The following is a 115343-nucleotide window of genomic DNA, read 5'->3' on the forward strand; positions in this document are numbered from 1 at the left end:
GTGACGGCGGTCGTCGGCCCGAACGGAAGCGGAAAAAGCAACATTACGGATGCGATTCGTTGGGTGCTCGGGGAACAGTCAGTGAAATCACTGCGCGGTGCGAAAATGGAAGATGTCATTTTCGCCGGCAGTGACTCGCGCAAACCGCTCAATGTGGCCGAGGTGACGATCACGCTCGACAACGGAGATGGCTTTTTGCCGTTAGAGTATCAGGAAGTCAGTGTAACCCGACGCGTCTATCGTTCGGGGGAAAGCGAATTTTTCATCAACCGCCAACCGTGCCGCCTAAAAGATATTGTCGACTTGTTTCTCGATTCCGGGCTTGGCAAGGAGGCGTTTTCGATCATTGGCCAAGGCCGGGTCGAAGAAATTTTAAGCAGTAAGCCGGAAGAGCGGCGTACGATTTTTGAAGAGGCAGCCGGGGTTTTGAAATACAAATTGCGCAAAAAAAAGGCAGAGACGAAACTAGCGGAAACGCAAGACAACTTGCAGCGGGTCAACGACATTTTGCATGAGCTCGGGCAACAGCTTGAGCCGCTCCGGATGCAGGCGTCGATCGCTAAAGAGTATTTGGAAAAACGGGAAGAGCTCGAGCGGTTTGAAGTAGCGCTTATGGTGCATGATATCGAGCAGCTGCATCGGCAATGGAGCGAGCTAAATGAGGCGCTTAATGAGCATCAACAAGAAGAAGGAAGATTGGCGGCGGAGCTGCAAAAAACGGAAGCCCATATCGAGCAGCTGCGCGACCAAATCACCGCCATTGATGAATCGGTCGACGGTTTGCAGCAAGTGCTTCTTTTAGCGAGCGAAGAGCTGGAGAAGCTCGAGGGGCGGAAAGAAGTGCTGAAAGAGCGGAAAAAACACGCCTCCCAGCGCATCGAACAGCTTGACGAAACAGTCATTGCGTTGACGGAAAAGCGGCGCCGCCTGACAGAGCAGCTCCGTTCGGAAAAAGCCGCCCTCACCCAACTTGAAGCAGGTGCGGCCGCACTGGAGAAGGAATTGAAAGAACAACAAGCGCTGCTTTCAGCCCACGAAGTCGACATCGAAGAAGAAATCGAACGACGAAAGGGCGATTACATTGATCTTGTCCATGAACAGGCGGCATTGAAAAATGAGCGCTTGCATGTGGAACAAGCCATCCATAAGCTTCGTGCGAAGCAAGCGGCGTTAAATGAAGCGAACAGCGACCATTTAAAACAGCGCAACCAGCTCGAGCAGCAGCGTGCGGCTTTATTGGCTGAGCTATCCCGTCTGGAACAGGCGATCACCGAAGCGAGCAGCAAACTGGCAGCTCTCGAATCGGCGCTCAAAGAACAACAAGTGGAGCTCGAACAGAAAGAGACGTCGCTTCATCAGGCACGCCAATATCGGCAACAAGCAAAAGCGCGCCAGCAGTGGCTTGAGGAGATGCAACACGAGTATGCCGGCTTTTTCCAAGGAGTAAAAGAAGTGCTCAAGGCTCGCAATCGGCTGCCCGGCATCCGTGGGGCGATCGTTGAGCTCATCCGCGTTCCGGATCGCTACGAAATCGCGATTGAAACGGCGCTTGGCGGCGCGATGCAGCATATCGTTGTTGACAGCGAACAAGCAGCGCGGCAAGCCATTCATTTTTTGAAAACGAACGGCTACGGGCGAGCGACGTTTTTGCCGCTTGATGTCATTCAGGCGCGCTCCCTTTCCGAGCGGGAACGTGCGGCGATCAGCGGTCATCCGGCGTTTGTTGGCATCGCTAGTGAGCTTATTGAGTATGATGACATTTATGCAGCGGCGATTGCCCATTTGCTCGGTCATGTGATTGTGACGGCCGATTTAAAAGGGGCGAATGAGTTAGCGAAGCTCCTTCACTATCGATATCGGCTCGTGACGCTCGATGGCGATGTCGTCAGCCCTGGCGGGGCGATGACAGGCGGCGGGGCGGCGAAAAAAACCGCTTCATTGCTAGGTCGAAATCGTGAGCTTGAGACGATCGCCACCAAACTGCGGGAAATGGATGATGTCATCGCCCGTTTGGAGCGCGACATGGCTGCAAAACGACGCGAACGGGCAGAATGGGAAGCGGAGGCGGCGATGCTCAAAGAGGAGATTGCTAGGCTGCAACAGTCGCTGCAAGAAGAGAAAGAGGAGCAGCGCGAACTTGAGTGGCAGAAAAAGCGAATCGATGAGCGACTCGCCTTATATGATGAAGAAAAAGCGAACGATGAACGCGAAATAGCGGAGCTGAACAACCGCTTGGGCGCCATTGATGGGCAACTTCAACAGCTTGCAGAGAAGCTTCAGGCGATCGATGAGGACATCAACCGGCTGCAGGTGCAAAAACAGACGGAGAAAACAACGAAAGAAGCGCTGCAAGTGGCGATCACTGAGAAAAAAATCGCGTTGGCGGAAACGAAAGAGCGAGTGAAGCACGCACGTCGGAAAGCCGAGGAGATCGAAGCGGAGCTTGCCGAAACTGCCCGCGGACTCCAGCAAGCAGAGCGTGAACGGGCTGCCTTGCAAGCGGAAATGGAAGCGCCGGAATGGAATGAAGAAGAACTTGAGCAGCTGCGGCAGCAAAAGCTCGAGGACAAGCAAAAAACGCTTGAACTGATCACGAGCCGCCGCGAACAGCGGCTCGACTGCCAACGACGGCTTGAGCATTTGGAGCAGGAATGGAAAGAAGCGAAGCGGCAACATAAACAGCTTGTTGAGGTCGTCAAAGATGAGGAAGTGAAGCTGAACCGGCTCGACGTGGAACTTGCCAATTTGCTCTCCCGTCTCAGCGAAGAGTACGGGCTATCGTTTGAAGCAGCTCGTTCCGGGTATCCGCTCGAAATTGGCGCCGATGAGGCGCGCAAGCGGGTGAAGCTCATCAAGCGAGCCATTGAGGAGCTTGGCACCGTTAACTTGGGAGCGATCGACGAGTATGAGCGCGTTTCCGAGCGACATCGCTTTTTGAGCGAGCAAAAGGCCGATTTGGAAGAAGCGAAAGCGACACTTCACCAAGTCATTGAGGAAATGGACGAGGAAATGAAGAAACGGTTTTTCACGACCTTCGAACAAATCCGCGCCCATTTCAGCGAGGTGTTCCGCGAGCTGTTCGGCGGCGGGCGCGCCGATTTACGGCTGACCGATCCGAACAATTTGTTAGAGACAGGTGTGGACATCGTCGCCCAACCGCCCGGGAAAAAGCTGCAGCATTTAAGCTTGCTCTCTGGCGGCGAGCGGGCGCTGACTGCGATCGCTCTGTTGTTCTCGATTTTAAAAGTGCGCCCAGTGCCGTTTTGCGTCCTTGATGAAGTCGAAGCGGCGCTTGATGAGGCAAATGTGCAGCGCTATGCCCAATATTTGAAGCGGTTCAGCCGCGACACTCAGTTTATTGTGATCACCCATCGAAAAGGGACGATGGAAGAGGCGGACGTGCTTTATGGCGTCACAATGCAGGAATCCGGCGTCTCGAAGCTCGTTTCCGTTCGTCTCGAAGATTCGAAGCAGCTCGTGCAGTCATAGTGGAAAGGAGGAGCCTCAATGGGCTTTTTTCAAAAGTTGAAAGAAAAATGGACGAAACAAGCCGATGCCGTTACTGAGAAGTTTAAAGAAGGGTTGTCAAAAACGCGCGATTCACTTGCTGGGAAGGTGAACGATCTCATCGCCCGCTACCGGAAAGTGGATGAAGAGTTTTTTGAAGAGCTCGAAGAAATTTTAATCGCGGCCGATGTCGGCGTGACGACCGTCATGGAGTTGGTTGACGAGCTGAAAATGGAAGTGAAGCGCCGCAATATTCAAGACTCAGCGCAAATGCGCGACGTCATCGCCGAGAAGCTCATTGACATTTACCGCGCTGGTGCCGATGACAGCGAGCTTTCTGCTTTGAATATCCAAACGAGCGGACTGACGGTCATTTTGTTTGTCGGTGTCAACGGCGTCGGCAAAACGACAACGATCGGCAAACTCGCCCATAAGCTGAAATCGGAAGGGAAATCGGTGCTCTTAGCCGCAGGCGATACGTTCCGCGCTGGGGCGATCGAGCAGCTCGAGGTATGGGGCGAGCGCGTCGGGGTCGACGTCATTAAACAAACGGCCGGTTCTGACCCGGCAGCCGTCATGTATGATGCGATTCAAGCGGCGAAAGCGCGCGGCGTCGATGTGCTGCTGTGCGACACAGCCGGGCGGCTGCAAAACAAAGTGAATTTAATGAAAGAGCTCGAGAAAGTAAAACGTGTCATCAGCCGCGAAATTCCGGGTGCGCCGCATGAAGTGCTGCTTGTGCTGGATGCGACGACTGGGCAAAATGCCATGAGCCAGGCGAAGCTATTTAAAGAAGCAACCGATGTCACTGGCATCGTGTTGACGAAACTTGATGGCACGGCGAAAGGCGGCATCGTGCTCGCCATTCGCAACGAGCTTGCCATTCCGGTTAAATTTGTCGGCCTCGGTGAAAAAATGGACGACTTGCAGCCATTTGACGCGGAAAAATATGTTTACGGTTTGTTTGCTGGGTTGTTTGATGAACAATAACGTTGTTTTGTTCGTAAGTTATGGCGCAAGCGCCTAATTCGAGGCGGGGCGTTGCTTGTCGGGGAGGCCCGTGTGCTCATGCTTACAGGGCTGACGGTATCGCCGTCAGCCCTGTTTTTGTTATGCCACGGAAGCGAAACAAAACGAATGGCCTTTATCTTGACAACGGCCGGTAAACAAAGTACACTCACTTTTGTAAAGGATTTTCACTTAACAATGAGGGAGGGAGAGTCCGGTGCTGGAAAAAACGATGCGCATGAACTATTTGTACGATTTTTACCAAGCGCTGTTGACACCGAAACAGCGCAATTACATGACGCTCTACTACTTGGACGACTACTCCCTCGGGGAAATTGCCGAACAATATAAGGTGAGCCGCCAGGCGGTGTACGATAATATCCGGCGCACAGAAGCGATGCTGGAACAATATGAAGAAAAGCTCGGACTGCTGCAAAAATATGAGCGACGACAGCAGCTCATCGGGCGATTGAAAGACTACGTTCGCCAACATTATAGCGCCGATGCTGAATTGGCAGCGCTAGTCAACGAGCTTGATGAGCTCGATTAAGGGGGTGAACGCGATGGCGTTTGAAGGGTTATCCGAACGCTTGCAACATGTCATGAATCGAATCCGCGGCAAAGGAAAAGTGACCGAGGCCGATGTAAAAGAGATGATGCGAGAAGTGCGCCTGGCTTTGTTAGAAGCGGACGTCAACTTTAAAGTCGTGAAAGATTTTATTAAACGGGTGAGCGAGCGGGCCGTCGGTCAGGAAGTGCTGAAAAGCTTAACACCAGGCCAGCAAGTTATTAAGGTCGTAAAAGAAGAACTGACAGCGCTCATGGGCGGCGAGCAGAGCAAAATCGCCGTCGCCAAGAAGCCGCCAACGGTCGTCATGATGGTCGGGCTGCAAGGGGCCGGGAAAACGACGACGACCGGAAAGCTCGCCAACTTGTTGCGTAAACGGCATAACCGCAAGCCGCTGCTTGTGGCTGCTGACGTCTATCGTCCGGCAGCGATCAAGCAACTTGAGACGCTCGGCAAACAGTTAAATATGCCCGTTTTTTCGTTAGGCGAGCACGCCAATCCCGTTGAGATCGCCAAACAGGCGCTCGAGCGGGCGAAAGAGGAGCATCATGACTACGTGCTCATCGATACGGCCGGCCGCCTTCATGTCGACGAGGCGCTCATGGATGAGCTGAAGCAAATGAGAGAGGCCGTCAAACCGGATGAAATTTTCCTCGTCGTTGACGCCATGACTGGACAAGATGCCGTCAATGTCGCTCAAAGCTTCCACGAACAGCTCGGCATTACCGGTGTGATTTTAACGAAACTTGACGGCGATACGCGTGGAGGAGCAGCGTTGTCGATTCGCGCCGTCACTGGGGCGCCGATCAAGTTTGTCGGGATGGGCGAAAAGCTTGACGCCTTGGAGCCGTTCCATCCGGAGCGAATGGCGTCACGCATTTTAGGAATGGGCGACGTCCTGACGCTCATTGAAAAAGCTCAAGCCGCCGTTGATGAGGAGAAGGCGAAAGAGCTTGAGCAAAAAATGCGCACGGCAACGTTTACGTTCGATGACTTTTTGGATCAGCTCGGTCAAGTGCGCAAGCTTGGCCCGCTCGATGAAATTTTGAAAATGTTGCCAGGTGCTAATAAAATCAAAGGGCTGGATAACATCCAAGTCGATGAAAAGCAAATTGCCCGCGTTGAAGCGATCATTCGCTCGATGACCAAAGAAGAAAAAATGCATCCGGAAATCATTAACGGCAGCCGGAAAAAGCGGATCGCCAAAGGAAGCGGTACGACTGTGCAAGAAGTAAACCGGCTTTTGAAGCAGTTTGACGACATGAAAAAAATGATGAAAATGATGACGAATATGCCAAAAGGGAAGAAAAAAGGATTTCGCTTCCCATTTATGTAAATGATGTTCTGTTAAGCGAAAAACCTTTACAAACGGAAAAAGAATTGTTAATATACTATCTTGTGTGAACTATATACGGAGGTGCGTACAAACTATGGCAGTAAAAATTCGTTTAAAACGCATGGGTGCAAAGAAAAACCCATTCTACCGCATTGTTGTTGCAGACTCGCGTTCGCCGCGCGACGGTCGTTTCATTGAAACGATCGGCACGTACAACCCGGTTGCTGAGCCGGCGGAAATTAAAATCAATGAAGAGCTAGCGCTCAAATGGTTGCAAAACGGCGCCAAACCGTCGGATACAGTGCGCAGCTTGCTGTCGAAACAAGGTATTTTAGAGAAGTTCCATAACTTAAAATACGGCAAATAAGAGAGACAAGCATGAAACCGCTCATTGAAACGATCGTTAAGGCACTTGTCGATTATCCGGAAGCGGTGGCGGTTGAAAGCCGTGAGGAAGAACAGGCAGTCATCTACGAGCTGTCGGTGCATGCCGAGGATGTCGGCAAAGTGATCGGCAAGCAAGGACGGACGATCCATGCGATTCGTACAGTCGTCTACGCTGCCGCGGCCGGGTCGCCAAAGCGGGTTATCGTGCAAGTGAAAGAAAAAGGGTGAGGACATTCCTCTCCCTTTTTTGATATTGTTGTAAAAGGGGGAAAGGAATGAAGCTGATTCAAACGGTCGAGGTGCGTCAAATTGTCACCGAGCGAAGCAAACAGATGCTCGCTGCCACGTTTGTGGCACGTAAGCAACAACTTGAGCGCGAGTGCGACCAACTTCGTTTCGAACAAAAGAAGATGGAGAAAAGCGGAAAATACTCACCTGCTTTAGTGAAACAATATTTTGCGAAACAAATTGATGACCGCATGGAGAAAATAAAACTGCTGGAGTTTCAGCTTGAACAATTACATATGCTACCGTTAGGCAGTGAGTTGAAGGAGCGGGAAGTCGAGGCGCTTATCGAGGTGAACGTCGGCGACCGCTGGGAAGAGGTGACAAAGGCGCGTGCCATCATCGTTGAAGATGGCGTCGTCAAAGAGATTCGTTAAGAGGGGATGAAGGTGATGGAACGATGGTTTAATGTTGGCAAGATCGTCAACACACACGGTATTCGCGGTGAAGTGCGCGTCATTTCGCGAACCGATTTTCCGGAAGAGCGGTACAAAAAAGGAAACAAACTGTACATTTTCCGTGAACGCGACAGCGAGCCGGTTGAAGTGACCGTAAAGAGCCACCGCGTTCATAAGTCGTTCGATTTGCTATCGTTTGAAGGGTATGACAGCATTAATGACGTCGAGCCGTTTAAAGGGGCAATGCTGAAGGTGCCGGAGAGCCAGCTTGGCGAGCTGAACGAAGGAGAATATTATTTCCATGAAATTATCGATTGTACGGTTGTGACGGAAGCGGGCGAAACGATCGGTAAAGTAAAAGAAATTTTAACGCCGGGTGCGAATGACGTTTGGGTCGTCCGGCGCCAAGACGGCACCGACGCACTCATTCCGTATATTGACGATGTCGTCATGCACGTCGACCCTGAACGGAAGATAATCATCATCCGGCCGATGGAAGGACTGCTTGAATGATGCGGATCGATATTTTAACGCTGTTTCCCGACATGTTTCCCGGCGTGCTGAATGAGTCGATTTTAAAGAAGGCGCAAGAAAAGGGAGCAGTGAACATCCGTCTCGTTAACTTCCGCGAATTTGCCGACAACAAGCATAAAACGGTCGATGATTATCCATACGGCGGCGGTGCCGGCATGGTATTGAAGCCGCAGCCGATTTTTGATGCGGTGGAACATGTGACGGCGGAGTCGCCAGGCGCGCGCATCATTTTGCTTTGCCCGCAAGGTGAGCGCTACACGCAAAAAAAGGCGGAGGAGCTCGCCAAAGAAGAACACTTGGTGCTTATTTGCGGCCATTATGAGGGTTATGACGAACGAATTCGCCAATATTTAGTGACCGACGAAATTTCAATTGGTGATTACATTTTAACCGGTGGAGAGCTCGGCGCCATGGTGATTGTCGACAGCGTTGTTCGCCTCCTTCCTGGCGTTCTCGGCAACGAGGCATCACCGGTTGATGACTCATTTAGTTCTGGACTGCTTGAGTACCCACAATATACAAGGCCGGCTGATTTTCGCGGCATGAAAGTGCCGGATGTGTTGCTGTCAGGAAACCATCAGCTCATCGCCGAATGGCGCGAGAAGGAATCGCTTCGCCGGACGGTGCAAAAACGTCCGGATTTGCTTGTCGATTATCCGCTCACCGAGAAGCAAAAGCAATGGCTGAAAGAGTGGGAGCAAGAGCGAGAATAACTATTGCTTGCAGTCGATGTTTATGCTATCATATTCTTTGTGTTGCTTAAGCGGTATGCTTAAGGATGGAAAACGATGTTCCGCTGCAATGAATGAGACGCATTGGCATGAACATCTGTGGAAGGAGTGGAAAATGATGCATCATTTAATCCAAGAAATTACAAAAGAACAACTGCGGACAGATTTACCGGATTTCCGTCCGGGTGACACGGTGCGCGTCCACGTAAAAGTTGTGGAAGGTAGCCGTGAGCGCATCCAAGTGTTTGAAGGTGTCGTCATTAAACGGCGCGGGGCGGGCATCAGCGAAACGTTCACTGTTCGCAAAGTGTCCTATGGCGTCGGTGTTGAGCGCACGTTCCCAGTGCATACGCCGAAAATCGCCAAGCTGGAAGTTGTCCGTCGCGGGAAAGTACGCCGCGCGAAATTGTACTACTTGCGTGCACTTCGCGGCAAAGCGGCGCGCATTAAAGAAAAAACGGCTCAATAATGGACATCAGTGGGTCGTAGCGAAAAAGGAGCTTGCTTTCAAGCTCCTTTTTTCACTATCCGTCGGCGAAGCGGGTAAATTATGATTTGGGTGGGAGAAAAGATGGAACAGAAGAAAAGCGAATGGCGTGAGTGGTTGAAAGCCATTGTCGTCGCGGTCTTGTTGGCTGGGGGCATCCGCTATTTTATTTTCGCCCCGATTATTGTCGACGGCTATTCAATGATGCCAACATTACATAACCATGAGCGGATGATCGTCAATAAATTGGCCTATAAAATCGGCATGCCAAACCGCTTCGATATTATTGTTTTTCACGCTGAAGAAGGGAGAGACTATATTAAGCGGGTCATCGGCCTGCCCGGCGACCGGATCGAATATAAAAACGACACACTCTATGTCAACGGCAAGCCGTATGACGAGCCGTATTTGGACGAATATAAAAAGCAGGTAGCCGACGGGCCGCTGACCGAGCCGTTTACGTTAGAGGAGTTGACCGGACAGAGCACCGTGCCGGAAGGACATTTGTTCGTCATGGGTGACAATCGCCGTTTCAGCAAAGATAGCCGTCATATCGGTTTCATTCCGATGGAGAAAGTTGTCGGCAAGGCGAATATTGTCTACTGGCCGCTTGGTGGCGTCCGGATTGCGAAATAAACGAGGCAGGTGATGCCAATGACGATGATTCAATGGTTTCCCGGCCATATGGCGAAAGCGAAGCGGGAAGTACAAGAAAAACTAAAACTGATTGATGTGGCGTTCGAACTGCTTGACGCCCGCGTGCCGATGTCGTCACGCAACCCGATGATTGACGATATTCTCGGCCAAAAAACGCGCCTCATTTTACTCAATAAAGCCGATATGGCCGATGAGGCAGTAACGGAACAATGGATCCGCTATTTCCGTGACCAAGGAAGAACAGCCATAGCCATCGATGCGCAAAGCGGAACCGGAGTAAAACAAATCGTCGCTGCGGCGAAAGAGATGGTGAAAGACAAGTTCGACAAAATGAGGGCGAAAGGAATTAAAAATCCGCGTCCGGTGCGGGCGCTTATTGTCGGCATTCCGAACGTCGGCAAATCAACGCTTATCAATCGGCTTGCCGGCCGCCATATCGCCAAAACCGGCGATAAGCCGGGGGTGACAAAAGCGCAGCAATGGATTAAAGTCGGAAAAGAGATGGAGCTGCTCGATACGCCCGGCATTTTATGGCCGAAGTTTGAAGATGAGGATGTCGGTTACAGGCTGGCAGTCACGGGCGCGATTAAGGACGAAATTTTAAATTTGCAGGACGTTGCGGTGTACGCGCTTCGCTTTTTATCCAGCCATTATCCCGAGCGGATTACGGAGCGCTATGGCCTTGACCGCATTCCTGATGACATTGTTGCTTTGTTTGATGCCATCGGCCGACGGCGCGGCTGCCTGACAGGGGGCGGCGGCATCGATTACGATAAAGTGGCTGACATCGTCTTGTATGACATTCGCACAGAAAAATTAGGACGGCTCAGCTTTGAAACGCCCGCTTTATGGACGTAATGCGTCTGGCGGGCGTTTTTCCTTTGAATGAATGTTTCGCTTCACAACGCGCGGAATGCGTCCGATAGTATAAGTAGAAAAGGGAGAGGGTTATGAAACAGTATACGGTCAAAGAAATTGAAGCGCTGCTACCAGAGCTCGAAGGAGAAAGCGACCCACGCTGGGAGATGCTGCGGCACGATGAGCGGAAAAGCGTGCAGGCGCTTCTTGCCCGCTTTGTTAAGCAAAAGGAGCGGGAGAAAGCGGCACGGCAGCGGTGGGAAGAGCTGATGCGCTATGAGCGTGAACTATATGCCGCTGGCATCGAGCGAATTGCCGGCATTGACGAAGCCGGGCGCGGACCGCTGGCCGGCCCGGTCGTCGCTGCGGCGGTCATTTTGCCGAAAGACGCCTATTTGCCCGGGCTTGACGACTCGAAACGGCTGACGCCAGCCAAGCGCGAGGCGCTATTTGCGCAAATTGAGGAGTGCGCCGTCGCGATCGGTGTCGGCATTGTAAGCGCGGCCGAAATCGATGAATGGAACATTTATGAAGCGACGAAGCAGGCAATGGCCAAAGCGGTTGCCGCGCTCTCGCCGTCGCCAGAGCATTTGCTTGTCGATGCGATGACCGTGCCGTGTGCACTGCCGCAGCAACGTCTCATAAAAGGCGATGCTAACAGCGCCTCGATCGCTGCTGCGTCAATCATTGCCAAAGTGACACGTGACCGATGGATGCATGAGCTTGATCGCCGCTATCCGCAATATGGATTTGCCCGTCATATGGGCTACGGGACGCCGGAGCATCTTGCAGCGATTCGCCGCTATGGCGTGACGGATGAACATCGTCGTTCGTTCGCGCCGGTAAGGGAAGCGCTCGGCGTTCAATCATAGCCAACAAGGTGCGTTGTAGCAATGCAGATCGAAGGGGGATGCGCTCTCTAAGCTAGGCCGGAATGAAAGGATGGGAAGCGAATGGTAGAGCGGATGGAACGAACTTTTCCGGTGACAGCTGTCCGTGATGCAACGTCAAATCAGCGGTTTCGGCCCGGACAGGCGGTCGTTGGCCGGGTTGAGCGGGTGGAGGAAACGAAAGGTGGAGAACGGGTGGCGCTTGTTCGTGTCGGCAGCCAGCTTGTGAGCGCTCGGCTTGAGGCATCGCTTATCCTCGGACGCACGTACTTGTTTGAAATCAAACAACAAGGGGGAACGCTCTATTGGAAAGCCACCCCCTTTCCCGAGCGGACGTTTATTTTATCTGATGAGGAGGCCGCGCGTCAATGGCAACAGACGTGGAAGCTGCCAGCTGCCGCTTTGCCGGTGCTCCGCCAAGCGTTAAAAGCAGGGGCGGTCGTAACGAAGAGGGAAATCGTAGAGCTGGCTGAGGCAGTGAGAGAAACAGGGCGTTCGGCCGATGCTGAAGATGTGATCGCTTACTTGTTCCGCCGCCGGCTGCCGCCGTCTTCGGCTGTGTTTCGGGCGTTATGGGCGGCAAAAACCGGTGCTCCGCTTGCTTTCGGGTTAGGTAGACTGAAAGCGGCGCTAGCTGCACTTTCCACCCATCCAGCTGCGCTCGATCTTGGTCGAGCGGTCGATCGGCTTCTTTCGCCGCCGCTGTTCGTTTACGAGACGGTTGTGCATGTGCTCCTTTCGGCCGAAGGACAAGAAGCGGAACCGGCGCGCTCACTCCTCGCTCGTCTTGGATTAACCCCGTTGCCGGAGAAACGGCGTTTAGCGCTTCAAGAGGCGGTGCGGCAGCGACAGTTTGCGGAGGCGGGCAGGCAGCTTGGTTTAGCCGATGAGGAAGCGCTTTTCGCACGGTTTGCCGCTGTAGATGCTGCTTACAAAAACGAGGAACTTTCTGAAGCGGAAGCAAAGCTGTGGGCGGCTGCTAGAGCCACCGGTGATCCTGCGCTGTCGTTATTTCATTGGCTGCGGCGGATGGCCAAGCGTCTCGGACTTGGAGATGAGGCAGCGCTCGCTCGTGCGGTGAAAACCGGAGCTTTGCCAGCAGGTCCCTCATCGTTGAAAAGGTTGCTTCTTTACTTTCTTCGCGAGCCGGGGGACAGGGAAGCGAAACAGGCGGCTGAAGCGCTCCTTGACCAGATCGATGGGATGACCATCGCTGCTGGCGGCGATGGAACGCCCGAACACGTATGGATCGCGTTTCCGCTGTCGCTTGGCTCCCGTTTGAGCGATTTTGCCGTGTGCTGGCAAGGGAAACGGAAACCTAGCGGTCGACTTGATGAAGATTATAGTCGCATTGTTTGTTGCTTAACGCTCGAGACGTTAAACGAGATCGTTGTCGATATGCGCATTCAGCGGCGGATTGTTCACATCTCTATATTTCATGATGATCCGCAGCTGCCAGCGCTCACAGCCCGTTTTGCCCCGCTCGTGAAAGAACGATTGCAGGCGCACGGCTATACACTCTCAGGCATTGATGTGAAAACAACGGACACTGCGCCGCCGCCACCATCTAGTTTTCCGTTTTCCGGCCAGTATAGAGAGGTGGATTGGCGTATATGAACGAAGAGCGGAAAAAAGCAGTCGCCTTGTCGTACGAGGCGGCGGTCGATGAGGCGCCGGTTGTTAAAGCGAAAGGAAGCGGAGAGGTCGCCGAGGCAATCATCGCTGTAGCTGAGCAGTACGGCGTGCCGGTGCGAAAGGACCCATCGCTTGTTGAGCTGTTAAGTGAAGTAGAGATCAATGAGGCGATTCCGGAGGGACTGTACGCACTTGTAGCTGAGTTGTTTGCCTTTCTTTATCAGCTTGATCGGGCGATGAAAGAGGAGAGATTGGGGAAGGGATAATTTTCCTATTCCTCAATTTCTTAATTTTGCGGCGAAACGGTGGACAACCAGGAAACGTTAGGTATAAAATGAAAGCGCTAAGACTTTTTTTAGTTTATACATAGGAGGTTGGCGCATGAACATTCATGAATACCAAGCAAAAGAAATTTTGCGAAGCTATGGCGTAAGTGTGCCGAACGGTCGTGTTGCGTTCACGGTCGATGAAGCAGTTGAAGCGGCGAAAGCACTCGGCACGTCGGTGTGCGTCGTTAAGGCTCAAATTCATGCCGGCGGACGCGGCAAAGCAGGCGGGGTGAAAGTGGCCAAAAGCTTAGAGGAAGTCCGTACATACGCCAGCGAATTGCTTGGCAAAGTGCTCGTCACCCATCAAACCGGTCCGGAAGGAAAAGAAGTCAAACGGCTTCTTATTGAAGAAGGATGCGACATCCAAAAAGAATATTACATCGGCCTTGTCGTCGACCGCGCCACCTCGCGCGTCGTCTTAATGGGCTCGGAAGAAGGCGGCACGGAAATCGAAGAAGTAGCGGCGAAGACACCGGAGAAAATTTTTAAAGAATACGTTGATCCGGCGGTCGGATTGCAAGCGTTCCAAGCACGCCGCCTGGCGTTCAACATCAACATCCCGAAAAAACTTGTCAACCAAGCCGTAAAATTTATGATGGGCTTGTATCAAGTGTTTGTCGATAAAGACTGCTCGATCGCTGAAATCAATCCGCTTGTCGTTACCGGCGACGGCAAAGTGATGGCGCTCGATGCGAAATTGAACTTCGATTCAAACGCCTTGTATCGCCATCCGGATATTATGGAATACCGTGATTTGGATGAGGAAGATCCAAAAGAAGTCGAAGCGTCGAAATATGATTTGAACTACATCGCCCTTGATGGTAACATCGGCTGCATGGTCAACGGTGCTGGCTTGGCCATGGCGACGATGGACATCATCAAATATTACGGCGGCGAGCCGGCTAACTTCCTCGATGTTGGCGGCGGCGCTAGCGAGGAAAAAGTGACGGAAGCATTCAAAATCATTTTGTCTGACCCGAATGTTAAAGGCATTTTCGTCAATATTTTCGGCGGCATTATGAAATGTGATGTCATCGCCAGCGGCATTGTCGCAGCGACGAAGCAAGTCGGCTTGACACTTCCGCTCGTCGTCCGGCTTGAAGGAACGAACGTCGAACTCGGGAAAAAGATTTTGCAAGAGTCGGGCTTGAACATTACGGCAGCTGAATCGATGGCAGATGGTGCGCAAAAAATCGTCGAGCTAGTACGTTAAGAAAGCGAGGGAGACATGTGAGCGTTTTTGTCAATAAAGACACGAAAGTGATTGTACAAGGAATTACCGGTTCGCAAGGGCTGTTCCATACAAAACAGATGATTGAATACGGAACGAACATTGTCGGTGGTGTCACGCCGGGCAAAGGTGGCACAGAAGTCGAAGGCGTGCCGGTGTTTGACACTGTTTCGGAAGCGGTGGAAAAAACAGGAGCGAATGCTTCGGTTATTTACGTTCCGCCGGCGTTCGCTGCGGATGCCATCATGGAGGCAGTCGACGCCGAACTCGATCTTGTCGTCTGCATTACTGAAGGCATTCCGGTGCTCGATATGGTAAAAGTGAAACGGTACATGGAAGGCAAAAAGACACGCCTTATCGGGCCAAACTGCCCGGGTGTCATTACGCCGGAAGAGTGCAAAATCGGCATTATGCCGGGCTATATCCATAAAAAAGGGCATGTCGGCATCGTCTCGCGCTCTGGAACGCTGACGTATGAGGCGGTTCACCAATTGACACAAGCCGGCATCGGCCAATCGACAGCGGTCGGCATCGGCGGCGACCCGGTCAACGGCACCAACTTTATCGACGTGTTGAAGGCGTTCAATGAAGACGATGAGACGTATGCGGTCATTATGATCGGTGAAATCGGCGGTACGGCTGAAGAAGAAGCGGCGGAATGGGTGAAAGCAAACATGACGAAGCCGGTCGTCGGCTTTATCGGCGGACAAACAGCTCCTCCGGGCAAACGGATGGGACATGCCGGCGCCATCATTTCCGGCGGCAAAGGTACGGCTGCGGAAAAAATTAAAAAAATGAACGAATGCGGCATCAAAGTGGCGGAAACACCGGCCGTCATTGGGGAAACGCTCATTTCCGTCCTGAAAGAGCGCGGATTGTACGAAAAATGCAAAACGCATTAATGGTTCTACCCCGCACGATCATCACGTGCGGGGTGCTGTTTATCATGTTGCGAGAAAGGAGAATACGATGTACGATACGGTCCGTGACCGGCTCATCCATCTTCACCACTGCCGCGGAGCAGGATGGAAGACGATCCACGATTTGCTTGAGGTTGACCCGACATTGTCCGCTCCATTTTCTTTACCTCCCGCTGTTCTCCGTTCGCTCGTTCCACTCTCCGACGCTCAATGGGCTGCTTTTTTTCATGATTTGCATTCTATCGACGTGAAAAATGTGGTAAAAACATATAAGGAGCGGGGCATTCGCATCATCACCATGTTCGATCTAGACTATCCCCCGCTGCTTAAGCATATATACGATCCGCCGTGGGTGCTGTATGTGAAAGGAAATATTGCCTTACTTCAAGAAACAAAGTTGATTAGCATCGTCGGCACGAGACGTCCGACAAAAGAAGGAATCGAAGCGCTCAAAAAACTTGTGCCGCCGCTTGTGGCTGCCGGTTGGACGATTGTGAGCGGGCTTGCCTTTGGTATTGACGTTTGCGCCCACCAACTCGCCGTTAGTTATGGCGGAACGACGATCGCAGTCATTGCTGGCGGGCTTGACCACATTTATCCGAAAGAACACCGCTCCTTCGCCCAGCAGCTTATGAACGAGCAGCTCGTCGTCGCCGAACATCCGCCGGCAACGAAACCACAAGCGTGGCAGTTTCCGGCGCGCAACCGCATCATTAGCGGGCTGTCGCTTGGCACGCTCGTTGTGCAGGCAAAAGTGAAAAGCGGTTCGCTCATTACAGCGTCGTATGCGCTTGAACAAGGACGGGAAGTGTTTGCCGTCCCTGGCTCGATCAACTTGGCGGAGGCTGCCGGACCGAATACGCTCATTCAACACGGAGCAAAACTAGTGCAGGAGGCAGCGGACATTATCGCTGAATTCCCGTACGTATAATGATCATGTTTGACAAATACGGCAATAATCATTAATAATAATGAAGATTTCAATTTACTTCCTAGGGGTGGAAGATGGATGTCAGACTACTTGGTTATCGTCGAATCGCCAACGAAAGCGAAGACGATCGAACGATACTTAGGGAAAAAATATACGGTCAAAGCTTCGATGGGCCACGTTCGCGATTTGCCAAAAAGCCAAATGGGCGTTGACATAAATGACGGCTATACGCCGAAATATATTACGATCCGCGGCAAAGGCCAAGTGATTAAAGAGTTGAAAACGGCAGCCAAAAAGGCGAAAAAAGTGTTTCTCGCTGCCGACCCGGACCGTGAAGGGGAAGCAATCGCCTGGCATTTGGCCAACATGCTCGATCTCGATATTCACTCTGATTGCCGCGTCGTCTTTCATGAGATTACAAAAGACGCCATTAAACAATCATTCCAGCAACCGCGCTCAATCAATATGAATCTCGTCGATGCCCAGCAAGCGCGGCGCGTGCTTGACCGTCTCGTCGGCTATAACATCAGCCCCCTCTTGTGGAAAAAAGTGAAAAAAGGGCTGAGTGCCGGCCGCGTCCAATCAGTCGCGCTGCGTCTCATTATCGATCGGGAAAAAGAAATCCGCCAATTTCAACCGGAAGAATATTGGACGATTCAAGCGAAATTTCAAAAAGGGAAAGAGGCGTTTGCCGCCTCGTTTTACGGCGTTGACGGGGAAAAGCTGGAATTAAAAACGGAAGCGGACGTAAAAGAAGTGCTCGCCCGTTTAAACGGGCGAGCGTTTACGGTGAAAACGGTGACAAAGCGCGAGCGCCGGCGCAGCCCGGTGCCACCGTTTACAACGTCATCGCTTCAGCAGGAAGCAGCGCGCAAGTTGAATTTCCGCACAAAAAAGACGATGATGGTCGCCCAGCAGCTGTACGAAGGGATTGATCTCGGCGGAGAAGGGACAGTCGGGTTGATAACGTATATGCGTACCGACTCGACGCGCATTGCCGAAACAGCGCAACAGGAAGCAGCGGCGTATATCGAAGCGACGTTCGGCGCCCAGTACGTCCATCAAGAAAAGCGGAAGGAAAAGAAAAGCACGAACGCCCAAGATGCTCACGAAGCCATTCGCCCGACCTCGGCATTTCGCGATCCGGATAAAGTGAAGCCATATTTGACGCGCGACCAGTTCCGGTTGTATAAACTCATTTGGGAACGGTTTATCGCCAGCCAAATGGCGGCGGCTGTACTGGACACGATGAGTGTTGAACTTGAAAATAATGGGGTGCTGTTCCGCGCCAGCGGTTCGAAGGTAAAGTTCCCAGGGTTTATGAAAGTATACATCGAGGGGACGGACGACCAAACGGAAGAACAAGATCGTCTGCTTCCTGATCTTGAGGAAGGAGAGGCGGTCGAAAGTGAAATGATCGAGCCGAAGCAGCATTTCACCCAGCCGCCGCCGCGCTATACAGAAGCGCGCCTTGTTAAAACGTTAGAAGAGCTCGGCATCGGCCGTCCGTCCACCTACGCGCCGACGCTTGATACGATTCAGAAACGCAACTACGTTGTTCTTGAAAACAAGCGGTTCGTCCCGACAGAGCTTGGTGAAATCGTCGTCGAGCTTATTTTAGAATTTTTTCCAGAAATTATTGATGTCGAGTTTACGGCTAAAATGGAAAAAGAGCTTGATGAAATTGAAGAAGGAAAAGTAGAGTGGATCAAGGTTGTGGATGAATTTTACCGCGAGTTTGAGAAGCGGCTAAAAGTGGCCGAAAAAGAAATGCGCGAAGTGGAAATTAAAGATGAGCCAGCCGGCATTGACTGCGACGTGTGCGGCAGTCCGATGGTGTACAAAATGGGTCGCTTTGGTAAATTTATCGCTTGCTCGAACTTTCCGGAATGCCGCCATACGAAACCGATTGTGAAAGAAATCGGCGTCAAATGCCCGAAATGCCATGAAGGGAATATTGTCGAGCGCAACAGCAAGCGAAAACGGGTGTTTTACGGCTGCGATCGCTTCCCGGAATGCGACTTTGTTTCGTGGGATAAACCGCTTGCGCGCCCGTGTCCAAAGTGCGGAGGGCTGCTTGTCGAGAAAAAGCTGAAAAAGGGTGTGCAAGTCCAATGCACGGCGTGCGACTATGAGGAACAACCAGAAGCTTGACCACGCATCGGATACAATTCAGAATTTTATAAAAAATAGTTGCGCGATGCAGAGTCATATGGTACGATGAAGGAGCCGTTGCGAGGTGAGGCGATGAAAAATGCGAAACTTGCGTTACAATTGTTCCTGGAATATTTACAAATCGAGAAAAATTATTCACAATATACTATTGTGTGCTACCGGCGCGACATTGAGCAGTTTCTCCAGTTCATGAACGAAGAAGGGATCGATGAGCTCAATGAAGTAGCCTACAGCGACGTTCGCTTATATTTGACGAAACTATACGGACAGCAGCTGGCCAGCCGTTCGGTCGCCCGTAAAATTTCCAGTTTGCGAAGCTTTTATAAGTTTTTGCTGCGTGAAGGATGGGCGGCCGAAAATCCGTTTGCACTTGCCGCGTTGCCGAAAAAAGAGCAAAAAATTCCCAACTTTTTATATCGTGAGGAATTAGAAGCGCTGTTTCGTGTCAATGATGGAAATACAGCCGTCGGCCAGCGCAACGCAGCACTTCTTGAGCTGCTGTACGCGACTGGTGCACGGGTTAGTGAATGCTGTCACATTCGGCTGTCCGATCTTGATTTCGCTGCATCTACCGTGCTCATTCATGGAAAAGGAAATAAGCAGCGTTATGTTCCGTTTGGCCGTCCGGCTAGGGAGGCGCTTGAACGGTACATCGGTGGCGGACGCCGCGAGCTCGTAGGAAAGCTGCCGGCAGACCACCGCTATTTGTTTGTCAATGCCCGTGGCAATCCGCTTACGCCTCGGGGAGTGCGCTACATTTTGGATCGCATCGTCGAAACGGCGGCGCTGACGCAAAACATCAGCCCGCATGTGCTGCGCCATACGTTTGCGACCCATTTGCTCAACGAAGGAGCCGATCTCCGCTCCGTGCAAGAGCTGCTAGGCCATGCGCACTTATCATCAACGCAAGTGTATACCCATGTGACGAAAGATCGGCTGCGGCGTATTTATTTGCAGGCGCATCCGCGTGCATAGCCTGCGGGCAAGGAGGGAAGAACCATGGACGGTTTTCATGCGACGACGATTTTCGCCATCCGTCATAATGGGGCGGCAGCGATGGCAGGCGATGGCCAAGTGACATTCGGTAACGCAGTCGTCATGAAACATACCGCGAAGAAAGTGCGACGCCTGTTTCATGGCAAAGTGCTCGCCGGTTTTGCCGGCTCGGTCGCCGATGCGTTTACGCTGTTTGAGATGTTTGAAGGCAAGCTCGAACAATTCAACGGCAATTTGCCGCGTGCGGCCGTCGAGCTAGCGAAAGAGTGGCGGAGCAACAAAGTGTTGCGCCGCCTCGAGGCGATGTTGATTGTCATGGACGGGCAGCATTTATTGCTGGTTTCCGGTACTGGTGAAGTCATTGAGCCGGATGACGGCATGCTCGCCATCGGTTCAGGCGGCCATTATGCGCTCGCCGCTGGACGCGCCTTAAAGCAGTATGCCGGCGCCTCGATGACCGCCAAAGAGATTGCGAAAGCCGCGTTGGAGATTGCCGCTGACATTTGTGTCTATACGAACGGCCATATTATTGTCGAAGAGTTGTAAAAAAGGAGGAGGCCGAAGATGGCGGAAACACTGACTCCACGGCAAATTGTCGAGAGGCTCGATCAGTTTATTATCGGGCAAAAAGAGGCGAAAAAGGCGGTGGCGATTGCGCTCCGCAACCGGTATCGCCGCAGTTTGCTCGATGAAAAATTGCGTGATGAAGTGATGCCGAAAAACATCTTAATGATTGGTCCGACCGGGGTCGGGAAGACGGAGATCGCCCGTCGGCTAGCTAAACTTGTCGGCGCGCCGTTTATCAAAGTTGAGGCGACGAAATTTACCGAAGTCGGCTACGTTGGGCGAGACGTCGAATCGATGGTGCGCGATTTAGTGGAGACATCGGTTAGGCTCGTGAAAGAACGAAAAATGAGCGAGGTGAAAGACCGGGCTGAGCAGCAAGCGAATAAGCGGCTTGTCGAATTGCTCGTTCCCGGTAAGCAAAAGCAAACGATCAAAAATCCGCTCGAGCTCCTATTTGGCGGTCAAGCTAGCCAACCGGACAACGGCCATAGCCACGACGATGAACAGGTGGAGAAAAAGCGGCGCCAAGTCGCTTGGCAGCTAGCCAACGGCCAACTCGAAGATGAGATGGTGACGATTGAAATCGAGGAGCAGCCGCCCATGCTATTTGACTTTTTGCAAGGGGCGGGCATTGAGCAGATGGGTGTCAACATGCAAGATGCGTTAGGCAGCCTCATGCCGAAACGGCGTAAAAAGCGGCGCCTGAAGGTGAGCGAAGCGCGCAAGGTGCTCATCAATGAAGAAGCGCAAAAACTGATTGATATGGATGAAGTGACGCAAGAGGCAATCCGCCTTGCTGAGCAGTCCGGCATCATTTTTATTGACGAAATTGATAAAATCGCCCGCGGCAAAGAGGTGTCCGGTTCGGCCGACGTCTCTCGCGAAGGGGTGCAGCGCGATATTTTGCCGATCGTCGAAGGTTCAACCGTCATGACGAAATACGGGCCGGTCAAAACAGACCATATTTTATTTATCGCTGCCGGCGCGTTCCATATGGCGAAGCCATCGGATTTGATCCCTGAGCTGCAAGGTCGTTTTCCGATCCGTGTCGAACTGGCGAAACTTTCGGTTGACGATTTCGTAAGTATATTAGTCGAGCCGAATAACGCGCTCATTAAACAATATCAGGCACTTTTGGCGACGGAAGGTATAAATCTCGAATTTTCTGACGATGCTATTCGTAAGATCGCTGAAGTGGCGTTTGAAGTGAACCAGACGACCGACAATATCGGCGCGCGCCGGCTCCATACGATTTTAGAGAAGCTGCTCGAAGATTTGCTGTTTGAGGCGCCGGATATCGGGCTTAACCGAGTCGTCATCACACCGCAATACGTCGAACAAAAACTCGGCAACATTGTCAAAAACAAAGATTTAAGTGAGTTCATTTTATGAGGAGGAGATGGAAAAGATGAATTTGCTAGAGAAAACGCGAAAAATTAACGCCATGCTGCAAAAAGCAGCCGGGCGGCCGGTCAATTTCAAAGAAATGGCGGAAACGCTTTGCGACGTCATCGAAGCGAACGTGTTCGTTGTTAGCCGTCGCGGCAAACTGCTCGGATTTGCCATTAAACAATCGATTGAAAACGAGCGAATGAAACGGATGCTTGAGGAGCGGCAGTTTCCGGAAGAATATACGCGAAACTTGTTCAACATTACAGAAACGTCTCCTAACATCGATATTAATAGCGAATATACGGCATTTCCAGTGGAAAATCGTGACTTATTTAAAACAGGCTTGACGACGATCGTCCCGATCAACGGTGGGGGCGAACGGCTCGGCACGCTCATTTTGTCGCGCCTTGACCGCGAGTTTGATAACGACGACCTGATTTTGGCCGAATACGGAGCGACGGTTGTCGGCATGGAGATTTTGCGTGAAAAAGCAGAGGAAATCGAAGAGGAAGCACGCAGCAAGGCGGTCGTGCAAATGGCGATCAGCTCGCTTTCCTACAGCGAACTCGAGGCGATCGAACATATTTTTGAAGAGCTTGATGGAACGGAAGGGTTGCTTGTCGCCAGCAAAATCGCTGACCGTGTTGGCATCACCCGATCGGTGATCGTCAATGCCCTGCGCAAACTTGAAAGCGCTGGAGTCATTGAATCGCGTTCGCTTGGCATGAAAGGGACGTACATTAAAGTGTTGAACGACAAGTTTTTAACTGAACTTGAAAAACTGAAATCAAACTAATCTAATAAGCCTTTGGCGCCCGCTAGGCATCTTTGCTTAGCGGGTGTTTTCTGTTTCTGGCGGTGTTTGCACACAACACTGATTCTATGGTCTTATCGTTGGTATAAAAATAGTACTAAGTTCCGTCTATACATTAGGTTTTTCTTCCCGTAAAATGAAATCTAGCAGAAATTGTCGAAAAATAGGATAAAAGAGGGGATTCCATTGTCGCTGTTTTCATCGACAATCCACTGGATTGAACAAGGGCTCCGTTATGCGTCGCTCCGCCAGCAGGCGATTGCCGACAACATCGCCAATGTTGATACGCCGGGCTATAAGGCAAAAGACGTACGCTTTCAAGCCGAACTCAATCGGGCGCTTCAGCTTGAGGCCAAACGGACGAATCCGAACCATTTTCCATTTCGAAGCGAACAAAATGGAAAAATCATCGTGACGGCGAATGCGAATATAAGTTACAATCATAATAGCAACAGTGTCGATATTGATCAAGAAATGTCAAAATTAGCAGAAAACCAAATTTATTACAATGCGCTCATTGAGCAGTTAAACGGGAAATTCAATACGTTAAAAACAGTGATTAAAGGAGGAAAATAGTCCGTGTCTATGTTTCAAAGCTTAAACATCTCAGCCTCGGCCCTGACTGCTCAACGGTTGCGTATGGACGTGATTTCGTCCAACATCGCCAACGTCGATACGACGCGAGCGCGTTTGGTTAATGGGGAGTGGGAGCCGTATCGCCGCAAAGTTGTTGTTGTTGAACCGCGCGGCGAACAGTTTTCAAGTTATTTGCAGGCTGCTCTCGGCCGTACCGATGCGGTCGGCAGCGGGGTGCGGGTGCGTGAAATCGTCGACGATCCAGCACCGTTTAAGCTCTTGTACGATCCGGATCATCCGGATGCGGGGGACGATGGCTATGTTCGTTTGCCCAACGTTGATCCGCTCAAAGAAATGGTTGACTTGATCGGTGCCACGCGTTCCTATGAGGCGAACGTCACTGCGTTGAACGCCTCAAAAGGGATGTTGATGAAGGCGCTCGAAATAGGAAAATAGTACGTAAGGAGGATGCATCATGCTTGACGGAGTAAGTCGTGTTGGGCTGACACCGGTGTCCACCGTCCCGAACCCGGTAAAGCCAGCCGAGGTGCAAAAACAGTTTGCCGCCTTTTTAAAAGAGGCGCTCAACAACGTAAACGACAAACAAATTCAAGCGGACGCGCTAACGGAAAAACTCGTCCGCGGGGAGAACGTCCAATTGCATGATGTGATGATCGCCGCGCAAAAGGCGAGCGTTGCGCTGCAGCTGACGATTGAGATCCGCAACAAGGCGATTGAGGCGTATCAAGAAATGATGCGCATGCCGTTGTAGCATTCATAAGCTGCAATACATTACATATAGAGGCTGTCGTCATTGCCGGGCGATGGCAGCAAATGGTTGTATGGCTGGATGATCGGGGGAATTGTATGAACAGCAAATGGAAAGAGTGGTGGGGCCGCGCTCGTTCGTTTTGGCAAGAGCGGACGAAAAAACAGAAATGGCTCGCTATAGGCGGGATAGCGGTGGTTCTTTTTTCCATCGGCATCGGAGTGTTTTTCGCCACGAGGACGGAAATGGTGCCGCTATACAGTAATTTAACACCGCAAGAAGCTGGGCAAATTAAAGCGACGCTTGATGGACGCGGTGTTTCGGCAGAAGTGGCCGATGGCGGCACAACGATCAAAGTGCCGAAAGAGCAAGTCGATGCGCTGAAAGTGGAGCTAGCCGCCGAAGGCATTCCGAACAGCGGAGTCATCGATTATTCGTTTTTTGGCCAAAACGCGAGCTTCGGCATGACTGATAATGAGTTTAATATGGTAAAGCTGAAGGCGATGCAAACTGAACTCGCCAATTTAATGAAAACGATCGACGGCGTCGAGGATGCGAAAGTGATGATCAACCTTCCGCAGCCGAGCGTATTTGTTTCTGATGAAAAAGGGGAAGCCTCGGCTTCGATTGTGCTGAGAACGAAGCCAGGCTACCAGTTTAGCGACGAGCAAATTCGGGCGTTGTATCACCTCGTCGCCAAAAGTGTTCCCAACCTCTCTACAGATAATATCGTCATTATGAATCAGTTTTTTGAGTATTTTGACTTAAAAAATGATAGTGGAAATTCGACAGGGGCGACATTTGCTTCGCAGCAACAAATCAAAAAACAAATCGAACGCGATATCCAGCGTCAAGTGCAGCAAATGCTCGGCACGATGATGGGGCAGGACAAAGTCGTCGTTTCCGTCACGGCTGATGTCGACTTTACGCAAGAAAAACGGGAAGAAAATTTAGTCGCTCCTGTTGGTGAAGAGAACGACGAAGGAATCGCCGTCAGCGTCCAACGCATTAAAGAAACGTATGCGGGAAGCGGAGCGCCGCCGGGCGGCACTGCCGGGACAGGCACGAACGAAACGCCGGGCTACCAAGGAGCAAGCGGCGCAACGAACGGCAATTACGAGCGGACCGAAGAAACCATCAACAATGAAGTCAATAAAATAAAAAAACAAATTGTGGAAAGTCCGTATAAAATTCGTGACTTAGGCATTCAGGTGATGGTTGAGCCGCCCGACCCAGACGACCCGAACTCACTGACACCGGAGGCGGTCAATGATATTCAAAAAATATTAGGAACGATTGTCCGAACATCGATTGACAAAGGTGAAGCACAAACATTGACTGATGAAGACATTAACAGCCGCATTGTCGTCTCGGTACAAAAGTTTAACGGTAAGCCGACATTCACGGAACCGGATCCGGTTCGGCCGGCATGGTGGTGGTATGCGGCTGGCGCGGGAGCGTTATTGTTGATCGCTCTGCTGTTATTCTTCTGGCTGCGTCGCCGCGAAGACGAAGAAGAGGACGAAGAATTCGTATTCGCTCCGCCGCTTCCGGCAGAGCCGGAATTGCCAGAGCCGCCGGAGACGGAGGAGAGAATGCGCCGCCGTCAGCTTGAACGGCTGGCGAAAGAAAAGCCGGATGAGTTTGCCAAACTATTGAAAACGTGGCTATCAGAAGAGTAGGAGGAACGACGTATGGCAAAGCGCGAACGGAAAGGCGGGCTGTCGGGCAGACAAAAAGCGGCCATCCTGCTCATTTCCCTCGGCCCAGACGTGTCGGCCTCCGTCTATAAACATTTGTCGGAAGAAGAGATCGAAAAGCTGACGCTCGAAATTTCCAACGTCCGCCAAGTGACGGTCGAACAAAAAGAAGAGGTGCTCGAAGAGTTTCACCAGCTTGCTTTGGCGCAAGACTACATCGCGCAAGGAGGCATCGCCTACGCGAAAGAAGTGCTTGAAAAGGCGCTTGGTCCGGACAAAGCGATGCATATTATTAACCGACTGACATCAGCGCTCATGGTGCGGCCGTTTGATTTCGCCCGCAAGGCGGATCCGATGCAGCTGTTAAACTTTATTCAAAACGAACATCCACAAACGATCGCTCTTATTCTTTCGTATTTAGATCCGGAGCAGGCAGGACAAATTTTATCGGCCTTGCCGCAGGAGATGCAGGCGGACGTCGCTCGGCGCATTGCGCTGATGGATAGCACGTCGCCGGAAATTATTAGCGAAGTCGAGCAAATTCTTGAACGGCGGCTGTCGGCGACTGTTGTGCAAGACTACACACAAGCTGGCGGCATTGAGGCGGTCGTTGAAGTGTTAAACCAAGTTGACCGGAGCACGGAGCGGACGATATTGGACGCTTTGGAAATTCAAGACCCGGAACTGGCTGAAGAAATTAAAAAGCGGATGTTTGTCTTTGAAGATATCGTAACGCTTGATAACCGCGCCATTCAGCGGGTCATTCGCGAAGTGGACAACGACGATCTCATGCTGGCGCTGAAAGTAGCAAGCGATGAAGTGAAAGATATCGTCTTCCGCAACATGTCAACAAGAATGGCAGAGACGTTCAAAGAAGAGATGGAATATATGGGGCCGGTTCGACTGCGCGATGTTGAAGAAGCGCAGTCGCGCATCGTCGCGGTGATCCGCCGTCTCGAGGAGATAGGGGAAATCATCATCGCCCGCGGAGGAGGAGATGATATTATTGTCTAACGTCATTAAAGCACCCGCAGTGACAGCCCGTACTGGCAAAAAAACGATCGCCGTGCAGCGCTATGTTCTAGATGCTCCATCATCTGCAGCTGATCGGCAACAGGAATGGGAGGCGATCGCTGCTGCCAAAGAGGAGGTAGCTGAGCTTCGCCGTCAAGCGGAGCAATATTATGCGGCAGTGCGTGAGCAGTTGGCCCAAGAACAAGAGCAATGGCGACACGAGAAAGAGCGGCTCATGCAGGAAGCGCGCACCCAAGGATATGAAGATGGCTATGCCGCCGGGCGCGACGAGGCGCTAAGCGAGCACCGCGAGTGGATTGAACAAGCCCGCCGCGTAGCAGAACGGGCAAATGATGAGTTTTATGCTCGGCTCGAATCGGCCACTGATATGATGCTTGAGGTGGCGTTAAAAGCAGCCGAACGCATCATCGGAGTTACGCTCGAGAATGACCGAAACGCGTTTTTGCCGCTCGTGCGCCAAGTGCTGCAAGAAGTGCGCCGGCAAACGGAGGTCATCGTTTATGTGCACCCGCACTGTTATGAAGCGGTGATAGGTCAGCAGGAATTACTGAAGTCCGTTTTTCCGCATCACGTCGAATTATTTGTTTACCCCGACGATGCACTGCCGGAATACGGTTGCCTCGTCGAAACGCCGTTTGGGCGCATCGATGCCAGTGTAGATACGCAGCTTGAACAGCTGCGCGAGGCGCTCTACAGGCGGCTGAAGGAGGGAATGTCCGCTGAACTGGCAGGCGCTTCTTGATGAAATTGTCGTTGCTGATTTGTATAAACGGTTCGGCAAAGTATCGCGTGTCATCGGATTAATGACCGAATCGAAAGGACCGGAAAGCTCGATCGGCGACCTTTGCTACATTCACGAAACGAGCGGCGGTCGAAAAATCCCTGCGGAAGTCGTCGGCTTTCATGAGCAGCACGTCCTGCTTATGCCCTTTTCCTCTATGGCGCATATTGCCCCTGGTTGTCTTGTTGAAGCGACCGGCAAGCCGCTTGAAGTATACGTCGGCGATGCGCTCATCGGCACGGTTCTTGACCCGATCGGTCGACCGCTTGACGGAAGCGCGCTGCCGCTTGGGCTGAAGCCGGTATCGGTCGAACGTGATCCGCCCAACCCGCTCGCCCGGCCGACGATTGCCGAACCGCTCGAAGTCGGTGTGCGCGTTATCGACAGCTTGCTGGCAGTCGGCAAGGGTCAGCGCGTTGGCATTTTTGCCGGCTCCGGTGTCGGCAAGAGCACGCTTATGGGAATGATCGCCCGCCGTACGTCGGCTGATGTAAACGTCATTGCCTTAATTGGCGAACGCGGCCGCGAAGTGCGTGAATTTTTGGAGCGTGATCTCGGTCCGGAAGGTTTGGCTCGTTCGGTTGTCGTCGTCGCCACTTCAGATCAGCCGGCGCTCATGCGCGTCAAAGGAGCGTACACTGCGACAGCAATTGCTGAATATTTCCGCGACCAAGGGGCGGATGTCATGTTGATGATGGACTCGGTCACCCGCGTTGCTATGGCGCAGCGGGAGATCGGCCTTGCTGTCGGCGAGCCTCCGACAACGAAAGGTTATACGCCGTCGGTATTCGCCTTGTTGCCGAAGTTGCTTGAGCGGGCGGGGACAAACGCTTCAGGCACGATCACCGCTTTTTATACGGTGCTTGTCGATGGCGATGATATGAATGAACCGATTGCCGATGCGGTACGCGGCATTTTGGACGGCCATTTTGTGCTCGAACGTCAGTTAGCCAATAAAGGGCAATACCCAGCGATTAATGTGCTCAAAAGCGTCAGCCGCGTCATGCCCCATATCATTAGTGCAGAGCACCGCGAAGCGGCAAATCGGGTCCGGCGTCTCCTTTCTACTTATATCGATTCGGAGGACTTGATTCAAATAGGGGCGTACAAACACGGATCTTCTCGAGAAATTGATGAGGCGATTCAATTTTATCCGCAAATTATGGCGTTTTGTCGTCAAGAGATTGACGAAAAAACGACGCGCGCCGAAAGCATTGATGCCCTTTTCCGCCTAGTGTCATCGCGGTTGTAGCTTTCGGGCGCTGAAAGGGTGAGCAGGCGTGACGCCAACATTTCGACTGCACAAAGTATTGACAATGAAAGAAAAAGAAAAAGAGAAGGCGCTCAGCGAGTACGAAGAGGCGGTTCGCCGGTTTGAACAAGCGGCCGAGGCGTTGTATAACTTGCTCAAGGAAAAAGAAAAATGTGAAGCGGAACGCGATGAACAGCTGCAGACTGGCTTATCGATCGGGGCGATCCGCCATATGTTGCAATATATCGGAAATTTACAGCGGGCCATCGACCATTATCAGCTCATCGTCATGCAAGCGCGCGAGCAGATGCAGCGCCGGCAGCAGCGCCTGACCGAATTGAATATTGAAGTAAAAAAATATGAAAAAATGCGTGAGCGTGTGCAGCAGTGGATCGAGCAACGCGAGAAAGAGGTAGAAAGCCGCTTTCTCGACGAATTGGCTGTTCAACGCTTTGCACGGCAAGGGGAGTTATAGATGACAAGCAGCAAAGTCCAACAAGAAGAAAAGCCAAACCGATGGCAATGGATTTTGTTCGTCATTGTCATCCCGAGTTTATTTGCCGCTTTCTTCCTCTTGTTAATCATAAAGGTGGCTGGCATCGATGTGGCGGCAGAAACAAAACAATGGACGGCGAACGTGCCCTTGATCTCTGAATGGATTGACTGGAAGAAGAAGGAGAGAGCACTAGAGAAAACGATCGCGACACAGCAACAGACGATTGAACAGCAACAAGAGACGATTGCTAGGCAGAAAAAACAAATTAGACAGCTGCAAAACGAGCTGACTGTCAAAGAGCATGAAATCGCCCGGCTATCGGCGCCAGATGAGGAGCCAAACGAACAAGCCAATCACGCTGCCACGCCGACTGTGACGGCGGACGATATTGCGGCTATGTATGGAGCGATGTCGGAGAAACAGGCGGCCGCCATTTTAGCCGAGCTGCCGAACCGTGAAGCGCTCGATGTGCTAAGTCGGCTTGAGGGCGACAAAGCAGCCGCCATTTTGGAGCAAATGCCGATTGAACAGGCGGCGAATTTGCTTTCGTCGTTGAGTAAATGGGAAACGGGAGAGGAGGTGGTCGAATGAAGACGGTGATCGCAGCAAGCTTGTCGCGATCTATGAGCATTGAAATGACGCCGACGACGACAAAAAAGGAAACGGGAATGGCTGACGCATTCGCGGCGCTGCTCGCGAGCAAGCAGGCTGAAGCACAACCGGTTGAAACAGAGGAGGATCGACTGCCCTCTTTGTCGGAAAACAAAACGGAAAGGACAGATGAGCAGGACGAATCAGCTGAGTTGCCCGTTTTGTCCATGCAAGTGGGGGGAACTTTTTCTGCTCAAAGCGTTGCACAAGGAAGCGACGATCGTTTGCTGGCGGGGATGAGTGAAAAAGGCCGAGGCAAGCAAAGTGATGGCATGTTCGAAGAGTACGGCAAAGGCAAGCAGAGCGGCGGGGAGAGGGCAATGAACGCCGATTCCCAGCAGGCAGTCTGGTTCGCTCTGCAAGAGGAAGGGGCATCTCCTGCCCAAAGCATTGCACAAGGAAGCGACGGTCGTTTACTGACAGTGGTCAAGGGGGAAAAGGGACATAATGACTCTTTCATCGTTGCGGACGTAAAGGGCAGGGACATAAGAAACATGATGTTGCTGCTTGATCATGGAGAAACCCGACCGACCGCCGAGAGAATCGAAAACATACAATCTTCTGCGATCCAACGTTTGTTCCAAGCGGTTGATGATAGCAACGCACTGGACAGTGTGGGGCGACGAAACGGGTGGGCATATAGGAATCTCGGCGAAGAGGCTATAAGGCTAAACGGCGCAAACACATCAATCGAACCTTTCTTTCCGCTGGTAGCTCAGAAAGCGGAGTACGAAGCAGCTCGTCTTGCGCCGCTCTCCGCTTCGTTTGCTCGTGAACAACGGTTTGGACCGCATAGAGAGAATCATTTTGTGCCGGACGGTCATATGACTTTTTCAGCAAACATGACCTCACTGTTGTCTGTTGACGCTAGTTCGGACAGTCAGGCAAGCAGAACAGAAGCTGGTAACGGCAGCTCTCTGATTGATCAAGTCGCCCGTGCCTTGCGGTTGGGGCGATGGATGAAGTTGCCAAACGGTGCAACGCAGCTCGTTATTCGCCTCCATCCGGAACATCTCGGGACGGTTACAGTGAAAATGGTGCACGAAGGCGGCAAGCTCGCTGCCAAACTGCTTGTGGCGAACGAAGCGGTGAAAGAGCTGCTTCAAGCTCATCTGCCGCAGCTCGCCCAGCTGCTTGATGCGAGTTACATCACCGTCGAAAAATGGACGGTTTGGACCGATTTTGAAGGTTCTTCCATGCCGCCGTATTCCGAGAAGCGCCAAGGCGGCCGTCAACATGGCGAATCACAGCAAGAACAAAGGCGGGAGCCATCGCCTTCTTCTCCGTTTGCATTAGACGGGATCGAGGCGGATGTATAGGAGGGGTGGAAATGGCAACGAACGCAATTGACTCAAATTTATGGTTGGCCAACGCTGTTCAGCCGGAACGAAAAACGGGAGATCAAATTTTAGGGAAAGACGATTTTTTAAAAATTTTGCTCGCCCAGTTGCAAAATCAAGACCCGCTCAACCCGATGGAAGATAGAGAGTTTATTGCGCAAATGGCGAGTTTTTCGTCGCTCGAGCAAATGATGAATATCGCCAATCTCATGCAGCAATGGATGCAAGCAAGTGGGCGTGACGCACTTTTGCGCTACAGCGAGTGGATCGGGAAAACGGTGCATTGGCAAGAGGATGATTCAACAATGAGCGCGGTCGTTCAATCGGTCATGCAAAAAGACGGAAAAATTGTCCTTGAGCTGAATAACGGAACGACGATTGCCGCTGATGTGGTGACAAAAGTCGAACAAAAAGGATAAAGGGGAGAGAAAATCGATGCTTCGTTCCATGTATTCCGGTATTGGTGCTATGCGCAATTTCCAAACGAAGTTGGATGTGATTGGCAACAATATTGCCAATGTCAATACATATGGATTTAAGAAAGGAAGAACGATTTTTCAAGATTTAATGAGTCAAACGATCTCTGGTGCGAGTGGGCCGAGCGCTGCGAGTGGTGGAACCAACCCGCGCCAAGTTGGTCTTGGCTCACAGCTTGCTGCTATTGATACGATTCATACGCAAGGCAGCTTGCAGACGACAGGGCGTGTTCTTGATTTGGCGATTTCCGGGGATGGGTTTTTCATTGTTGGTGATGCTAACGGCAACAATCAAATGTATACGCGAGCTGGAAACTTTTATCTTGATTCGGAAGGTTATATTGTGAATGCCAATGGTCTATATTTGCTTGGTGATGGAGGGCCACTGAAAATTGATTCCAATGCGAAAAGTTTGAGCATAGGGGCTGATGGCAATGTTACCATTGTGGATGATACAGGCAATTTACAACTTGTAGGGACAATTCAATTGGCGAAGTTCGCCAATCCGGATGGCTTGGAAAAGGAAGGGAATAACTTATTTCGTGAGACAGTGAACTCCGGCGATCCGCAGATAGGAGTGCCGGGAGCCAACGGAACCGGAAAACTCGTCTCCGATGCTCTTGAAATGTCCAACGTCGACCTTGCTGAAGAATTTACTGAAATGATTGTTGCCCAACGCGGTTTCCAAGCGAATACGCGCATCATTACGACGTCGGATGAAATTTTGCAAGAGTTGGTCAACTTGAAAAAATAGAATAGGAGGGAGGGCGTTAGCGGTCTCCTAACGCCCGCTCACCGATGATTTCGTTAACGAAGCTCAACGGTAAACGGTTTATGATCAACGCGCTTTACATCGAGCAAATCGAAGCGTTTCCCGACACGACCGTGACGCTGACGAATGGGAAAAAGTTCGTCGTTCGCGAAACGGTTGAGCAAGTGGCGGCGCTCGCAAGCGAATTTTACCGGCAGATCGGCGTGTTTCGCTTACCAGAAGCAGGAGGATTGGACAGTGAAAGGGAATAAAGTAATCCAAACGATGGTCATTATGCTGGCGATCATCGCTTTAGCTGGCACCGTGGCGCTTGTGATGGTCATGAAAATGGCGGGTGGTGAAAAACAAGGGGAGCCAAGCGCTGATGAGCTCGCTGAAAGCTCCATCGACATCCCGGAAATGACGACGAATTTGGCTGATGGGCGTTATATTAAAATATCATTTAAAATCCAGACTGATAGCGACAAAGGAAAAGAAGAGGCGGAGAAACGCGATTTTCAAATTAAAGATGTGATCATTGAGCGGCTTTCGGAAATGAAGGCAGCCGACTTTAAAGGTAAGGAAGGAATGGCGGCACTGAAAGAGCGGCTCAAGCAAGACATTAACGCATTGATGCAGGAAGGGAAAGTGGAGAACGTCTACATTACCTCCTTTATCCTCCAGTAGCCTGCCATCTAGAGAGGGGAAGGTGACATGACAGCCGGGGAAGTATTGTCGCAAAGTGAAATTGACGCACTGCTTGCCGCGCTTTCTGCTGGGGAAATGAGTGCGGAAGAACTAAAAAAGGAAGAGGAAGGGCGGCGCGTCAAAACATATGATTTCCGGCGGGCGCTTCGATTTTCCAAAGACCAAATTCGCAGCTTGACGCGCATTCACGAAAACTTTGCCCGTCTGTTGACAACATTTTTTTCCGCCCAGCTGCGTACATATGTGCAAATCTCGGTCGCGTCGGCTGATCAAATTCCTTACGAAGAGTTCGTCCGTTCCATTCCAAAGATGACGATCATTAACGTTTTTGAAGTGCCGCCGCTAGACGGGCATGTGCTGCTTGAGGTGAACCCGAACATCGCGTACGCCATGCTCGATCGGGTGATGGGCGGACGCGGTGCAAGCATGGACAAAGTGGAGCATCTAACCGAAATTGAAACACGCATCATGTCGAGCCTGTTTGACAAAGCGTTTGCCCATTGGCGCGATGCGTGGGAGTCGGTAGCCGAGGTCGATCCGCTGTTCGTTGATTTTGAAGTCAATCCGCAATTTTTGCGCATGATCGCGCCGAACGATACGGTCGTCGTCATTTCACTCAACACGCAAATTGGCGAAGCGCGCGGCATGATGAACGTTTGTATTCCACACGTCGTTTTAGAGCCGATTATGCCGCGGCTATCGGTGCACTACTGGATGCAGGCGCAAAAAAAGGAACGTTCCCCTGAGGAAGCGGGACGAATTGAACGTCGCATCCGCGCAGCCCAATTGCCGATTGTCGCTGAGCTTGGCACAGCGGTCGTCACCGTCGGCGAATTTCTTCAGCTCGAGGTGGGAGACGTTATTCAGCTCAAGCAGTCGATTCATGAACCGCTTGTTGTCAAAATCGGCCATATCCCGAAATTTATCGGCCAGCCGGGGAAGCGGAACAAGAAGCTGGCGGTGCAAATTTTAGCGATGATCGAGGGGGGCGAAGAAAGTTATGATGAATGATGGAATGTTGTCGCAAGACGAAATCGATGCCTTATTGCGCGGAATGGACGATAGCGATCACGTTCCGGCGCTCCATGATATTTTCACCCCGCTCGAGCAGGATGCTATTGGGGAAATCGGCAATATTTCCTTCGGTAGTTCGGCGACGGCGCTGTCAACGTTATTGAACCAAAAAGTGGAAATTACGACACCGAGCGTGTCTGTCGTTGAGCGGAAACGGGTTGCTGACGAGTTTCCACGGCCGTATGTCGCCATCCAAGTCAACTATACCGAAGGGTTTCTCGGGACGAATTTGCTTGTCATAGAGCAACAAGATGCGGCCGTTATTGCTGATTTAATGCTTGGCGGTGACGGAACGACAGCTGACAGTTCGCTCGGCGAGATTCAGCTAAGCGCCGTTCAAGAGGCCATGAATCAAATGATGGGCTCAGCAGCAACATCGATGTCGACCATTTTTAACAAACGAGTTGATATTTCTCCGCCGACGCTCCATCTCCTTGATTTGACCGAAGGAAAAGGATTGGAATATTTGCCGGACGAGGATTTTTTCATTAAAGTGTCGTTCCGGCTGAAAATCGGGGCTTTAGTTGACTCGAACATTATGCAGCTGTTGCCCATCGATTTTGCCAAAGAGCTCGTCACCCATCTGCTCGGTTCGTCGGCGGAGGCGGCCGGAACATTAGAAAAAGAGGAAAACATTGACCCATCGTCCGCGGGCGCGGTGCCACGTGAAGAGCTACAACCGGCGCCTGCTTATGCCCATGCGAGCGATGGCGAGTTCTCCTCGGCTGCGAGCCGCTTCACAAATGAGCCGGTCGGGGGGCGTTCTAAGGAAGAAGAAAGCGTGGCTGAGCGACATATTCAAGCGGCTGATTTTGCCGAGTTTGACGATCCACCGCTTGCTGCAACGGAGGCGCGCAATTTAGAGCTGTTGTTTGATGTGCCTTTGCAAGTGACGGTCGAACTTGGGCGAACGAAGCGTTCAGTGCAAGAAATTTTGCAGCTGTCGGCCGGATCGATCATTGAACTCGATAAGCTGGCCGGCGAGCCGGTTGATATTTTTGTCAACAACAAGTTGATCGCCAAAGGCGAGGTTGTCGTGATCGACGAAAACTTCGGTGTGCGCATCACTGATATTGTCAGTCAAAACGATCGGTTAAAACGGCTAAAATAATAGTCATTATAGGAGGTAGGCGTACATGGCACGAATACTTGTCGTCGATGATGCTGCGTTTATGCGGATGATGATTAAAGACATTTTGACCAAAAACGGGCATGAGGTCGTTGCCGAAGCAGCTGACGGGCGGCAGGCGATCGAGAAATATAAAGAGACGCGCCCCGACATTGTGACGATGGACATTACGATGCCGGAGATGGATGGGATTACGGCGCTGAAAGAAATCAAAAAAATCGACAGCAACGCCAAAGTCATTATGTGCTCAGCGATGGGGCAACAGGCGATGGTGATTGACGCCATCCAAGCGGGGGCGAAAGATTTCGTTGTCAAGCCATTTCAGGCAGATCGCGTCATTGAAGCGATTAACAAAACGCTCGGATAAGCGATAAGAGGTGGATGGTATTGATGGCAATATGGCGATGGGCGGCAGCTTTGTTTATGACAGCTATTGTGTTGAGTGCATCGCCGGCATTGGCCGCCCAAAGCCCGACGGTTGCCGACTGCTTGCAGCAACCGGATGCGTGCGGGCCGTCAACGCCGGCCGGGCAACAGACACAATCGGCCAGTAAAACAGCTGATGCCGTTTCTGCTTCCGATGTGCTCCGGCTCATTGGAGCGACCGCCTTTGTTCTCATTCTTCTTTATGTGCTGCTGAAATGGCTTTCCCGCCGCCAGCCATTCGTTTCTGGTCAAAAAGGTGTCATCGAGCACCTTGGCGGGACGAGTGTTGGAACGAACCGTTCCGTCCAGCTCATTAAAGTCGGCAACCGGCTGCTTGTCATCGGCGTCGGCGATTCGATTCAACTATTGAGGGAAATTAGCGATGAAAACGAGATTAATGAGCTGCTGGCGCAACATAACGAACGGCTTGAACGGATGGCTGATTTCAGCCGCTTCCGCTTCCGGCTTCGTGAGTATTGGGCGGCAAAATCAAAATCGGAAGGGAGCACGGCTCCCTCGTTTTCGGCGCTGCTTGCCGAGGAAATGAAACAAATGGCCGAAAAGCGCAATGAGTGGCTAAAGCGGCTGAAAGAGGAAGGTACAGCGGGCGATGAATGAATTTGTCCATATGTTTAATTCAATGGCTCCCGAGCATGTGTCGACATCGGTGAAATTGCTGCTGTTGCTCACTGTCTTGTCGATTGCTCCTGGCATTTTAATTATGATGACGTGTTTTACACGCATTGTCATCGTTCTGTCGTTCGTGCGTACGTCGCTCGGCACGCAGCAAATGCCGCCGAACCAAGTGTTGATTGGGTTGGCGTTGTTTTTGACATTTTTCATTATGGCGCCAACATGGAAAGACATCAATGATCAGGCGTTGCAGCCGTTATTTGCCGAAAAAATTGATTTGGATGAGGCGTACGAACGTGCTGCCATTCCGCTTAAGCAGTTTATGAGCAAGCACACACGGCAGCAAGATTTGGCGCTGTTTTTATCATACAGCGGCGCTGAACAGCCGAAAACGGTCAACGACATCCCGTTGACTGCGCTCGTGCCAGCGTTTGCGATTAGCGAGCTGAAGACGGCGTTTCAAATGGGCTTTATGATTTTTATTCCGTTTTTAGTCATCGACATGATTGTCGCCAGCGTCTTAATGTCAATGGGGATGATGATGCTGCCGCCGGTGATGATTTCGCTGCCGTTTAAAATTTTGTTGTTTGTTCTTGTTGACGGCTGGTACTTAGTCGTCAAATCATTGTTGCAAAGTTTTCAATAAAGATAGGTGGCGTCCATGAGTGCCGATTTGATTATCCGCCTTGCTGAGCAAGGTGTCTATATTGTGTTGATTGTCTGTGGTCCGCTCTTGTTGCTGTCGCTTATTGTCGGTCTTGTCGTCAGCATTTTTCAAGCGGCGACGCAAATTCAAGAGCAGACGCTCACTTTTGTGCCGAAAATTATCGCTGTCTTGCTCGGGCTTGTGTTGTTCGGGCCGTGGATGCTCTCGAAAATGGTGTCATACGCCCATGATATTTTCAATAATTTGGCTTCATTTATAGGCTGATCGATCATGGAACAATTATGGACTCACTTTCCGGCATTTTTGCTTATCTTTGCCCGCATCGCTTCTTTTTTTGCTGCGATGCCGCTTTTTTCGTACCGGACGGTGCCGGCTTCATATAAAATCGGGTTGGCGTTTTTTTTCAGTTGGATTTTGTTTTTGGCGGTGCCCAAACCGACACTGTCATTGAACGATGTGTATATGTTGCTTGTCTTCAAAGAGGTGCTCGTCGGGCTGGCGCTTGGGCTGCTTGCGGCAACCATTATGGCAGCGGTGCAAATTGCCGGTGGGTTGATTGACTTTCAAATCGGCTTTGCCATCGCCAATGTCATCGATCCGCAAACCGGGGCGCAAAGCCCGTTGTTAGGCCAGTATCTTCACTCGTTAGCACTCTTGCTTTTGCTGGCGCTTGACGGACACCATTTGCTGCTTGATGGCATGTTTTACAGCTATCAGTGGCTGCCGCTTGACGGGTGGCCGCATATTGCCGATGGGCGGGCTGTCGACTATGCTGTTCGCGCCTTCGCCGCGATGTTTGTCGTCGCCGTACAAATGGCTGCCCCGTTTGTCGGATCGCTCTTTTTAGTCGATGTGGCGCTTGGCATCATCGCTCGTGCAGTGCCGCAAATGAACATTTTTGCCGTTGGTTTTTCGCTCAAAACGGTGACGGCATTTTTGTTGTTGTTTGCAGCGATCGGAGGAATTTTGTTTTCCGCCCGTGAACTGTTTCAACTCATGTTTGCGTCGCTGCGCGAGTTTATGCGGTTGTTAGGAGGCGCGTAAGATGGGCTGCTGGCGGCTTGATTTGCAATTTTTTGCGGGAGAAAAAACGGAAAAGGCGACGCCGCGCAAACGGCAAGAAGTGCGGGAAAAAGGGCAGGTGGCAAAAAGCGGTGACGCGGTTGCCGCCGCCGTTTTGCTTGCTACGTTTCTTGCCTTGTTTTTGGCGGGGGCATACGAGCGCGATGGATTGCTGCGTTTGTTCACCCGCGCGCTGTCCGATTACGCGTCTGTCCCGCTGACGATCGATTCGCTTCATTTGCTGTTTCTCGACTGGCTCCGCCATGCGGCGTTCCTTTTGGCTCCGTTTTTTGCTGCCGCTGTGCTGGCGGCCGGACTGGCCAACTTTTTGCAAATCGGCGCCCTTTTTACCGTTGAACCGCTGAAAATGGATTGGAATCGGCTCAACCCGGTGAAAGGAATGAAGCGGTTCTTTTCGCTGCGCGCCATTGTCGAACTGTTGAAGTCGATGTTAAAAACTGGAATCATCGGCACAGTTGTCTTTACGCTGCTGTTTTTCGAACGAAACGAGCTACTGGCGCTTGTTTCCAAACCGCCGGGCGCCATGCTCGCTGTCATTGGCGGCTTGACGGTGAAAATGGGGCTGTATGCCGCGGCATCGCTCTTATTTTTAGCGTTGTTTGACTATTTGTACCAACGGTTTGAATTTGAAAAAAATATTCGCATGTCGAAGCAAGACATTAAAGACGAGTATAAAAAGACGGAAGGCGATCCACTTATTAAGTCACGCATCAAACAGAAACAGCGCGAAATGGCGATGAAACGGATGATGCAAGAAGTGCCGAACGCGGACGTTGTGATTACAAATCCGACCCATTATGCTGTCGCGCTCAAATATGAAGACGGAAAAATGGAAGCGCCGGTTGTCGTGGCGAAAGGGGCGGACTATGTCGCCCTAAGAATTAAGGAAATTGCCAAAGCGAACGGTGTCGTCACCGTCGAGAACCGTCCGCTCGCCCAAGCGCTTTACCGGCAGACGGAGGTCGGCGATATGATTCCAGAGGCGTTTTTTAAGGCAGTGGCGGAAATTTTGGCGTACGTTTACCGGCTCAAACGAAATGTGTAGCAGCAAGGAGAGAAAAACATGCAAGCGCAATGGAAAGATTTATCAGTTTTGCTTATGGTCGTGCTCATCGTTGCCATGCTCGTCATCCCGTTGCCGACATGGCTGCTCAGCATCTTGATCATCATCAATATTTCTCTCGCCTTACTTGTTTTGCTGACGGCGATGAACACGAAAGAACCGCTTGAATTTTCCATTTTTCCGTCATTGCTTTTAGTGCTGACTTTGTTTCGATTAGGATTGAACGTCTCAACAACCCGCGCGATTTTGAGTAAAGGAGAAGCGGGGGGAGTCGTCGAAACGTTCGGGACGTTCGTCGTCGGTGGCGATGTCGTCGTTGGATTTGTCGTATTCTTAATTTTGATCATCATTCAGTTTATCGTCATTACGAAGGGGGCCGAACGTGTCTCCGAAGTGGCGGCCCGCTTTACGCTCGATGCGATGCCGGGAAAACAAATGAGCATTGACGCCGATTTAAACGCCGGCATGATTTCGGAGCAGGAAGCGCGGCAGCGGCGGGAAAAGATTGCTCGAGAGGCCGACTTTTACGGTGCTATGGATGGGGCGAGCAAGTTCGTCAAAGGCGACGCCATCGCCGGGATGATTATCGTCATTATCAACATGTTATTTGGCATGATCATCGGCGTCGTTGGACAAGGGATGGAGATGGCCGAGGCGGCGAAACGTTACACATTATTGACGGTCGGTGACGGGATTGTAAGCCAAATTCCAGCGTTGTTGATTTCGACCGCGACCGGTATTATTGTCACCCGGGCGGCGTCCGACAGCAATTTAAGCGGCGATATTATGCGTCAGCTGTTTGCTTTTCCGAAAATGTTGTACGTCACTGCTGGAACGATTTTCTTGCTCGGCTTGCTTACACCGATTAGTGACGTATTGACGATGCCGATCGCTGGGCTGTTGGCGCTCGGCGGCTACCGGTTTGCTCGGGGACAACAGCACGAGGAAGCAGTCGGGGCCGAACCGGAAGAGGAAACGGCGGCGGACGAATTGAAAAGCCCGGAAAGCGTCATTCAACTGTTGCATGTCGACCCGATTGAGTTTGAGTTTGGTTATGCGCTCATTCCGCTTGCTGATGCGGCTCAAGGTGGAGATTTGCTCGACCGGATCGTCATGATCCGCCGCCAGCTTGCACTCGAGCTCGGCATCGTCGTCCCAGTTGTGCGCATTCGTGATAACATTCAGCTTCAGCCAAACGAATATCGGGTAAAAATTAAAGGTGAAGAAGTGGCGCGTGGCGAGCTGCTGCTAGACCATTATTTAGCGATGAGCCCTGGCGTCGACGATGGTTCGATCGACGGCATTGAAACGGTCGAGCCGGCGTTTGGCCTGCCGGCGAAGTGGATTTCTGAGGCGATGAAAGACCGCGCTGAAATGCTCGGTTATACGGTTGTTGACCCTCCATCGGTCGTCTCGACACATTTGACGGAAGTGCTTAAGTCCCACGCCCATGAATTGCTTGGCCGCCAAGAAACGAAGCAGCTGATCGATCATTTGAAAGAATCGTACCCAGTGCTTGTCGATGATGTGACCCCGAATCCGTTGTCGATCGGCGATGTTCAAAAAGTGCTTGCCAAGCTGTTGAAAGAGAAAGTGTCGATCCGCAACTTGCCGCTGATTTTTGAGGCGCTTGCTGATTTTGCCCGCCTGACCGGAGACACCGATTTGTTGACCGAATATGTCCGCCAAGCGCTGGCGCGGCAAATTACCGGGCAATACGCCGTGCCGGGCGAGCCGTTGCGGGTCATTACGTTATCCGGCAAAGTGGAAAAAATCATTGCTGATGCTGTGCAGCAAACAGAGCACGGCCGCTATTTGGCGCTTGATCCGACGCGGGCGCAGGCGTTCGTTGAGTCGGTGTCCCAAGCGCTTGACCGCTATCCGTTTGCCGGTCAAACGCCGATTTTGCTCTGTTCTCCGGCGGTGCGCATGTACGTCCGCCAGCTGACCGAGCGCCATTTTCCAACGATCCCGGTGCTGTCGTATAACGAGCTTGAAGCGGATGTCGAAGTCCAAAGTGTGGGGATGGTGGAAATGGAATGAAAGTGAAAAAATTTATCGCCCCGTCCATGAATGAAGCGATGAAAATGGTTCGCGCCGAGCTCGGTCGCGATGCGGTCATTTTACACTCGAAAGAGACCCGTACCGGCGGATTTTTCGGTTTGTTTGCGAAAAAGAAGATCGAAGTGTTAGCGGGCGTTGACCCTGATCCATTGCCGCCGCGTTCGCCGGATGTGGCAGCACCCACTAATGGGTCATTAGCAGCTGGGTGGGAAAAGGCAAATGACTTGCTTGCGGGAGAACTGCAGGAAATGAAAGCGCTCGTCCGTCAGTTGGCTAGCGGCTCGCCTTCGTTGGTGTTCCCCCCGCCGCTAGCTGAGGTGGAGCGACGGCTTGTGCGGCAAGGAATGGCGGAAAGTTACGTTCGCGAAGTGATGGACCGCTTACTTGAACGGTGGTACACCGACAAGGGGGAGCGCTCGGCGGCTGTCGTCTCTGAATGGGCGAAAGAGGCGGTGCGTGACATGTTGTCGTCGCTTCCGTTTGCCGAAGCTGCAAGGCAAAAAAAATATGTGATTTTGCTCGGCCCGACCGGGGTTGGAAAGACGACGACGCTTGCCAAAATGGCGGGGCGCGCTGTGCTTGAACAAGGAAAAAAAGTCGGTTTCATTACGACGGATACGTACCGAATTGCAGCCATCGATCAGTTGAAGACGTATGCGCACATTTTACATGCTCCGTTTGCAGTATGTTACAATGCCGATGATTTCCGGGCAGCGAAGCGAAACCTAGCCGATTGCGACCTCGTGTTTGTAGATACAGCCGGACGCAATTTCCGCAACCCAAAATATGTTGCTGAATTGCAGCAAACGATCGAGTTTGACAGCGAGACGGAAACGTTGCTTATGCTTGCCGCCACCGGAAAATATGACGACATGAAAGCTGTCTATGACCGCTTTTCCGGTCTTCCGCTCGATCGGCTAATCATCACCAAACTCGATGAGACCGACTCGTACGGAGCTGTATTCAACTTGCTGCTCGACAGCCGGCTTGGCGCCGCCTATTTTACGAACGGGCAAAACGTGCCGGACGACATGATGGAAGCATCGGCCGACCGGCTTGTTCAGCTGTTGTTTGGAGCGGAGCGATGATGAAAGATCAAGCAGAACAGCTTCGTCTCAAGCTGAGCCGTCTCCGGCAGCAGCCGTCGCCGCGGACAATCGCGGTGACGAGCGGAAAAGGCGGGGTGGGCAAGTCGAACGTTTCGCTCAATTTCTCGCTGTCGCTTTCTAAGCTCGGGTTTCGCGTCTTGCTGCTCGATATGGACATCGGCATGGGCAACATCGATATTTTGCTCGGCGAGTCATCGTCGTTGGCATTGGCCGATTGGTTTTCGGCCCGACTGCCGCTCTCAGAGCTAGTAAAAAGCGGTCCGGAACATCTATCGTACATTGCCGGGGGAACGGGAGCGGCACAATGGCAGGGGCTTGATACGGCTAGCATCGACCGCTTTTTGACCGAACTGCAGGCCGTGGCGTCACAGTATGATTACCTCATCTTTGACATGGGGGCGGGGGCGTCAGGGGAACGGTTGTATTTTCTAAAGTCGGTTGACGACGTATTTGTGGTGACAACACCGGAGCCGACCGCCATGACCGACGCGTATGCCATGATGAAATATATGCACGCTGCCGGCAGCGAGGCGCCGTTTTCCGTCATTGTCAACCGCGCCGGCAAGGAGCGGGAAGGGTATGAAGTTTTTGAGCGGCTGAAGTACGTCACCGGTCGGTTTTTAAACAAAGATATTGCGTTGCTTGGCATCATTCCGGAAGATCGGACGGTCGCTCGCGCGGTTGTCAGCCAAACGCCGTTTGTATTGCTTGATCCAGCAGCGAAAGCGAGCAAGGCGGTGCGCCAAATGGCATTCCGTTATGCGCCGCAGCGGGAGGAAGGGACGGAGCGGGCGAGTCGCTTTTTTGCCAAACTGCGCCAATTTTTCCTAGAAAGGTAGAGACGGACAATGAAGACGATCAAGGTGCTTGTTGTCGATGACTCGGCGTTTATGCGCAAATGGATCAGCGATTTTTTGTCCGAACACCCGCGCCTTGAAGTCATCGGAACGGCCCGCAATGGTCAAGAGGCGCTTGAGAAAATCGCTGTTCTTCACCCTGATGTTGTGACGCTCGACGTCGAAATGCCAGTGATGGACGGACTGGAAACATTGCGGCATATCATGGAGAAGAAGCCGTTGCCGGTCGTCATGGTATCAAGCACGACGAAGGAAGGGGCGGAAAATACGGTAACCGCCATGCAATATGGGGCCGTTGATTTTGTGGCGAAACCGTCTAGTTCGCTTTCGCTTGATTTATACAAAGTGAGGGATGAACTAGTCCGAAAAGTGTTGCATGCAAGCGAAGCGAACATAAGGGCGCTCACCGTCCGGCGCTCGAAAGTCGGACCTTGGCGTTCACTCGACAAAACGGCGCACGTCGAAAAAGCGATCGTCGCCATCGGCACCTCAACCGGCGGCCCACGAGCCTTAGAAACCGTGCTGACGCAGTTGCCGCCCGATTTGGCCGCTCCAGTTGTCATCGTCCAGCATATGCCGAAAGGATTTACGAAATCGCTTGCCAACCGGCTGGACGCACTATCCGCCATAACTGTCAAAGAGGCAGAAGATGGGGAGGTGCTGCGAAATGGCACTGCTTATATCGCCCCAGGCGGTGTTCATCTTGCCGTCAGGGAGGAAAACGGTGTGCTGAAAGCCCATTTTGATGCGTCGCCGCCGCGCGCCGGCCACCGCCCAGCCGTTGACGTGTTGTTCGAATCACTTGCCGCCATTCACCACTGCCGGAAAGTGGTGGTAATCATGACCGGAATGGGAGCAGATGGGACGAAGGGACTGAAAAAGTTGAAAGAAAGCGGAGACGTGGAAGCGATCGCCGAAGCGCGCGAGACAGCAGTCATTTATGGGATGCCGAGGGCGGCGATCGAGACCGGTGTCATCGATGTCATTACTCCGCTTGACGGCATTGCCGCCGCCATCGTCCAATCGATCGGGGAATGAGGGGGAACATGGGATGGATATGAGTCAATACTTAGACATCTTTATTGATGAAAGCAAGGAACATCTGCAAACGATCAACGAGCGGCTGCTTGAACTCGAACAAACCCCGGGTGATATGGCTCTTGTTAATGAAATTTTCCGCTCGGCCCATACGCTAAAAGGAATGTCGGCCACGATGGGATTTGAAGATTTGGCCAATTTGACGCACCAACTAGAGAATGTGCTTGATGGCATCCGCAATCAGCGGCTCATCGTTACCCCGGAACTGCTTGATGTTGTTTTTCAAGCTGTCGACCATTTGGAAGCGATGATTATATCGATCGCCTCAGGCGGCGATGGGAAGCGCGATGTGGGCGAGACGGTCGAACAGTTGAAACGAATTGAGCAAGGGGAGATGCCGAACAAACCGACAGCAGGCGAACAATTGCCCCTCGAGCATACATACGGGGAGTTTGAATACCATGTGTTGCAACAGGCAAAAGATCAAGGATTTTCTATCTATGAAATTCGCGTTCGCCTTCGTAAAGACTGCATGTTGAAAGCTGCACGCGTGTACATGGTGTTTGAGCAGCTCAATGAAGCAGGGGAAATTGTAAAATCGACACCCCCGGCTGACATGCTCGAGGAAGAGAAGTTTGATCAAGAGTTTCTCGTCACCGTTGTATCGAAAACGCCGGCTGATGAACTGCGAATGCGGCTGATGAGCATTTCTGAAATCGACGAGGTCGAGATCGCCGCGGTGACGGTCGATGAGCCATCTGCTAAAAGCGGAGAACAGGACGACCTTGAACCGCCGGTGTCGACCGCCATTGGACAAGTTGCAGCGACGCAGACTAAAGCAGAGGCGGCGGAAAAACTGGCGGCGAAACAGGCAGGGAAGACAATCCGCGTCAATATTGAACGGCTTGATATGTTAATGAACTTGTTCGAAGAACTAGTTGTCGATCGCGGACGGCTTGAGCAAATTTCCCGCGATTTGAACCACCCTGAACTGACCGAAACGGTGGAACGGATGTCGCGCATTTCAAGCGATTTACAAACGATTATTTTAAACATGCGCATGGTGCCGGTCGAAACTGTGTTCAATCGCTTTCCGCGCATGGTGCGGCAACTTGCCCGTGAACTTGGCAAAAAAGTGCGCCTTGATGTTATCGGAGCGGAAACGGAACTTGACCGAACGGTCATCGATGAAATTGGCGACCCGCTCGTCCATTTGATTCGTAACGCGCTTGACCACGGCATTGAAGCGCCAGACATTCGGGTGGCGTGCGGAAAACCGGAGGAAGGGACGGTCAAATTGCGCGCCTACCATAGCGGCAACCATGTATTTATTGAGATTGAGGACGACGGTGCCGGCATTTCCCGGGAGAAAGTGTTGCAAAAGGCGATCGACCGCGGCATCGTTTCAGCGGAGGAAGCGGCCCACCTGACCGACCAACAAGTGTATGGGTTGATTTTTTCTCCAGGATTTTCCACCGCTGACCGCATTTCCGATATTTCCGGGCGCGGCGTCGGATTGGATGTAGTCAAAAGCACGATCCAATCGCTCGGCGGCACGGTCACCGTCGATTCGCAGCCTGGAAAAGGATCGCTTTTTTCCATCCAGCTGCCATTGACGTTGTCGATCATTTCCGTGCTGCTCGTTCAAATCGCTGCTGAGACGTATGCCATCCCGCTGTCATCGATTATGGAGACAGCGTTAGTAAAGAAAGAAGATATTTTCTCTGCTCATAACCAGCCGGTCATTGACTTCCGCGGTAAAGTCGTGCCACTCGTCCGGCTGAAAGACGTGTTTTCCGTACCGAACGCATCCGATGAGGGGGATGCGGTGGCGGCCGTCATTGTCCGGAAAGGGGAAAAACTGGCAGCATTGGCGGTCGACTCATTTATCGGACAGCAGGAAGTTGTACTAAAATCGCTTGGAAACTATTTATCTTCTGTCTTCGCCATTTCTGGTGCGACAATTTTAGGAGACGGTCGGGTGGCGCTGATTATCGATTGCAATGCGCTTGTAAAATAACAGGCAGCGTACTCACGCCACGGTGGGCAATGGAAAAAGCATGTTGATAGTCTACTAAAAAGCTCTGCAGCGACGTGTTAGTGAGGAATATGGATGTGCCACTATCGTTGGCCGAAAAAATATGAACAAAAGCGGTGCGCCTAATGATGGTTTATTCCATCTACATCTCAATAGAAAAAGGGGGGAGTGGCCAATGAACACCAACGTTCAAACAGACTGGAAAGTGATTGCTTTTCGCTTGAAAGAAGAAGAGTACGCCCTGCCGGTACAGCACGTTCGTTCGATTGAAAAAATGCAGCCGATTACGCGCGTGCCGGGAACGGCCCACTATGTGAAAGGAGTCATCAATTTGCGCGGGGTCGTGACGCCGATTATCGATTTGCGCGAGCGGTTTGGGTTTGCTCCTGAACCGTATGGAGAACAGACACGGATGATTATTGTCACCCTTGGGGATGTCGAAGTGGGGCTGATCGTCGATGCGGCGAACGATGTTATCGATATTCCGGGAGCGAGCATCGAGCCGCCTCCGGAGGCGATCGGAGCCATCGAAGCGAGCTACATTTACGGGGTGGCGAAAATAGAGAAACGGCTCCTCATTTTGCTGGATTTAGCGAAAGTGCTTGGTCAATAAATCGCAGAGAGGGGCGTTGTCGGTTGGATGACATTTGCAATTTGACAGGGATGCATATCGACGTTTTACGCGAAATCGGAAACATCGGGGCTGGCAATGCGGCAACCGCCTTGTCGACGCTATTAAACAAAAAAATTACAATGGCCGTACCGCGCGTCCAAGTTGCAACGTTTGCCGAGATGATGGAGCTGATCGGCGGGCCGGAACAAGTCGTCGCGTGTGTTTATTTGCGCATCGAGGGGGAAGCGCCAGGGAATATGTTTTTCGTGCTGCCGCCGGAACAGGCGGATCGGTTTGTCCGCCGGATGATCGGCGACGACTCGTTTTCGTTTCAAGGGGAGGCCCATGAGCTCGGATGTTCGGCGCTTCAGGAGCTTGGCAATATTTTAGCCGGTTCGTATTTATCAGCGCTCGCCGATTTTACCCAGCTTACTTTGCAGCCATCCGTGCCGGCGCTGGCGGTGGATATGATCGGAGCTGTGCTGTCGTTTGGTTTGCTTGAGCTGTCTTGTGTCGGCGATTACGCCATTTTGATCGATACGGCCATTTACGATGAGCGACAGCCGAATGAAAGCATCGACGGCCATTTCTTTCTCCTCCCCGATCCGGAGTCGTTTTCCACCATCTTTCGGGCATTAGGTGTGGATGGCGGATGAGGGCGATCGAAACGGTCAAAGTCGGCATCGCGGAGATGAAAGTCGTTGTAGCCCCAACCGTCATTCGCACATGTGGACTTGGATCGTGCGTAGGTGTCGTCATTTATGACAGCGGAAAAGCGATCGCCGGCATGGCGCATGTTATGCTTCCACATTCTTCGATGGCGCGCGGAGGGGTCGTCAATGAAGCCAAATATGCTGACACGGCGGTTGAAGCGCTTTGTAAACTCGTCATCGCCGCCGGTGGGCGAAAAGCGATGCTCAAAGCGAAGCTGGCTGGAGGGGCGCAAATGTTCTCGTTTTCTTCAACTAGTGGAGATATGATGCGCATTGGCGCCCGCAACGTCGAAGAAGTGAAAAGGCAGCTCGAGCGGTTGCACATTCCTGTTGTTGCTGAGGATGTCGGAGGCCATAGCGGCCGGACGATCGAGTTTAATCCACAAACGGGCATGCTGTCCATTCGCACGGCTAGTCAAGAAATCAAAGAAATATAATGCCGTTTCCATAAGGCGAGGGGGAGAACGATGGGGAGCGCGCTAACGCTAAAAGGAGACGAACAGAAATATTGGGACGACTGGGTCAACGGCCGCGACCGGCATGCGGCCGAGGAGCTCGTACAGCGCTATATGCCGCTCGTTTCTTACCATGTGCAGCGGCTTTCCGCCACGCTGCCGAGTTCCGTGCCGAAGGAAGAGCTGGTCAGCCTTGGGCTTGTCGGTTTGTACGATGCGCTTGAAAAGTTTGACCCATCGCGCGATTTGAAATTTGACACATATGCATCGTTTCGCATCCGCGGCGCCATCCTCGACGGTTTGCGCAAAGAAGATTGGCTGCCGCGCAGTGTGCGCGACAAAGTAAAAAAAATTGAAGAGACGGCTGAGCGGCTTGAGCAACGGTACATGCGGTCGGTGACGGCGAAAGAAGTTGCCGCCGAGCTCGGAATGACGGAAGAAGAAGTGCAGGCAGCGGTCAATGAAACGTTTTTTTCCAATTGGCTTTCGCTCGGGCAGACAGCCTGTGAAGAGGACGATGAGCCGCTTGCGATCCGCGACGACCGCGCCGTACTTCCGGAAGAACAAGTCGTCAAGCAAGAAATGGTCGAAAAGCTGGCCGTGGGTATCGGACAGTTGAATGAAAAAGAGCAGCTTGTCATTAGCTTGTTTTACAAAGAGGAACTCACGTTTACGGAAATTGGGAGCATCCTGCAGCTGTCCACATCAAGAATTTCCCAAATTCATGCCAAAGCGCTGTGGAAATTGCGCCGTTTTTTTGCTGAGGAGCAATGAGGGGAAAGGAAGTGGAAAGGTGGATATTCAGCTGCCTGCGTTGCAAAGTGTGATGCCAAAAGTGCCGGAAGCGGGAGGTATGCATGCTGCTGCGCAGCACTATCCTTATACTGTGCAGGCGCAAATGGCGGAGGCCAGCGAAAAACGGACAGAGCGGGCACGCCGCCAAGTGACGGACAAGCGGACAGGCACCCGTGCAAGGTGGGAGGCGTCGCGGTTCGGAGGCCATCCTTATAAAGGAAAAACGATTGACATTAAAGGATAGTGAACATCATGGGAGCATTTTGGCTAGCTATCAGCTTGCTGTTACATGCGTTTTCCTTTTTGCTCATCATTTTGCTTTACATGCGTCTGTCGCGGCTTGGCGAGGCGGAACAGCGCGCAGCAAAGCGGGCGGAAGAGCTCGAGGAGGCGATGGCGGCTCACCTTGTCGCCTGGAAAGAAGAGAACGAGCGTTTTTTGGGCGAGCTTGACGCGTTGCTTCGGACGAAAACAACCGCCGGGGCTGCCAAGCAGCCACTGGCTTCAAAACTAGCAGCACCTGCACCGCGCTCAGCAAGCGGCGGCAGCGGATCAGCATCGCCTACATCGCCCACGGATGAAAGCGGGGCGGAAGAAAAAAACGGAGAAATCGCGCAAACGGGACAGAACGACCGTGACGTGGCGCTCGATTATTTTCCGGACATTGAAGCGATCGAAGATGTGCTAGACCTTTCACCGTCCGCCAGCGCGGCTGATGCCGCTCGCCGTTTACATGAAGAGGGGGCGACGATTGAGGAGATTGCCAAAAAACTGCAAAAAGGAAAAACGGAAGTGGAACTGCTGTTGAAATTTGACCGAAAAACGAGTGAATAACAGCTTGATTTACCACCGGCGATTATGATATATTTTTACATGGTGTGAATACACACGCCTGATGATTTCAGCAACGGTGCTGGCGAGGCCAGTCTTGCTGAAAGATGAGACAGGCGGAGGTACAAAAACCACAAGGAAACAGGAGGAGCATACATGTCAGTGATTTCGATGAAACAACTGCTTGAAGCTGGCGTCCATTTCGGACATCAGACTCGCCGTTGGAATCCGAAAATGAAAAAATACATTTTCACGGAGCGCAACGGTATTTATATTATCGACTTGCAAAAAACGGTTAAAAAAGTCGAGGAAGCATATAACTTTGTGCGCGAATTAGCGGGCAACGGCGGCAAAATTTTGTTCGTCGGCACGAAAAAACAAGCGCAAGAATCAGTGAAAGAGGAAGCGGAACGCTGCGGCATGTTTTATGTCAACCAACGTTGGCTTGGCGGTACGCTGACGAACTTCGCGACGATCCAAAAACGGATTAAACGTTTGCGTGAAATTGAAAAAATGGAAGAAGACGGCGTATTTGACGTGCTTCCGAAAAAAGAAGTCATCGGCTTGAAAAAAGAAAAAGAGCGGCTCGAGAAATTTTTAGGCGGCATTAAAGACATGAAAGAGCTGCCGGATGCGTTGTTCGTCATCGACCCGCGCAAAGAGCGGATCGCGGTGGCGGAAGCGCGCAAGTTGAACATCCCGATCATCGGTATCGTCGACACGAACTGCGATCCGGATGAAATCGACTACGTCATCCCGGCAAACGATGACGCCATCCGCGCCGTTAAACTGTTGACGTCGAAAATCGCCGATGCAGTGCTTGAAGCAAAACAAGGCGAAGAGGCAGCCGTCGCAGCGGAGTAAGACAGCTTAGGAAAGGTGATAAGAGGGGAAAGCCTTTTATCACCTTTTTTTGAGACAGAAATCAGCAACTTTTGGCTATACTAACGAATAAGGGCAAAACAGGCACCCGCTGCCGACATCGATACATATATGGGATAAAGAGAAGGAGGAGCTTTTTATGGCGATTACAGCACAAATGGTAAAAGAGCTGCGCGAAAAAACGGGCGCAGGCATGATGGACTGCAAAAAAGCGCTCACCGAAACGAACGGTGACATGGAAAAAGCGATCGACTGGCTGCGTGAAAAAGGAATTGCTAAAGCAGCGAAAAAAGCAGATCGCATCGCAGCGGAAGGAATGACATACATCGCGACGGAAGGCAATGCGGCTGTCATTTTGGAAGTAAACTCGGAAACGGACTTCGTTGCCAAAAACGAAGCGTTCCAAACGCTCGTTAAGGAGCTGGCTGCACATCTGCTGAAACAAAAGCCAGCCACGCTTGATGAAGCGCTCGGACAAACGATGAGCAGTGGTTCCACTGTTCAAGATTACATTAACGAAGCAGTTGCTAAAATCGGTGAAAAAATTACGCTCCGCCGCTTTGCTGTTGTCAACAAAGCGGATGATGAAACGTTTGGCGCGTACTTGCACATGGGCGGGCGCATCGGCGTATTAACATTATTAGCCGGCAACGCAACTGAAGAGGTCGCTAAAGATGTGGCGATGCATATTGCTGCGCTCCATCCGAAATACGTTTCGCGCGATGAAGTGCCGCAAGAAGAGATTGCGCGCGAACGTGAAGTGTTGAAACAACAAGCGTTGAACGAAGGTAAGCCGGAAAACATCGTTGAAAAAATGGTTGAAGGCCGTCTGAAAAAGTTTTACGAAGATGTTTGCCTGCTTGAGCAAGCGTTCGTGAAAAACCCGGATGTGACGGTACGCCAATACGTCGAATCGAGCGGAGCAACCGTGAAGCAGTTCATCCGCTACGAAGTTGGTGAAGGGCTCGAAAAACGTCAAGATAATTTCGCTGAAGAAGTCATGAGCCAAGTAAGAAAACAATGACGGACCGCAACAGGGAACACGCTCGTGTTCCCTGTTTTTCAAAGCGACTCGCATCATCACGGAGGTTTGACATGGAACAACCAAAATACAAACGCGTTGTTTTAAAGCTAAGCGGAGAAGCGCTCGCCGGAAAACAAGGATTTGGCATCCAGCCGGCAGTGATCCAGTCGATCGCCAAACAAGTAAAAGAAGTGGCTGAACTCGATGTGGAAATCGCCATCGTTGTCGGCGGCGGCAACATTTGGCGCGGAAAAACAGGAAGCGAAATGGGAATGGACCGGGCGACAGCTGACTACATGGGGATGTTAGCGACGGTAATGAACGCGCTCGCCTTGCAGGATAGCCTCGAGCAGCTCGGCGTCGAAACGCGGGTGCAGACATCGATTGAAATGAGACAAGTGGCCGAACCGTACATCCGTCGGCGGGCGATTCGCCATCTCGAGAAAAAGCGGGTCGTCATTTTCGCCGCTGGTACGGGCAACCCATATTTTTCAACCGATACGACTGCCGCGCTGCGGGCAGCAGAAATTGAAGCGGACGTCATTTTGATGGCGAAAAACAACGTTGACGGCGTCTATAGTGCCGATCCGAATATCGATGCCAGTGCGGTCAAATACGATGAACTGTCGTACTTGGATGTCATTCAGCAAGGGCTCGGTGTCATGGACTCTACCGCTTCCTCGCTTTGCATGGACAACAATATTCCACTCATCGTCTTTTCGATTACGGAAGAGGGTAACATTAAACGTGCTGTATTAGGAGAAAATATCGGAACGATCGTAAGGGGGAAATAACGATGGCAAAGCAAGTGATCCAACAGGCGAAAGAAAAAATGGATAAAGCTGTGCAAGCGTTCAGCCGCGAGTTGGCGACCGTCCGTGCCGGTCGGGCGAACGCGGGGTTGCTTGAGAAAGTAACCGTTGACTATTACGGTGTCGCAACGCCGATCAACCAGCTCGCTACGATCAGCGTGCCGGAAGCGCGTATGCTTGTCATTCAGCCGTATGACAAATCGGTCATTAAAGAAATGGAAAAAGCGATTTTAGCGTCGGACTTAGGAGTGACGCCGTCGAATGACGGATCGGTTATCCGCCTTGTCATTCCGCCGCTTACTGAAGAACGTCGCCGTGAACTGGCGAAGCTCGTCAAAAAATATTCGGAAGAAGCGAAAGTTGCGGTGCGCAACATCCGTCGCGATGCAAACGATGAGCTGAAAAAACTCGAGAAAAATAGCGAGATTACGGAAGATGAGCTGCGCAGCTATACCGACGAAGTGCAAAAGCTGACCGACAGCCATATCGCCAAAATTGACGCCATCACAAAAGAGAAAGAAAAAGAAGTGATGGAAGTATAGGAAAACGATGCAAACCCTCTATGTTGATGGAGGGTTTTTTTGCTATAATGGAAAGGCAAAACACGTTTGCGGAGGACACGTATGTTCAATAAAATGTGGAAAAATAAAGAGAAAGACGCCCTGTTGACGAAAGAGGATGTGCTTAGTCATCCGATTCCGAACCACGTCGCCATCATCATGGACGGGAACGGAAGATGGGCGAAAAAGCGGGCTTTGCCGAGGGTGGCCGGCCATTATGAAGGGATGCAAGTTGTGCGCAAAATTACCCGTTTTGCTAACGAGCTTGGGGTGCGCGTTTTGTCGCTTTATGCGTTTTCAACAGAAAATTGGAAACGTCCGAAAAGCGAAGTCGACTATTTAATGAAACTGCCAGAACAGTTTTTGACGACATTTCTTCCCGAGCTTGTCGCAGAGAATGTGAAAGTGCAAGTGATCGGCCGTACAGACGAGCTCCCGGATCATACACGTCAAGCCGTCAGGAGAGCCATTCACGAAACGAGTGGCAACACCGGCCTAATTTTAAACTTTGCGCTCAATTATGGAAGCCGGGCGGAAATTACCGCTGCTGTTCAGCAAATCGCCAAAGACGTCCAACGTGGGGCACTCGCGCCGGGGGACATTACCGAGTCACTCATTTCCTCCTATTTGATGACGGGTGGGCTTGACGATCCGGATTTGCTCATTCGTACGAGCGGAGAAATTCGTTTAAGCAATTTTATGCTTTGGCAGTTGGCGTATACGGAGTTTTGGTTTACTGATGTATTATGGCCGGATTTTACTGAACAACATTTCTTGCAGGCGATTGCCGCTTACCAGCAGCGCGACCGCCGATTTGGAGGAGTGTCAGCACGATGAAACAGCGAATCATTACCGGAGTCATAGCGGCGGCGCTCTTTTTGCCGATTGTTATTTTAGGTGGATTTCCGTTTATAATAGTAACATATATATTGGCTACGGTTGGGTTGTTTGAACTGCTGCGGATGAAAGGGATGTCCCCGCTGTCATTCGCCGGGGGAGCCGGGTTCGCGGCTCTTTGGCTGTTGCTTGTTCCCGCCAGCTATGGTGACGAGTGGGTGGCGTCTGGGTCCGCCAAGTTTGGCGTGCTTGCTGCTCTCGCCTTTTTGTTGCTTGTTGGCACCGTTTTGACAAAAAATACGCTGACGTTCGATGAAGCGGCATTTATCGTGTTGGCGGTCCTTTATGTCGGCGTTGGATTTTTCTGCTTCGGTGCCGTCCGTTTAGCTGGTTTGTCGTACTTGATCTATGCGCTGTTTGTCATTTGGGCGACCGACATCGGGGCATATTTTTTCGGCCGCGCGTTCGGTCGGCGTAAGCTATGGCCGGAAATCAGTCCAAACAAAACAATCGAAGGTGCCATCGGCGGCATCGGCTCCGCTGTTGCCATCGCTGCCGTTTACGAATGGACGGCTGGTCTGTTCGACAGCCTCGGTGCGGCGATTGGGCTCGCGCTCTTGCTTTCGATGTTCGGCCAGCTCGGCGACTTGGTCGAGTCGGCGTTCAAGCGCCATTACGGCGTGAAGGATTCGGGAGCGATTTTGCCGGGGCATGGCGGCATTTTGGATCGGTTTGATAGTCTATTGTTTGTGTTGCCGCTCTTATACATATTTATCGAAGTGGTACGATAAGAGGATGAGGAGTGAAAGGATTGAAATATATTAGTATATTAGGGGCGAGCGGATCGATCGGCACGCAAACGCTCGATGTCATCCGCGCCCATCCGGACAAATTCCGCTTAGCCGCGGCATCGGTCGGGAAAAATGTTGAAGCGGCCAGACGTCTTATCTCCGAATTTTCTCCTCGCCTTGTCGCCGTCGCCGACCGCGGTGCTTATGAGACGCTCTACAGTGAATACGGCGGGCGGCTGGCGATTGTGTACGGAGAGGAAGGGCTGGTTGAGGCGGCCGTTTGCTCAGAAGCCGATATTGTCGTCACCGCTGTCGTCGGCAGCATCGGCCTTGTGCCGACGCTAAAAGCGATCGAGGCGGGAAAAACGATCGCCCTTGCCAATAAAGAAACGCTTGTTGTCGCTGGGCATCTTGTCACAGCCGCGGCGGAAAAGCACAATGTGCCCCTGCTGCCGGTCGATAGCGAACATTCCGCCATTTTTCAATGTTTGCAAGGAGAAAAGCACGAGCACGTCGAGAAGCTCATTCTCACGGCATCCGGCGGCAGTTTCCGCGACAAGACGCGCGAGGAGCTTGCCCATGTGACGGTCGAGGAAGCGCTTTGTCATCCGAACTGGTCAATGGGAGCAAAAATTACGATTGATTCGGCGACGATGATGAACAAAGGATTTGAAGTCATTGAAGCCCATTGGCTGTTTCGGTTGCCGTATGAGCGGATCGAAGTCGTCCTGCACCGTGAGAGCGTCATCCATTCGCTTGTCGAGTTTCGCGACACAAGCGTTCTCGCTCAGCTTGGCACGCCGGATATGCGCGTTCCGATCCAATATGCGTTGACTTATCCGGAGCGGCTGCCGCTTTCTGTCGCGAAGCCGCTGAATTTAGCAACGCTAGGGACGCTCCATTTCGCTCCGGTTGATTTTGACCGCTACCGCTGTCTGCGGTTTGCCTATGAAGCTGGAAAACGCGGTGGCTCGCTGCCGGTGGTCTTAAACGCGGCCAATGAGGAAGCGGTTGCTGCGTTTTTAGCCGGCCGCATTCCGTTTTTGGCCATCGAAGAGTGGATCGAGCGCGCTCTTGAGCGCCATCGCCTAGTGAGCGATCCGCAGCTTGAGGAGATTCGCGAAATCGACGCAGATACGCGCGCTTATGTTCGCTCACTACTATCGTAAAGGTGGTTGAAACTTTGGAAACGATCATTTCGTTTATTGTCGTCTTTGGCGCCCTCGTCTTTTTTCACGAACTCGGTCACTTGCTGTTAGCGAAGCGGGCCGGCATTCTTTGCCGCGAATTTGCCATCGGTTTCGGACCGAAAATGTTTTCGTTTAAGAAAAACGAAACGGTATATACGGTCCGGCTTCTCCCGCTTGGCGGCTTCGTACGCATGGCGGGTGAAGACCCGGAAATGATTGAACTGAAGCGCGGGCAAGTCGTCGGCCTGTTGCTTGATGACGAAGGGCAAGTAGAAAAAATCGTCATCAATCATAAGGACGATTACCCGAACATCCGGGTAATCGAGGTGGAAGACGCCGATTTGGAGCATGGCATGTATGTGACGGGCTATACTGACGGGGAGCGGCTTGAGCGATTTGCTGTCAAAGAGCCGGCGTTTTTTGTCGCCGATCGCCAAGAAATTCAGATTGCTCCATACCACCGTCAGTTTGCTGCGAAAACGCTCGGACAACGGACGATGGCGATTTTGGCTGGACCGCTCGCCAATTTTGTCTTGGCCCTTGTCGTCTTTATTTTGATCGGTCTCTTGCAAGGATACCCGGTCGACAAGCCGATCATCGGCGAGCTGACGCCGGAAGGGGCGGCGCGTGCGGCTGGCTTGAAGCAAGGGGACGAAGTGATCGCGATCAACGGCGAACGTATGGAAACATGGACAGAAATTGTCAATACGATTCGCGCTCATCCGAACGAACCGCTCCAATTTCAAATTGAACGGGGCGGAAACGAAATGAATGTGACCGTCACCCCAGAAGAGAAAACGATTCAGGGGGAGACGATCGGCTTAATCGGCGTCTATCAGCCCATGGAAAAATCGGTGTTCGGTTCAGTGAAACAAGGGCTTATGGAGACGTACTATTGGACACGGCAAATTTTAGTCGGGCTCGGTCAATTGATCACCGGCCAGTTCCAACTTGACATGTTGTCCGGTCCGGTCGGCATTGCCGTATCGACCGGTAAAGTTGCTGAGTCTGGCATTTATTACTTGATGAAATGGGGAGCGATTTTGAGCATTAACCTCGGGATTGTCAACTTGTTGCCATTGCCGGCATTAGACGGTGGACGGCTCCTCTTTTTCGCCATTGAGGCGGTGCGTGGCAAGCCGGTCGACCGCCAAAAAGAAGGAATGGTCCATTTTATCGGCTTCGCCTTGCTTATGTTACTTATGCTTGTCGTGACATGGAATGACATTCAAAAATTCTTCCTATAATGAAAGAGAGAAAACGAGGTGGCTATTGATGAGACAAAGTCAAGGGTTTATTCCGACATTGCGCGAAGTGCCGGCGGACGCGGAAGTGAAAAGCCATCAGCTCCTGTTGCGGGCCGGCTTCGTCCGCCAAAGCGCAAGCGGCGTCTACACGTTTTTGCCGCTCGGGCAACGTGTTTTGCAAAAAGTGGAAGCGATTATTCGTGAGGAGATGAATCGCGCCGGAGCATTGGAGCTTCTCATGCCTGCTTTGCAGCCGGCTGAGCTTTGGCAGCAGTCCGGGCGCTGGTATTCGTATGGACCGGAGCTCATGCGCCTGAAAGACCGTCACGAGCGCGATTTCGTTCTCGGACCGACACACGAAGAGATGATTACTACGATCGTTCGCGATGAAGTGAAAACGTATAAGCGGCTGCCGCTTATCTTGTATCAAATTCAAACGAAATTCCGTGATGAAAAACGTCCGCGTTTCGGGCTGTTGCGCGGACGCGAGTTCATCATGAAAGATGCGTATTCATTCCACACATCGCAGGAAAGTTTGGACGAAACGTACAATAAAATGTATGAAGCGTACGCGAACATTTTCCGCCGCTGCGGCTTAAATTTCCGCGCTGTCATTGCTGACTCCGGAGCGATGGGCGGCAAAGATACGCACGAGTTTATGGTGCTGTCTGATATTGGCGAGGATACGATCGCTTATTCCGATGCGTCCGACTATGCGGCCAACATTGAAATGGCACCGGTCGTCACTACGTATGAAAAAAGCAGTGAGCCGCTGGTGGAACTGAAAAAAGTGGCGACCCCGGAGCAAAAAACGATTGCTGAAGTTGCTTCGTATTTGCAAGTAGCACCGGAACGTTGCATTAAATCGCTTTTATTTAACGTTGATGGCCGCTACGTGCTCGTTCTGGTGCGCGGCGATCATGAAGCGAATGATGTGAAAGTGAAAAATGTGCTTGATGCGACTGTCGTGGAGCTGGCGACACCGGAAGAAACAGAACGAGTGATGAACTGCCCGGTTGGTTCGCTCGGCCCGATTGGCGTCAGCGAAGAGGTGACGATTATCGCCGATCATGCTGTCGCGGCGATCGTAAACGGCGTCTGCGGCGCCAATGAGGAAGGATACCACTATACGGGTGTCAATCCAGACCGCGATTTTGCCGTCAGTCAATATGCGGATTTGCGTTTCGTCCAAGAAGGCGACCCTTCTCCGGATGGCAACGGGACGATCCGCTTCGCTCGTGGCATTGAAGTTGGACATGTGTTTAAGCTCGGTACGAAATATAGCGAGGCGATGAACGCCGTTTACCTCGACGAAAATGGTCGGACACAGACGATGATTATGGGTTGCTACGGCATTGGCGTCTCTAGGCTCGTTGCGGCGATCGCCGAGCAGTTCGCCGATGAGAACGGGCTTGTATGGCCGGTTTCGGTCGCACCGTTTCACGTTCATTTGCTGACGGCGAACGCGAAAAGCGATGAACAGCGCATGCTGGCTGAAGAGTGGTACGAAAAACTCGGACAGGCCGGATTTGACGTGTTGTATGATGACCGTCCGGAACGGGCCGGGGTGAAGTTTGCCGACAGCGATTTGATCGGCATCCCGCTCCGCGTCACCGTTGGCAAGCGGGCAAGTGAAGGTGTGGTCGAAGTAAAAGTTCGGAAAACAGGCGAGACGTTTGACGTGCCGGTCGGTGAGCTGATCGAAACAGTGCGCCGTCTTTTGCAAGGATAAACGAACGGCGCCGGCGAAAAAGAACCCGCTTCTTTTTTCGCCGGCGCTGTTGCCGTTTGTATGGTATGATAGAGAAAGAGAAATGATTTCGTTGAGAGGGGAAGTCATGGTTACGAAAGAACAAAAAGAGCGGTTTCTCGTATTGCTCGAGCAGCTGAAGATGACGTCGGATGAATGGATGCCGTACTTTCGAGAGGCGGCCATTCGGAAAGTCGTGATTGATAAAGAGGAAAAAAGCTGGCATTTTCATTTTCAATTGGCGAACGTGCTGCCGGTTGATGTGTACAAGTCGTTTACGGACCGATTGGCAGCCGCATTCCGTCATATCGCTGCTGTCCGTCATACGATTTATGTCGAAGCGCCGCATGTGACCGAAACGGATGTGCAGGCGTATTGGCCGCTTTGCCTTGAACAGCTGCAAGAAGGCGTGTCGCCGCTCGTCGATTTGCTTAGCCGGCAGACGCCGGCGGTGAAAGGAAACAAGCTCTTTGTCACCGCCCGTCATGAGGCAGAAGCGTTGGCCGTCAAGCGGCGATTCGCCAAAAAAATCGCGGATGTCTACGCTTCGTTTGGGTTTCCGCTCCTTCACCTCGAAGTCGGCATTCAACCGGCCGAGCAGGAAATGGAGCGGTTTTTGGCGCAAAAACAGCAAGAAGATGAAGAACGAGCGCTCGCCGTGCTGACGGATTTGGCGAAAGAAGAAGAAAAAGCGGAAGCGGCTTCTCCGTCCGGCCCGCTTGTCATCGGCTATCCGATCCGCGACGAGGAGCCGGTGCGTCCGCTTGAGACGATCGTCGAGGAAGAGCGACGTGTCGTTGTGCAAGGGTATGTGTTTGACGCTGAAGTGACCGAACTCAAAAGTGGCCGTACGCTGCTGACGATGAAAATCACGGATTATACGAACTCTATTGTCATCAAAATGTTCTCGCGTGACAAAGAAGACGCTGCACTGATGTCCAGCGTGAAAAAAAGCATGTGGGTGAAAGTGCGCGGCAGTGTGCAAAACGATACGTTCGTCCGCGATTTAGTCATTATCGCTAATGACTTAAACGAAGTGGCGGCGAACGAACGGCGCGATACGGCACCGGAAGGCGAAAAACGGGTCGAACTCCATTTACACACACCGATGAGCCAAATGGATGCGGTCACTTCGGTGGCGAAGCTCATTGAACAGGCGAAAAAATGGGGGCACCCGGCGGTGGCCATCACCGACCATGCCGTCGTTCAATCGTTTCCGGAAGCGTATAGTGCGGCGAAAAAACACGGCATGAAAGTGTTGTATGGGATGGAAGCGAACATCGTTGATGACGGGGTGCCGATCGCCTACAACGAGGCGCACCGTCGCCTTTCCGACGAGACGTATGTTGTCTTTGACGTCGAAACGACCGGATTGTCGGCTGTATACAACACGATCATCGAGTTGGCGGCGGTGAAAGTCAAAGACGGTGAAATCATCGATCGGTTTATGTCGTTTGCCAATCCGCACCATCCGTTATCGGTGACGACGATGGAATTGACGGGCATTACCGATGAGATGGTGAAAGACGCCCCGGATGTCGAAGAGGTGCTTCGCCGCTTTATCGATTGGGTCGGTGACTCAACGCTTGCCGCTCATAACGCTAGCTTTGACATCGGCTTTTTAAACGCAGGGCTCGCCAAAATGGGGCTTGGCAAAGTCATAAACCCGGTCATCGATACACTTGAACTCGCCCGTTTTTTATATCCGGATTTGAAAAACCATCGTCTCAATACGCTTTGTAAAAAGTTTGACATTGAATTGACACAACACCACCGCGCCATTTATGACGCCGAGGCGACCGGGCATTTGCTGATGCGGCTGCTGAAAGAAGCAGAGGAACGAGGCATTTTGTATCACGATGAGTTGAACAGCCGCACGCATAGCGAAGCATCATATCGGCTATCGCGCCCGTTTCATGTGACGTTATTGGCTCAAAACGAGACGGGGTTGAAAAATTTGTTTAAGCTCGTTTCGCTGTCACACGTTCAATATTTTCACCGTGTGCCGCGCATTCCGCGCTCGGTGCTTGTTAAGCATCGCGATGGCTTGCTTGTCGGTTCAGGTTGCGACAAAGGGGAGCTGTTTGACAACTTGATCCAAAAGGCGCCGGAGGAAGTGGAAGAGATCGCCCGTTTTTACGATTTCCTTGAGGTGCATCCGCCAGCGGTATACAAGCCGCTGATTGAGATGGACTATGTCAAAGATGAGGAAATGATCAAAGATATTATTCGCAGCATCGTCGCCCTCGGCGAGAAGCTTGATATCCCGGTTGTCGCCACTGGCAACGTTCATTACTTGAATCCGGAAGATAAAATTTACCGGAAAATTTTAATTCACTCGCAAGGTGGAGCGAACCCGCTCAACCGGCACGAGCTGCCGGACGTGTATTTCCGCACAACGGATGAAATGCTTGACTGTTTTTCGTTTTTAGGGGCGGAAAAAGCGAAAGAAATCGTCGTCGACAATACACAAAAAATCGCCTCGTTAATCGGCGAGGTGAAGCCGATTAAAGACGATTTGTATACGCCGCGCATCGAGGGAGCGGACGACGAAATCCGGGAAATGAGCTATCGGCGCGCGAAAGACATTTATGGTGATCCGCTGCCGAAGATCGTCGAAGAGCGGCTCGAAAAAGAGTTGAAAAGCATCATCGGCCACGGTTTTGCTGTTATTTATTTAATTTCTCATAAACTGGTGAAAAAATCGCTTGATGACGGCTATCTCGTCGGTTCGCGTGGGTCGGTCGGATCGTCGTTTGTCGCGACGATGACGGAAATTACCGAAGTGAACCCGCTGCCGCCGCATTACGTCTGCCCGAACTGCAAACACTCCGAATTTTTTAATGACGGCTCAGTCGGCTCGGGCTTTGACTTGCCGGATAAAAACTGCCCGCAATGTGGGACGAAGTACAAAAAAGACGGGCACGACATTCCGTTTGAGACGTTCCTCGGCTTTAAGGGTGACAAAGTACCAGATATTGACTTGAACTTCTCGGGTGAGTACCAGCCGCGAGCCCACAACTATACGAAAGTGTTGTTTGGTGAAGACAATGTCTATCGAGCCGGGACGATTGGCACAGTTGCTGACAAAACGGCATACGGATTTGTCAAAGGCTATGCGAGCGACCATAACTTAGAGCTGCGCGGCGCAGAAATCGACCGGCTTGCGGCCGGCTGCACCGGGGTGAAACGGACGACCGGGCAGCATCCGGGCGGCATTATTGTCGTTCCAGATTACATGGAAATTTATGACTTTACGCCGATTCAATATCCAGCCGATGACACGTCATCAGAGTGGCGAACAACCCACTTTGACTTTCATTCGATTCACGATAACTTGTTGAAGTTAGACATTCTTGGGCACGATGATCCGACGGTCATTCGCATGTTGCAAGATTTAAGCGGTATTGATCCGAAGACCATTCCGACCGACGACCCGGATGTGATGGGTATTTTCAGCAGCACTGAGCCGCTTGGCGTCACGCCGGAGCAAATTATGTGTAACGTCGGCACGATTGGTATTCCGGAGTTTGGCACGCGCTTTGTTCGACAAATGTTGGAAGAAACGAAACCAAAAACGTTTTCCGAGCTCGTGCAAATTTCCGGTTTGTCGCACGGCACCGATGTCTGGCTCGGCAATGCACAAGAGCTCATCCAAAACGGGACGTGCACGTTGTCGGAAGTGATCGGCTGCCGCGACGACATTATGGTATATCTCATTTATCGCGGGCTTGAACCGTCGCTGGCGTTTAAAATTATGGAATCGGTGCGCAAGGGGAAAGGGTTGACGCCGGAATTTGAAGAAGAAATGCGCAAGCATGACGTACCGGAGTGGTACATCGATTCGTGCAAAAAAATCAAATACATGTTCCCGAAAGCGCACGCCGCCGCCTACGTTCTCATGGCGGTGCGCATCGCCTATTTCAAAGTGCACCATCCGCTCTTGTATTACGCGTCATACTTTACGGTGCGGGCGGAAGATTTCGATCTTGATGCCATGATCAAAGGCTCAGCCGCCATCCGTAAGCGGATTGAGGAAATTAATGCCAAAGGCATCCAGGCCACCGCGAAGGAGAAGAGCTTGCTCACTGTGCTTGAAGTAGCGCTAGAAATGTGCGAGCGCGGCTTTACCTTTAAAAATATTGACTTGTATCGTTCGCAGGCGACCGAATTTGTCATTGATGGCCATTCACTCATTCCGCCGTTTAATGCCATCCCGGGGCTCGGGACGAACGTGGCACAAAACATTGTGCGCGCCCGCGAAGAAGGGGAGTTTTTGTCGAAAGAAGATTTGCAGCAGCGTGGGAAAGTATCGAAAACACTTCTTGAGTATCTCGAAAGTCGTGGTTGCCTCGACTCACTTCCGGATCATAACCAACTGTCTCTGTTCTGACGGAAGGTTTTTCGTTGCAATATATTTCCGAATGTGTTATAGTTTTAGTGGAATTGGCAAAGATAATGACAAGCAAAGAGTGGGGAAACCCACTCTTTCGTCTTGAATTGGCATCTGTCTTTCGTTCATTCCCCGCCCTGTGCAGGGGATTTTCTCATTATGCCACACGCCCATGTTTGCTCGATAAGGAGGAAAACGATGAGCAAAAAAGTGACAGAAACGGTCGAACAGCTTGTCACGCCCATTTTAAACGAGATGGGATTAGAATTAGTAGACATTGAATATGTGAAAGAGGGAAAAAACTGGTTTTTGCGTGTTTTTATTGATTCAGACGATGGGGTCGATATTGAACAATGCGGCGTCGTCAGTGAAAAGTTGAGCGAAAAGCTGGATGAGGTTGATCCGATTCCGCACAACTACTTTTTGGAAGTCTCGTCGCCAGGGGCGGAGCGACCGTTAAAAAATGAAAAAGACTTTGTCAAAGCCATTGGAAAACATGTATATATCAAGACGTATGAACCCATTGCAGGAGAAAAGCAGTTTGAAGGTGAGTTAACCGCTTTCGATGGAACGACCGTCACGCTGTCGGTCAAAGACCGCGGGCGGCAAAAAACAGTCGCCATTCCGTATGAAAAAGTGGCGAGCGCAAGACTAGCCGTCATCTTCTTCTAATAATAAAAGGGGGATTTTCGTTTCATGAACACGCAGTTGCTTGAGGCGTTAGCCGATCTGATGCGGGAAAAGGGCATCAGCAAAGAAGTCATCATGGAAGCGATTGAAGCAGCGCTCGTTTCAGCGTATAAACGCAACTTTGGCCAGGCGCAAAACGTGCGCGTCGATTTAAACATGGATACAGGAACGATCCGGGTGCTCGCTCGCAAGGATGTCGTTGAAGAGGTAACCGACCCGCGCCTTGAAATTTCTCTTGAGGAGGCGCAGCGGCTCAATCCGAACTATCAAATCGGCGATGTCGTCGAACTGGAAGTGACGCCGCGTGATTTCGGCCGCATCGCGGCGCAGACGGCGAAACAAGTCGTTACCCAGCGCGTGCGCGAAGCGGAGCGGAGCATTATTTACGCTGAATTCGTCGACCGTGAAGAAGACATTATGACCGGCATCGTCCAGCGCATTGACCCTCGCTTTGTCTATGTCAGCCTCGGCAAAGCGGAAGCGCTCTTGCCGGCGAATGAGCAAATGCCGAACGAAACGTACAAACCGCACGATCGGCTGAAAGTATACATTACGAAAGTGGAAAAAACGACAAAAGGGCCGCAAATTTTCGTCTCCCGCACTCATCCGGGTTTGTTAAAGCGGCTGTTTGAGCTTGAAGTGCCGGAAATTTACGATGGCACGGTTGAAATTAAATCGATTGCCCGTGAAGCCGGCGACCGTTCGAAAATTTCCGTTCATTCCGACAATCCGGAAGTCGATCCGGTTGGTGCCTGCGTCGGGCCGAAGGGGCAGCGTGTACAGGCGATCGTCGATGAGCTGCACGGCGAAAAAATCGATATCGTCCGTTGGTCGGCTGATCCGGTCGAATTTGTCGCCAACGCGCTAAGTCCGGCCAAAGTGCTGCGCGTCATCGTGAATGAAGAACAAAAGGCGACGACCGTCATTGTCCCGGACTACCAGCTGTCGCTTGCCATCGGCAAGCGAGGCCAAAACGCCCGGCTGGCCGCGAAATTGACTGGCTGGAAAATTGACATTAAAAGCGAATCAGAAGCGCGGGAAATGGGCATCGACCCGCATGCGCCATCCACTTCGCTTGATTTCGACGGCGTGACGGCCGATAATGAAAATAGTGATGAGAGCGGTCAACCATTTGATGCAACGGCGGAAATCGAGTGAGGGGGAATGAAGATGGCAGCGCAAAAGAAAATTCCGTTGCGCAAATGCGTCGTCACCGGAGAGATGAAGCCGAAAAGGGAAATGGTGCGCATCGTCCGCTCGAAAGAAGGAGACGTATCGATTGACCCGACTGGCAAAAAGGCGGGGCGAGGTGCGTATATTACACTCGATCCGGAATGTATTTTGCAGGCGAAAAAGAAAAATATTTTGGCCCGCCATTTAAAAACTGATATCGCCGACGCGCTGTATGATGAACTGCTTGCCTTGGCGGAAAAGGAGAAGCAGGCAGGATATGAAAAATAGCCGCTGGGCATCGCTGTTAGGGTTGGCGCAGCGGGCCGGAAAAGTCGTTTCCGGCGAGGGGCTTGTCGTGAAGGAAGTGCAACGGGGCAAGGCGCGGCTCGTCTTGCTCTCGGAAGACGCGTCGGCCAATACGGAAAAAAAAGTGACCGATAAATGTACGTTTTATGGTGTCCCGCTTTGCAAAGTGCCGGACCGGTATACGCTCGGCGGCGCGATCGGCAAAGACGCCCGCGTCGTTGTCGCCGTCACCGACGAAGGGTTCGCGCGCCAATTGCAAACGATGCTCGACTGATCTTTATGGGGGTGAATGTATGTCGAAAATGCGTGTGTACGAATACGCCAAAAAACATAATGTGCCAAGCAAGGACGTTATTCATAAATTGAAAGAAATGAATATTGAAGTGAACAACCATATGACTATGCTCGAAGCCGATGTCGTCGAAAAGCTCGATCATCAATACCGCGTGAACTCAGAGAAAAAAGCGGAAAAGAAAACGGAGAAACCGAAGCGGCCGACGCCGGCGAAAGCCGCCGATTTTGCCGACGAGGAAATGTTTGAGGACAAGAAAGAAACGGCAAAGACGAAGCCGGCGAAGAAAAAGGGAGCAGTGAAAGGAAAGGAAACGAAAAAAACAGAAGCACAGCAGCAAGAAAAGAAACTGTTCCAAGCGGCGAAGAAAAAAGGAAAAGGACCGATGAAAGGCAAAAAACAAGCTGCCCCAGCCTCAAAGCAGGCGCAGCAGCCGGCGAAAAAAGAAAAAGAGCTCCCGAAAAAAATTACGTTCGAAGGTTCGCTCACGGTAGCCGAATTGGCGAAAAAACTTGGCCGCGAGCCGTCGGAAATCATTAAAAAACTGTTTATGCTCGGCGTCATGGCGACGATTAACCAAGATTTAGACAAAGATGCGATCGAGCTCATTTGCTCTGATTACGGAGTTGAAGTCGAAGAAAAAGTGACGATCGATGAAACGAATTTTGAAACGATCGAAATTGTCGATGCACCGGAAGATTTGGTGGAACGGCCGCCGGTCGTCACGATTATGGGGCACGTTGACCACGGGAAAACAACGCTGCTTGACGCAATCCGCCACTCGAAAGTGACCGAGCAAGAGGCGGGCGGTATTACACAGCATATCGGTGCTTATCAAGTCACGGTCAACGGCAAGAAAATTACGTTCCTCGATACGCCGGGGCATGAAGCGTTTACGACGATGCGGGCGCGCGGTGCGCAAGTGACGGATATCGTCATCCTTGTTGTTGCTGCTGATGATGGGGTCATGCCGCAGACGGTCGAGGCGATTAACCACGCCAAAGCGGCGAACGTACCGATTATCGTCGCCATTAACAAAATGGATAAGCCGGAAGCAAACCCGGATCGCGTTATGCAAGAGTTGATGGAGTACAACCTCGTTCCGGAAGAATGGGGTGGCGATACGATTTTCTGCAAGCTGTCGGCGAAAACCCAAGACGGTATTGACCATCTGTTGGAAATGATTTTGCTTGTCAGCGAAATGGAAGAACTAAAAGCGAACCCGAACCGCCGCGCGCTCGGTACGGTGATCGAAGCGAAGCTCGATAAAGGGCGCGGTCCGGTAGCGACGTTGCTCGTCCAAGCCGGTACGCTAAAAGTCGGTGATCCGATTGTTGTCGGAACAACGTACGGACGCGTGCGCGCGATGGTCAATGACAGCGGTCGGCGTGTCAAAGAAGCGGGTCCGTCGATGCCGGTCGAAATCACAGGGCTTCATGATGTGCCGCAAGCCGGGGACCGCTTTATGGTATTTGAAGATGAGAAGAAAGCGCGACAAATCGGAGAAGCGCGGGCACAGCGGCAGCTGCAAGAGCAGCGGAGCGTGAAAACGCGCGTCAGCTTGGACGATTTGTTTGAACAAATTAAGCAAGGTGAAATGAAAGAGCTGAACTTGATCGTTAAGGCCGACGTCCAAGGATCGGTCGAAGCGCTTGTCGCCGCCTTGCAAAAAATCGATATCGAAGGCGTGCGTGTGAAAATTATCCACGCGGCGGTCGGCGCCATTACGGAGTCAGACATCTTGTTGGCAACGACCTCGAACGCGATCGTCATCGGTTTTAACGTCCGTCCGGACACCAATGCGAAGCGGGCTGCCGAATCAGAAAACGTCGACATCCGCCTCCACCGCATTATTTACAATGTCATCGAAGAAATTGAAGCGGCGATGAAAGGGATGCTCGACCCAGAATATGAAGAAAAAGTGATCGGTCAGGCGGAAGTGCGGCAAACGTTCAAAGTGTCGAAAGTCGGCACGATCGCCGGGTGCTACGTCACCGACGGCAAAATTACCCGCGACAGCAAAGTGCGCCTTATCCGTCAAGGCATCGTCGTGTACGAAGGCGAAATCGACTCACTCAAACGGTATAAAGATGATGTGCGTGAGGTGGCGCAAGGATACGAATGCGGCGTGACCATCAAAAACTTCAACGATATTAAAGAAGGGGACGTCATCGAGGCGTACATCATGCAGGAAGTGGCTCGCGCATGATCGGCTTCGCCTCATGCGAATGCATCATCTACAACGCCCAGTCGCTAAAAGACAAACGGGCTGTCCTTCAACGGGTGATGACAAGAATCCGGCAAAAATATAATGTTTCTGTAGCCGAAATCGATTATCAAGATGCATGGCAGCGGGCGAAAATCGGCCTCGTTGCCATTGCGTCAAGTCGGCTCGCGACCGAGCGGGAACTTGAGCGGGCGCTGGCTTTGATCGACTCGTTTCCCGAATTGGAGCGGGCGGTGACATCATTTGAGTGGTTGTAATCGAGGTGATGGGTGATGAACATACGGGCAACTCGCGTTGGTGAGCAAATGAAAAAAGAGTTAAGCGATATTATCGGCCGCAAGCTGAAAGATCCGCGCATCGGCTTTGTCACCGTAACCGATGTGCGCGTCACCGGCGATTTGCAGCAAGCAAAAGTGTATATTAGCGTTTTCGGTGACGACGAGCAACGGGAAAACACCCTAAAGGCGCTTGAGAAAGCAAAAGGGTTTATCCGCTCGGAAATCGGTCAGCGCATCCGTCTGCGCAAAACGCCGGAAATTTTGTTCGAAATCGATGAAACAATCGAATACGGCAGCCGGATCGAGCGGCTGATCCGGCAAATTTCCGACGAGGACGGCCGCGATTCCGAAGAGGTGAACGATGAACCGAAAAATGGATAGACGAATCGTCTATCCATTGCCATTAGTGAGTATGACACGGAAAGGGTGCGCCGATGGACGGGGTATTGCTACTCAATAAACCGAAAGGGATGACGTCGCACGATTGTGTGGCGAAAGTACGACGCCTGCTGGGCATAAAAAAAGTCGGTCATACCGGCACGCTCGACCCAAACGTGTCTGGTGTGCTGCCGATTTGCCTTGGCAAGGCGACGCGCATCGCCGAATTTTTAACCGGAGCGACAAAAACATATGAAGGGGAAGTGACACTTGGCGCAGCGACGTCGACCGAAGACGCCGATGGTGACATCATCGCCGTCCAGACGGTTGACCGGACGATTGCGCGTGCGGAGATCGAAGCGGTATTCCGCAGCCTCACTGGGGATATCGAACAAACGCCACCGATGTATTCGGCGGTGAAAGTAAACGGCAAAAAACTGTATGAATATGCGCGTGCTGGCATCGAAGTCGAACGCCCAACGCGGCGTGTGACCATTTACGAGCTTGAGCTGCTTGATGAACGCGAGCAATTCGTCGGGGAAACAGTGTCGTTTCGCTTCCGTGTCATGTGCAGCAAAGGCACGTACGTCCGCACGCTCGCTGTCACCATTGGCGAGCGGCTCGGCTATCCGGCTCATATGTCCGATCTCATCCGCACAGCGTCTGGGCCGTTTCAGCTGGCTGATTGTGTGACGCTTGAAGAGGTCGAGCGCCGGGCGGCTGACGGGACGGTCGATGCCTTGCTAATTCCAATCGAGCAAGCGCTTTTTCATTTGCCGAAATACGAAATCAGTGATAAAGTAGCAGAGAAAGTGAAAAACGGGGCGCTGCTTCGTCTCCCCGCCTTTTTGCAGGAGCTTGACGGGCCGGTTCTGCTCGTGACGCCCGAGCGGGAGGCGATGGCCCTGTACGTGAAGCATCCGGCCCGCCCCGGTGTGATGAAGCCGTTGAAAGTGTTTCGTTAATGCCGGGCGAAATGCGGAAATAAAGAAGGTGGATCATGGACATGGAAACAATATTTATTTCGCATCCGCACCACTTTGAACGCCAAGCGCTTCCCCCAACGGTGATGGCGCTCGGTTATTTTGATGGCATTCATCTTGGTCATCAAAAAGTGATCACTACCGCGGTCGAGATTGCCAAACAACGCGGGTATGAAAGCGCAGTGATGACGTTTCATCCTCATCCATCCGTTGTGCTTGGCAAACAGCCGGAGCTTCGCCTGATCACCCCGCTCGGCAAAAAAGAGCAGCTGATCGCAGCGCTTGGGGTGAATCGGCTATATATCGTCGAATTTACGCCCGCATTCGCTGGGCTGCTGCCGGAACAATTTGTCGACCAATATTTGGACGAATTCCATGTAAAACATATTGTCGCCGGCTTTGATTTCACTTACGGGCGGTTTGGAAAAGGAACGATGGAGACGATGCCGCTTCATGCGCGCGGCCGCTTTGAGCAGACCATCATTCCAAAGATGACCGTCGACGGTGAGAAAGTGAGTTCCACACGCGTGCGGAAGCTGATTGAAGAAGGAGCGGTCGAACAGCTTCCCCGCCTGCTTGGTCGCTTTTACGACATCGAAGGAACGGTCGTCACCGGAGAACGGCGCGGGCGGACGATCGGGTTTCCGACGGCGAACATCGCTTTAAACGGCGATTATTTATTGCCGGCCATCGGCGTCTATGCTGTCAAGGCGACGATCGGCGGGCAAGTATATGAAGGAGTGGCCAACATCGGTTACAAACCGACGTTCCATGAGACGCGTGAAGGGTTGCCGAGCATCGAAGTGCACTTGTTCGAATTTGCCCGCGACATTTACGGGGAAACGGTAACGATTGAGTGGCACCGCCGCCTGCGGGGCGAGCAGAAGTTTGCGAGCGTCGCTGAGTTGACTGCGCAAATCGCCCGTGATAAAGAAGAAGCGAAGAAGTATTTCCACAGCTTAGGCGAAAAGACTTGCATTTTGCCGGAAAAAGAGGTATTCTAATCAATGTATGCGAACCGTTGCTTGGCTAGGCGATTCACCGACGCCCGCTCGGCAATCGGGGATTTCGAATTAGGGAGGTGAACAAGGATGGCATTAACGCAAGAGCGCAAACGTGAAATTATCGAGCAATTTAAAGTCCATGAGAACGACACTGGTTCTCCGGAAGTGCAAATTGCTATCCTGACGGAGCAAATCAACAACTTGAACGAGCATTTGCGCGTTCATAAAAAAGATCATCATTCACGGCGCGGCCTGCTGAAAATGGTCGGGAAACGCCGCAACTTATTGGCCTACTTGCGCAATAAAGACGTGGCGCGCTACCGTGAATTGATTGAGAAACTTGGATTACGTCGATAAAAAAGCGGGAGCATTCCCGCTTTTTTGCTAGTTTATAGGCGCAGTTTGCGCGGCAAATGATACAATGGCGCCAATTCGTCTATACTAATCATCAGCGATACCCATATTTTTATACATAGAGAGGAGTACTCGTTTGTATGGAACAAGAGAAACGCGTGTTTTCCATCGATGTGGCCGGGCGTCCACTCGTCATTGAAACCGGCGAGTTGGCGAAGCAGGCGAACGGCGCGGCGCTCGTCCGCTACGGTGATACCGTTGTGCTTAGCACGGCCACCGCATCGCGGGAAGCGAAAGACGTTGACTTTTTCCCGCTGACCGTCAACTACGAGGAGCGGTTGTACGCCGTCGGGAAAATTCCAGGTGGATTTATTAAGCGCGAGGGCCGTCCAAGCGAGAAAGCGATTTTGGCGAGCCGGCTCATCGACCGCCCGATTCGTCCGCTGTTTGCTGAAGGGTTCCGCAATGAAGTGCAAGTCGTGTCCATGGTCATGAGCGTCGATCAAGACTGTTCCCCGGAAGTGGCAGCGTTAATCGGCTCGTCGGTAGCGTTGACCATTTCTGACATTCCGTTTGAAGGGCCGATCGCTGGTGTCATTGTCGGTCGTATCGATGGCCAGTTTGTCATCAACCCGACGGTTGAACAAATGGAAAAAAGCGATATGCATCTCATTGTGGCAGGTACGAAAGATGCCATCAACATGGTCGAGGCCGGCGCGGACGAAGTGCCGGAAGAAGTGATGCTTGAAGCCATTATGTTCGGCCATGAAGAAGTGAAACGGCTTATCGCTTTCCAAGAGGAAATCGCTGCTCAAGTTGGCAAAGAAAAGATGGAAGTGGTTCTATACGAGCCAGACCCGGAACTAGAAGCGGAAATTCGCCAGCTTGCGGAAGCTGATATTAAGAAGGCCGTGCAAGTGCCGGAGAAACTGGCGCGCGATGCCGCCATTGAAGACGTAAAAGCTGGCGTTATTGCGAAATATGAAGCGGAAGAAGCTGATGAAGAGAAACTGAAGCAAGTGCAAGAAATTTTGCATAAGCTTGTGAAAGAGGAAGTGCGCCGCTTAATTACGGTCGAGAAAATTCGTCCCGATGGGCGCAAAGTTGATGAAATCCGCCCGCTGTCGTCAGCAGTTGGTATCTTGCCGCGCACGCATGGTTCCGGTCTGTTTACACGTGGGCAAACACAAGTATTAAGCGTCTGCACGCTCGGAGCACTCGGTGATGTGCAAATTTTGGACGGGCTTGATCTTGAAGAATCGAAACGGTTTATGCACCATTACAATTTCCCGCCGTTTTCCGTTGGCGAAACGGGGCCGATGCGTGGGCCGGGGCGGCGTGAAATTGGGCACGGGGCGCTAGGCGAGCGGGCGTTAGAGCCGGTCGTGCCGTCAGAGCGCGAGTTTCCGTACACGATCCGCCTCGTTTCCGAAGTGCTGGAGTCGAACGGCTCGACGTCGCAAGCCAGCATTTGTGCGAGTACGCTGGCGATGATGGACGCCGGGGTGCCAATTAAAGCGCCGGTTGCCGGCATTGCCATGGGGCTTGTGAAAAACGAGGACCATTATACGATTTTGACCGATATTCAAGGCATTGAAGACCATCTTGGCGATATGGACTTTAAAGTCGCCGGCACGAGAAAAGGCGTCACGGCGCTGCAAATGGACATTAAAATTAAAGGGCTGACGCGCGACATTTTGGAGGAGGCGCTACAGCAGGCACGCAAAGGTCGGCTCGAAATTTTAGACCATATGATGCAGACGCTCAGCGAGCCGCGTAAAGAGTTGTCTAAATATGCGCCGAAAATTTTGATCATGCACATCAATCCGGATAAAATTCGCGAAGTCATCGGACCGAGCGGCAAACAAATCAACAAAATCATCGATGAAACCGGCGTGAAAATCGACATCGAACAAGATGGCACGATTTTCATCTCGTCTGTCGATGAAGAAGCCAACCAAAAAGCGAAGCAAATTATCGAAGATATCGTCCGTGAAGTCGAAGTTGGACAAGTGTATTTAGGCAAAGTGAAACGGATCGAAAAATTCGGCGCGTTCGTCGAACTATTTAACGGCAAAGACGGGCTTGTCCACATTTCCGAACTTGCTGAAGAACGGATCGGCAAAGTGGAAGACATCGTCTCGATCGGTGATGAAATTTTAGTGAAAGTGACGGAAATCGATAAGCAAGGACGTGTCAACTTGTCGCGCAAAGCGGTGTTGCGCGAGCAGCGCGGTGCCGGAGAGTTGCCGAAAGAGACGCGGGAAAAACGAGGAAGACGGCCGGAGCGCCACCGCATGAAGCCTTAGGAATTTGTTTCTTAAGGCTCTTTTGTTATGTTCTAACCTGTCCCTCTGCTACATAATTTGTAGTAGTAAAAAAGAGGGGGGACAAGGGTGAACAACGGTTATGCTCGTTATATGGCGTTAGCAGTCATGTTCCTCACCGTCTGGATGGTCGTCCATTGGTCGCCGGTCGGCGACTATATTGAGAGTTGGCGCCCCGCAGAAACAGCGGCTGTGAAGGAACGTGATAAGTTATACGAAACGATTGCCAAACAAGCAAAGCAATACGAAATTCCCGCCCAAGATGCGGTTATCGATAAAGTATGGAAGGCGACGCCCGGTTACAATGGTCTTGCCGTCGATATTGACGCTTCTTATAAAAACATGAAAAAAACAGGGACGTTCGATGAGCGAAAACTCGTGTTCCGCCAAGTGTCTCCGCGCATCCATTTGGACGATTTGCCGCCGGCGCCGATTTACCGCGGTCATCCCGACAAGCCGATGGTCTCGTTTTTGATCAATGTAGCCTGGGGAGAAGAGTATATTCCTGACATGCTTGAGACGTTGAAAAAGCACGATGTCAAGGCGACGTTCTTTTTGGAAGGACGATGGGTAAAAAATCATCCGGAGATGGCAAAAATGATAGCAGACGCCGGCCATGAAATCGGCAACCATTCTTACAGCCATAAAGATTTAAAAACGCTTAGCAATGCCGACATCCGCCGCGAACTCGAGAAAACGAATGAAGTGATCGAAGCAGTGACCGCGGTCAAATGCAAGTGGTTCGCCCCGCCAGGCGGCAGCTATCGTGATGAGGTTGTCGAAATTGCTGCCAAGCTTCGCATGAAGACGATTATGTGGAGTGTCGATACAATAGATTGGCAAAAACCATCGCCATCTGTTATAGTGAAACGGGTAACATCCAAAGTCCATCCCGGTGCCATGATTTTGATGCATCCAACGATGCCGACGGCGGCCGCGCTTGATGAGCTGATCGTTTCGATTCAGCGCCAAGGGTACGCCATCGGCAGCTTGACGGCCTTATTCGACGAGAAAAGACTGGCAAAAAAACAGGAGGAACATGGAGTTGATTAACAAATATACGTGCAAAAACGGTGTACGAATCGTGCTGGAGCAAATTCCGACCGTGCGCTCGGTGGCCATTGGCGTATGGATCGGTACAGGCTCGCGCAACGAGACGGAACAAAACAACGGCATTTCCCATTTTTTGGAACACATGTTTTTTAAAGGGACAACTACACGCACGGCTCGGGATATTGCGGAAGCGTTCGACAGCATCGGCGGACAAGTGAACGCCTTTACATCTAAGGAGTATACGTGCTATTACGCGAAAGTGTTGGATGAACACGCACCGCTGGCGCTAGAAATGCTCGCCGATATGTTTTTCCATTCAACGTTTGTTGAGGATGAGCTACAAAAAGAGCGCAACGTCGTGCTTGAAGAAATCAAAATGTATGAAGATACGCCAGATGACATCGTCCATGACTTGCTCGGCAAGGCATGCTATGCGAACCATCCGCTCGGCTACCCGATTTTAGGCACGGAAGAGACGTTGCGCACGTTTACTGGCGACACGCTGCGTCAATATATGGCTGACTATTATACGCCGGACCGCGTCGTTGTTTCGGTTGCTGGCAATGTCGATGAGCGGTTTATTGGGGAGATTGAACGCTATTTCGGTTCGTTTACGGCCGCCAATAAGCCGGCCTCCCCCGGAAAGCCGTCGTTCGTACCGCAAAAACTTGCGCGCAAAAAAGACACCGAGCAAGCGCACGTATGCATCGGATTTAACGGGTTGCCAATCGGTCACCCGGACGCGTACCCGCTCCTTATTTTAAACAATATTTTAGGCGGCAGCATGAGCAGCCGGCTGTTCCAGGAGGTGCGCGAACAGCGCGGATTGGCCTATTCGGTCTTCTCGTACCATTCCGCCTACCAAGACAGCGGTTTGCTCGCTATTTATGCCGGTACGGGAAGCGGTCAGCTCGACATTTTGTTTGAAACGATCCAACGGACGCTTTGCCATTTGAAAGAAGACGGCATTACGGAAAAAGAGCTGCATAACAGCAAAGAGCAAATGAAAGGAAGTTTAATGCTCGGACTTGAAAGCACAAATAGCCGCATGAGCCGCAATGGCAAAAACGAGCTTCTTCTCGGCCGCCATCGGTCGCTTGATGAAATTATCGAAGAGATCGAAAGTGTCACCGTCGAAAAAGTGAACGAGTTGGCGCGCACAGTTTTCGCGGAAGATTATGCCCTTGCTCTCATCAGTCCCGACGGCGTTTTGCCGCAGCCGCTTCGTTCCTAGCGAACATCGGCGCATAAAAAAAAGCTAACGACCTTCGTGAGGTTGTTAGCTTTTTCACTTTGTACGGCCGAGCCCCCCTATCATCCCTCTTCAGGTACGTCGATCATCACCATATCGGCGCCGATTTTGCGGATATATTTCCACGGCACGCGAATTTCTTGCCCCTCTTTACGAAACCCGAACCATTTTCCGGTCGGAATGAGCAGCGCCTCGACTTGGCCGGTTTGCTCGTTGATTTCCAAATCGGTCTGCCCGAGCACCCCGAGCCGCTCTGCCCGCCTCACATCGACGATTTCTTTGCCGCTTAACTCACTCAGCCTCACGCCTGGCTTCCCCCTCTTCGTGTCTTTATTTCTATTGTAAGGAACAAAACAGAAAAAAATGACTGTCGCCCGTCCGGGAACGGAATATATTGCCCATTTTTCCCGCCAAGGATATTCACCTATATTTTCTCCCCGACATAAGATGGGAAAAGAAACGGAGCAGTTTGCTAATAAAAGAAGGTGAGCGTACAACATGATGCTGACAGGAATGCATGTCGCCATTATCGGTGGTGATGCGCGGCAGCTTGAAGTTATCCGCAAACTTGTCGAACTCGATGCAAAGTTATCACTCGTCGGCTTTGACCAGCTCGCCCACCATTTTACTGGGGCAGTGAAGCTGCCGATCGATGAAGTCGATTTTGCCGACTTGGATGCGATCATTTTGCCGGTCCACGGTACGACGTTGGACGGAAACGTAAACAGTGTCTTTTCCCAAGAACCGATTCCGTTTACGGAAGAGATGGTGCAAAAGACCATGAAACGGTGCACGATCTACTCCGGCATTAGCAACTCGTATTTAGATGACTTGGTGAGAAAGACAGGGCGCAAGCATGTGCAACTGTTTGAGCGCGATGATGTCGCCATTTATAACTCCATTCCGACCGCTGAAGGAACGATCATGATGGTCATTCAGCATACTGATTTTACCATTCACGGTTCACACGTCGCCGTCTTAGGATTGGGGCGCGTCGGCATGACGGTTGCTCGGACATTTGCTGCCCTTGGGGCGAAAGTAAAAGTCGGGGCGCGCCGGTCAGAGCATCTCGCACGCATTACAGAAATGGGGCTTGTGCCGTTTCACTTGAACGATTTGGAAAAAGAAGTGCGCGATATTGACATCTGCATTAACACCATCCCCCATTTGATCGTGACAGCGAGTGTTATCGCCAAAATGCCGGCCCATACGCTGATCATCGATTTGGCGTCAAAGCCGGGCGGTACCGACTTCCGCTACGCGGAAAAACGCGGAGTCAAAGCCATCTTGGCGCCAGGGCTTCCAGGAGTGGTAGCGCCGAAAACGGCCGGGCAAATTATCGCCAACGTTCTCGCGCAGCTGTTATATCAAGATTTACAAAAACGGGAGGAGAATAAGTAATGAGCGGAAATAGCTTAAAAGGGAAGCGAATCGGTTTTGGCCTCACCGGGTCGCATTGTACGTATGATGCTGTGTTTCCGGAAATTGAAAAACTCGTCAAAGAAGGGGCGGAGGTTCTTCCAATTGTTACCTATACGGTAAAGACGACAAACACTCGTTTTGGCGAAGGGGAAGAATGGGTGAAAAAACTCGAGCAATTGACCGGGAACGAGGTGATTGACACGATTGTCAAAGCTGAACCGCTCGGGCCGAAACTTCCACTTGATTGCATGGTCATCGCCCCACTGACTGGCAATTCGATGAGCAAACTGGCGAACGCCATGACCGATTCCCCAGTGCTGATGGCCGCCAAGGCGACAATGCGCAACCACCGCCCGGTTGTGCTCGGCATTTCGACAAACGATGCGCTCGGTTTAAATGGTGTCAACTTGATGCGGCTGATGGCGGCGAAAAATATTTATTTCATTCCGTTCGGTCAAGACGCTCCGCACGCGAAGCCGAACTCGATGGTGGCGCACATGCCGCTCCTTCGTGATACGGTGCTCGCCGCCCTCGAAGGGAAACAGCTGCAGCCGGTCGTGATCGAGCGGTTTCGTTACAACGATTAAAGGACATTCGCGGAAAATCGGCACCGCACTCAAAAATTTTCTCTCGTCCGCAGTGGAATGTGATAAAATAAAAATTATGAATTCACTTTTAACAGTGACGATGTGGAAGGAGAATGGCTGATGACTCAAAAACAATATCATGTTGCTGTTGTCGGAGCAACGGGGGCAGTTGGGCAACAAATGGTGCGGACGCTTGAAGACCGGAACTTTCCGGTCGGAAAATTAACGCTGTTATCATCGGAACGTTCGGCAGGCAAAAAAATGCGCTTCCGCGGCGAGGAAATTGAGGTGCAAGTGGCAACACCGGAGCGTTTCGACGGGGTGGATATCGCCTTATTCAGCGCCGGCGGGTCAGTATCGAAAGCATTGGCGCCGGAAGCGGTTCGGCGTGGGGCGATCGTTATCGACAATACGAGCGCATTTCGGATGGACGAAAAGGTGCCGCTTGTCGTCCCAGAAGTAAATGAAAGCGACTTGACATGGCATAACGGCATCATTGCCAATCCGAACTGCTCGACGATTCAAATGGTCGTGGCGCTAGAGCCGATCCGGAAAGCGTTCGGCTTAGAGCGCGTCATTGTCTCGACGTACCAAGCTGTTTCTGGGGCTGGAGCGCAGGCTATCGAGGAGTTGCATGCACAGACGAAAGCCGTGCTCGAAAATAAGCCGGTTGAAGCTAATATTTTGCCAGTGAAATCGGATCGGAAACATTACCAAATTGCATTCAACGCCATTCCGCAAATCGATAAATTTCAAGACAATGGCTTTACATTTGAAGAGATGAAAATGATTAATGAAACGAAAAAAATTATGCATATGCCTGAGCTAAAAGTCGCAGCAACGTGCGTACGCATCCCGGTGGCGAGCGGCCACTCGGAATCGGTGTACGTCGAAATCGAACAAGACGGCGTCACCGCTGCCGATCTGCAGTCGGTACTGAGCGAGGCACCGGGCGTCGTGTTGCAAGATGACCCGAACGAGCAGTTGTATCCGATGCCGGCGGATTGCGTCGGAAAGTATGACGTCTTTGTCGGCCGCATCCGCCGCGACTTGGACAATAGCCGTGCTTTCCATCTATGGATCGTTGCTGACAATCTATTAAAAGGAGCAGCCTCAAACTCCGTACAAATTGCAGAAAGCTTATTGAAGCTTGGGCTGATTTGAATAAGCATCGGGGTGTTAGCATGAAAATCATTGTCCAAAAGTTTGGCGGCACGTCCGTCCGCGATGAGCGCGGACGGAACTTGGCACGCCGCCATATTGAAAAGGCGCTTGAAGACGGCTACAAAGTCGTCGTTGTCGTCTCGGCCATGGGCCGTAATGGCGATCCGTACGCGACCGATACGCTTCTTCACTTGATCGGCGGCACCGGCCATCATGTGACCAAGCGCGAACAAGATATGTTAATGGCGTGCGGGGAAATCATTTCGAGCGTCGTATTTAGCAATTTGCTGAATGAACACGGCATTAAGGCGACGGCGTTTACCGGCGCGCAAGCCGGATTCCGCACGAACGGCGATCATACGAATGCGAAGATTCTCGAAATGCGCTGCGATCGCCTTCTTGAGGCGCTCGAACAATACGATGTCATCGTCGTCGCCGGTTTTCAAGGGGTGGCAGAAAACGGCGATATCACAACGCTTGGCCGCGGTGGAAGCGATACATCCGCTGCAGCGCTCGGCGCTGCCTTAAATGCCGAGTGGGTCGACATTTTTACCGATGTCGACGGCGTTATGACCGCCGACCCGCGAATTGTCGAAAGTGCCCGGCCACTGGAAGTCGTCACATACACGGAAATTTGCAATATGGCGTACCAAGGAGCGAAAGTCATTCATCCGCGCGCAGTGGAAATCGCTATGCAAGCGAAAGTGCCGTTGCGCGTTCGTTCGACGTATTCCGATGCGCCTGGAACGCTTGTCACTTCATCGGTTCGTGGTCAAAAAGGAAGTGATGTGAAGGAGCGGCTTGTCACGGGCATTGCATATGTCGCCAATGTCACGCAAATTAAAGTGCTGGCGAAAGAGGGACACTATGAACTGCAGTCTGATGTGTTCCAAGCGATGGCTCGCGAAGGGATCAGCGTCGACTTTATTAACATTTCGCCATACGGCGTCGTTTACACAGTGAGCGGCGACATGACAGAAAAAGCGATTGCTGCTTTGCGTCGTGTTGGTTATGAGCCGGCGGTGACGCCTCGCTGTGCCAAAGTGTCGGTTGTCGGTGCTGGCATTGCTGGCGTGCCGGGGGTGACGGCGAAAATCGTCACTGCTTTATCGGAACAAGGCATTCAAATTTTGCAGTCGGCTGACAGCCATACGACGATTTGGGTGCTTGTGAAACAGGATGATATGGAAAAAGCGGTTAACGCCTTGCATGACGCCTTTTGTCTGTCTGAGGAAGGCGGATATGAAGCGATTTGGAACGAGGAGTGAAAACAGTGGCTCAGTTCGGAAACATTGTAACGGCGATGGTGACACCATTTGACCGGAAAGGAAATCTCGATTTAGCGAAAACGACGGAGCTCGTCAACTATTTGCTCGATAACGGCACTGATGCGCTCGTTGTCGCCGGCACGACCGGCGAATCGCCGACCTTAACGGCAGAGGAAAAAGTCGCGTTGTTCCGTCACGTCGTTAATGTCGTCAACGGCCGTGTGCCGGTCATTGCCGGGACGGGAACGAACGATACGCGCGCGTCGATCGAACTGACGAAGCGGGCAGAAGAGACGGGGGTTGACGCCGTCATGCTCGTTGCGCCGTATTATAATAAGCCAAACCAAGAAGGGCTGTATCAGCATTTTAAAGCAATTGCCGAAAGTACGTCGCTGCCGGTCATGCTTTATAATGTGCCGGGACGTACGTCGGTCAATCTCGCTCCTGAGACCGTTATTCGGCTCGCTGCGATTCCAAACATTGTCGCTGTCAAAGAAGCGGGCGGCAACTTGGATGCGATGGCGGAAATCATTGAGCAAACTCCGGACGATTTCCTGCTGTATAGTGGAGATGACAGCTTGACGCTTCCGGTGTTGGCGATCGGCGGCGCCGGCGTCGTCTCGGTCGCTTCGCACATCATCGGAAATGAGATGCAGCAAATGATCCGCGCCTTCCAAGCGGGTGATCACCAAAAAGCGGCGGCGCTGCACCGGAAATGGGTGCCGCTTATGAAAGGGCTGTTTGCTGCACCAAGTCCGGTGCCGGTGAAAACTGCGCTTCAGTTGCGCGGATTGGATGTCGGTCCGGTGCGTCTTCCGCTCGTTCCGCTCACTGAGCAAGAACGGAGCGAGCTCAGCCGTCTGCTCAGTGCGTTGTCATAACATCGACACTGTAGGAACAGCTCACCCCCAACGCTGCTGTTTGCGCGTTGGGGCGTTTTTTTGCCTTCGTGGCAAAATCGTCTGCCCGATTATAACAATCTTGTGTTTTTCAGCGCCGATTCGTTATAATAAAGGCAAGTGACTTTGAGCGGGTTAGCATCATGATTGGGAGGACGCAGCCTTGAAATCAAAAATAAAGCCGGTAGAGAAAATACGTATTTTTGCCCTTGGGGGAGTCGGAGAAATCGGCAAAAACATGTATGTCGTTGAATTAGACGAGGACATTTTCGTCCTTGATGCCGGGGTCATGTATCCGGAAGATGAAATGCTTGGCATCGACAAGGTGATTCCGGACATTACGTATTTAATTGAACGGCAACATCGCATTCAGGCGATTTTTCTCACCCATGGGCATGAGGAACATATGGGAGCGATCGCCTATGTGCTCAAGCAGCTGTCTGCGCCAGTATACGGTACGAAGTTGACGCTCGGTTTGGCAGAAGCGATTTTAAAAGAACAAGGCATCACGAACGCCAATCTGAACGAAATTCACCCCGATGCCGAATTATCGTTTGACAAGGCGAAAGTGACGTTTTTCCGCACGATCCACAGCATCCCCGATTCCGTCGGCATAAGCCTGCATACATCGCAAGGGGCGATTGTGTACACGAGTGATTTTAAATTTGACCAAACACCGTACGGAAACAGCCGCGCTGACTTGGGGAAAATGGCACAGATCGGCGAACAAGGGGTGCTATGCTTGCTTTCGGACAGCACGAATGCTGAGCGCCCTGGATACAGTGGTTCTGACGCGGTGGTCGCCCATGAAATTGCCGATGTGATCGGCCATGCGAAGGGACGTGTGTTCGTCGCCTGCTACGCCTCGAACATTATGCGCATCCAGCAAGTGCTTTATGCCGCCCACCAATACGGGCGCAAAGTGGCGGTGATCGGCAAAACGCTGCATAAAGTGATGGATATCGCGGTGCGCCTTGGTTATTTGCACCTTCCGGACAAGGTGACGATCTCCGCTCATGACCTCGACCGTTATCGCGATCAAGAACTCATCATTTTAACGACCGGCGGGCATGGCGAGCCGATAAGTGCGCTTTGGCGCATGGCACGACAGACCAATAAACAGGTGAACATCAAGGAAGGAGACACCGTCATCGTTGCTGCTTCTGTCATGCCGGGCTATGAACTTGGGTTCGCCAAAACGATCGACGCTTTGTACCGCGCCGGGGCGAATGTGATTTACCGCGATCGGCAAGTGCACGTGTCCGGACACGGTTGCCAGGAAGAATTAAAGTTAATGCTCAATTTAATGAAGCCGAAATATTTCATTCCGGTGCACGGGGAGTATCGAATGCAAAAGGCGCACGCACGCTTGGCGAAAGCAGTCGGCATCTCGGAAGAGCGGACGTTTTTGCTCGATAAAGGCGAAGTGATCGAATTCCGAAGCGGAACTGCCCGCCCTGGCGGCAAAGTGCCGTACGGCAACATTTTAATTGACGGTCTTGGCATCGGCGATGTCGGCAACATCGTGTTGCGCGACCGGCGCCTATTGTCACAGGACGGCATTTTAATCGCGGTCGTCACGCTCAACAAAGAAGCGAAAACGATTGCGGCCGGTCCGCAGATCATTTCACGCGGCTTCGTTTACATGCGCGAGGCCGAAACGCTGCTTGAGGAAGCGGAACAAATGGTAGCGGCGATCATTGAACGTTGCCTTGAGTCGTACATGCTTGAATGGTCGTCATTAAAGGCGAACATTCGCGAGGCGTTAAGCCAGTTTTTATTTGAAAAAACGAAGCGAAAACCGATGATTTTACCTATTATTATGGAAGTATAATGCAATCATGCTCAAAGTCCACGGGGGAAATGCTGGAAACGGTTGGCCGTTGCCGGCATTTTTCTTTTCCTTTCGGCCATACTAAACGTATGACCAACAGAAAGGAGAAGAATAAGGATGGAGAAGGAGCGTTACTTCCAAGCAGAGACGGAAGAAAATGCAGAAACGAAAACGGACGAAGCTACCGCGGCCATTACCCAGCTTGGGCAAACGAATATCCCACAAATGGAGCCGGATACGAACATCCACTGTTTGACGATCGTCGGCCAAATAGAAGGCCATGTTCAGTTGCCCCCGCAAAATAAGACGACAAAATATGAACATGTCATTCCACAAATCGTCGCCATTGAGCAAAATCCGAAAATTGAGGGGCTGCTCGTCATTTTAAACACGGTCGGCGGCGATGTCGAGGCCGGGCTCGCCATCGCGGAAATGCTCGCTTCTCTCTCGAAACCGACCGTTTCCGTTGTGCTTGGCGGCGGCCATTCGATCGGCGTGCCGATCGCCGTGTCGTGCAATTACTCATTTATCACCGAGACAGCCACGATGACGATTCATCCGATTCGTCTAACCGGGCTTGTCATCGGTGTGCCGCAAACGTTCGAGTATTTGGATAAAATGCAAGAGCGTGTTGTCCGTTTCGTGACGAAACATTCCAATATTAGCGAAGAAAAATTTAAAGAGCTCATGTTTTCGAAAGGAAATTTAACGCGTGATATCGGAACGAACGTTATCGGGCCTGACGCCGTCCAGTATGGGCTGATCGATGAAGTCGGCGGCGTGTCGCAGGCAATGGCGAAGCTGCGGCAGTTGATCGAGATGAAAAAAGGGGGCGAAGGGAAGATGATCCAATGATTTTATATACGGTCATGCCCGAACATTTGTTGTTCCCAGTGGATGCGGCCGAATATGAAAAGAAAAAAATGGTCTATTATGACGGCATTCCGTTTCTTGTCCAAATCGTGGAAAATGGTGAATATGAAATCGTGCAAAATTTAAGCACAAACCCCTACCACTTTTTAAACGCCAAATATGCACCCGGAGCGCGGTTTCCGATTTCCGCGGCAACATCGTAATGAATTGTTCAGCGGTTCATGATATAATAATAGGGAAGCAGAAAAAAGCAGCCATTGTTGGCTGCTTTTTTCCAGCTTGCCAATTCATTCATGCTGGAGTGAGCGATGATGGCGAAACGAAAGCGAAAAAAAAGGGGAAAGCCGTCAAGGAAGCAGCCGTGGGCGGAGGCGATTCGCTTTGAACTGATCGGCCTTGGGCTATTGACCGTTGCTGTTGTTGCGATGGCTCGCCTCGGGCTCGTCGGCGAAACGCTTGTGTTGATCAGCCGCTTTTTTTTCGGCGAATGGTACATGCTATTAGTAGGCGGTTTATTCATTTTATCGTTCATCTTGATATGGAAACGGGAGTGGCCGTCATGGGCGAGCCGACCGTTTGTTGGTGCTTCGATTATTGCTGCGGCGTTTTTGTTATTAAGCCATGGCAAGTTGTTTGAACTCATGTCGCGGCGCGGTGAACTCGATCCAAGCGTTATTCGCACGACATGGGAACTGTTTTGGAACGAAGCAAACGGCAAGGAGACCGCTATCGATTTAGGGGGCGGGATGGTCGGCGCGTTGTTGTTTGCCGCCAGCTATCAGCTGTTTGATGCGCTCGGGACGAAATGGATTTGCTTCATTTTGTTCGTCGTCGGCTTCATCGTGCTGACCGGAAAATCGTTGCGTGAGACGGCTGGCAGACTGATCGTCTTAGTAGCAACGTTTCTGCGCCAAGAATGGTTAGCGTTTGTTGAGGATATGAAGCAATGGGTGACGGGACGAAAAAGGCGGGCTAATAACGGACGGAAACGACGCAAGCTGCAGGACAAGGCGGCTGCCCAGCAGGAAGATGAGCCTGCCGAAGCCGGCACCGCTGAACCGGAGGACGAGCTCCTTTCCCCACCGCCGATCATATCCGATTTTGCCGCTGTCCGGTCGGCAGTCGAGCTCGAAGAAGAAAAGCAGCCGCCAACTGAAGGCGATGACGGCGGAAACGGGGATGCATCGACGCCACCGTTGGCGTTTTCCGAGCATGAAAACACCAACTATGATTTGCCGCCGCTTGAACTTCTTCGCCTGCCGAAACCGGCCGGGCAATCGGCCGATCATGCCAACATTTACGCCAATGCGCGCAAATTAGAGAAAACGTTCCAAAGCTTCGGTGTTAAGGCGAAAGTGACGCAAGTGCATCTTGGCCCGGCCGTGACGAAATACGAAGTATACCCAGATGTCGGGGTGAAAGTGAGTAAAATCGTCAACTTAAGCGATGATCTGGCGCTCGCTCTAGCGGCGAAAGATATTCGCATTGAAGCACCGATTCCCGGCAAATCTGCGATCGGTATTGAGGTGCCGAACGAAGAAATCGCCACCGTGTCGCTGCGCGAAGTGTTGGAAGCCGTCGAACATACGCGGCCTGAGGCCAAGCTCTTAATCCCGCTTGGACGCGACATTTCCGGAGAAGTCGTCGCCGCCGAATTGAACAAAATGCCGCATTTATTGATCGCTGGCGCCACTGGCAGCGGCAAAAGCGTCTGCATTAACGGCATTATCGTTAGCCTGCTTATGCGCACGAAGCCACATGAGGTCAAGTTGATGATGATTGACCCGAAAATGGTCGAGTTAAGCGTGTATAATGGCATCCCCCATTTGTTGACGCCGGTTGTCACCGATGCGAAAAAAGCGGCCCAGGCGCTGAAAAAAGTTGTCCAAGAAATGGAGCGGCGCTATGAGCTGTTTTCCCATACCGGCACACGCAACATTGAAGGGTATAACGAACATATTCGCCAACAGAACGAAACGGTACCAGAACAGCAGCCGCTCTTACCGTATATCGTCGTCATCATTGACGAGCTGGCTGATTTGATGATGGTGGCGTCTTCGGATGTCGAAGAAGCGATCACCCGCTTAGCGCAAATGGCGCGCGCTGCCGGCATCCATTTAATCATTGCCACTCAACGCCCATCGGTCGATGTCATTACCGGCGTCATCAAAGCGAACATCCCATCTCGTATCGCTTTTAGCGTCTCGTCGCAAATCGATTCACGCACCATTTTGGATATGGGCGGAGCGGAAAAATTGCTTGGCCGTGGCGACATGCTATTTTTACCAATGGGAGCGTCAAAACCAGTGCGTGTCCAAGGAGCGTTTGTATCCGATCAGGAAGTGGAAGAGGTTGTTCAGTTTGTCATCGGCCAGCAGCAGGCGCAATACTATGAGGAAATGATCGTCCAAGATGGAGAAGCGAACTCCTCAGCAGTCGAAGATGATCTGTACGAAGAAGCTGTCCGTCTTGTCGTGGAAATGCAAAGCGCCTCTGTTTCAATGTTGCAGCGCCGCTTCCGCATCGGTTATAATCGCGCCGCCCGGCTCATCGATGCCATGGAGGAGCGCGGCGTTGTCGGTCCGTATGAAGGCAGCAAGCCGCGCGCTGTTCTTTGGTCAAAAGAAGATTTAAAAAAGACGTCATAAACAGGGAAGCAGGCAGGTTCATTTCACCTGCCTGCTCAAAGGTGTATCATATTGGAAGCGCTACCAACCATATTTCTTTTTTTTCGACAAAATTTGATTACACCTATTTATTTGGTCTGTAAAAAATGTTATAGTAATGTCAAAAAGGTTATATGTCTAATGTCAGAGGTCTGATCTTAAAGGAAATGCGTAACGTGGAGGACGTTGTCATGTCAATCAAATCAGACAACCGCCATCTTTACTTGCAAGTCATTGATCGTATTAAACACGATATTGAAACTGGGGTATACAAAGAGCGGCAAAAATTGCCATCTGAGTTTGAGCTCGCCAAACAGCTCGGCGTCAGCCGGGCGACGTTGCGGGAGGCGCTTCGGGTGCTTGAGGAAGAAAACATCATCATCCGCCGTCATGGCGTCGGAACGTTTGTCAATGCCCGCCCGCTGTTTACATCCGGCATTGAGCAGCTCTCAAGCGTGACCGACATGATCCGTCAAGCTGGGCGCAAACCGGGGACGATTTTTTTGTCTTCCTCCATCCAACAGCCGACGGAAGATGATATGCGCCGCTTTCAATGCCAGCCGGATGACGAGATTTTGCTCATCGAGCGAGTGCGTACGGCCAATGGGGAGCCAGTCGTCTATTGCCTTGATAAAATTTTGTGCAAATATTTGCCAAAAGGCATTTCGTATGAGCATGAGTCGCTGTTTGAAAACTTGCACAATCAAGCGCACCGTGATATTGCTTATGCAGTCGCGCGCATTGAGCCGCTCGGCTATCATGAGAAAGTGTCGCCGATTTTGCAATGTGATCCAGAAACAGCCTTGCTCGTGCTCAAACAAATGCATTTTGACAAAAATGATGAACCGATTTTTTATTCAACGAACTACTTCCGCTCCGACAAGTTCAGCTTTCACGTAATGAGGAAGCGATTCGGGTTTTAAAGGGGGTGAAATCGGTACATAGAAAGAGAGCGGAAGTTTCATACTAATTTAGGAACAAATTTTTAATAGGGGGTAATGGATGGTGAAAAAGCGATTCGGATGGGCGCTCTCCGTTCTGTTCGCTGCCGGTACGCTGCTTTCTGCCTGTGGCGGCCAAGGAGGAGACAATGCGGGAGGCAAGAAAGAAGATACGTTCAGCGTTGCCATGGTCACGGACGTAGGTGGCGTTGACGACAGATCGTTCAACCAGTCGGCTTGGGAAGGATTGCAAAAGTTCGGTAAAGATAACGGCCTTGAGAAAGGGCGCGGCGGTTATGACTATTTGCAATCCACGAGCGATGCCGATTATCCGACAAACTTAAACAAGCTCGTGCGCAACGACTTTGACTTGATTTACGGTATCGGTTATTTGATGGGCGATGCGATGAAAGAAGTGGCCGAGCAAAATCCGAAAAAGCATTTTGCCATTGTTGATACGGTCGTTGATGCACCGAATGTCGCAAGCATTACGTTTAAAGAGCACGAAGGCTCGTTCCTTGTCGGTGTTGTCGCCGGATTGATGACGAAAACAAATAAAGTCGGCTTTGTCGGCGGGATGGAAATTCCGTTGATTGAGAAATTCGAAAGCGGATTCCGGGCCGGCGTCAAAGCGGTCAATCCGAAAGCGACTGTCGAAGTGCAATATGCTGGAGCGTTTGACCAAGCGGATAAAGGGAAGGCGATCGCCTCAAGCATGTACGCTTCCGGTATTGATATTATTTACCATGCAGCCGGAGGAACTGGAAACGGCGTTTTCTCGGAAGCAAAAGACTTAAAGAAAAAAGATCCGAACCGTGAAATTTGGGTCATCGGCGTCGATAAAGACCAAGCTCCGGAAGGCGAGGTTAAGATCGGCGACAAAACATACAATGTGACGCTCACGTCGATGGTTAAACGGGTCGATGTAGCTGTTTATGACGTTGCCAAACGGGCGCAAGCCGGCGACTTCCCAGGCGGTCAAGCGATTGAGTACGGCTTGCCGGAAAACGGAGTCGGTATTGCCCCGACGCAAGACAACATTCCGGATGATGTGCTAAAAGCGGTTGATGAATGGAAAGAAAAAATCGCTAACGGTGAAGTGAAAGTGCCGACGAACCGAAAAGAGTACGAACAATTTGCTGCAACGTTGAAATAATGAAATGAAAAAGGCTAGTGCGCGCCGCTAGCCTTTTTCAAAATCATGAAATGAAGGGCGGTCTATATAGATGCCATTTGGTGCTTTACCATTCGCCGTTTTTACGGAATGATTGGACCAACTGTTGGGAGACCGAACAGCGCCGTTTGAGACCAATGGATAAGTCTATGAGATGGGCTGTTCGCTCTTCCGTCATGCCGCGACGCAGCGTAGACAAGCCTTTAGCTTGCGTCGGGCAGCCGCTGCATCTATAGTGTTGCCGCCTCTCATTTTGTGATTTTGACCTTGCCAAAGTGGGGAGTGAATTGCTTGGAATACGTAATTGAAATGCTTAACATTCGCAAAGTGTTCGGCACCTTCGTCGCCAACGACAACATTACGCTGCAGGTGAAAAAAGGGGAAATTCACGCCCTCCTTGGTGAAAACGGTGCCGGCAAGTCGACGCTGATGAACGTGCTGTTTGGCCTCTATCAGCCAGATGGCGGCGAAATCCGCGTCAAAGGGAAGCCAGTGCGCATCACCGACCCGAATGTCGCCAACGACCTCGGCATCGGAATGGTGCATCAGCACTTTATGCTCGTCGATACGTTTACAGTGACGGAAAACATCATTTTAGGCAGCGAACCGGCACGGGCGGGAACGATCGACATGAAGCGGGCTGAACAGGAAGTGCGCGAACTGTCCGAGCGGTATGGACTAGCAGTTGACCCGACAGCGAAAATCGCCGATATTTCCGTCGGCATGCAGCAGCGCGTCGAAATTTTAAAGACGCTTTATCGCGGTGCGGACATTTTAATTTTTGACGAGCCGACCGCCGTCTTGACGCCGCAGGAAATCCGCGAGCTCATCGAAATTATGCGTACGCTCGTCCGCGAAGGAAAATCGATCATTTTAATTACGCACAAGCTCAAAGAAATTATGGAAGTGTGCGACCGTGTTACCGTTATCCGCCGCGGCAAAGGAATCGCAACGCTTAACGTCGCTGAAACGAATCCGAACGAGCTGGCGGCGCTCATGGTCGGCCGCGAGGTGCAGTTTACGACTGAAAAACGGCCAGCTGAACCGGGGAAACCAGTGCTCGAAATTGAAAACTTAGTCGTCAAAGACGCCCGCGGTGTCACGGCTGTCAACGGCCTGAACTTGACGGTGCGCGCCGGTGAGGTTGTGGGCATCGCCGGGGTTGACGGCAACGGGCAAACCGAGCTGATTGAAGCGTTAACCGGCTTGGTTAAGGCGGAATCAGGGACGATTAAGCTGAACGGCCAGGAGATAACGAACTTGCCGCCGCGCAAAATCGTCGAAGCCGGCGTCGGCCATATTCCGCAGGACCGGCATAAGCACGGGCTTGTGCTTGATTTTCCGATCGGCGAAAACATGGTGCTGCAAACATACTATAAACCGCCTTACTCGAAACGGGGCATGTTGAACTTTAAAGCGATTTATGACAAAGCGCGCCAGCTCATCCGCGAGTTTGACGTGCGCACGCCAGACGAGTACACGAAAGCGCGGGCGCTATCCGGCGGGAACCAGCAAAAAGCGATCATCGGCCGCGAAGTCGACCGCAATCCAGACTTATTGATCGCCGCTCAGCCGACGAGGGGGCTGGATGTCGGGGCGATTGAGTTTATCCATAAGCGGCTCATCGAGCAGCGCGACCAAGGAAAAGCGGTGTTGCTCGTGTCGTTCGAACTCGATGAGGTGATGAACGTCAGCGACCGGATCGCCGTTATTTATGAAGGGAAAATTATCGCCATCGTTGATCCGAAAGAAACAACGGAACAAGAACTCGGGCTGCTGATGGCTGGAAGTAAACGGAAGGAAGCAGGTGTGTCGTCATGAGGTCGAATCGTCATCAGCAATTTTTGATTCCATTGTTGGCCGTTTTGCTCGGCATGATCGCCGGCTCGATCGTCATGCTCGTAAGCGGCTATAATCCGGTCGCGGGCTTCAGCTCTCTGATTTACGGAGCGTTCGGCGATGCGTATTACATCGGGGAAACGATCCGCCAGACGACTCCCTACATTTTAACAGGGCTAGCGGTAGCCTTCGCCTTTCGCACCGGTTTATTTAACATCGGGGTCGAAGGGCAACTCATCGTCGGCTGGCTTGCCGCCGTTTGGGTTGGGGTGTCTTTCGACTTGCCGAAGATCATCCACTTGCCGCTTGCCATTTTGGCCGCCGCTGCAGCCGGGGCACTGTGGGGATTGATCCCGGGGGTATTAAAGGCGTACGTAAAAGTGCATGAAGTCATTATTACGATTATGATGAACTATATCGCTTTACACGTGACGAATGCCTTCATCCGTTCTGTGCTGTCGGATGAGGGATTTAAATCGGAGCCGATCAAACAAAGCGCCTCTCTCCAATCGGAGTTTTTGGAGGCCATGACGTACCACTCGACGATGCACTATGGCATTTTGATCGCCATTGCTGCCGCATTTGTCATGTGGTTTTTGCTTGAGCGGACGACGAAAGGATTTGAGTTGCGGGCGGTTGGATTCAACCAACATGCCTCACAGTATGCCGGCATGAACGTGCGCGCCAATATTATTTTAGCCATGGTCATTTCCGGTGCCTTTGCCGGTGTGGCCGGGGCGATGGAAGGGCTCGGCACGTTCGGCAACATTTCGACGAAAGCCGGGTTTACCGGACTTGGATTTGACGGCATCGCTGTTGCCTTAATTGGCGGCAACAACGCGTTTGGCATTTTGCTTTCTGCGTTGCTATTTGGCGCCTTGAAAGTCGGGGCGCTTGAGATGCCATCGGGCGCCGGCGTACCAACGGAACTTGTCGATATTATTATCGCACTCATTATTTTCTTTGTCGCATCCAGCTATATGATTCGTTGGCTGTTATCTCGTGGGCAAAAGGGGGCGGAGTAAGTGAACGTATATGATGTATTGCAAACGATTATCCCAACAGCCATTTTCTTTGCTGCTCCCCTTATTTTCACCGCGCTTGGTGGCGTGTTTAGCGAACGATCCGGCGTTGTCAACATCGGTCTTGAAGGGTTAATGGTCATCGGTGCATTTACCGGTATTGTCTTTAATCTAACGTTTGCCGACCAGTTTGGTTCGCTGACGCCGTGGCTCGCCCTAGTGGCAGCCATCGTAGTTGGCGCGCTGTTTTCTTTGCTCCATGCAGTCGCCTCGGTAACGTTCCGCGCCGACCAAGTCGTCAGCGGGGTGGCAATCAACTTTTTAGCCCTCGGTTTGTCGTTGTTTTTAGTGAAGAAGATGTACGGCAAAGGGCAAACTGATCAAATTCAAGTCGGATTTGACAAAATTGATGTACCGGTATTAAGTGATATTCCGGTCATTGGCCCGCTGTTGTTTTCTAATGCGTATGTGACTTCGTATATAGCGATTATTTTGGCGTTTGTTTCTTGGTATATCATTTATAAAACCCCATTCGGCCTCCGGTTGCGCGCCGTTGGTGAGCATCCGATGGCAGCTGATACGATGGGGATTCACGTCGCTCAAATGCGTTATATCGCTGTCATGATCAGCGGGGCGCTCGGCGGCTTAGGCGGTGCAGTGTATGCGACAATCATTTCCCGCGACTTCAGCCATGCAACGATTTCCGGGCATGGATTTATGGCGCTCGCGGCAATGATTTTTGGCAAATGGCATCCGATCGGCGCGATGGGGGCGGCGCTGTTTTTCGGACTGGCGCAAAGTTTAAGCATCGTTGGACAAACCATTCCATTTTTGAAAAACGTACCGACTGTCTACTTGCTCATTGCCCCTTATGTGCTCACGATTTTAGCGCTTGCTGGCTTTATCGGCCGTGCGGAAGCGCCGAAAGCAGCCGGCACGCCATATGTGAAAGGAAAACGGTAAGAAAACGGGCTGTCCGAACAAAAACGGGCAGCCGTTTTTTATTGTTTCATCAGATAGGGAAGGTGGATTTATTTGCATTTTCCGCTAGGCAACAGGTATATTGTTGATAAGACATCTCACAATAAAGATATCGCCCACTTTACGAAGGAAAAGGAGGAGTTTGATTGGTCGATGAAAAAATAACAACGGTTGGGCCGGTTCGTGTCCATATGATTTCGACTAATAAGTATAAAACGAATACACTTGTTTGGAAAATGAAAGCGCCGCTTGCCAAAGAAACGGTAACGCTGCGTGCGCTGCTTCCGTACGTTTTGCAAAGCGGCACGGCCGATTATCCGAGCGTCAAGGCGTTGCGCACCTACCTAGATGAGCTGTACGGAGCGACGTTGAACGTCGATTTAACAAAAAAAGGCGAAGACCATATCATGACGATCCGCATTGATGTTGCGAATGAACGGTTTTTGCCAGAGCAAACGCCGCTCCTGGAGAAAGCGCTTCAATTGCTCGCCGATCTCTTGTTCCGCCCAGCGCTTGAAGGCGGCCGGTTTGTTGAGGATATCGTCGCTCGGGAAAAACAGGCGCTAAGCCAGCGTATTCAAGCGGTATATGATGATAAAATGCGCTATGCAAACATGCGCCTCGTGCAAGAAATGTGCAAAGGTGAGCCGTACGCCCTCTCACCAAACGGCGAGCTCGAGGACATTGACGCCATCACAGCGGAACGGCTGTATCGCTATTACGAGCAGTCGTTGGCTGAAGATGAGCTTGATTTGTATGTCATCGGCGACGTCGACGAAGAAGCAGTGCTCGCTGCTGTCAAGCGTCGCTTCTCTTTGCCGGACCGTCCGCAGCCGTCGCGTGCGCCGCTCGCTTCGGCAAAAGCGCGAGGAGAAATAAACGAAGTCATCGAGCGGCAAGACGTGAAGCAAGGAAAATTAAACATCGGCTACCGGACGAATGTGACGTACGAAGATGATGATTATTACGCCTTGCAGCTGTTTAACGGCATTTTCGGCGGCTTTTCTCATTCAAAGCTGTTTATCAACGTTCGCGAGAAGGCGAGCCTCGCCTACTATGCTGCATCCCGACTTGAAAGCCATAAGGGGCTTTTGCTGGTCATGTCCGGTATTGAGCCGGCCAATTATGAAAAGGCGCGCCGCATTATTGATGAACAAATGCAGGCGATGAAAAACGGCGATTTTACGGATGAAGAAATGGAACAAACGAAAGCGGTCATCCGCAATCAGCTGCTTGAGACGCTTGATACGCCGCGCGGGCTTGTCGAGGTGCTGTACCATAACGTCGTCTCAACGCGGAAACGCCCGTTAAACGAATGGCTTGCCGGCACGGATGGTGTGACGCGCGAGGATGTCGTGCGCGTCGCCGAAAAGGTGGCGCTCGATACGGTGTACTTTTTGACCGGAATGGAGGGGGCGACGGAAAATGGAAAAGCGGGTGTATGAAACGCTGCAAGAAACGTTGTTTTATGAAAAAATGGACAACGGTCTTGATGTCTACATTTTACCGAAAAAAGGGTTTCACAAAACGTATGCGACGTTTACGACGAACTACGGTTCTGTCGACAACCAGTTCGTCCCGCTCGGAAAAACGGAAATGAAACGCGTCCCGGACGGCATCGCTCATTTTTTGGAGCATAAGCTGTTTGAAAAAGAGGACGGCGACGTGTTTCAGCAGTTTAGCAAACAAGGCGCTTCGGCGAACGCTTTTACGACGTTCACCCGTACTGCCTACTTGTTCTCAAGCACCGACAACGTGGAGAAAAACTTGGAGACGTTAATGGATTTTGTACAAACGCCGTATTTTTCCGACAAGACCGTCGAAAAAGAAAAAGGCATCATCGGCCAGGAAATTCGCATGTACGATGACAACCCGGACTGGCGCGTTTACTTCGGTGCCATCGAAAGCATGTACCATCACCATCCGGTCAAAATCGACATCGCCGGCACAATCGAATCGATTGCTGAGATTACAAAAGAGTTGCTGTATGAATGTTACGAAACATTTTATCACCCGAGCAACATGCTGTTGTTTGTTGTCGGTCCGGTCGATGAGCAACAAATTATGCAGCAAATCCGAGACAATCAGGCGAAAAAGTCATTCCCGCAAGCGCCTGAGGTGAAACGGTTCACGTACGAAGAGCCAAGCGGTGTGGCGGAAAAGAAAAAAGTCATTCCGATGCATGTGCAGACGAATAAATGTTTTGTCGGTATTAAAGCGCCGTCCGTGCCGAATATCGGCGAACAGAAACTCCGCCATGAGCTCGCGTTTCACGTGCTGCTTGACTACTTGTTCGGCAAAAGCTCGCCGCATTACGAACGGTTGTATCGCGAAGGATTGATTGACGATACGTTTATGTACGACTATACGGAAGAGCGCGAATTTGGCTTTGCCCTTGTCGGCGGCGACACGAGAGATGCGGAGCGGCTGGCGGCAGAGGTGCAGAAGGTGCTGCAGTCGTTTTCAGCTGACGCGGTACAAAAAGACGAGATCGAACGAGTGAAAAAGAAAAAAATGGGTGCCTTTTTGCGCGCGCTCAACTCGCCGGAATACATCGCCAACCAGTTTACACGCTATGCTTTTTATGGCGCTAGCTTGTTTGATATTTTGCCGGCGCTCTCGTCGCTTACGCTTGATGATATTGCCGCTGTCGCCGACTCGTGTTTCCGCGACTCGCAAATCGCTGTTTGTGAAGTTGTGCCAAAAGGGCAATGATGGCATCCTTCATGAGAAGGATGCTTTTTTACGGCAAAAGGAAGGGGAGAATGTTTGATGAACTACGCGTTAATCACCGGCGCTTCAGGCGGCATCGGGCAAAGCATTGCCCGCGAGCTTGCTAAAGCCGGCTACGGGCTGCTGCTTCATTACTATCGGCGGCGGGCACCGGTCGAAGCGTTACAAGAAGAGCTTCCTGATACACACATCGTCCCGCTCGAAGCCGACTTGTCCGCGCCCGGTGGAGTCGAGGCGCTCCTTTCGCAAATCGACCGCCCGGTGGACGCCATCATTTATAACAGCGGGGCGAGCTATTACGGATTGTTGACCGATATGAACGATGAATTGATCGAGCGGATGGTGCGCCTTCATGTGACAAGTCCGGCGCAGCTCGTGAAAAAACTGCTTCCACCGATGATTTCGAAAAAACGTGGCCATATTGTGTTGATTTCATCGATTTGGGGGCTTTGCGGCGCATCGTGTGAAGTGGTTTATTCGATGGTAAAAGGCGGGCAAAATGCATTTGCCAAAGCGCTCGCCAAAGAGCTCGCCCCGAGCGGCATCCGCGTCAACGCTGTCGCGCCTGGAGCGATTGCTACCGATATGTTGCGAGCATTCAGCGCCGAGGAGCTCGAAGCGCTGGCTGACGAAATCCCAGTCGGCCGGCTCGGCACTCCTGAAGAAGTAGCAAAAACAGTGGCGTTTCTTTTATCGGACGCCGCTTCGTACATTACTGGCCAAGTCATTTCTGTCAACGGCGGTTGGCATTGCTAAACGTATATTTTCTGCGCGGGCAGGCAAACTATCCTTGAAACGTTCATCAAGGAGGGAATGCACATGTCGGTATTGGATAACTTTGAACAATGGAAACACTTTTTGGCTGATCGGCTCGAACAAGCGCAACAACAAGGATTGAGCGAGCAAGTGATCTCGGACGTCGCCTATCAAATCGGGGACTATTTAGCGAAAAACGTCGATCCGAAAAACCCGGAAGAGCGGGTGCTGTCCGATCTTTGGAAAGTGGCTGATGAAAAAGAACAGCACGTCCTTGCCAACATGATGGTAAAGCTTGTCCAACAAAAATAACAATCGATAGAGAGGGGAATCCCTCTCTTTTTTCTTCTCCCCTTTTCGGTTGCTTTTCCGCTCATGATTATAGTAGTATGAATTTAGCATAAGGCGTTCGTGCGGACAACGATAAGGGAGGAGACGGGATGGGCAAGCAGGAATGGTATTTGGAGTATGAAATTCATGTCAACCGCCCAGGGTTGTTAGGCGACGTCGCATCGCTGCTTGGGATGTTGTCAATCAATATCGTGACAATCAACGGCGTTCGGGATTCGCGCCGCGGCATGCTGCTTCTTTGCGACAACAATGAGCAAATTGAGCGGCTGGCGACGATTTTGCGGACGATGGACAACATTACGGTAACGAAGTTGCGCCAGCCGAAGCTGCTTGACCGTCTAGCCGTCCGCCATGGCCGCTACATCCGGCGCGATGCCGACGATAAAAAAACGTTTCGTTTTGTCCGCGACGAACTCGGGCTGCTTGTCGATTTTATGGCAGAAATTTTTAAAGAAAAAGGGCACAAGCTTGTCGGCATTCGTGGAATGCCGCGCGTCGGTAAGACGGAGTCGATCGTTGCTGCCAGCGTTTGCGCCAATAAGCGGTGGCTGTTTGTATCATCGACATTGATTAAGCAGACCATCCGCACCCAGTTGATGGAAGACGAATATAGCGAAGATAACATTTTTATCATTGATGGGATCGTCTCGACACGCCGAGCAAATGAGCAGCACTGGCAACTCATTCGTGAACTGATGCGCCTTGAGTCGACGAAAGTCGTGGAACATCCGGATATTTTTGTTCGCCATACGGAATATACGCTCGATGATTTTGATTATATTATCGAGTTGCGCCATGAGCCGGGCGAAGATATTTCCTACGAAGCGATCGAGCGCCCGTCCTTGTTGGGCGGTGACGGTTTTTCTGAATTTGGTTTTTAATAAAAAAATGGAAGGTGTTGGGTGTTGACGGAATTGGGAAAACGTCTGCGGGAAGCGCGAGAGGAAAAACAAATTAGCTTGGACGAGCTGCAAGAGATGACGAAAATCCAGAAGCGGTATTTGATCGGCATTGAGGAAGGAAATTATGCGATTATGCCGGGTAACTTTTACGTACGTGCCTTCATCAGGCAATACGCTGAGGCGGTCGGTCTTGACCCGGACGAGCTGTTTGAACAATATAAACAAGATATTCCGCAGTCTTATCAAGAGGATATTCCGCAGCCACTGTCGCGTGTGAAAACGCGCCAGCAGCTTTCCGCCGAAGGGACGAAATGGCTCGACTGGTTGCCGAAGCTGATTGCTGCGGCATTTGTCATCGGGGTGGCTGTTCTCGTTTGGGTGTTGCTCCAACACAACACGGCGGGCGAGCCGTCGACACGGACAAGCCCGGAGACGGCGGAAGTCGAAAGCTCGAAAAACTCGCCGCTTGAGCAGGCGAAAGAAAAGCAGTCAGCAAAGGAATCGGATGAGAAGGCAAAGGATGAAAACGCAAAGGGTGAAAACGAACAATCGGTTACCGATGATGAGAAGCCGACTACCCCAACCGCTGCGTTGAACGTGACGACAAAGCAAGGCAATACGGCGACCATTGAGGTGGAAAATGCTAGTTCTTTTACTGTTGAATTGTCGTCTAAAGGGGCGTCATGGGTCGAAGTGTACAACACGAAAGGCCATTCATTTTACCGTGGCAACTTAACGAAAGGGCAAACGAAAACGTTTGACTTGTCAGCGGAAAGCGAAGTGTGGGTGAAAATCGGGCGCACGCTCGATGTCGATGTGAAAGTAAATGGCCAGCCGTTTGCCTATCCGTTTGCCCCGCAAGACGAAGTGTACCAAAAGCTGCGTTTCATCTTGAAAAAATAATGGTAAAAAGCGGCTTTTTTTTCAGAAAGGAAGCCGCTTCTTTGTCCGGATAGATGTTGAATTAGCGGAGGTAATTTGTTGTGAACTTGCCGAATAAAATTACGGTAGCGCGCATTATGCTCATCCCATTTTTCTTGATCGTAATGCTTGTTCCGTTTGGATGGGGGAGCGTCCAAATCGGTAGGACGGAGCTCCCGATCGCTCATCTTGTCGGCGCGCTCATTTTCATCATCGCTTCAACGACAGACTGGATTGACGGCTATTACGCCCGTAAATACGGATTGGTGACAAATTTAGGGAAGTTTTTAGATCCGCTCGCCGATAAACTGCTTGTATCGGCAGCACTTATCGTGCTCGTCGAGCTTGGTTTGGCTCCGGCTTGGATGGTGATCGTCATCATCAGTCGCGAGTTTGCCGTTACCGGGCTGCGGTTGGTGCTCGCTGGCGAAGGGGAAGTTGTCGCGGCCAATATGCTTGGAAAAATTAAGACGTGGACACAAATTGTGGCGATCGCTGCCTTGTTGTTGCATAATTTTCCGTTTTCGCTCATCCCGTTCCCGTTCGCCGATTTGGCGCTTTGGGTGGCAGTGGTGTTCACCATTTGGTCTGGCTGGGACTACTTTGCGAAAAATAAACATGCTTTTGCCCATTCGAAATAGCCGGCGGGAAAGGGGGAACGTCCGTTGAATGCGGAAATCATTGCTGTTGGCTCCGAGCTGTTGCTCGGACAAATTGCCAATACGAACGCCCAGTTTTTGTCGCAGCAGCTCGCTGAACTTGGGATTAACGTTTATTTCCATACAGTCGTCGGCGACAATGCAGCCCGTCTCGAACAAGCCGTCAATGTTGCCCAGACGAGGGCTGACTTGATCATTTTTACCGGTGGACTTGGACCGACAAAGGACGATTTGACGAAAGAGACGATCGCCCGTCTGCTCGGCCGCCGGCTTGTCACTGATGAGGAAGCACTACGGGCGATTGAAGCATATTTTGTCCGCACGAACCGGCCAATGACAGAAAACAACAAAAAGCAGGCGCTCATCTTGGAAGGATCGACAGTGCTGAAAAACGAGCACGGCATGGCGCCAGGGATGGCGCTTTCGGTCAATGGCATTACATATATGCTGCTGCCTGGGCCGCCGAAAGAAATGCGTCCGATGTTTACAAAATACGGAACCGCCTTTTTGCGTGGGGCGTTTTCGCTTGCGGAGCGCATCGAATCGCGCGTGCTTCGTTTTTTTGGCATCGGCGAATCGGCGCTTGAGACAGCGGTTGCTGATTTGATTGACGCCCAGTCCAATCCGACGATCGCCCCGCTGGCTGGCGACGGCGAAGTGACGCTCCGTCTAACGGCAAAACATCGGGATCAGGCGGAGGCGAAGCGGCTGCTTGATGAAACGGAAGCGGCCATTTTGGCGCGCGTCGGCCGCTATTGTTACGGATATAACAACGAAACGCTGTTTACGAAAACGATCGAACGGTTAAAAGAAAGAGGGTGGACGATCGCTGCGGCTGAGAGCCTGACCGGCGGGCTGTTTCTCGAACAGCTGACAGCCATCCCTGGTGCATCGGCAGTGGTGCAAGGCGGCGGCGTCTGCTACACAAACGACGTGAAAGAAAGGATGCTTGGCGTGCCGCGGGCGCTGTTAGAGACGGACGGGGCGGTCAGCGAATCGTGCGCTCGCTTGCTTGCCGAAAACGTCCGGACGATGTGCAGCGCTGATGTTGGCATCAGCTTTACCGGCGTTGCTGGTCCTGATCCGCTTGAAGGCCATCCGCCCGGCACCGTTTATGTTGGCGTTGCTGTCCGCGGGCGCGACACAACTGTCCACCGCCTCACTTTATCCGGCACGCGCGATAACATTCGTGTCCGCACCGCCAAATACGGTTGTTTCTTTTTGCTCCAGATGCTTGCGGCCAGCGATTGACCGGCCGCTTCCTTCCTTAAACATATTCCACCGCACATTGCTCTCTTCCACTGCATCAGTATGGTGATTGTTGCTAGTTTCCCCATTGAAAAAACGAATAAATGTTCGACTTTTTGCTTGGCAATGGTCGCAAAACGCGGTATAGTATAAGTAGCTCGAGAATTAAGGAGGAGTAGGTTAGTGAACCAAGATCGTCAAGCTGCATTAGAGCAGGCGTTAAAACAAATTGAACGACAGTTTGGCAAAGGGGCCATTATGAAGCTCGGCGAACAGGCAGAGCGGCAGATCTCGACCGTTCCGAGCGGTTCGCTGGCGCTCGACATAGCATTAGGTGTCGGTGGTTATCCGCGCGGGAGAATCATCGAAATTTATGGTCCGGAATCATCCGGGAAGACAACTGTTGCCCTTCACGCGATCGCTGAAGTGCAAAAACAAGGAGGACAAGCAGCTTTCATCGATGCCGAGCATGCGCTTGATCCGATTTATGCACAAAAATTAGGGGTCAACATCGATGAATTGTTGCTTTCCCAACCCGATACGGGCGAGCAGGCGCTCGAAATTGCCGAAGCGCTCGTACGAAGCGGTGCGGTCGATATTATTGTCATCGACTCAGTGGCGGCGCTCGTACCGAAAGCGGAAATTGAAGGGGAGATGGGTGACGCCCACGTCGGCTTGCAAGCCCGCCTCATGTCGCAGGCGCTCCGTAAGCTGTCTGGCGCCATTAACAAATCGAAAACGATCGCCATCTTCATCAACCAGATCCGTGAAAAAGTCGGAGTCATGTTCGGCAATCCAGAAACGACGCCGGGTGGACGGGCTCTTAAGTTTTACGCTTCCGTCCGTTTAGAGGTGCGCCGCGCTGAACAAATTAAACAAGGCAATGACATGGTTGGCAACAAAACGAAAATCAAAGTCGTCAAAAACAAAGTTGCTCCGCCATTTAAAACGGCCGACGTCGACATTATGTACGGCGAAGGCATTTCCCGCGAAGGGGAAATCATCGATATGGCGGCCGAGCTTGACATTGTGCAAAAAAGCGGTTCATGGTATTCCTACAAAGATGAACGGCTCGGTCAAGGGCGTGAGAATGCGAAGCAGTTTCTGAAAGAAAACCCGCATATTGCTGAAGAGATCGCCCGCGCTATCCGCAAACATTACGGCATCGATGCCGGCGAGGCGGGCGAACCGCTGCAAGACGAGTTCGGGCTGCTTGAGGAGTAATGGCACGAAGGCGTCCTAGCTACTGCTAGGGCGCCTTTTTCCTAGGAGACAGGTAATGTCATAACAAGCGTGGCCAAGAAGACCATTTCTTAAGTTGAGAAACCTATGAATCTTGCCCTTCGTTGCCATCGAGAACAGTTGAGTGAACGGAACCAGCTGTTGTTCACCGGCCGTCTATCCGTTCGCCCGACGGAACCGTCAACGTGCCTTTTTCACTGAGGACAGGGTGCACCGTAGCGGCTGGAGCAGTGGCTGAGACACACTTGTGTAATATCTTGACAATTCATGTTGCCACCTTTACAATGAACATGTATATTTGTCCAAATATATAGCAGGGCTAGCCTGCTTGAAAAGGCGAACCGCCTTCGTGCGGTGAAAGCCGCACGGGAAACGCCAAACAAAACGACCGAGCTAACGTTTTGAAAACGGGAATGTCCACTTGCGCCGGACGATTGGGGGCAACAGTGGCGCGAAGAAAGAGCGAAAGTAAATTGAACAGCAAGAGGAGGTGAAACGATGGGTTCGATCATCATCTCCGCTTTGCTTGCCTTAGTCATTGGTGCCGTTGTTGGCTTTTTTGTTCGCAAATCGATTGCCGAAGCAAAAATCGGTGGGGCGAAAGCAGCTGCCGAGCAGCTGATTGAAGAGGCGAAACGCGCGGCGGACGCCTTGAAAAAAGAGGCGCTTCTCGAAGCGAAAGACGAGATTCATAAATTGCGTACGGAAGCGGAACACGATATCCGCGACCGGAGAAGCGAACTCCAAAAACAAGAAAACCGCTTGATGCAAAAGGAGGAAAACCTCGACCGCAAAGATGAGGCGCTCAATAAACGCGAGGCGCTGCTCGAAGCGAAAGAAGAAGCGTTAAATGAAAGACAACAGCATATTGAACAAATGGAAAGCAAAGTGGAAACGCTCATCAAACAGCAACAAACCGAACTCGAACGCATTTCCGGATTAACGCGCGACGATGCGCGCCATCTCATTTTAGAGCGCGTCGAAAAGGAACTGTCGCATGAGATTGCGATGATGGTCAAAGAAGCGGAAACGCGGGCGAAAGAGGAGGCAGACAAGCGAGCAAAGGCGATTTTGTCACTCGCCATCCAGCGCTGCGCCGCCGATCATGTCGCCGAAACGACCGTCTCTGTCGTGAACTTGCCAAACGATGAAATGAAAGGGCGGATCATCGGACGCGAAGGGCGGAACATCCGTACGCTCGAGACGCTCACCGGCATTGATTTAATTATTGACGATACACCGGAGGCGGTCATTTTGTCCGGATTTGACCCGATTCGTCGCGAAACAGCGCGCATTGCGCTAGATAAGCTCGTGCAGGACGGCCGAATCCATCCAGCGCGCATTGAAGAAATGGTCGAAAAGGCGCGCCGCGAAGTGGATGAACACATCCGCGAAGTCGGTGAACAGACGACGTTTGAAGTCGGCGTCCACGGCTTGCATCCGGATTTGATTAAAATTTTAGGGCGGCTTAAGTTCCGGACGAGCTACGGGCAAAACGTCCTAAAACATTCGGTGGAAGTGGCGTTTTTAGCCGGGCTGATGGCGGCCGAGCTCGGGGAAGACGAAATGTTGGCGCGTCGGGCCGGCTTGCTTCATGACATCGGCAAGGCGATCGACCATGAAGTGGAAGGAAGCCATGTGGAAATCGGCGTTGAGTTGGCGACGAAGTATAAAGAACATCCCGTTGTCATCAACAGCATCGCCTCCCACCATGGCGATACCGAGCCGACATCAGTCATCGCCGTGCTCGTTGCGGCAGCGGACGCCCTGTCGGCGGCACGGCCGGGGGCGCGCAGCGAAACGCTGGAAAACTATATCCGTCGCTTAGAGAAGCTCGAAGAAATTGCGGAATCGTACGAAGGGGTGGAAAAATCGTACGCCATCCAAGCTGGCCGCGAAGTGCGCATCATGGTCAAACCAGATATGATCGACGATTTGGAAGCGCATCGGTTGGCGCGCGATATCCGCAAGCGAATCGAAGAAGAGCTCGATTATCCGGGTCATATTAAAGTGACAGTCATCCGCGAAACGCGGGCGGTCGAATATGCGAAATAAAGTGGCAGCCTATTGCCACTTTATTTTTTTGTCCGTAAAATAAGAGAGTATACCGATCGCCTGATGATCTTTACAGTGGCGATACTTTTGATTTAGAAAGGGATTGATGATGAGAATTTTATTTATCGGCGATGTCGTCGGTTCGCCGGGGCAAAAAATGGTCGAGCACTATTTGCCAAAATTAAAGGAGAAGCACCGGCCGGATATCGTCATCATTAACGGGGAGAACGCCGCCAGAGGGAAAGGAATCACTGAGGAGATTTATCGTTCATTGCTTGCGCAAGGGGTCCACGCCGTTACCCTCGGCAATCATGCTTGGGATAAGCGGGATATTTTTGAATTTATCGATCAGGCGAAAGCATTGATCCGCCCGGCGAACTATCCGCCCGGCACACCGGGAAAAGGCATCGTCTACGTGCCGACCGAGCATGGCGAGGTGGCGGTGATCAACTTGCAAGGGCGAGCGTTTTTGCCAGCGATTGACTGCCCGTTCCAAAAGGCAGATGAATTGATTGCCGCTGTTTCCGAGCGAACGTCGGTCATCATTGTCGATTTTCATGCTGAGGCGACGAGCGAAAAACAGGCGATGGGCTGGTATTTGGACGGCCGTGTATCTGCGGTCATTGGCACGCATACGCACGTCCAGACGGCTGATAACCGGATTTTGCCGAAAGGAACGGCGTATATTACCGATGTCGGTATGACAGGTCCGTATGACGGCATTTTAGGGGTCGACCGAGAGGCGGTATTGCGTAAGTTTTTAACCGGCCTGCCGGTTCGTTTCGACATCAAGGAAGGAAGAAGCCAGTTAAACGCTGTGCTTGTCGATGTTGATGCCAAAAGTGGGCGGGCGCTTCGCATTGAGCGCTTAATCATTAACGATGACCACCCTTATTTTGAATAGTTTATTTTTTTATAAATTTTTAAAAACATACTCCTCCCGTGCAGGAATAGTTGTCAAAGCAGTGAATATAGTTACAGTGAAGACTTTTTATCGAAATCCATTTTCCAAGGAAACGAGGGAGGAGCTAGAGATGGAGATATTAAAAGTTTCAGCAAAATCGAATCCGAACTCTGTAGCTGGTGCACTTGCCGGGGTGTTGCGCGAGCGCGGCGCAGCGGAAATTCAGGCGATCGGCGCAGGTGCATTGAACCAAGCCGTTAAGGCAGTAGCGATCGCACGAGGGTTTGTGGCACCAAGCGGTATGGACTTAATTTGTATTCCGGCATTTACGGATATTATGATTGATGGAGAAGAACGGACAGCTATTAAATTAATCGTCGAGCCTCGTTAACTGGATGACTGGTAAATGGTAAAATATAACCTGTTGGCGCCTTCAGCTTCGAAGGCAGGCAGGTTATTTTTGCTTTTTTAAGGGGGAAAATGAATGATTTTTGATGCCCATTGTGACGCGCTGATGAAACTATGGCAAGACCGTTCATTATCGTTTCAGGACGAGCCATCGCTTCATGTCACGCTTTCGGGAATGGCAGAAGCCGGGGTGAAAGTGCAATGTTTTGCCATCTACGTACCAGAAACAGTGCCGGAAGAAGCTCGGTTCACGGTGGCGCTCGAGATGGTGGATATGTTTTTCACCCGCATTGTGGATCTGTTTCCGTCTGTGAAGGTTGTGCGGACGAAACAAGACATCGCCACCCTCAAAGAAGGGGAGATCGGAGCGATGTTGACGCTCGAAGGATGCGATGCGATTGGCGCCAACCTTGTCAAGTTGAAGACGCTCCTTCGCCTCGGCGTTGCTTCCGTTGGTTTGACATGGAATTTTCCAAACGCTGTCGCTGACGGGGCGTGGGAGAAGCGCGGGGCCGGGTTGACTGCGTTCGGCCGACAAGTTGTCGAGCTGCTCAATGAAACGAAACGGTGGGTCGATGTATCCCATTTATCGGAAAAAGCGTTTTGGGATGTGATGGAGACGGCCTGTTTCCCGATCGCTTCCCATTCCAACGTCTATCGCCTCTGTCCGCACCCACGCAACTTGACAGACGAGCAAATCAAGGCGCTGATCGAAAAAGATGGGATGATCGGCATTAATTTTGTGCCGGATTTTTTGACAAACGACAAACGGAGAGCGACGGTCGCTGATGTTCTCCGTCACCTTGATTACGTATGCGCGCTTGGGGGAGCAAACAACGTCGGGTTTGGCTCCGATTTTGACGGCATTGAGGAGACGGTGGCCGGCCTTGAAACGGTGAAGGAATACCGCCGACTTGTCAATGAGTTGTACAAGCATTACTCCGCTGAGCAAGTGGAGCGTTTTTTGTTTCGTAATTTTTACGAGCATTTGCCCGAGTGATAAATATCATTGAATATATACCTCTATTAAGCTTAAAATAAAAGGCGGAATGTCGACTATGTTGACAAAATACAATTGTCGCGTGGAAGGCGCCCAAAAGTGTAGTCGCTTTGTCAGAAAAATGATACAATAATAGCGAGAGGCTGTAGTGAACATAAAGGGGTGTAAAACATGATCGAACAGCTGTCATGGAAAGTAGGCGGCCAGCAAGGGGAAGGGATTGAAAGTACAGGGGAAATTTTCTCCGCGGCGCTGAACCGCCTCGGGTACTATTTATATGGGTACCGCCATTTTTCTTCCCGCATTAAGGGGGGGCATACGAACAATAAAATCCGCGTCAGCACGAAACCGGTGCGGGCGGTCGCAGATGATTTAGACATTTTGGTGGCATTCGACCAAGAGACGATCGATTTCAACTTTCACGAGCTGCACCGCGGCGGCATCGTCATTGCAGACGCCAAATTCAATCCAGTAATTCCCGAACAAGAAGGGGTGTCGCTTTACGTCGTTCCGTTCACTGAGATTGCGACGGAACTTGGCAACTCGCTGATGAAAAACATGGTTGCCATCGGCGCGACGAGTGCGGTGCTCGGCTTAGATGCCAGCGTTTTCGAAAGCGTTGTCGCGGACACGTTCGCCCGCAAAGGGACGCAAGTCGTTGAGAAAAACATGGAGGCCATCCGTGCTGGGGCGCAGTATATGAAAAAGCAGCTTGACGGTCGCGCCGAGCCTATGAAGCTCGCAAAAGCCGATGGCAAACAGCGGATGTTTATGATCGGCAACGATGCCATCGCCTTGGGAGCTCTTGCTGGTGGGGCGCGCTTTATGGCCGCGTATCCGATTACTCCGGCTTCCGAGATCATGGAATATTTAATTAAGAAACTGCCTGAGTTCGGGGGAGCAGTCATTCAAACGGAAGACGAAATCGCTGCTTGCACGATGGCGATTGGCGCCAACTATGCCGGTGCACGGGCGTTTACAGCCTCTGCCGGGCCGGGGCTATCGCTCATGGCTGAAGCGATCGGCTTAGCTGGAATGACGGAAACACCGCTCGTTGTCGTCGATACGCAGCGGGGCGGTCCGAGTACCGGCTTGCCGACGAAGCAAGAACAATCAGACTTGCTTGCCATGATTTACGGTACGCACGGGGAAATTCCAAAAATCGTTATGGCACCGAGCACAGTTGAGGAAGCGTTTTACGACATGGCGGAGGCGTTAAACTTAGCCGAGGAATATCAATGTCCGGTCATTTTCTTGTCGGATTTGCAGCTGTCGCTCGGCAAACAGACGGTCGAACCGCTTGACTATGATCGGATCGACATTCGCCGCGGCAAGCTCGTGACCGGGGAGTTACCGCCGCTTGCCGGCAAGGAAAACTTTAAACGGTATGAGCTGACACCAGATGGCATTTCGCCGCGGGTGCTTCCGGGGACGAAACACGGCATCCATCACGTCACTGGGGTTGAGCATGCAGAAACCGGCCGCCCGTCCGAAACAGCGGCAAACCGCCAGGCGCAAATGGAGAAGCGGATGCGCAAACTCGAGCACGTCCATTTCCCGACGCCGGTGCATAAGTACATCCGTCACGAAGAGCCAGATTTGCTTCTCGTCGGCTTTTTATCAACACGTGGAGCGATTGAGGAAGCGATTGAGCGCCTCGAGCAAGACGGTGTCAAAGTTAACCACGCGCACATCCGTCTGTTGCACCCGTTCCCGGTTGACGAGATGCGGCCGCTTGTCGAAAAAGCGAAACGGGTTGTTGTTATCGAGCAAAATGCGACCGGGCAATTGGCGAGCCTGTTGAAAATGAACGTCGGTCATGCCGATAAAATGGCAAGCGTCTTGAAATTTGACGGCAATCCATTCTTACCAGGCGATGTTTACAACAAATGTAAGGAGTTGTTAGCACAATGGCCACCTTTAAAGATTTCCGCAATGATGTGAAGCCAAACTGGTGTCCGGGCTGCGGCGATTTTTCTGTTCAAGCCGCCATCCAGCGCGCAGCAGCCAACCTTGGGTTGGAGCCGCACCAGCTGGCTGTCATTTCCGGAATCGGCTGCTCAGGTCGGATTTCCGGCTATATTCATGCCTACGGGTTTCACGGCACGCACGGCCGCGCTTTGCCGCTTGCCCAGGGAGTGAAAATGGCGAATCGTGACTTGACGGTTATTGCCGCCGGTGGTGACGGTGACGGATTTGCAATCGGCATGGGGCACACGGTTCACGCCATTCGCCGCAACATTGACATTACGTACATCGTCATGGACAACCAAATTTACGGGCTGACGAAAGGGCAAACATCGCCGCGCAGCGCCGCCGGATTTAAAACAAAAAGCACGCCGCAAGGATCGATTGAACCGGCGCTGTCGCCGCTTGAAATTGCCTTGAGCGCGGGGGCGACGTTTGTCGCACAAAGCTTCTCGAGCGACTTAAAAGAGCTAACCAGCTTGATTGAAGAAGGAGTCAAACATAAAGGCTTTTCGCTCATCAACGTCTTTAGCCCGTGCGTCACATACAATAAAGTGAACACGTACGAATGGTTTAAAGAGCATTTAGTGAAAGTGAGCGACATCGAAGGGTACGATCCGTCTAATCGGGAGATGGCGATGCAAACGGTGATGAAATATAACGGTCTTGTTACCGGGCTCATCTATCAAAATAAAGAACAAAAGTCGTACCAAGAGCTTGTTCCGGGCTATAGCGCAACGCCGCTTTCGGAAGCCGATTTGAAACTAAGCAAAGAAAAATTCGCCGAGTTAGTAGCGGAGTTTATGTAAAAATGGAAATGATTCACACCCGATGTGGACTTGCCTCATCGGGTGTTTTTTTGCTATCATAACATGTTCCGGACATCCGGAACAAAAACCATTGTGTTTCATTGTCACCCGCGATATACTATGATAGTGTGTGTGATGGAAGAATTTTGCCGGAAAAAGGTTGACGGCAACGAAAACAACAGCTACCTAACTGGATGTAATCGAAAGTTGGACCAAGAAAGAAAGGAGATTGTTATGAACGAAAAGCAACGTTTAGAACAAACAGGTCAAATTCAAACAGCTAGCCATCCAGCGGACAGAAAATCCGACTTGGAGCGGCTCAAAGCAAAAACGACGAAAGACTATGAGAAGTATTTCACGAGCGTCTTTCTTCCGCCGAACTTAAAAGAGGCGAAAAAACGTGGCAAGGAAGAAGTACAATATGTGAAAGACTTTACGATTCCGGATGAATTCCGCGGCATGGGGCGTGGGCGGAAGTTTTACATCCGCACGTACGGCTGTCAAATGAACGAGCATGATACGGAAGTGATGGCCGGCATTTTCATGGCGCTCGGTTATGAACCGACCGACCGTCCGGAAGATGCAAATGTCATTTTGCTTAACACGTGTGCGATCCGCGAAAACGCGGAAAACAAAGTGTTTGGCGAACTCGGCTACTTAAAGCCGTTGAAAACGACGAACCCTGATTTACTACTTGGCGTGTGCGGCTGTATGTCGCAAGAAGAAGCGGTTGTCAATAAAATTTTAAAACAATACCAGTATGTTGACTTGATTTTCGGCACGCACAACATCCATCGCCTCCCGTACATTTTGCATGAGGCGTACATGTCGAAAGAGATGGTTGTCGAAGTATGGTCGAAAGAGGGCGATGTCGTCGAAAACTTGCCGAAAGTGCGCAAAGGCAACATTAAAGCATGGGTCAACATTATGTATGGCTGCGATAAGTTTTGTACGTACTGCATCGTTCCGTACACGCGCGGCAAAGAGCGGAGCCGTCGTCCGGAAGACATCATTCAAGAAGTGCGCCAGCTCGCCGCCCAAGGCTATAAGGAAATTACGCTTCTTGGGCAAAACGTCAACGCCTACGGGAAAGATTTCAACGATATTCAATACGGTCTTGGCGATTTGATGGATGAGCTGCGCAAAATTGATATCGCGCGCATCCGCTTTACGACAAGCCATCCGCGTGACTTTGACGACCGACTCATCGAAGTGCTTGCCAAACGAGGCAATTTAGTCGAACATATTCATTTGCCGGTGCAATCGGGCAGCACGGAAATTTTGAAAATGATGGGTCGGAAATATACACGTGAAGAGTATTTGGAACTCGTCCGCAAAATTAAAGCGGCCATTCCGGATGTCGCTTTGACGACCGACATTATCGTCGGCTTCCCGAACGAAACGGATGAGCAGTTTGAAGAAACGTTGTCGCTTTACCGTGAAGTCGAGTTTGATTCGGCGTATACGTTCATTTACTCGCCACGTGAAGGCACCCCAGCGGCGAAAATGAATGATAACGTGCCGATGGAAGTGAAAAAAGAACGGCTTCAGCGCTTGAACGCCCTCGTTCAAGAGATTGCAGCGAAGAAAATGAAACAATACGAGGGCCAAGTCGTCGAGGTGCTCGTTGAAGGCGAAAGCAAAACGAACCCGGATGTGTTAGCAGGGTATACGCGTAAAAACAAGCTTGTCCATTTCGTCGGCCCGAAATCGCTCATTGGTCAATTGGTCAATGTGCGCATTACGCAGGCGAAAACGTGGACATTGACAGGCGAGTTAGCGAATGAAGCGATCGAGGTGAACTAAGATGGCAAAATATACGCGGGATGAGATTTTGACGCAGGCAAAGCAGTTGGCGAAAATGATCGCCGAAACAGAGGAAGTTGACTTTTTCAAGCGAGCCGAAGAAAAAATCCATCAAAACGAAAAAGTACGCACGTTAATTAATGAGTTAAAATCGCTGCAAAAACAAGCAGTCAACTTCCAACATTACGGCAAACATGAAGCGCTAAAGCGGGTCGAGGAGAAAATTGACGCCATTTACGAGCAGTTGGAGCAAATTCCGATCGTCAGTGAATTCCAGCAGTCGCAGGCCGATGTGAACGATTTGCTTCAGCTTGTCGCTTCGACGATTTCCAATACAGTGACCGATGAAATTCTTGCGTCGACTGGCGGCGATGTGCTGCGCGGAGAAACGGGTGCGGCGCTTCGCTACGGCAAGCAGGGTGGTTGCCATTAACGCGTTTATGGCGTCTGTTTGTCATGAACGAACAAAAAAGCGTCCTTTCGGGCGCTTTTTTCATTTGTCATAAGCAACGGGGCTGCATTGAGAGGAGGAGCGGAGCTTTTTTAAGAAAGCGCCGTACAGCGGCGCACTAGACGACGGGCTCTTTTTCTTTTTTGATTGGCAGGTGGTCTGAACCTCGTCCGATCAGTGCGAATGTTTGGCGGTGAAAAAGCAGGAACATTGAACGGAACGCGTGCATACAATGAACTATACGGAATAATGATTCATTTGTTGTGCACATTAGCGGAGATCACGCATAGGATGAAATGAAGATTCATTTGAGGAGGGTTCCGTTCGATGTCTGAATACAGAGAAATTATTACGAAAGCCGTTGTCGGTAAAGGCCGCAAATTTACGCAATCGACCCACACGGTGACGGCGCCGAACCGCCCGTCAAGCATTCTTGGCTGCTGGATCATCAACCACCGCTATGAAGCGAAAAAATGCGATAAAACGGTCGAAATTCACGGCCACTACGACATTAACGTGTGGTATTCATACCACAATAATACAAAAACAGAAGTTGTCACTGAAACCGTCTCATACACTGATGTTGTCAAGTTAAAATATCGGGATAAAGACAATTTAATTAGCGATGATACCGATATTATCGTTCGCGTCATTCAGCAGCCGAACTGCCTAGAATGCACTATCTCGCCGAACGGCAACAAAATCGTCGTCGATGTCGAGCGGGAGTTTATCGCCGAAGTGATCGGTGAAACAAAAGTGTGTGTCGCCATCAATCCGGAAGGGTGCGGCAACAAAGACGATGATTTTTATGACGACGACGATCTTGACGAAGAATTAGAAGATTTAAGCCCGGATTTGTTGCTCGGCGAAGAAGAGTAAAACTAGGAAATTTCTTTCCTAGTTTTTTCTTTTGTCGCTTGTTATAATAGTAGCGCAATCAACGGCCGACTGGCCAAAAAGGTTGGGGAGAAATGATGCCATCGTATACACCGATGATTCAGCAATATTTGCACATTAAAGCGCAATATCCAGATGCATTTTTGTTTTTTCGTCTTGGTGACTTTTACGAAATGTTTTTTGATGACGCCATAAAGGCGGCGCAAGAATTAGAAATTACACTGACAAGCCGCGATGGAGGCGGCGATGAACGGGTGCCGATGTGCGGGGTTCCGTACCATTCGGCGCAAGGCTATATTGAACAACTTGTGGAAAAAGGCTATAAAGTTGCTATTTGCGAACAAGTCGAAGATCCGAAAACGGCAAAGGGCGTCGTGCGCCGCGAAGTCGTTCAGTTGGTTACCCCTGGCACGCTCATGGAGGGCAAAGGGCTCACCGAGAAAGAAAACCATTATTTAGCGACACTGACGCCGTTTGCTGACAGTACATACGGATTGGCTTACGCTGATTTGTCGACTGGCGAAGTTCGGTTGACACTCCTTTCTTCATGGGAGGAGACAGGAAACGAACTGCATGCTATCGGGGCGCGAGAAATCGTCATCAGCTCCGACAGCGCGGAAGAGTGGGTGCGTGAGCTGAAAGAACGGTACGGAGCGGCGATCTCGTATGAAGATGAAACATGGCTGCGGGATGAATGGAGCAGCGTGGCTGGTCACGTGACGCAAGAAAAGCTGCGGGTGACTGTCGCCCGCTTGCTTCATTATCTCGTCCGCACGCAAAAACGGCAGCTTGATCATTTACAGCCGGCCGAGCTGTATCAGGTCGATCAGTATATGAAAATGGATCGGCATTCGAAGCTGCACTTAGAGTTAGTTGAAACGGTGCGGTCAAAAGGAAGAAAAGGGTCGCTTTTATGGCTGTTAGACGAAACAGTGACGGCGATGGGCGGTCGGCTCTTAAAACAATGGCTTGACCGTCCGCTCATTGACCAGCGTGCAATCGAACGACGCCTCGATTTCGTGGAGACGTTGAAAACTTCTTATTTTGAACGGCACGAGCTGCGTGATCGGTTGCGCGACGTCTACGACATCGAGCGGCTCGTCGGCCGCATCGCCTACGGCAATGCCAACGCCCGCGATCTCGTGCAGCTGAAAAAATCGCTTTCCCAAGTGCCATCTCTCCGGCAGACGGTGAGCGGCTTGCCGCTTGCCGAAGTGGACGAGCTGGTTGGGCGCCTTGATCCGTGCGAAGAGCTTGTCGATTTGCTCGAGCGTGCCATTCAAGAACAGCCGCCGCTTTCCATTAAGGAAGGAAACATCATTAAAGACGGGTATGATGAGCGGCTTGACCGCTATCGTGACGCAAGCCGCAACGGCAAAGCGTGGATCGCCGAACTGGAGGCGAAAGAGCGGGAAGTCACCGGTATTAAATCGCTCAAAGTCGGTTACAATCGTGTATTCGGCTACTATATTGAAGTGACGAAGCCGAACCTTCCCCTCATCCCGGAAGGACGCTATGAACGGAAGCAGACGCTCGCCAACGCTGAGCGCTTTATTACTGCGGAATTGAAAGAAAAAGAGGCGCTCATTTTAGAAGCGGAGGAAAAAAGCGTTGAACTCGAATATGAGCTGTTTGTCGCCATTCGCGAGCAGGTGAAGGAATACATTCCGCGCTTACAGACGCTGGCTAAAGCAATCGCTGAGCTCGATGTGCTTCAGGCATTGGCGACGGTGAGCGATGAGCGGCGTTATGTGCGCCCGCAGTTTTCCACCGAGCGCGTCTTAGCGATCGAAGGAGGCCGACACCCGGTCGTGGAAAAAGTGCTCGGTGCGCAAACATACGTGCCGAACGACTGCTACATGAATCGTGAGCGGGAAATGCTGCTCATCACCGGACCAAACATGGCCGGGAAAAGCACGTACATGCGGCAAGTGGCGCTCACCGCCATCATGGCGCAAATTGGTTGCTTCGTCCCGGCTGAGCGGGCGGTGCTGCCGATTTTTGATCAAGTGTTCACTCGTATCGGCGCTGCTGACGATTTGTCAGCCGGGCAAAGCACGTTTATGGTCGAAATGCTTGAGGCGCGCCGAGCCATCACTCACGCGACGCAAAACAGCCTCATTTTGTTCGATGAAATCGGGCGCGGCACATCGACATATGACGGTATGGCACTCGCCCAGGCGATGATCGAATACATTCACGACCATATCGGCGCGAAAACGTTGTTTAGCACACACTATCATGAGCTGACCGCGTTGGAAAGCTCGCTCGAACGGCTATGCAACGTTCATGCCCGTGCTGTCGAGGAAAACGGCAAAGTCGTCTTTTTGCATCAAATCGCCGACGGACCAGCCGACCGCAGTTACGGCATTCATGTTGCTGAGCTGGCCGGGTTGCCTATTTCACTCATTGAGCGCGCCCGGGACATTTTAGCCAAGCTCGAGCAATCGTCTGGAAACGGCTCCCTTGAACAAGGCATTGGAGAGGAAGCTGGGCGAGAGAATGGCTCGTTAATGGAAGCCGCTTCTCAGCAGCAAAGCGAGTTGGAGTTGACCGTGGGCTCGGCTGCTGATCGCGTGGTCGAACAGAGCGTTGAGCGGCAGGCCGAACATAGAGCAAGCGCGGGAAACGAAGCGACCTTTGAACAGTTGAGCATGTTTCCTGATTTAGCTCCGGCGCCTGTGGAGCTGCACTTGTCCAGCAAAGAGAAAAAGGCGCTCGCAGCATTGAAGGAGGTCAACTTGCTTGAGATGACGCCGCTTGAGGCGTTAAACAAGCTATATGAACTGCAAAAACTCCTTAAGTAACGGAGGTGGGGGGATGGGACGCATTCATAAGCTCGACGATCAGCTAGCAAACAAAATCGCCGCTGGCGAAGTTGTCGAACGGCCGGCTTCGGTGGTAAAAGAGCTCGTCGAGAACGCCATCGATGCCCACAGTACGGCGGTCGAAATTGAACTCGAGGAAGCTGGGATGACGAAAATCCGCGTCATCGACAACGGCGACGGAATGGAAGAAGAGGATTGCCTTCTTGCTTTTGAACGGCATGCGACAAGCAAAATTCAAGACGAGCACGACTTGTTCCGCATTCGCACGCTCGGCTTTCGCGGTGAGGCGTTGCCGAGCATTGCTTCAGTGTCCGAAGTGGAGCTTGTGACAAGCACCGGCAGCGGCCCGGGGACGAAGCTCGTGTTAAAAGGCGGTGCGCTCGTGGCCCGCGAGCGGGCGGCCGGGCGCAAAGGAACCGATATCACGGTATCCAACTTATTTTTCAACACCCCAGCGAGGTTGAAATATATGAAAACGATCCATACCGAGCTCGGTCATGCGGCTGATGTCGTCAACCGGCTGGCGCTCGCTCACCCGGATGTGTCATTCCGGCTTCGCCATCACGGCAAAACGTTGCTTGCGACAAACGGCAGCGGCGATGTCCGGCATGTGCTCGCTGCCATTTACGGTATGGAAACGGCAAAACAAATGATCCCGATTGAGGCGGAATCGCTCGATTTTACTGTCCGTGGCTATATTTCACTGCCGGAAGTGACACGCGCTTCGCGCAATTATATGTCGCTCATTGTCAACGGGCGCTATGTGCGCAATATACCGCTGATGAAGGCCATTGAAGCCGGCTATCATACGCTCTTGCCGATCGGTCGCTATCCGATTGTATTTCTGGCGATTGAAATGGACCCGGTGCTCGTTGATGTGAACGTTCACCCGGCGAAACTGGAAGTCCGTTTCAGCAAAGAAGCGGAGTTAAACGAGCTCATTACCGCGACAATCCGCCAAGCGTTCCGCCAGCGGACGCTCATTCCATCCGTATCTGCCGACAGCAAAACGGTCAAAGCGAAGGCGGAGCAAGCATCTTGGACGTTTGCCCATCGCGTTCATGAACCGCCCGCCCAGCCCGACGGAAAGGCAGGGGGAACTAGCGATGTGACCGCAGCAGCGTCCCTGGCCAGTGAAGGATCGCTTTCCCCGTTGCCTGCAGCCGCCCAGGC

114 protein-coding genes (2 of these 114 running past the window's edge) are annotated in these 115343 nt (G+C 51.7%); 113 read left to right on the forward strand and 1 reads right to left on the reverse strand.

The features are described 5' to 3' along the window. From smc to IC804_RS16170, 79 genes are all read left to right on the forward strand, one after another. Positions 1-3489, forward strand: partial view of a chromosome segregation protein SMC gene (gene smc, locus IC804_RS15780; RefSeq protein ID WP_081157091.1) — the 3' portion only. 75 nt of this gene lie to the left of the window's left edge; 3489 of the gene's 3564 nt are visible here — the last part of the coding sequence; its start codon lies off the left edge, out of view; it ends in the stop codon at positions 3487-3489. Between the two features lie 18 nt (positions 3490-3507). Beyond that, the gene (gene ftsY, locus IC804_RS15785) at positions 3508-4497 is read left to right on the forward strand and encodes a signal recognition particle-docking protein FtsY (RefSeq protein ID WP_029760451.1); all 990 of its coding nucleotides are present in this window, start codon (positions 3508-3510) and stop codon (positions 4495-4497) included. Positions 4498-4732: 235 nt separating this feature from the next. Next, positions 4733-5065: a putative DNA-binding protein gene (locus IC804_RS15790; RefSeq protein ID WP_008878616.1), complete on the forward strand. Its 333-nt coding sequence runs from the start codon at positions 4733-4735 to the stop codon at positions 5063-5065. Between the two features lie 13 nt (positions 5066-5078). Beyond that, positions 5079-6419: a signal recognition particle protein gene (gene ffh, locus IC804_RS15795; RefSeq protein ID WP_029760452.1), complete on the forward strand. Its 1341-nt coding sequence runs from the start codon at positions 5079-5081 to the stop codon at positions 6417-6419. Between the two features lie 94 nt (positions 6420-6513). Beyond that, positions 6514-6786 carry a 30S ribosomal protein S16 gene (gene rpsP, locus IC804_RS15800; protein ID WP_008878614.1) on the forward strand — a complete coding sequence of 91 codons (273 nt, stop codon included), beginning with the start codon at positions 6514-6516 and terminating at the stop codon, positions 6784-6786. Positions 6787-6797: 11 nt separating this feature from the next. Next, positions 6798-7034, forward strand: coding sequence for a KH domain-containing protein (locus IC804_RS15805; RefSeq protein WP_008878613.1), 237 nt, complete (start codon positions 6798-6800; stop codon positions 7032-7034). Between the two features lie 47 nt (positions 7035-7081). Then, complete coding sequence (locus tag IC804_RS15810; RefSeq protein ID WP_008878612.1) at positions 7082-7468, forward strand: YlqD family protein; 387 nt, start codon at positions 7082-7084, stop codon at positions 7466-7468. A 15-nt stretch (positions 7469-7483) separates the two neighbouring features. Further along, positions 7484-8002 carry a ribosome maturation factor RimM gene (gene rimM / locus IC804_RS15815; protein WP_081157092.1) on the forward strand — a complete coding sequence of 173 codons (519 nt, stop codon included), beginning with the start codon at positions 7484-7486 and terminating at the stop codon, positions 8000-8002. Then, the gene (trmD, locus tag IC804_RS15820) at positions 8002-8736 is read left to right on the forward strand and encodes a tRNA (guanosine(37)-N1)-methyltransferase TrmD (RefSeq protein WP_029760454.1); all 735 of its coding nucleotides are present in this window, start codon (positions 8002-8004) and stop codon (positions 8734-8736) included. Before rimM ends, trmD begins: the two co-directional genes overlap by 1 nt. A gap of 136 nt (positions 8737-8872) precedes the next feature. Continuing rightward, positions 8873-9223: a 50S ribosomal protein L19 gene (gene rplS, locus IC804_RS15825; RefSeq protein WP_029760455.1), complete on the forward strand. Its 351-nt coding sequence runs from the start codon at positions 8873-8875 to the stop codon at positions 9221-9223. 102 nt (positions 9224-9325) lie between these two features. After that, entirely contained in the window at positions 9326-9877 is a 552-nt protein-coding gene (gene lepB / locus IC804_RS15830; RefSeq protein WP_008878608.1) for a signal peptidase I, read from the forward strand. A 12-nt stretch (positions 9878-9889) separates the two neighbouring features. Beyond that, positions 9890-10756 carry a ribosome biogenesis GTPase YlqF gene (ylqF, locus tag IC804_RS15835; RefSeq protein ID WP_029760456.1) on the forward strand — a complete coding sequence of 289 codons (867 nt, stop codon included), beginning with the start codon at positions 9890-9892 and terminating at the stop codon, positions 10754-10756. 92 nt (positions 10757-10848) lie between these two features. After that, positions 10849-11628 carry a ribonuclease HII gene (locus IC804_RS15840; protein ID WP_029760457.1) on the forward strand — a complete coding sequence of 260 codons (780 nt, stop codon included), beginning with the start codon at positions 10849-10851 and terminating at the stop codon, positions 11626-11628. An 81-nt stretch (positions 11629-11709) separates the two neighbouring features. Then, the gene (locus IC804_RS15845; protein ID WP_060475741.1) at positions 11710-13263 is read left to right on the forward strand and encodes a hypothetical protein; all 1554 of its coding nucleotides are present in this window, start codon (positions 11710-11712) and stop codon (positions 13261-13263) included. Further along, positions 13260-13547, forward strand: coding sequence for an EscU/YscU/HrcU family type III secretion system export apparatus switch protein (locus IC804_RS15850; protein WP_029760459.1), 288 nt, complete (start codon positions 13260-13262; stop codon positions 13545-13547). Before IC804_RS15845 ends, IC804_RS15850 begins: the two co-directional genes overlap by 4 nt. Before the next feature lie 115 nt (positions 13548-13662). After that, on the forward strand, positions 13663-14823 hold the full coding sequence (gene sucC / locus IC804_RS15855) for an ADP-forming succinate--CoA ligase subunit beta (protein ID WP_008878603.1): 1161 nt from the start codon (positions 13663-13665) through the stop codon (positions 14821-14823). 17 nt (positions 14824-14840) lie between these two features. Continuing rightward, complete coding sequence (gene sucD, locus IC804_RS15860; RefSeq protein WP_008878602.1) at positions 14841-15743, forward strand: succinate--CoA ligase subunit alpha; 903 nt, start codon at positions 14841-14843, stop codon at positions 15741-15743. Between the two features lie 67 nt (positions 15744-15810). Then, positions 15811-16692, forward strand: a complete 882-nt coding sequence (gene dprA / locus IC804_RS15865) for a DNA-processing protein DprA (RefSeq protein ID WP_011887129.1) — start codon at positions 15811-15813, stop codon at positions 16690-16692. Positions 16693-16770: 78 nt separating this feature from the next. Further along, complete coding sequence (gene topA / locus IC804_RS15870; protein ID WP_011887130.1) at positions 16771-18846, forward strand: type I DNA topoisomerase; 2076 nt, start codon at positions 16771-16773, stop codon at positions 18844-18846. Between the two features lie 93 nt (positions 18847-18939). Further along, positions 18940-19842, forward strand: a complete 903-nt coding sequence (gene xerC, locus IC804_RS15875) for a tyrosine recombinase XerC (RefSeq protein ID WP_008878597.1) — start codon at positions 18940-18942, stop codon at positions 19840-19842. A gap of 24 nt (positions 19843-19866) precedes the next feature. After that, complete coding sequence (gene hslV / locus IC804_RS15880) at positions 19867-20409, forward strand: ATP-dependent protease subunit HslV (protein ID WP_008878596.1); 543 nt, start codon at positions 19867-19869, stop codon at positions 20407-20409. 18 nt (positions 20410-20427) lie between these two features. Further along, positions 20428-21822: an ATP-dependent protease ATPase subunit HslU gene (gene hslU / locus IC804_RS15885; protein WP_011887132.1), complete on the forward strand. Its 1395-nt coding sequence runs from the start codon at positions 20428-20430 to the stop codon at positions 21820-21822. Between the two features lie 16 nt (positions 21823-21838). Continuing rightward, a complete protein-coding gene (gene codY, locus IC804_RS15890) occupies positions 21839-22618 on the forward strand; it encodes a GTP-sensing pleiotropic transcriptional regulator CodY (RefSeq protein WP_008878594.1) in 780 nt (259 codons plus the stop codon). Between the two features lie 204 nt (positions 22619-22822). Then, positions 22823-23212: a flagellar basal body rod protein FlgB gene (flgB, locus tag IC804_RS15895; protein ID WP_008878593.1), complete on the forward strand. Its 390-nt coding sequence runs from the start codon at positions 22823-22825 to the stop codon at positions 23210-23212. A gap of 3 nt (positions 23213-23215) precedes the next feature. Beyond that, entirely contained in the window at positions 23216-23668 is a 453-nt protein-coding gene (gene flgC, locus IC804_RS15900) for a flagellar basal body rod protein FlgC (RefSeq protein ID WP_008878592.1), read from the forward strand. A 19-nt stretch (positions 23669-23687) separates the two neighbouring features. After that, a complete protein-coding gene (gene fliE, locus IC804_RS15905) occupies positions 23688-23984 on the forward strand; it encodes a flagellar hook-basal body complex protein FliE (protein ID WP_011887134.1) in 297 nt (98 codons plus the stop codon). Between the two features lie 95 nt (positions 23985-24079). Next, complete coding sequence (fliF, locus tag IC804_RS15910; RefSeq protein ID WP_008878590.1) at positions 24080-25663, forward strand: flagellar basal-body MS-ring/collar protein FliF; 1584 nt, start codon at positions 24080-24082, stop codon at positions 25661-25663. 12 nt (positions 25664-25675) lie between these two features. Then, positions 25676-26695 (forward strand): flagellar motor switch protein FliG, encoded by a 1020-nt coding sequence (fliG, locus tag IC804_RS15915; protein WP_008878589.1) that lies wholly within the window; start codon positions 25676-25678, stop codon positions 26693-26695. Beyond that, positions 26679-27458: a flagellar assembly protein FliH gene (gene fliH, locus IC804_RS15920; RefSeq protein ID WP_008878588.1), complete on the forward strand. Its 780-nt coding sequence runs from the start codon at positions 26679-26681 to the stop codon at positions 27456-27458. The genes fliG and fliH overlap by 17 nt, the downstream gene beginning before the upstream one ends. A gap of 19 nt (positions 27459-27477) precedes the next feature. Continuing rightward, entirely contained in the window at positions 27478-28749 is a 1272-nt protein-coding gene (gene fliI / locus IC804_RS15925; RefSeq protein ID WP_233129479.1) for a flagellar protein export ATPase FliI, read from the forward strand. Positions 28750-28777: 28 nt separating this feature from the next. Continuing rightward, entirely contained in the window at positions 28778-29224 is a 447-nt protein-coding gene (gene fliJ / locus IC804_RS15930; RefSeq protein ID WP_081157094.1) for a flagellar export protein FliJ, read from the forward strand. Further along, the gene (locus IC804_RS15935; protein ID WP_081157095.1) at positions 29225-29836 is read left to right on the forward strand and encodes a MotE family protein; all 612 of its coding nucleotides are present in this window, start codon (positions 29225-29227) and stop codon (positions 29834-29836) included. Further along, positions 29833-31215, forward strand: a complete 1383-nt coding sequence (locus IC804_RS15940) for a flagellar hook-length control protein FliK (RefSeq protein ID WP_081157096.1) — start codon at positions 29833-29835, stop codon at positions 31213-31215. Before IC804_RS15935 ends, IC804_RS15940 begins: the two co-directional genes overlap by 4 nt. Before the next feature lie 11 nt (positions 31216-31226). Beyond that, positions 31227-31655 carry a flagellar hook assembly protein FlgD gene (gene flgD / locus IC804_RS15945; protein ID WP_008878582.1) on the forward strand — a complete coding sequence of 143 codons (429 nt, stop codon included), beginning with the start codon at positions 31227-31229 and terminating at the stop codon, positions 31653-31655. 16 nt (positions 31656-31671) lie between these two features. Continuing rightward, a complete protein-coding gene (gene flgG / locus IC804_RS15950) occupies positions 31672-32466 on the forward strand; it encodes a flagellar basal body rod protein FlgG (RefSeq protein ID WP_081157097.1) in 795 nt (264 codons plus the stop codon). A gap of 44 nt (positions 32467-32510) precedes the next feature. Continuing rightward, positions 32511-32735: a flagellar FlbD family protein gene (locus IC804_RS15955; RefSeq protein ID WP_008878580.1), complete on the forward strand. Its 225-nt coding sequence runs from the start codon at positions 32511-32513 to the stop codon at positions 32733-32735. Continuing rightward, positions 32722-33150 carry a flagellar basal body-associated protein FliL gene (gene fliL, locus IC804_RS15960; protein WP_029760469.1) on the forward strand — a complete coding sequence of 143 codons (429 nt, stop codon included), beginning with the start codon at positions 32722-32724 and terminating at the stop codon, positions 33148-33150. The genes IC804_RS15955 and fliL overlap by 14 nt, the downstream gene beginning before the upstream one ends. Before the next feature lie 27 nt (positions 33151-33177). Further along, positions 33178-34182: a flagellar motor switch protein FliM gene (gene fliM, locus IC804_RS15965; protein WP_008878578.1), complete on the forward strand. Its 1005-nt coding sequence runs from the start codon at positions 33178-33180 to the stop codon at positions 34180-34182. Further along, complete coding sequence (gene fliY / locus IC804_RS15970; RefSeq protein WP_081157098.1) at positions 34172-35356, forward strand: flagellar motor switch phosphatase FliY; 1185 nt, start codon at positions 34172-34174, stop codon at positions 35354-35356. The genes fliM and fliY overlap by 11 nt, the downstream gene beginning before the upstream one ends. Before the next feature lie 25 nt (positions 35357-35381). Further along, positions 35382-35741 carry a response regulator gene (locus IC804_RS15975; RefSeq protein ID WP_008878576.1) on the forward strand — a complete coding sequence of 120 codons (360 nt, stop codon included), beginning with the start codon at positions 35382-35384 and terminating at the stop codon, positions 35739-35741. A 23-nt stretch (positions 35742-35764) separates the two neighbouring features. Beyond that, complete coding sequence (gene fliZ, locus IC804_RS15980; protein ID WP_041264339.1) at positions 35765-36418, forward strand: flagella biosynthesis regulatory protein FliZ; 654 nt, start codon at positions 35765-35767, stop codon at positions 36416-36418. Continuing rightward, complete coding sequence (fliP, locus tag IC804_RS15985; protein WP_008878574.1) at positions 36411-37079, forward strand: flagellar type III secretion system pore protein FliP; 669 nt, start codon at positions 36411-36413, stop codon at positions 37077-37079. The genes fliZ and fliP overlap by 8 nt, the downstream gene beginning before the upstream one ends. 15 nt (positions 37080-37094) lie before the next feature. After that, the gene (gene fliQ / locus IC804_RS15990) at positions 37095-37364 is read left to right on the forward strand and encodes a flagellar biosynthesis protein FliQ (protein WP_008878573.1); all 270 of its coding nucleotides are present in this window, start codon (positions 37095-37097) and stop codon (positions 37362-37364) included. 6 nt (positions 37365-37370) lie between these two features. Next, the gene (gene fliR, locus IC804_RS15995) at positions 37371-38144 is read left to right on the forward strand and encodes a flagellar biosynthetic protein FliR (RefSeq protein ID WP_081157099.1); all 774 of its coding nucleotides are present in this window, start codon (positions 37371-37373) and stop codon (positions 38142-38144) included. A 1-nt stretch (position 38145) separates the two neighbouring features. Beyond that, positions 38146-39228, forward strand: coding sequence for a flagellar biosynthesis protein FlhB (flhB, locus tag IC804_RS16000; RefSeq protein WP_011887144.1), 1083 nt, complete (start codon positions 38146-38148; stop codon positions 39226-39228). An 18-nt stretch (positions 39229-39246) separates the two neighbouring features. Further along, on the forward strand, positions 39247-41289 hold the full coding sequence (gene flhA / locus IC804_RS16005) for a flagellar biosynthesis protein FlhA (RefSeq protein WP_060475752.1): 2043 nt from the start codon (positions 39247-39249) through the stop codon (positions 41287-41289). Then, complete coding sequence (gene flhF / locus IC804_RS16010) at positions 41286-42398, forward strand: flagellar biosynthesis GTPase FlhF (RefSeq protein WP_081157100.1); 1113 nt, start codon at positions 41286-41288, stop codon at positions 42396-42398. The genes flhA and flhF overlap by 4 nt, the downstream gene beginning before the upstream one ends. After that, the gene (locus IC804_RS16015; RefSeq protein WP_081157101.1) at positions 42395-43258 is read left to right on the forward strand and encodes a MinD/ParA family protein; all 864 of its coding nucleotides are present in this window, start codon (positions 42395-42397) and stop codon (positions 43256-43258) included. The genes flhF and IC804_RS16015 overlap by 4 nt, the downstream gene beginning before the upstream one ends. 9 nt (positions 43259-43267) lie before the next feature. Continuing rightward, on the forward strand, positions 43268-44314 hold the full coding sequence (locus IC804_RS16020) for a protein-glutamate methylesterase/protein-glutamine glutaminase (protein WP_081157102.1): 1047 nt from the start codon (positions 43268-43270) through the stop codon (positions 44312-44314). A gap of 13 nt (positions 44315-44327) precedes the next feature. Next, positions 44328-46334, forward strand: coding sequence for a chemotaxis protein CheA (locus IC804_RS16025; protein ID WP_008878566.1), 2007 nt, complete (start codon positions 44328-44330; stop codon positions 46332-46334). A 193-nt stretch (positions 46335-46527) separates the two neighbouring features. Continuing rightward, positions 46528-46965: a chemotaxis protein CheW gene (locus tag IC804_RS16030; RefSeq protein ID WP_008878565.1), complete on the forward strand. Its 438-nt coding sequence runs from the start codon at positions 46528-46530 to the stop codon at positions 46963-46965. Positions 46966-46988: 23 nt separating this feature from the next. Further along, on the forward strand, positions 46989-47621 hold the full coding sequence (locus IC804_RS16035; protein ID WP_008878564.1) for a chemotaxis protein CheC: 633 nt from the start codon (positions 46989-46991) through the stop codon (positions 47619-47621). After that, the gene (locus IC804_RS16040) at positions 47618-48115 is read left to right on the forward strand and encodes a chemotaxis protein CheD (RefSeq protein WP_081157103.1); all 498 of its coding nucleotides are present in this window, start codon (positions 47618-47620) and stop codon (positions 48113-48115) included. Before IC804_RS16035 ends, IC804_RS16040 begins: the two co-directional genes overlap by 4 nt. Positions 48116-48145: 30 nt before the next feature. Continuing rightward, positions 48146-48907 carry a FliA/WhiG family RNA polymerase sigma factor gene (locus IC804_RS16045; RefSeq protein WP_081157104.1) on the forward strand — a complete coding sequence of 254 codons (762 nt, stop codon included), beginning with the start codon at positions 48146-48148 and terminating at the stop codon, positions 48905-48907. A gap of 19 nt (positions 48908-48926) precedes the next feature. Then, positions 48927-49172 carry a hypothetical protein gene (locus IC804_RS16050; RefSeq protein ID WP_081157105.1) on the forward strand — a complete coding sequence of 82 codons (246 nt, stop codon included), beginning with the start codon at positions 48927-48929 and terminating at the stop codon, positions 49170-49172. Between the two features lie 8 nt (positions 49173-49180). Continuing rightward, positions 49181-49762: a hypothetical protein gene (locus tag IC804_RS16055; protein WP_060475756.1), complete on the forward strand. Its 582-nt coding sequence runs from the start codon at positions 49181-49183 to the stop codon at positions 49760-49762. A 153-nt stretch (positions 49763-49915) separates the two neighbouring features. Continuing rightward, positions 49916-50623 carry a 30S ribosomal protein S2 gene (gene rpsB, locus IC804_RS16060; RefSeq protein ID WP_011887147.1) on the forward strand — a complete coding sequence of 236 codons (708 nt, stop codon included), beginning with the start codon at positions 49916-49918 and terminating at the stop codon, positions 50621-50623. A gap of 157 nt (positions 50624-50780) precedes the next feature. Then, complete coding sequence (gene tsf, locus IC804_RS16065) at positions 50781-51665, forward strand: translation elongation factor Ts (protein WP_029760479.1); 885 nt, start codon at positions 50781-50783, stop codon at positions 51663-51665. A 71-nt stretch (positions 51666-51736) separates the two neighbouring features. Continuing rightward, positions 51737-52459, forward strand: coding sequence for a UMP kinase (pyrH, locus tag IC804_RS16070; protein ID WP_008878557.1), 723 nt, complete (start codon positions 51737-51739; stop codon positions 52457-52459). Between the two features lie 2 nt (positions 52460-52461). Then, a complete protein-coding gene (gene frr, locus IC804_RS16075; protein WP_008878556.1) occupies positions 52462-53019 on the forward strand; it encodes a ribosome recycling factor in 558 nt (185 codons plus the stop codon). Positions 53020-53100: 81 nt separating this feature from the next. Next, positions 53101-53874 (forward strand): undecaprenyl pyrophosphate synthase, encoded by a 774-nt coding sequence (locus tag IC804_RS16080; RefSeq protein WP_008878555.1) that lies wholly within the window; start codon positions 53101-53103, stop codon positions 53872-53874. After that, positions 53871-54665, forward strand: coding sequence for a phosphatidate cytidylyltransferase (locus IC804_RS16085; RefSeq protein WP_008878554.1), 795 nt, complete (start codon positions 53871-53873; stop codon positions 54663-54665). The genes IC804_RS16080 and IC804_RS16085 overlap by 4 nt, the downstream gene beginning before the upstream one ends. Positions 54666-54685: 20 nt before the next feature. After that, complete coding sequence (gene dxr / locus IC804_RS16090; protein ID WP_029760481.1) at positions 54686-55834, forward strand: 1-deoxy-D-xylulose-5-phosphate reductoisomerase; 1149 nt, start codon at positions 54686-54688, stop codon at positions 55832-55834. 2 nt (positions 55835-55836) lie between these two features. Next, complete coding sequence (gene rseP / locus IC804_RS16095) at positions 55837-57102, forward strand: RIP metalloprotease RseP (protein WP_171355341.1); 1266 nt, start codon at positions 55837-55839, stop codon at positions 57100-57102. A gap of 28 nt (positions 57103-57130) precedes the next feature. After that, a complete protein-coding gene (locus tag IC804_RS16100) occupies positions 57131-58834 on the forward strand; it encodes a proline--tRNA ligase (protein WP_011887150.1) in 1704 nt (567 codons plus the stop codon). Between the two features lie 106 nt (positions 58835-58940). After that, the gene (locus IC804_RS16105; RefSeq protein ID WP_081157106.1) at positions 58941-63245 is read left to right on the forward strand and encodes a PolC-type DNA polymerase III; all 4305 of its coding nucleotides are present in this window, start codon (positions 58941-58943) and stop codon (positions 63243-63245) included. A gap of 198 nt (positions 63246-63443) precedes the next feature. After that, positions 63444-63917: a ribosome maturation factor RimP gene (rimP, locus tag IC804_RS16110; protein ID WP_008878548.1), complete on the forward strand. Its 474-nt coding sequence runs from the start codon at positions 63444-63446 to the stop codon at positions 63915-63917. A gap of 24 nt (positions 63918-63941) precedes the next feature. Continuing rightward, on the forward strand, positions 63942-65093 hold the full coding sequence (gene nusA, locus IC804_RS16115; protein WP_008878547.1) for a transcription termination factor NusA: 1152 nt from the start codon (positions 63942-63944) through the stop codon (positions 65091-65093). A gap of 12 nt (positions 65094-65105) precedes the next feature. Next, entirely contained in the window at positions 65106-65396 is a 291-nt protein-coding gene (gene rnpM, locus IC804_RS16120; RefSeq protein ID WP_060475757.1) for an RNase P modulator RnpM, read from the forward strand. After that, on the forward strand, positions 65386-65688 hold the full coding sequence (locus IC804_RS16125; protein WP_008878545.1) for a YlxQ family RNA-binding protein: 303 nt from the start codon (positions 65386-65388) through the stop codon (positions 65686-65688). The genes rnpM and IC804_RS16125 overlap by 11 nt, the downstream gene beginning before the upstream one ends. A 19-nt stretch (positions 65689-65707) precedes the next feature. Beyond that, positions 65708-67915, forward strand: a complete 2208-nt coding sequence (gene infB / locus IC804_RS16130; RefSeq protein ID WP_029760485.1) for a translation initiation factor IF-2 — start codon at positions 65708-65710, stop codon at positions 67913-67915. Then, positions 67912-68190, forward strand: a complete 279-nt coding sequence (locus IC804_RS16135; protein ID WP_008878543.1) for a DUF503 domain-containing protein — start codon at positions 67912-67914, stop codon at positions 68188-68190. The genes infB and IC804_RS16135 overlap by 4 nt, the downstream gene beginning before the upstream one ends. 15 nt (positions 68191-68205) lie before the next feature. Continuing rightward, positions 68206-68592: a 30S ribosome-binding factor RbfA gene (rbfA, locus tag IC804_RS16140; RefSeq protein WP_008878542.1), complete on the forward strand. Its 387-nt coding sequence runs from the start codon at positions 68206-68208 to the stop codon at positions 68590-68592. Positions 68593-68645: 53 nt separating this feature from the next. Further along, entirely contained in the window at positions 68646-69554 is a 909-nt protein-coding gene (gene truB / locus IC804_RS16145; protein ID WP_008878541.1) for a tRNA pseudouridine(55) synthase TruB, read from the forward strand. A 35-nt stretch (positions 69555-69589) separates the two neighbouring features. Next, positions 69590-70576 (forward strand): bifunctional riboflavin kinase/FAD synthetase, encoded by a 987-nt coding sequence (gene ribF, locus IC804_RS16150; protein ID WP_029760486.1) that lies wholly within the window; start codon positions 69590-69592, stop codon positions 70574-70576. A gap of 87 nt (positions 70577-70663) precedes the next feature. Next, positions 70664-70933, forward strand: coding sequence for a 30S ribosomal protein S15 (rpsO, locus tag IC804_RS16155; RefSeq protein WP_008878539.1), 270 nt, complete (start codon positions 70664-70666; stop codon positions 70931-70933). A 137-nt stretch (positions 70934-71070) separates the two neighbouring features. Next, the gene (gene pnp / locus IC804_RS16160) at positions 71071-73239 is read left to right on the forward strand and encodes a polyribonucleotide nucleotidyltransferase (protein ID WP_008878538.1); all 2169 of its coding nucleotides are present in this window, start codon (positions 71071-71073) and stop codon (positions 73237-73239) included. A gap of 87 nt (positions 73240-73326) precedes the next feature. Beyond that, complete coding sequence (locus IC804_RS16165; RefSeq protein ID WP_008878537.1) at positions 73327-74310, forward strand: polysaccharide deacetylase family protein; 984 nt, start codon at positions 73327-73329, stop codon at positions 74308-74310. After that, entirely contained in the window at positions 74297-75544 is a 1248-nt protein-coding gene (locus IC804_RS16170; protein WP_011887157.1) for a M16 family metallopeptidase, read from the forward strand. Before IC804_RS16165 ends, IC804_RS16170 begins: the two co-directional genes overlap by 14 nt. 80 nt (positions 75545-75624) lie before the next feature. On the opposite strand, the gene IC804_RS16175 is transcribed toward IC804_RS16170, so the two are convergent. After that, on the reverse strand, positions 75625-75867 hold the full coding sequence (locus tag IC804_RS16175; RefSeq protein WP_011887158.1) for a YlmC/YmxH family sporulation protein: 243 nt from the start codon (positions 75865-75867) through the stop codon (positions 75625-75627). Positions 75868-76060: 193 nt separating this feature from the next. Between IC804_RS16175 and dpaA the strand changes: the two genes are divergently transcribed. The 34 genes from dpaA to mutL form a co-directional block, all read left to right on the forward strand. Beyond that, positions 76061-76963 (forward strand): dipicolinic acid synthetase subunit A, encoded by a 903-nt coding sequence (gene dpaA, locus IC804_RS16180; protein WP_008878534.1) that lies wholly within the window; start codon positions 76061-76063, stop codon positions 76961-76963. Beyond that, the gene (locus IC804_RS16185) at positions 76963-77571 is read left to right on the forward strand and encodes a dipicolinate synthase subunit B (RefSeq protein WP_008878533.1); all 609 of its coding nucleotides are present in this window, start codon (positions 76963-76965) and stop codon (positions 77569-77571) included. The genes dpaA and IC804_RS16185 overlap by 1 nt, the downstream gene beginning before the upstream one ends. Before the next feature lie 120 nt (positions 77572-77691). Then, a complete protein-coding gene (gene asd / locus IC804_RS16190; RefSeq protein ID WP_011887159.1) occupies positions 77692-78735 on the forward strand; it encodes an aspartate-semialdehyde dehydrogenase in 1044 nt (347 codons plus the stop codon). Positions 78736-78755: 20 nt separating this feature from the next. Then, positions 78756-80003 (forward strand): aspartate kinase, encoded by a 1248-nt coding sequence (gene dapG / locus IC804_RS16195; protein WP_011887160.1) that lies wholly within the window; start codon positions 78756-78758, stop codon positions 80001-80003. Between the two features lie 5 nt (positions 80004-80008). Then, complete coding sequence (gene dapA / locus IC804_RS16200) at positions 80009-80884, forward strand: 4-hydroxy-tetrahydrodipicolinate synthase (protein ID WP_008878529.1); 876 nt, start codon at positions 80009-80011, stop codon at positions 80882-80884. Between the two features lie 181 nt (positions 80885-81065). After that, complete coding sequence (locus IC804_RS16205; protein ID WP_081157107.1) at positions 81066-82736, forward strand: ribonuclease J; 1671 nt, start codon at positions 81066-81068, stop codon at positions 82734-82736. 117 nt (positions 82737-82853) lie between these two features. After that, positions 82854-83591 carry a ClpP family protease gene (locus IC804_RS16210; RefSeq protein ID WP_008878527.1) on the forward strand — a complete coding sequence of 246 codons (738 nt, stop codon included), beginning with the start codon at positions 82854-82856 and terminating at the stop codon, positions 83589-83591. Further along, the gene (locus tag IC804_RS16215) at positions 83588-83812 is read left to right on the forward strand and encodes a YlzJ-like family protein (RefSeq protein ID WP_008878526.1); all 225 of its coding nucleotides are present in this window, start codon (positions 83588-83590) and stop codon (positions 83810-83812) included. Before IC804_RS16210 ends, IC804_RS16215 begins: the two co-directional genes overlap by 4 nt. Before the next feature lie 108 nt (positions 83813-83920). Beyond that, on the forward strand, positions 83921-86257 hold the full coding sequence (locus tag IC804_RS16220; protein ID WP_029760490.1) for an FtsK/SpoIIIE family DNA translocase: 2337 nt from the start codon (positions 83921-83923) through the stop codon (positions 86255-86257). Between the two features lie 209 nt (positions 86258-86466). Then, positions 86467-87198 carry a GntR family transcriptional regulator gene (locus IC804_RS16225; protein WP_029760491.1) on the forward strand — a complete coding sequence of 244 codons (732 nt, stop codon included), beginning with the start codon at positions 86467-86469 and terminating at the stop codon, positions 87196-87198. A gap of 79 nt (positions 87199-87277) precedes the next feature. Beyond that, complete coding sequence (locus tag IC804_RS16230) at positions 87278-88372, forward strand: BMP family lipoprotein (RefSeq protein WP_008878522.1); 1095 nt, start codon at positions 87278-87280, stop codon at positions 88370-88372. 309 nt (positions 88373-88681) lie between these two features. Then, positions 88682-90211: an ABC transporter ATP-binding protein gene (locus IC804_RS16235; protein WP_008878521.1), complete on the forward strand. Its 1530-nt coding sequence runs from the start codon at positions 88682-88684 to the stop codon at positions 90209-90211. After that, complete coding sequence (locus IC804_RS16240) at positions 90208-91254, forward strand: ABC transporter permease (RefSeq protein ID WP_081157108.1); 1047 nt, start codon at positions 90208-90210, stop codon at positions 91252-91254. The genes IC804_RS16235 and IC804_RS16240 overlap by 4 nt, the downstream gene beginning before the upstream one ends. Next, entirely contained in the window at positions 91255-92214 is a 960-nt protein-coding gene (locus IC804_RS16245) for an ABC transporter permease (protein ID WP_008878519.1), read from the forward strand. Positions 92215-92378: 164 nt separating this feature from the next. Beyond that, entirely contained in the window at positions 92379-93677 is a 1299-nt protein-coding gene (yfmF, locus tag IC804_RS16250) for an EF-P 5-aminopentanol modification-associated protein YfmF (protein WP_011887165.1), read from the forward strand. After that, positions 93658-94947 (forward strand): EF-P 5-aminopentanol modification-associated protein YfmH, encoded by a 1290-nt coding sequence (yfmH, locus tag IC804_RS16255; RefSeq protein ID WP_008878516.1) that lies wholly within the window; start codon positions 93658-93660, stop codon positions 94945-94947. The genes yfmF and yfmH overlap by 20 nt, the downstream gene beginning before the upstream one ends. A 57-nt stretch (positions 94948-95004) precedes the next feature. After that, complete coding sequence (ymfI, locus tag IC804_RS16260) at positions 95005-95721, forward strand: elongation factor P 5-aminopentanone reductase (protein WP_029760492.1); 717 nt, start codon at positions 95005-95007, stop codon at positions 95719-95721. A 63-nt stretch (positions 95722-95784) separates the two neighbouring features. Then, positions 95785-96033 carry a DUF3243 domain-containing protein gene (locus tag IC804_RS16265; protein ID WP_008878514.1) on the forward strand — a complete coding sequence of 83 codons (249 nt, stop codon included), beginning with the start codon at positions 95785-95787 and terminating at the stop codon, positions 96031-96033. A 128-nt stretch (positions 96034-96161) separates the two neighbouring features. Further along, entirely contained in the window at positions 96162-96953 is a 792-nt protein-coding gene (locus IC804_RS16270; protein ID WP_008878513.1) for a DUF3388 domain-containing protein, read from the forward strand. Positions 96954-96977: 24 nt separating this feature from the next. Continuing rightward, positions 96978-97877, forward strand: coding sequence for a helix-turn-helix domain-containing protein (locus tag IC804_RS16275; RefSeq protein ID WP_029760493.1), 900 nt, complete (start codon positions 96978-96980; stop codon positions 97875-97877). A gap of 80 nt (positions 97878-97957) precedes the next feature. Then, positions 97958-98536 (forward strand): CDP-diacylglycerol--glycerol-3-phosphate 3-phosphatidyltransferase, encoded by a 579-nt coding sequence (pgsA, locus tag IC804_RS16280; protein WP_008878511.1) that lies wholly within the window; start codon positions 97958-97960, stop codon positions 98534-98536. A gap of 24 nt (positions 98537-98560) precedes the next feature. Further along, the gene (locus tag IC804_RS16285) at positions 98561-99805 is read left to right on the forward strand and encodes a competence/damage-inducible protein A (RefSeq protein ID WP_008878510.1); all 1245 of its coding nucleotides are present in this window, start codon (positions 98561-98563) and stop codon (positions 99803-99805) included. Positions 99806-99985: 180 nt separating this feature from the next. Next, entirely contained in the window at positions 99986-101026 is a 1041-nt protein-coding gene (gene recA / locus IC804_RS16290; RefSeq protein ID WP_008878509.1) for a recombinase RecA, read from the forward strand. 516 nt (positions 101027-101542) lie between these two features. Beyond that, the gene (rny, locus tag IC804_RS16295; protein ID WP_008878508.1) at positions 101543-103099 is read left to right on the forward strand and encodes a ribonuclease Y; all 1557 of its coding nucleotides are present in this window, start codon (positions 101543-101545) and stop codon (positions 103097-103099) included. Between the two features lie 109 nt (positions 103100-103208). Then, positions 103209-104003 (forward strand): TIGR00282 family metallophosphoesterase, encoded by a 795-nt coding sequence (locus IC804_RS16300; RefSeq protein ID WP_035499061.1) that lies wholly within the window; start codon positions 103209-103211, stop codon positions 104001-104003. A 130-nt stretch (positions 104004-104133) separates the two neighbouring features. Continuing rightward, the gene (gene spoVS / locus IC804_RS16305; RefSeq protein WP_008878506.1) at positions 104134-104394 is read left to right on the forward strand and encodes a stage V sporulation protein SpoVS; all 261 of its coding nucleotides are present in this window, start codon (positions 104134-104136) and stop codon (positions 104392-104394) included. 93 nt (positions 104395-104487) lie between these two features. After that, positions 104488-105411, forward strand: coding sequence for a dipeptidase (locus IC804_RS16310; protein ID WP_081157109.1), 924 nt, complete (start codon positions 104488-104490; stop codon positions 105409-105411). Between the two features lie 171 nt (positions 105412-105582). Next, positions 105583-107355, forward strand: coding sequence for a 2-oxoacid:acceptor oxidoreductase subunit alpha (locus IC804_RS16315; RefSeq protein ID WP_008878504.1), 1773 nt, complete (start codon positions 105583-105585; stop codon positions 107353-107355). Further along, positions 107322-108188, forward strand: coding sequence for a 2-oxoacid:ferredoxin oxidoreductase subunit beta (locus tag IC804_RS16320; RefSeq protein ID WP_008878503.1), 867 nt, complete (start codon positions 107322-107324; stop codon positions 108186-108188). The genes IC804_RS16315 and IC804_RS16320 overlap by 34 nt, the downstream gene beginning before the upstream one ends. A 234-nt stretch (positions 108189-108422) precedes the next feature. Further along, a complete protein-coding gene (gene miaB / locus IC804_RS16325; RefSeq protein WP_008878502.1) occupies positions 108423-109994 on the forward strand; it encodes a tRNA (N6-isopentenyl adenosine(37)-C2)-methylthiotransferase MiaB in 1572 nt (523 codons plus the stop codon). A 1-nt stretch (position 109995) separates the two neighbouring features. Further along, positions 109996-110427, forward strand: a complete 432-nt coding sequence (locus IC804_RS16330) for a YlbF/YmcA family competence regulator (protein ID WP_008878501.1) — start codon at positions 109996-109998, stop codon at positions 110425-110427. A 345-nt stretch (positions 110428-110772) separates the two neighbouring features. Then, a complete protein-coding gene (locus tag IC804_RS16335) occupies positions 110773-111324 on the forward strand; it encodes an outer spore coat protein CotE (RefSeq protein ID WP_008878500.1) in 552 nt (183 codons plus the stop codon). 95 nt (positions 111325-111419) lie between these two features. Beyond that, the gene (mutS, locus tag IC804_RS16340) at positions 111420-114149 is read left to right on the forward strand and encodes a DNA mismatch repair protein MutS (RefSeq protein ID WP_081157110.1); all 2730 of its coding nucleotides are present in this window, start codon (positions 111420-111422) and stop codon (positions 114147-114149) included. A 13-nt stretch (positions 114150-114162) separates the two neighbouring features. Further along, positions 114163-115343: the 5' portion of a DNA mismatch repair endonuclease MutL gene (mutL, locus tag IC804_RS16345; protein WP_081157111.1), read on the forward strand. Its footprint extends 757 nt past the window's final position; 1181 of the gene's 1938 nt are visible here — the first part of the coding sequence; the start codon lies at positions 114163-114165; its stop codon lies beyond the right edge, outside the window.

Origin of the sequence: Geobacillus sp. 47C-IIb (assembly GCF_014679705.1) — a bacterium.
Classification (GTDB): Bacteria; Bacillota; Bacilli; order Bacillales; family Anoxybacillaceae; genus Geobacillus; species Geobacillus thermodenitrificans.

Coding starts and splice junctions, on each gene's coding strand:
- ftsY (WP_029760451.1), top strand. CDS start 3,508: ATGGGCTTTTTTCAAAAGTTGAAAGAAAAATGGACGAAACAAGCCGAT.
- ffh (WP_029760452.1), top strand. CDS start 5,079: ATGGCGTTTGAAGGGTTATCCGAACGCTTGCAACATGTCATGAATCGA.
- rpsP (WP_008878614.1), top strand. CDS start 6,514: ATGGCAGTAAAAATTCGTTTAAAACGCATGGGTGCAAAGAAAAACCCA.
- IC804_RS15805 (WP_008878613.1), top strand. CDS start 6,798: ATGAAACCGCTCATTGAAACGATCGTTAAGGCACTTGTCGATTATCCG.
- IC804_RS15810 (WP_008878612.1), top strand. CDS start 7,082: ATGAAGCTGATTCAAACGGTCGAGGTGCGTCAAATTGTCACCGAGCGA.
- rimM (WP_081157092.1), top strand. CDS start 7,484: ATGGAACGATGGTTTAATGTTGGCAAGATCGTCAACACACACGGTATT.
- trmD (WP_029760454.1), top strand. CDS start 8,002: ATGCGGATCGATATTTTAACGCTGTTTCCCGACATGTTTCCCGGCGTG.
- rplS (WP_029760455.1), top strand. CDS start 8,873: ATGCATCATTTAATCCAAGAAATTACAAAAGAACAACTGCGGACAGAT.
- lepB (WP_008878608.1), top strand. CDS start 9,326: ATGGAACAGAAGAAAAGCGAATGGCGTGAGTGGTTGAAAGCCATTGTC.
- ylqF (WP_029760456.1), top strand. CDS start 9,890: ATGCCAATGACGATGATTCAATGGTTTCCCGGCCATATGGCGAAAGCG.
- IC804_RS15840 (WP_029760457.1), top strand. CDS start 10,849: ATGAAACAGTATACGGTCAAAGAAATTGAAGCGCTGCTACCAGAGCTC.
- IC804_RS15845 (WP_060475741.1), top strand. CDS start 11,710: ATGGTAGAGCGGATGGAACGAACTTTTCCGGTGACAGCTGTCCGTGAT.
- IC804_RS15850 (WP_029760459.1), top strand. CDS start 13,260: ATGAACGAAGAGCGGAAAAAAGCAGTCGCCTTGTCGTACGAGGCGGCG.
- sucC (WP_008878603.1), top strand. CDS start 13,663: ATGAACATTCATGAATACCAAGCAAAAGAAATTTTGCGAAGCTATGGC.
- dprA (WP_011887129.1), top strand. CDS start 15,811: ATGTACGATACGGTCCGTGACCGGCTCATCCATCTTCACCACTGCCGC.
- topA (WP_011887130.1), top strand. CDS start 16,771: ATGTCAGACTACTTGGTTATCGTCGAATCGCCAACGAAAGCGAAGACG.
- xerC (WP_008878597.1), top strand. CDS start 18,940: ATGAAAAATGCGAAACTTGCGTTACAATTGTTCCTGGAATATTTACAA.
- hslV (WP_008878596.1), top strand. CDS start 19,867: ATGGACGGTTTTCATGCGACGACGATTTTCGCCATCCGTCATAATGGG.
- hslU (WP_011887132.1), top strand. CDS start 20,428: ATGGCGGAAACACTGACTCCACGGCAAATTGTCGAGAGGCTCGATCAG.
- codY (WP_008878594.1), top strand. CDS start 21,839: ATGAATTTGCTAGAGAAAACGCGAAAAATTAACGCCATGCTGCAAAAA.
- fliE (WP_011887134.1), top strand. CDS start 23,688: ATGCTTGACGGAGTAAGTCGTGTTGGGCTGACACCGGTGTCCACCGTC.
- fliF (WP_008878590.1), top strand. CDS start 24,080: ATGAACAGCAAATGGAAAGAGTGGTGGGGCCGCGCTCGTTCGTTTTGG.
- fliG (WP_008878589.1), top strand. CDS start 25,676: ATGGCAAAGCGCGAACGGAAAGGCGGGCTGTCGGGCAGACAAAAAGCG.
- fliH (WP_008878588.1), top strand. CDS start 26,679: ATGATATTATTGTCTAACGTCATTAAAGCACCCGCAGTGACAGCCCGT.
- IC804_RS15935 (WP_081157095.1), top strand. CDS start 29,225: ATGACAAGCAGCAAAGTCCAACAAGAAGAAAAGCCAAACCGATGGCAA.
- IC804_RS15940 (WP_081157096.1), top strand. CDS start 29,833: ATGAAGACGGTGATCGCAGCAAGCTTGTCGCGATCTATGAGCATTGAA.
- flgD (WP_008878582.1), top strand. CDS start 31,227: ATGGCAACGAACGCAATTGACTCAAATTTATGGTTGGCCAACGCTGTT.
- flgG (WP_081157097.1), top strand. CDS start 31,672: ATGCTTCGTTCCATGTATTCCGGTATTGGTGCTATGCGCAATTTCCAA.
- IC804_RS15955 (WP_008878580.1), top strand. CDS start 32,511: ATGATTTCGTTAACGAAGCTCAACGGTAAACGGTTTATGATCAACGCG.
- fliM (WP_008878578.1), top strand. CDS start 33,178: ATGACAGCCGGGGAAGTATTGTCGCAAAGTGAAATTGACGCACTGCTT.
- fliY (WP_081157098.1), top strand. CDS start 34,172: ATGATGAATGATGGAATGTTGTCGCAAGACGAAATCGATGCCTTATTG.
- IC804_RS15975 (WP_008878576.1), top strand. CDS start 35,382: ATGGCACGAATACTTGTCGTCGATGATGCTGCGTTTATGCGGATGATG.
- fliZ (WP_041264339.1), top strand. CDS start 35,765: ATGGCAATATGGCGATGGGCGGCAGCTTTGTTTATGACAGCTATTGTG.
- fliP (WP_008878574.1), top strand. CDS start 36,411: ATGAATGAATTTGTCCATATGTTTAATTCAATGGCTCCCGAGCATGTG.
- fliQ (WP_008878573.1), top strand. CDS start 37,095: ATGAGTGCCGATTTGATTATCCGCCTTGCTGAGCAAGGTGTCTATATT.
- fliR (WP_081157099.1), top strand. CDS start 37,371: ATGGAACAATTATGGACTCACTTTCCGGCATTTTTGCTTATCTTTGCC.
- flhB (WP_011887144.1), top strand. CDS start 38,146: ATGGGCTGCTGGCGGCTTGATTTGCAATTTTTTGCGGGAGAAAAAACG.
- flhA (WP_060475752.1), top strand. CDS start 39,247: ATGCAAGCGCAATGGAAAGATTTATCAGTTTTGCTTATGGTCGTGCTC.
- flhF (WP_081157100.1), top strand. CDS start 41,286: ATGAAAGTGAAAAAATTTATCGCCCCGTCCATGAATGAAGCGATGAAA.
- IC804_RS16015 (WP_081157101.1), top strand. CDS start 42,395: ATGATGAAAGATCAAGCAGAACAGCTTCGTCTCAAGCTGAGCCGTCTC.
- IC804_RS16020 (WP_081157102.1), top strand. CDS start 43,268: ATGAAGACGATCAAGGTGCTTGTTGTCGATGACTCGGCGTTTATGCGC.
- IC804_RS16025 (WP_008878566.1), top strand. CDS start 44,328: ATGGATATGAGTCAATACTTAGACATCTTTATTGATGAAAGCAAGGAA.
- IC804_RS16030 (WP_008878565.1), top strand. CDS start 46,528: ATGAACACCAACGTTCAAACAGACTGGAAAGTGATTGCTTTTCGCTTG.
- IC804_RS16040 (WP_081157103.1), top strand. CDS start 47,618: ATGAGGGCGATCGAAACGGTCAAAGTCGGCATCGCGGAGATGAAAGTC.
- IC804_RS16045 (WP_081157104.1), top strand. CDS start 48,146: ATGGGGAGCGCGCTAACGCTAAAAGGAGACGAACAGAAATATTGGGAC.
- IC804_RS16055 (WP_060475756.1), top strand. CDS start 49,181: ATGGGAGCATTTTGGCTAGCTATCAGCTTGCTGTTACATGCGTTTTCC.
- rpsB (WP_011887147.1), top strand. CDS start 49,916: ATGTCAGTGATTTCGATGAAACAACTGCTTGAAGCTGGCGTCCATTTC.
- tsf (WP_029760479.1), top strand. CDS start 50,781: ATGGCGATTACAGCACAAATGGTAAAAGAGCTGCGCGAAAAAACGGGC.
- pyrH (WP_008878557.1), top strand. CDS start 51,737: ATGGAACAACCAAAATACAAACGCGTTGTTTTAAAGCTAAGCGGAGAA.
- frr (WP_008878556.1), top strand. CDS start 52,462: ATGGCAAAGCAAGTGATCCAACAGGCGAAAGAAAAAATGGATAAAGCT.
- IC804_RS16080 (WP_008878555.1), top strand. CDS start 53,101: ATGTTCAATAAAATGTGGAAAAATAAAGAGAAAGACGCCCTGTTGACG.
- IC804_RS16085 (WP_008878554.1), top strand. CDS start 53,871: ATGAAACAGCGAATCATTACCGGAGTCATAGCGGCGGCGCTCTTTTTG.
- IC804_RS16100 (WP_011887150.1), top strand. CDS start 57,131: ATGAGACAAAGTCAAGGGTTTATTCCGACATTGCGCGAAGTGCCGGCG.
- IC804_RS16105 (WP_081157106.1), top strand. CDS start 58,941: ATGGTTACGAAAGAACAAAAAGAGCGGTTTCTCGTATTGCTCGAGCAG.
- rimP (WP_008878548.1), top strand. CDS start 63,444: ATGAGCAAAAAAGTGACAGAAACGGTCGAACAGCTTGTCACGCCCATT.
- nusA (WP_008878547.1), top strand. CDS start 63,942: ATGAACACGCAGTTGCTTGAGGCGTTAGCCGATCTGATGCGGGAAAAG.
- rnpM (WP_060475757.1), top strand. CDS start 65,106: ATGGCAGCGCAAAAGAAAATTCCGTTGCGCAAATGCGTCGTCACCGGA.
- IC804_RS16125 (WP_008878545.1), top strand. CDS start 65,386: ATGAAAAATAGCCGCTGGGCATCGCTGTTAGGGTTGGCGCAGCGGGCC.
- infB (WP_029760485.1), top strand. CDS start 65,708: ATGTCGAAAATGCGTGTGTACGAATACGCCAAAAAACATAATGTGCCA.
- IC804_RS16135 (WP_008878543.1), top strand. CDS start 67,912: ATGATCGGCTTCGCCTCATGCGAATGCATCATCTACAACGCCCAGTCG.
- rbfA (WP_008878542.1), top strand. CDS start 68,206: ATGAACATACGGGCAACTCGCGTTGGTGAGCAAATGAAAAAAGAGTTA.
- truB (WP_008878541.1), top strand. CDS start 68,646: ATGGACGGGGTATTGCTACTCAATAAACCGAAAGGGATGACGTCGCAC.
- ribF (WP_029760486.1), top strand. CDS start 69,590: ATGGACATGGAAACAATATTTATTTCGCATCCGCACCACTTTGAACGC.
- rpsO (WP_008878539.1), top strand. CDS start 70,664: ATGGCATTAACGCAAGAGCGCAAACGTGAAATTATCGAGCAATTTAAA.
- pnp (WP_008878538.1), top strand. CDS start 71,071: ATGGAACAAGAGAAACGCGTGTTTTCCATCGATGTGGCCGGGCGTCCA.
- IC804_RS16170 (WP_011887157.1), top strand. CDS start 74,297: ATGGAGTTGATTAACAAATATACGTGCAAAAACGGTGTACGAATCGTG.
- dpaA (WP_008878534.1), top strand. CDS start 76,061: ATGATGCTGACAGGAATGCATGTCGCCATTATCGGTGGTGATGCGCGG.
- IC804_RS16185 (WP_008878533.1), top strand. CDS start 76,963: ATGAGCGGAAATAGCTTAAAAGGGAAGCGAATCGGTTTTGGCCTCACC.
- asd (WP_011887159.1), top strand. CDS start 77,692: ATGACTCAAAAACAATATCATGTTGCTGTTGTCGGAGCAACGGGGGCA.
- dapG (WP_011887160.1), top strand. CDS start 78,756: ATGAAAATCATTGTCCAAAAGTTTGGCGGCACGTCCGTCCGCGATGAG.
- IC804_RS16210 (WP_008878527.1), top strand. CDS start 82,854: ATGGAGAAGGAGCGTTACTTCCAAGCAGAGACGGAAGAAAATGCAGAA.
- IC804_RS16215 (WP_008878526.1), top strand. CDS start 83,588: ATGATTTTATATACGGTCATGCCCGAACATTTGTTGTTCCCAGTGGAT.
- IC804_RS16220 (WP_029760490.1), top strand. CDS start 83,921: ATGGCGAAACGAAAGCGAAAAAAAAGGGGAAAGCCGTCAAGGAAGCAG.
- IC804_RS16225 (WP_029760491.1), top strand. CDS start 86,467: ATGTCAATCAAATCAGACAACCGCCATCTTTACTTGCAAGTCATTGAT.
- IC804_RS16230 (WP_008878522.1), top strand. CDS start 87,278: ATGGTGAAAAAGCGATTCGGATGGGCGCTCTCCGTTCTGTTCGCTGCC.
- IC804_RS16240 (WP_081157108.1), top strand. CDS start 90,208: ATGAGGTCGAATCGTCATCAGCAATTTTTGATTCCATTGTTGGCCGTT.
- yfmH (WP_008878516.1), top strand. CDS start 93,658: ATGGAAAAGCGGGTGTATGAAACGCTGCAAGAAACGTTGTTTTATGAA.
- ymfI (WP_029760492.1), top strand. CDS start 95,005: ATGAACTACGCGTTAATCACCGGCGCTTCAGGCGGCATCGGGCAAAGC.
- IC804_RS16265 (WP_008878514.1), top strand. CDS start 95,785: ATGTCGGTATTGGATAACTTTGAACAATGGAAACACTTTTTGGCTGAT.
- IC804_RS16270 (WP_008878513.1), top strand. CDS start 96,162: ATGGGCAAGCAGGAATGGTATTTGGAGTATGAAATTCATGTCAACCGC.
- rny (WP_008878508.1), top strand. CDS start 101,543: ATGGGTTCGATCATCATCTCCGCTTTGCTTGCCTTAGTCATTGGTGCC.
- IC804_RS16300 (WP_035499061.1), top strand. CDS start 103,209: ATGAGAATTTTATTTATCGGCGATGTCGTCGGTTCGCCGGGGCAAAAA.
- spoVS (WP_008878506.1), top strand. CDS start 104,134: ATGGAGATATTAAAAGTTTCAGCAAAATCGAATCCGAACTCTGTAGCT.
- IC804_RS16310 (WP_081157109.1), top strand. CDS start 104,488: ATGATTTTTGATGCCCATTGTGACGCGCTGATGAAACTATGGCAAGAC.
- IC804_RS16315 (WP_008878504.1), top strand. CDS start 105,583: ATGATCGAACAGCTGTCATGGAAAGTAGGCGGCCAGCAAGGGGAAGGG.
- IC804_RS16320 (WP_008878503.1), top strand. CDS start 107,322: ATGGCCACCTTTAAAGATTTCCGCAATGATGTGAAGCCAAACTGGTGT.
- miaB (WP_008878502.1), top strand. CDS start 108,423: ATGAACGAAAAGCAACGTTTAGAACAAACAGGTCAAATTCAAACAGCT.
- IC804_RS16330 (WP_008878501.1), top strand. CDS start 109,996: ATGGCAAAATATACGCGGGATGAGATTTTGACGCAGGCAAAGCAGTTG.
- IC804_RS16335 (WP_008878500.1), top strand. CDS start 110,773: ATGTCTGAATACAGAGAAATTATTACGAAAGCCGTTGTCGGTAAAGGC.
- mutS (WP_081157110.1), top strand. CDS start 111,420: ATGCCATCGTATACACCGATGATTCAGCAATATTTGCACATTAAAGCG.